This is a genomic window from Chryseobacterium sp. UNC8MFCol, from assembly GCF_000482305.1.
Taxonomy (GTDB): Bacteria; Bacteroidota; Bacteroidia; order Flavobacteriales; family Weeksellaceae; genus Chryseobacterium; species Chryseobacterium indologenes.
In genome coordinates, this window is sequence record NZ_AXUZ01000004.1 from 57,672 (window position 1) to 173,014 (window position 115,343).

Annotated in this window: 109 protein-coding genes and 1 pseudogene (2 of these 110 cut by a window edge); 65 read left to right on the forward strand and 45 right to left on the reverse strand. The window is 37.8% G+C overall.

Translation table 11 applies throughout. The features are described 5' to 3' along the window. Positions 1-548: the 5' portion of a 3-dehydroquinate synthase gene (aroB, locus tag M030_RS0103385; protein ID WP_027372250.1), read on the reverse strand. It extends 499 nt beyond the left edge of the window; 548 of the gene's 1,047 nt are visible here — the first part of the coding sequence; the start codon lies at positions 546-548; its stop codon lies off the left edge, out of view. A gap of 101 nt (positions 549-649) precedes the next feature. On the opposite strand from aroB, the gene M030_RS0103390 reads away from it, so the two are divergent. Continuing rightward, entirely contained in the window at positions 650-1,831 is a 1,182-nt protein-coding gene (locus M030_RS0103390; protein ID WP_194295707.1) for a pseudouridine synthase, read from the forward strand. 79 nt (positions 1,832-1,910) lie between these two features. Here the strand turns inward: M030_RS0103390 and M030_RS0103395 are convergent, their stop codons facing one another. Both M030_RS0103395 and pncA read right to left on the reverse strand, forming a co-directional pair. Then, a complete protein-coding gene (locus M030_RS0103395; protein ID WP_034722058.1) occupies positions 1,911-3,476 on the reverse strand; it encodes an amidase in 1,566 nt (521 codons plus the stop codon). 132 nt (positions 3,477-3,608) lie between these two features. Beyond that, complete coding sequence (gene pncA, locus M030_RS0103400) at positions 3,609-4,214, reverse strand: bifunctional nicotinamidase/pyrazinamidase (RefSeq protein WP_027372253.1); 606 nt, start codon at positions 4,212-4,214, stop codon at positions 3,609-3,611. 236 nt (positions 4,215-4,450) lie between these two features. On the opposite strand from pncA, the gene M030_RS0103405 reads away from it, so the two are divergent. From M030_RS0103405 to M030_RS0103425, 5 genes are all read left to right on the forward strand, one after another. After that, the gene (locus M030_RS0103405) at positions 4,451-5,593 is read left to right on the forward strand and encodes a DEAD/DEAH box helicase (RefSeq protein WP_027372254.1); all 1,143 of its coding nucleotides are present in this window, start codon (positions 4,451-4,453) and stop codon (positions 5,591-5,593) included. 201 nt (positions 5,594-5,794) lie between these two features. Continuing rightward, the gene (locus M030_RS0103410; RefSeq protein ID WP_027372255.1) at positions 5,795-6,331 is read left to right on the forward strand and encodes a YfiT family bacillithiol transferase; all 537 of its coding nucleotides are present in this window, start codon (positions 5,795-5,797) and stop codon (positions 6,329-6,331) included. Continuing rightward, entirely contained in the window at positions 6,325-6,786 is a 462-nt protein-coding gene (locus M030_RS0103415) for a DUF1569 domain-containing protein (RefSeq protein WP_194295760.1), read from the forward strand. Before M030_RS0103410 ends, M030_RS0103415 begins: the two co-directional genes overlap by 7 nt. After that, positions 6,783-7,160 (forward strand): bacillithiol system redox-active protein YtxJ, encoded by a 378-nt coding sequence (gene ytxJ, locus M030_RS0103420; protein WP_027372257.1) that lies wholly within the window; start codon positions 6,783-6,785, stop codon positions 7,158-7,160. Before M030_RS0103415 ends, ytxJ begins: the two co-directional genes overlap by 4 nt. Next, on the forward strand, positions 7,160-7,756 hold the full coding sequence (locus tag M030_RS0103425) for a Crp/Fnr family transcriptional regulator (protein ID WP_027372258.1): 597 nt from the start codon (positions 7,160-7,162) through the stop codon (positions 7,754-7,756). Before ytxJ ends, M030_RS0103425 begins: the two co-directional genes overlap by 1 nt. 115 nt (positions 7,757-7,871) lie before the next feature. On the opposite strand, the gene M030_RS0103430 is transcribed toward M030_RS0103425, so the two are convergent. Beyond that, the gene (locus M030_RS0103430; protein ID WP_027372259.1) at positions 7,872-9,293 is read right to left on the reverse strand and encodes a PLP-dependent aminotransferase family protein; all 1,422 of its coding nucleotides are present in this window, start codon (positions 9,291-9,293) and stop codon (positions 7,872-7,874) included. A gap of 96 nt (positions 9,294-9,389) precedes the next feature. Here M030_RS0103430 and M030_RS0103435 point away from each other — a divergent pair, with 96 nt between their 5' ends. From M030_RS0103435 to M030_RS0103500, 13 genes are all read left to right on the forward strand, one after another. Further along, complete coding sequence (locus tag M030_RS0103435) at positions 9,390-10,274, forward strand: DMT family transporter (RefSeq protein ID WP_088583695.1); 885 nt, start codon at positions 9,390-9,392, stop codon at positions 10,272-10,274. A 96-nt stretch (positions 10,275-10,370) separates the two neighbouring features. Further along, the gene (locus M030_RS0103440; RefSeq protein ID WP_155860233.1) at positions 10,371-10,604 is read left to right on the forward strand and encodes a hypothetical protein; all 234 of its coding nucleotides are present in this window, start codon (positions 10,371-10,373) and stop codon (positions 10,602-10,604) included. 299 nt (positions 10,605-10,903) lie between these two features. Next, positions 10,904-11,500: a Crp/Fnr family transcriptional regulator gene (locus M030_RS0103445; RefSeq protein WP_027372262.1), complete on the forward strand. Its 597-nt coding sequence runs from the start codon at positions 10,904-10,906 to the stop codon at positions 11,498-11,500. 626 nt (positions 11,501-12,126) lie between these two features. Further along, positions 12,127-12,717, forward strand: coding sequence for a DUF892 family protein (locus M030_RS0103455; RefSeq protein ID WP_027372263.1), 591 nt, complete (start codon positions 12,127-12,129; stop codon positions 12,715-12,717). A gap of 57 nt (positions 12,718-12,774) precedes the next feature. Beyond that, positions 12,775-13,077, forward strand: a complete 303-nt coding sequence (locus tag M030_RS0103460; RefSeq protein ID WP_123840940.1) for a hypothetical protein — start codon at positions 12,775-12,777, stop codon at positions 13,075-13,077. A gap of 13 nt (positions 13,078-13,090) precedes the next feature. Continuing rightward, the gene (locus tag M030_RS0103465) at positions 13,091-13,471 is read left to right on the forward strand and encodes a hypothetical protein (protein ID WP_027372265.1); all 381 of its coding nucleotides are present in this window, start codon (positions 13,091-13,093) and stop codon (positions 13,469-13,471) included. A 56-nt stretch (positions 13,472-13,527) separates the two neighbouring features. Next, complete coding sequence (locus M030_RS0103470) at positions 13,528-15,675, forward strand: catalase (protein WP_027372266.1); 2,148 nt, start codon at positions 13,528-13,530, stop codon at positions 15,673-15,675. Positions 15,676-15,713: 38 nt separating this feature from the next. Next, positions 15,714-16,892, forward strand: a complete 1,179-nt coding sequence (locus M030_RS0103475) for a zinc-dependent alcohol dehydrogenase (RefSeq protein ID WP_027372267.1) — start codon at positions 15,714-15,716, stop codon at positions 16,890-16,892. Positions 16,893-16,927: 35 nt separating this feature from the next. After that, positions 16,928-17,428: a CinA family protein gene (locus tag M030_RS0103480; protein ID WP_027372268.1), complete on the forward strand. Its 501-nt coding sequence runs from the start codon at positions 16,928-16,930 to the stop codon at positions 17,426-17,428. 7 nt (positions 17,429-17,435) lie between these two features. Continuing rightward, complete coding sequence (locus M030_RS0103485) at positions 17,436-18,236, forward strand: SDR family NAD(P)-dependent oxidoreductase (protein ID WP_027372269.1); 801 nt, start codon at positions 17,436-17,438, stop codon at positions 18,234-18,236. Between the two features lie 6 nt (positions 18,237-18,242). Continuing rightward, on the forward strand, positions 18,243-18,989 hold the full coding sequence (locus M030_RS0103490) for an SDR family oxidoreductase (protein WP_165446365.1): 747 nt from the start codon (positions 18,243-18,245) through the stop codon (positions 18,987-18,989). 71 nt (positions 18,990-19,060) lie between these two features. Then, positions 19,061-20,593 (forward strand): FAD-dependent oxidoreductase, encoded by a 1,533-nt coding sequence (locus tag M030_RS0103495; RefSeq protein ID WP_027372271.1) that lies wholly within the window; start codon positions 19,061-19,063, stop codon positions 20,591-20,593. Between the two features lie 24 nt (positions 20,594-20,617). Further along, positions 20,618-21,274 (forward strand): DUF6766 family protein, encoded by a 657-nt coding sequence (locus M030_RS0103500; protein WP_027372272.1) that lies wholly within the window; start codon positions 20,618-20,620, stop codon positions 21,272-21,274. A 145-nt stretch (positions 21,275-21,419) separates the two neighbouring features. Here the strand turns inward: M030_RS0103500 and M030_RS25840 are convergent, their stop codons facing one another. Further along, positions 21,420-21,749, reverse strand: a complete 330-nt coding sequence (locus M030_RS25840; RefSeq protein ID WP_034722062.1) for an AraC family ligand binding domain-containing protein — start codon at positions 21,747-21,749, stop codon at positions 21,420-21,422. 258 nt (positions 21,750-22,007) lie between these two features. Between M030_RS25840 and M030_RS0103510 the strand changes: the two genes are divergently transcribed. Continuing rightward, positions 22,008-23,144, forward strand: coding sequence for an NAD(P)H:quinone oxidoreductase (locus M030_RS0103510; protein WP_027372274.1), 1,137 nt, complete (start codon positions 22,008-22,010; stop codon positions 23,142-23,144). Positions 23,145-23,264: 120 nt separating this feature from the next. Here the strand turns inward: M030_RS0103510 and M030_RS0103515 are convergent, their stop codons facing one another. After that, positions 23,265-24,707, reverse strand: coding sequence for a PLP-dependent aminotransferase family protein (locus tag M030_RS0103515; protein ID WP_027372275.1), 1,443 nt, complete (start codon positions 24,705-24,707; stop codon positions 23,265-23,267). A gap of 101 nt (positions 24,708-24,808) precedes the next feature. On the opposite strand from M030_RS0103515, the gene M030_RS0103520 reads away from it, so the two are divergent. Genes M030_RS0103520 through M030_RS0103530 form a run of 3 tightly spaced genes read left to right on the forward strand, consistent with a single transcriptional unit; the run spans position 24,809 to position 26,409 of the window. Beyond that, on the forward strand, positions 24,809-25,264 hold the full coding sequence (locus tag M030_RS0103520) for a cupin domain-containing protein (protein WP_027372276.1): 456 nt from the start codon (positions 24,809-24,811) through the stop codon (positions 25,262-25,264). Positions 25,265-25,281: 17 nt separating this feature from the next. Beyond that, a complete protein-coding gene (locus M030_RS0103525) occupies positions 25,282-26,166 on the forward strand; it encodes a dihydrodipicolinate synthase family protein (protein ID WP_027372277.1) in 885 nt (294 codons plus the stop codon). 9 nt (positions 26,167-26,175) lie between these two features. After that, on the forward strand, positions 26,176-26,409 hold the full coding sequence (locus M030_RS0103530) for a hypothetical protein (protein ID WP_027372278.1): 234 nt from the start codon (positions 26,176-26,178) through the stop codon (positions 26,407-26,409). A gap of 185 nt (positions 26,410-26,594) precedes the next feature. On the opposite strand, the gene M030_RS0103535 is transcribed toward M030_RS0103530, so the two are convergent. Next, complete coding sequence (locus M030_RS0103535; protein ID WP_027372279.1) at positions 26,595-27,101, reverse strand: pyridoxamine 5'-phosphate oxidase family protein; 507 nt, start codon at positions 27,099-27,101, stop codon at positions 26,595-26,597. A gap of 222 nt (positions 27,102-27,323) precedes the next feature. Between M030_RS0103535 and M030_RS0103540 the strand changes: the two genes are divergently transcribed. Together M030_RS0103540 and M030_RS0103545 are read left to right on the forward strand one after the other, a co-directional pair. Continuing rightward, a complete protein-coding gene (locus M030_RS0103540; protein WP_027372280.1) occupies positions 27,324-28,121 on the forward strand; it encodes a helix-turn-helix domain-containing protein in 798 nt (265 codons plus the stop codon). A gap of 65 nt (positions 28,122-28,186) precedes the next feature. After that, on the forward strand, positions 28,187-29,143 hold the full coding sequence (locus tag M030_RS0103545) for a nitrilase family protein (RefSeq protein WP_034722063.1): 957 nt from the start codon (positions 28,187-28,189) through the stop codon (positions 29,141-29,143). A 141-nt stretch (positions 29,144-29,284) separates the two neighbouring features. Here the strand turns inward: M030_RS0103545 and pdeM are convergent, their stop codons facing one another. From pdeM to M030_RS0103570, 5 genes are all read right to left on the reverse strand, one after another. Continuing rightward, a complete protein-coding gene (gene pdeM, locus M030_RS0103550) occupies positions 29,285-29,929 on the reverse strand; it encodes a ligase-associated DNA damage response endonuclease PdeM (RefSeq protein ID WP_027372282.1) in 645 nt (214 codons plus the stop codon). 76 nt (positions 29,930-30,005) lie between these two features. Continuing rightward, positions 30,006-30,608, reverse strand: coding sequence for a 2,3-bisphosphoglycerate-dependent phosphoglycerate mutase (locus M030_RS0103555; protein ID WP_027372283.1), 603 nt, complete (start codon positions 30,606-30,608; stop codon positions 30,006-30,008). Between the two features lie 128 nt (positions 30,609-30,736). Continuing rightward, positions 30,737-33,169, reverse strand: coding sequence for a ligase-associated DNA damage response DEXH box helicase (locus M030_RS0103560; protein WP_027372284.1), 2,433 nt, complete (start codon positions 33,167-33,169; stop codon positions 30,737-30,739). A gap of 1 nt (position 33,170) precedes the next feature. Continuing rightward, positions 33,171-34,751, reverse strand: coding sequence for an ATP-dependent DNA ligase (locus M030_RS0103565; protein WP_027372285.1), 1,581 nt, complete (start codon positions 34,749-34,751; stop codon positions 33,171-33,173). Next, the gene (locus tag M030_RS0103570) at positions 34,748-35,770 is read right to left on the reverse strand and encodes a ligase-associated DNA damage response exonuclease (protein WP_027372286.1); all 1,023 of its coding nucleotides are present in this window, start codon (positions 35,768-35,770) and stop codon (positions 34,748-34,750) included. The genes M030_RS0103565 and M030_RS0103570 overlap by 4 nt, the downstream gene beginning before the upstream one ends. Before the next feature lie 283 nt (positions 35,771-36,053). On the opposite strand from M030_RS0103570, the gene M030_RS0103575 reads away from it, so the two are divergent. Genes M030_RS0103575 through M030_RS0103585 form a run of 3 tightly spaced genes read left to right on the forward strand, consistent with a single transcriptional unit; the run spans position 36,054 to position 38,073 of the window. Then, positions 36,054-36,845, forward strand: a complete 792-nt coding sequence (locus tag M030_RS0103575; protein ID WP_027372287.1) for an SDR family oxidoreductase — start codon at positions 36,054-36,056, stop codon at positions 36,843-36,845. Positions 36,846-36,849: 4 nt separating this feature from the next. After that, complete coding sequence (locus M030_RS0103580; RefSeq protein WP_027372288.1) at positions 36,850-37,251, forward strand: GlcG/HbpS family heme-binding protein; 402 nt, start codon at positions 36,850-36,852, stop codon at positions 37,249-37,251. An 18-nt stretch (positions 37,252-37,269) separates the two neighbouring features. Continuing rightward, positions 37,270-38,073 (forward strand): helix-turn-helix domain-containing protein, encoded by an 804-nt coding sequence (locus M030_RS0103585; RefSeq protein ID WP_027372289.1) that lies wholly within the window; start codon positions 37,270-37,272, stop codon positions 38,071-38,073. 108 nt (positions 38,074-38,181) lie between these two features. On the opposite strand, the gene M030_RS0103590 is transcribed toward M030_RS0103585, so the two are convergent. Continuing rightward, the gene (locus M030_RS0103590) at positions 38,182-38,637 is read right to left on the reverse strand and encodes a PPC domain-containing DNA-binding protein (RefSeq protein ID WP_027372290.1); all 456 of its coding nucleotides are present in this window, start codon (positions 38,635-38,637) and stop codon (positions 38,182-38,184) included. Between the two features lie 341 nt (positions 38,638-38,978). On the opposite strand from M030_RS0103590, the gene M030_RS0103600 reads away from it, so the two are divergent. Then, complete coding sequence (locus M030_RS0103600; RefSeq protein ID WP_027372292.1) at positions 38,979-39,605, forward strand: chloramphenicol acetyltransferase; 627 nt, start codon at positions 38,979-38,981, stop codon at positions 39,603-39,605. A 641-nt stretch (positions 39,606-40,246) separates the two neighbouring features. After that, entirely contained in the window at positions 40,247-40,588 is a 342-nt protein-coding gene (locus tag M030_RS23670; protein WP_051584861.1) for a helix-turn-helix transcriptional regulator, read from the forward strand. A gap of 8 nt (positions 40,589-40,596) precedes the next feature. On the opposite strand, the gene M030_RS0103615 is transcribed toward M030_RS23670, so the two are convergent. Both M030_RS0103615 and M030_RS0103620 read right to left on the reverse strand, forming a co-directional pair. Further along, on the reverse strand, positions 40,597-41,328 hold the full coding sequence (locus M030_RS0103615) for an MBL fold metallo-hydrolase (protein WP_027372294.1): 732 nt from the start codon (positions 41,326-41,328) through the stop codon (positions 40,597-40,599). Positions 41,329-41,406: 78 nt separating this feature from the next. Beyond that, entirely contained in the window at positions 41,407-42,165 is a 759-nt protein-coding gene (locus M030_RS0103620) for an NUDIX hydrolase (protein ID WP_027372295.1), read from the reverse strand. Positions 42,166-42,388: 223 nt separating this feature from the next. Here M030_RS0103620 and M030_RS0103625 point away from each other — a divergent pair, with 223 nt between their 5' ends. Next, positions 42,389-43,570, forward strand: a complete 1,182-nt coding sequence (locus M030_RS0103625) for an MFS transporter (RefSeq protein ID WP_034722066.1) — start codon at positions 42,389-42,391, stop codon at positions 43,568-43,570. A gap of 146 nt (positions 43,571-43,716) precedes the next feature. Here the strand turns inward: M030_RS0103625 and M030_RS25215 are convergent, their stop codons facing one another. Further along, positions 43,717-43,836: a winged helix-turn-helix transcriptional regulator gene (locus M030_RS25215; protein WP_034722124.1), complete on the reverse strand. Its 120-nt coding sequence runs from the start codon at positions 43,834-43,836 to the stop codon at positions 43,717-43,719. Positions 43,837-44,035: 199 nt separating this feature from the next. Between M030_RS25215 and M030_RS0103635 the strand changes: the two genes are divergently transcribed. From M030_RS0103635 to M030_RS0103655, 5 genes are all read left to right on the forward strand, one after another. After that, positions 44,036-44,737 carry a DsbA family protein gene (locus tag M030_RS0103635; protein ID WP_027372297.1) on the forward strand — a complete coding sequence of 234 codons (702 nt, stop codon included), beginning with the start codon at positions 44,036-44,038 and terminating at the stop codon, positions 44,735-44,737. Between the two features lie 119 nt (positions 44,738-44,856). After that, positions 44,857-45,438: a nucleosidase gene (locus M030_RS0103640; protein WP_027372298.1), complete on the forward strand. Its 582-nt coding sequence runs from the start codon at positions 44,857-44,859 to the stop codon at positions 45,436-45,438. A gap of 11 nt (positions 45,439-45,449) precedes the next feature. Beyond that, positions 45,450-45,971 (forward strand): GNAT family N-acetyltransferase, encoded by a 522-nt coding sequence (locus M030_RS0103645; RefSeq protein ID WP_027372299.1) that lies wholly within the window; start codon positions 45,450-45,452, stop codon positions 45,969-45,971. Between the two features lie 291 nt (positions 45,972-46,262). Beyond that, complete coding sequence (locus M030_RS0103650; RefSeq protein ID WP_027372300.1) at positions 46,263-46,841, forward strand: Crp/Fnr family transcriptional regulator; 579 nt, start codon at positions 46,263-46,265, stop codon at positions 46,839-46,841. 188 nt (positions 46,842-47,029) lie between these two features. Beyond that, on the forward strand, positions 47,030-47,842 hold the full coding sequence (locus M030_RS0103655) for an alpha/beta hydrolase (protein ID WP_027372301.1): 813 nt from the start codon (positions 47,030-47,032) through the stop codon (positions 47,840-47,842). Positions 47,843-47,980: 138 nt separating this feature from the next. Here the strand turns inward: M030_RS0103655 and M030_RS0103660 are convergent, their stop codons facing one another. Then, a complete protein-coding gene (locus tag M030_RS0103660) occupies positions 47,981-49,078 on the reverse strand; it encodes a TauD/TfdA family dioxygenase (RefSeq protein ID WP_027372302.1) in 1,098 nt (365 codons plus the stop codon). Between the two features lie 215 nt (positions 49,079-49,293). On the opposite strand from M030_RS0103660, the gene M030_RS0103665 reads away from it, so the two are divergent. The 9 genes from M030_RS0103665 (at position 49,294) to M030_RS0103705 (ending at position 63,103) form a co-directional block, all read left to right on the forward strand. Beyond that, positions 49,294-50,820: a pyridoxal phosphate-dependent decarboxylase family protein gene (locus M030_RS0103665; protein WP_027372303.1), complete on the forward strand. Its 1,527-nt coding sequence runs from the start codon at positions 49,294-49,296 to the stop codon at positions 50,818-50,820. Then, positions 50,792-53,215: a GNAT family N-acetyltransferase gene (locus M030_RS0103670; protein ID WP_027372304.1), complete on the forward strand. Its 2,424-nt coding sequence runs from the start codon at positions 50,792-50,794 to the stop codon at positions 53,213-53,215. Before M030_RS0103665 ends, M030_RS0103670 begins: the two co-directional genes overlap by 29 nt. Further along, entirely contained in the window at positions 53,208-54,524 is a 1,317-nt protein-coding gene (locus M030_RS0103675; RefSeq protein ID WP_027372305.1) for a lysine N(6)-hydroxylase/L-ornithine N(5)-oxygenase family protein, read from the forward strand. The genes M030_RS0103670 and M030_RS0103675 overlap by 8 nt, the downstream gene beginning before the upstream one ends. A gap of 6 nt (positions 54,525-54,530) precedes the next feature. Continuing rightward, complete coding sequence (locus M030_RS0103680) at positions 54,531-56,342, forward strand: IucA/IucC family protein (protein ID WP_027372306.1); 1,812 nt, start codon at positions 54,531-54,533, stop codon at positions 56,340-56,342. Continuing rightward, positions 56,339-57,742, forward strand: a complete 1,404-nt coding sequence (locus M030_RS0103685) for an MATE family efflux transporter (RefSeq protein ID WP_027372307.1) — start codon at positions 56,339-56,341, stop codon at positions 57,740-57,742. Before M030_RS0103680 ends, M030_RS0103685 begins: the two co-directional genes overlap by 4 nt. A gap of 1 nt (position 57,743) precedes the next feature. Beyond that, positions 57,744-57,989, forward strand: coding sequence for an acyl carrier protein (locus M030_RS0103690; RefSeq protein WP_027372308.1), 246 nt, complete (start codon positions 57,744-57,746; stop codon positions 57,987-57,989). A 4-nt stretch (positions 57,990-57,993) separates the two neighbouring features. Further along, positions 57,994-59,382: an AMP-binding protein gene (locus M030_RS0103695; RefSeq protein WP_027372309.1), complete on the forward strand. Its 1,389-nt coding sequence runs from the start codon at positions 57,994-57,996 to the stop codon at positions 59,380-59,382. Continuing rightward, complete coding sequence (locus M030_RS0103700) at positions 59,369-61,819, forward strand: TonB-dependent receptor (protein WP_027372310.1); 2,451 nt, start codon at positions 59,369-59,371, stop codon at positions 61,817-61,819. Before M030_RS0103695 ends, M030_RS0103700 begins: the two co-directional genes overlap by 14 nt. A 96-nt stretch (positions 61,820-61,915) precedes the next feature. Then, positions 61,916-63,103, forward strand: a complete 1,188-nt coding sequence (locus tag M030_RS0103705; RefSeq protein WP_027372311.1) for a PepSY-associated TM helix domain-containing protein — start codon at positions 61,916-61,918, stop codon at positions 63,101-63,103. A gap of 155 nt (positions 63,104-63,258) precedes the next feature. Here M030_RS0103705 and M030_RS0103710 read toward each other — a convergent pair whose 3' ends face one another. Then, the gene (locus M030_RS0103710; RefSeq protein WP_027372312.1) at positions 63,259-64,749 is read right to left on the reverse strand and encodes a PLP-dependent aminotransferase family protein; all 1,491 of its coding nucleotides are present in this window, start codon (positions 64,747-64,749) and stop codon (positions 63,259-63,261) included. 66 nt (positions 64,750-64,815) lie between these two features. On the opposite strand from M030_RS0103710, the gene M030_RS0103715 reads away from it, so the two are divergent. From M030_RS0103715 to bioA, 5 genes are all read left to right on the forward strand, one after another. Continuing rightward, positions 64,816-65,424 (forward strand): hypothetical protein, encoded by a 609-nt coding sequence (locus tag M030_RS0103715; protein ID WP_027372313.1) that lies wholly within the window; start codon positions 64,816-64,818, stop codon positions 65,422-65,424. A 6-nt stretch (positions 65,425-65,430) separates the two neighbouring features. Beyond that, on the forward strand, positions 65,431-66,540 hold the full coding sequence (locus tag M030_RS0103720) for an aminotransferase class I/II-fold pyridoxal phosphate-dependent enzyme (protein ID WP_027372314.1): 1,110 nt from the start codon (positions 65,431-65,433) through the stop codon (positions 66,538-66,540). Between the two features lie 75 nt (positions 66,541-66,615). Beyond that, a complete protein-coding gene (gene bioD / locus M030_RS0103725; protein WP_027372315.1) occupies positions 66,616-67,227 on the forward strand; it encodes a dethiobiotin synthase in 612 nt (203 codons plus the stop codon). A 2-nt stretch (positions 67,228-67,229) separates the two neighbouring features. After that, positions 67,230-68,213, forward strand: a complete 984-nt coding sequence (gene bioB / locus M030_RS0103730; RefSeq protein WP_027372316.1) for a biotin synthase BioB — start codon at positions 67,230-67,232, stop codon at positions 68,211-68,213. A gap of 214 nt (positions 68,214-68,427) precedes the next feature. Next, positions 68,428-69,705, forward strand: coding sequence for an adenosylmethionine--8-amino-7-oxononanoate transaminase (bioA, locus tag M030_RS0103735; RefSeq protein ID WP_027372317.1), 1,278 nt, complete (start codon positions 68,428-68,430; stop codon positions 69,703-69,705). A gap of 79 nt (positions 69,706-69,784) precedes the next feature. Here the strand turns inward: bioA and M030_RS0103740 are convergent, their stop codons facing one another. Beyond that, entirely contained in the window at positions 69,785-70,990 is a 1,206-nt protein-coding gene (locus M030_RS0103740) for a CynX/NimT family MFS transporter (RefSeq protein ID WP_227533082.1), read from the reverse strand. A gap of 71 nt (positions 70,991-71,061) precedes the next feature. On the opposite strand from M030_RS0103740, the gene M030_RS0103745 reads away from it, so the two are divergent. The 6 genes from M030_RS0103745 (at position 71,062) to M030_RS0103775 (ending at position 79,952) form a co-directional block, all read left to right on the forward strand. Next, entirely contained in the window at positions 71,062-71,844 is a 783-nt protein-coding gene (locus M030_RS0103745) for an AraC family transcriptional regulator (protein ID WP_027372319.1), read from the forward strand. A 596-nt stretch (positions 71,845-72,440) separates the two neighbouring features. Further along, positions 72,441-73,049, forward strand: coding sequence for a hypothetical protein (locus M030_RS24860; protein WP_051584864.1), 609 nt, complete (start codon positions 72,441-72,443; stop codon positions 73,047-73,049). A 90-nt stretch (positions 73,050-73,139) separates the two neighbouring features. Then, the gene (locus tag M030_RS0103760) at positions 73,140-73,709 is read left to right on the forward strand and encodes a Crp/Fnr family transcriptional regulator (RefSeq protein WP_027372320.1); all 570 of its coding nucleotides are present in this window, start codon (positions 73,140-73,142) and stop codon (positions 73,707-73,709) included. 165 nt (positions 73,710-73,874) lie between these two features. After that, complete coding sequence (locus M030_RS0103765; protein WP_123840937.1) at positions 73,875-74,237, forward strand: hypothetical protein; 363 nt, start codon at positions 73,875-73,877, stop codon at positions 74,235-74,237. Positions 74,238-74,455: 218 nt separating this feature from the next. After that, the gene (locus tag M030_RS0103770; RefSeq protein WP_027372322.1) at positions 74,456-78,793 is read left to right on the forward strand and encodes a CusA/CzcA family heavy metal efflux RND transporter; all 4,338 of its coding nucleotides are present in this window, start codon (positions 74,456-74,458) and stop codon (positions 78,791-78,793) included. A 7-nt stretch (positions 78,794-78,800) separates the two neighbouring features. After that, positions 78,801-79,952 carry an efflux RND transporter periplasmic adaptor subunit gene (locus M030_RS0103775; protein ID WP_034722070.1) on the forward strand — a complete coding sequence of 384 codons (1,152 nt, stop codon included), beginning with the start codon at positions 78,801-78,803 and terminating at the stop codon, positions 79,950-79,952. A 504-nt stretch (positions 79,953-80,456) separates the two neighbouring features. Here the strand turns inward: M030_RS0103775 and M030_RS0103780 are convergent. From M030_RS0103780 to M030_RS0103820, 8 genes are all read right to left on the reverse strand, one after another. Next, on the reverse strand, positions 80,457-81,014 hold the full coding sequence (locus M030_RS0103780) for a DUF4256 domain-containing protein (RefSeq protein ID WP_027372324.1): 558 nt from the start codon (positions 81,012-81,014) through the stop codon (positions 80,457-80,459). 69 nt (positions 81,015-81,083) lie between these two features. Further along, a complete protein-coding gene (locus M030_RS0103785) occupies positions 81,084-81,485 on the reverse strand; it encodes a DoxX family protein (RefSeq protein WP_027372325.1) in 402 nt (133 codons plus the stop codon). A gap of 18 nt (positions 81,486-81,503) precedes the next feature. Further along, positions 81,504-82,082: a YdeI/OmpD-associated family protein gene (locus tag M030_RS0103790; RefSeq protein ID WP_027372326.1), complete on the reverse strand. Its 579-nt coding sequence runs from the start codon at positions 82,080-82,082 to the stop codon at positions 81,504-81,506. Positions 82,083-82,297: 215 nt separating this feature from the next. Next, positions 82,298-82,756 carry an SRPBCC domain-containing protein gene (locus M030_RS0103800; RefSeq protein WP_027372327.1) on the reverse strand — a complete coding sequence of 153 codons (459 nt, stop codon included), beginning with the start codon at positions 82,754-82,756 and terminating at the stop codon, positions 82,298-82,300. Positions 82,757-82,940: 184 nt separating this feature from the next. After that, the gene (locus tag M030_RS0103805; protein WP_027372328.1) at positions 82,941-83,270 is read right to left on the reverse strand and encodes an ArsR/SmtB family transcription factor; all 330 of its coding nucleotides are present in this window, start codon (positions 83,268-83,270) and stop codon (positions 82,941-82,943) included. Between the two features lie 154 nt (positions 83,271-83,424). Beyond that, the gene (locus M030_RS0103810) at positions 83,425-85,716 is read right to left on the reverse strand and encodes a helicase-related protein (RefSeq protein ID WP_027372329.1); all 2,292 of its coding nucleotides are present in this window, start codon (positions 85,714-85,716) and stop codon (positions 83,425-83,427) included. Further along, a complete protein-coding gene (locus tag M030_RS0103815; protein WP_027372330.1) occupies positions 85,683-86,582 on the reverse strand; it encodes a DUF1837 domain-containing protein in 900 nt (299 codons plus the stop codon). The genes M030_RS0103810 and M030_RS0103815 overlap by 34 nt, the downstream gene beginning before the upstream one ends. A gap of 87 nt (positions 86,583-86,669) precedes the next feature. Next, entirely contained in the window at positions 86,670-87,080 is a 411-nt protein-coding gene (locus M030_RS0103820) for a helix-turn-helix transcriptional regulator (RefSeq protein ID WP_027372331.1), read from the reverse strand. Between the two features lie 149 nt (positions 87,081-87,229). Here M030_RS0103820 and M030_RS0103825 point away from each other — a divergent pair, with 149 nt between their 5' ends. Beyond that, the gene (locus M030_RS0103825; protein ID WP_074941861.1) at positions 87,230-87,460 is read left to right on the forward strand and encodes a SymE family type I addiction module toxin; all 231 of its coding nucleotides are present in this window, start codon (positions 87,230-87,232) and stop codon (positions 87,458-87,460) included. A gap of 430 nt (positions 87,461-87,890) precedes the next feature. Here M030_RS0103825 and arsB read toward each other — a convergent pair whose 3' ends face one another. The 6 genes from arsB to M030_RS0103855 all read right to left on the reverse strand — a co-directional run bounded on the left by arsB (position 87,891) and on the right by M030_RS0103855 (position 93,468). Further along, positions 87,891-88,922 (reverse strand): ACR3 family arsenite efflux transporter, encoded by a 1,032-nt coding sequence (gene arsB / locus M030_RS0103830; protein ID WP_027372333.1) that lies wholly within the window; start codon positions 88,920-88,922, stop codon positions 87,891-87,893. Positions 88,923-88,925: 3 nt separating this feature from the next. Then, on the reverse strand, positions 88,926-89,540 hold the full coding sequence (locus M030_RS0103835) for a low molecular weight phosphatase family protein (RefSeq protein ID WP_027372334.1): 615 nt from the start codon (positions 89,538-89,540) through the stop codon (positions 88,926-88,928). Positions 89,541-89,560: 20 nt separating this feature from the next. Further along, complete coding sequence (locus tag M030_RS0103840) at positions 89,561-90,034, reverse strand: DUF6428 family protein (protein ID WP_027372335.1); 474 nt, start codon at positions 90,032-90,034, stop codon at positions 89,561-89,563. Between the two features lie 67 nt (positions 90,035-90,101). Continuing rightward, the gene (locus M030_RS0103845; RefSeq protein WP_027372336.1) at positions 90,102-90,434 is read right to left on the reverse strand and encodes an ArsR/SmtB family transcription factor; all 333 of its coding nucleotides are present in this window, start codon (positions 90,432-90,434) and stop codon (positions 90,102-90,104) included. Between the two features lie 116 nt (positions 90,435-90,550). Then, positions 90,551-91,786: an aminotransferase class I/II-fold pyridoxal phosphate-dependent enzyme gene (locus tag M030_RS0103850; protein WP_051584866.1), complete on the reverse strand. Its 1,236-nt coding sequence runs from the start codon at positions 91,784-91,786 to the stop codon at positions 90,551-90,553. A gap of 11 nt (positions 91,787-91,797) precedes the next feature. Beyond that, complete coding sequence (locus tag M030_RS0103855; protein WP_051584869.1) at positions 91,798-93,468, reverse strand: pyridoxal-dependent decarboxylase; 1,671 nt, start codon at positions 93,466-93,468, stop codon at positions 91,798-91,800. Positions 93,469-94,163: 695 nt separating this feature from the next. Between M030_RS0103855 and M030_RS25845 the strand changes: the two are divergent. Beyond that, positions 94,164-94,341, forward strand: a pseudogene (locus M030_RS25845) (Tn3 family transposase); the annotation flags it as partial. Between the two features lie 123 nt (positions 94,342-94,464). Here the strand turns inward: M030_RS25845 and M030_RS0103860 are convergent. From M030_RS0103860 to M030_RS25430, 3 genes are read right to left on the reverse strand one after another with little or no spacing between them, the layout of a single operon-like run. Further along, complete coding sequence (locus M030_RS0103860) at positions 94,465-94,827, reverse strand: hypothetical protein (protein WP_027372339.1); 363 nt, start codon at positions 94,825-94,827, stop codon at positions 94,465-94,467. 20 nt (positions 94,828-94,847) lie between these two features. After that, complete coding sequence (locus tag M030_RS23685) at positions 94,848-96,482, reverse strand: hypothetical protein (RefSeq protein ID WP_034722076.1); 1,635 nt, start codon at positions 96,480-96,482, stop codon at positions 94,848-94,850. A gap of 17 nt (positions 96,483-96,499) precedes the next feature. After that, positions 96,500-96,640 (reverse strand): hypothetical protein, encoded by a 141-nt coding sequence (locus M030_RS25430; protein WP_155857883.1) that lies wholly within the window; start codon positions 96,638-96,640, stop codon positions 96,500-96,502. 517 nt (positions 96,641-97,157) lie between these two features. Here M030_RS25430 and M030_RS0103870 point away from each other — a divergent pair. Then, positions 97,158-97,940, forward strand: coding sequence for a YdcF family protein (locus tag M030_RS0103870; RefSeq protein ID WP_027372340.1), 783 nt, complete (start codon positions 97,158-97,160; stop codon positions 97,938-97,940). Between the two features lie 259 nt (positions 97,941-98,199). On the opposite strand, the gene M030_RS0103875 is transcribed toward M030_RS0103870, so the two are convergent. Next, positions 98,200-98,595, reverse strand: coding sequence for a VOC family protein (locus M030_RS0103875; RefSeq protein WP_027372341.1), 396 nt, complete (start codon positions 98,593-98,595; stop codon positions 98,200-98,202). Positions 98,596-98,651: 56 nt separating this feature from the next. On the opposite strand from M030_RS0103875, the gene M030_RS0103880 reads away from it, so the two are divergent. The 3 genes from M030_RS0103880 to M030_RS0103890 all read left to right on the forward strand — a co-directional run bounded on the left by M030_RS0103880 (position 98,652) and on the right by M030_RS0103890 (position 100,820). Further along, complete coding sequence (locus M030_RS0103880; RefSeq protein WP_228375180.1) at positions 98,652-99,248, forward strand: SMI1/KNR4 family protein; 597 nt, start codon at positions 98,652-98,654, stop codon at positions 99,246-99,248. Between the two features lie 52 nt (positions 99,249-99,300). After that, positions 99,301-99,894 carry a hypothetical protein gene (locus M030_RS0103885; protein ID WP_027372343.1) on the forward strand — a complete coding sequence of 198 codons (594 nt, stop codon included), beginning with the start codon at positions 99,301-99,303 and terminating at the stop codon, positions 99,892-99,894. Positions 99,895-100,142: 248 nt separating this feature from the next. Then, a complete protein-coding gene (locus M030_RS0103890) occupies positions 100,143-100,820 on the forward strand; it encodes an HAD family hydrolase (protein WP_027372344.1) in 678 nt (225 codons plus the stop codon). Between the two features lie 63 nt (positions 100,821-100,883). Here the strand turns inward: M030_RS0103890 and M030_RS0103895 are convergent, their stop codons facing one another. The 5 genes from M030_RS0103895 to dinB form a co-directional block, all read right to left on the reverse strand. Further along, a complete protein-coding gene (locus M030_RS0103895; RefSeq protein ID WP_027372345.1) occupies positions 100,884-101,669 on the reverse strand; it encodes a hypothetical protein in 786 nt (261 codons plus the stop codon). 187 nt (positions 101,670-101,856) lie between these two features. Further along, on the reverse strand, positions 101,857-102,735 hold the full coding sequence (locus tag M030_RS0103900; RefSeq protein WP_185097378.1) for a helix-turn-helix domain-containing protein: 879 nt from the start codon (positions 102,733-102,735) through the stop codon (positions 101,857-101,859). A 220-nt stretch (positions 102,736-102,955) separates the two neighbouring features. Next, positions 102,956-104,446, reverse strand: coding sequence for a BspA family leucine-rich repeat surface protein (locus M030_RS24865; protein WP_051584874.1), 1,491 nt, complete (start codon positions 104,444-104,446; stop codon positions 102,956-102,958). A gap of 264 nt (positions 104,447-104,710) precedes the next feature. Beyond that, positions 104,711-107,764, reverse strand: coding sequence for a DNA polymerase III subunit alpha (locus tag M030_RS0103910; protein ID WP_027372347.1), 3,054 nt, complete (start codon positions 107,762-107,764; stop codon positions 104,711-104,713). A gap of 20 nt (positions 107,765-107,784) precedes the next feature. Continuing rightward, a complete protein-coding gene (gene dinB, locus M030_RS0103915) occupies positions 107,785-108,933 on the reverse strand; it encodes a DNA polymerase IV (protein WP_027372348.1) in 1,149 nt (382 codons plus the stop codon). A gap of 61 nt (positions 108,934-108,994) precedes the next feature. Between dinB and M030_RS0103920 the strand changes: the two genes are divergently transcribed. Continuing rightward, a complete protein-coding gene (locus M030_RS0103920; RefSeq protein ID WP_027372349.1) occupies positions 108,995-109,771 on the forward strand; it encodes a LexA family transcriptional regulator in 777 nt (258 codons plus the stop codon). Between the two features lie 11 nt (positions 109,772-109,782). Then, complete coding sequence (locus tag M030_RS0103925) at positions 109,783-110,388, forward strand: alpha-ketoglutarate-dependent dioxygenase AlkB family protein (RefSeq protein ID WP_027372350.1); 606 nt, start codon at positions 109,783-109,785, stop codon at positions 110,386-110,388. 57 nt (positions 110,389-110,445) lie between these two features. Here M030_RS0103925 and M030_RS0103930 read toward each other — a convergent pair whose 3' ends face one another. After that, positions 110,446-112,830 carry a TonB-dependent receptor gene (locus tag M030_RS0103930; protein ID WP_027372351.1) on the reverse strand — a complete coding sequence of 795 codons (2,385 nt, stop codon included), beginning with the start codon at positions 112,828-112,830 and terminating at the stop codon, positions 110,446-110,448. 226 nt (positions 112,831-113,056) lie between these two features. After that, a complete protein-coding gene (locus tag M030_RS25435; RefSeq protein ID WP_027372352.1) occupies positions 113,057-113,311 on the reverse strand; it encodes a bacteriocin-like protein in 255 nt (84 codons plus the stop codon). 425 nt (positions 113,312-113,736) lie between these two features. On the opposite strand from M030_RS25435, the gene M030_RS0103940 reads away from it, so the two are divergent. After that, positions 113,737-114,522 carry a LexA family transcriptional regulator gene (locus M030_RS0103940; protein WP_027372353.1) on the forward strand — a complete coding sequence of 262 codons (786 nt, stop codon included), beginning with the start codon at positions 113,737-113,739 and terminating at the stop codon, positions 114,520-114,522. A gap of 87 nt (positions 114,523-114,609) precedes the next feature. Here the strand turns inward: M030_RS0103940 and M030_RS0103945 are convergent, their stop codons facing one another. Further along, a protein-coding gene (locus M030_RS0103945) for a ferritin-like domain-containing protein (protein ID WP_027372354.1) crosses the window boundary here: on the reverse strand, positions 114,610-115,343 show its 3' portion. 82 nt of this gene lie beyond the right edge of the window; the window shows 734 of its 816 coding nt (coding positions 83-816); the start codon falls outside the window, past its right edge — the gene reads right to left on this strand; its stop codon occupies positions 114,610-114,612.

Below are 115,343 nucleotides of genomic sequence, written 5' to 3' on the forward strand. Positions count from 1 at the left end.
CAGTGTTCTTTATCGGCTATGAGTCCGTGCTTCAGCATTTCTGCAAATCCACTTCTTAATTCTTTAAAAGGTAATGTTTCCAAAAATTGGGGATAAATAAATATCTGTTGGGGAAAGGCAAAGGTTCCCACCATATTTTTATAGTGCATCAGGTCAATTCCTGTTTTCCCGCCAATAGAAGCATCACACATGGATAAAAGGGTAGTAGGAATATTGATGAACTGTATTCCTCTTTTATAAGTAGAAGCAACAAAGCCACCCATATCTGTAATAACACCGCCTCCAAGGTTGATAACCAGTGCTTTTCTGTCTGCCTGCATCTCGGTAAGAATTTCCCAAAGTTGATTGGCTGTCTGAATATTTTTCATTTCCTCGCCTGCTTCAATTTCCAAAATCTCAAACCCCAGATCAGTTTCCATATTCCCTAAGAGAACAGGAAGACAGTATTCATGGGTATTCTCATCAACCAGAATAAAAATTTTACTGAATGATTTTTCATGAAGAAAGTCGTTTAACTGAGAAAAATTATCGTTTAATATTGTTATCATCTCCAAATATATGTAAGGTTAAAATGTAAACTATACTGCAAAGTTATGATTCTTAATTTTTAACTCGTAACTAAATTACTATCTTTGCAGAAATTTTTAGAATGAGCAGAGATAATAATAATTCAGACAGACCAAAGAGACCAAGAATTTCAACCAAGAAAAGTTCTGATGATTCTCGTGCTTCCAGATCTGGAAATTCTTCAGGATCAAAACCTTTTAAGAAATCTTTTTCTAAAGACGGAGGAAGAACAGCCCCGGAACATAAAGGATCCAACTCAAAATTTGAAAAGAAACCATTCAAGAAAAATACCGGAAGTTTTGAAGGTTCCGGTGAGGAGTCCGGTTCAAAATCTGAAAGAAAACCCTATATCACGAATAAAAGTGAGAGCTATGAGAAAAAATCTTTCGGAAAACCTAAGAGAGGTGGAAAAAGCTTTGATACAAGAGACAAGTACGAAAGAGGGAGTCTGAAATATGGCAGAAGACCTTCTAGTGGAGATGACAGAAATGAGGATAAAACAAGATCTTTTGTACAGAAAAGAAGGCTAAATAAAATAGAAAAGGACGTTTATAAAGACAGCATCCGTCTTAATAAGTATATTGCCAACTCGGGAATCTGCAGCAGGAGAGAAGCTGATGAGCTGATTACTCAGGGACTTGTGGAGGTAAACGGCGTAGTCGTAACGGAAATGGGTTATCAGGTTCAGAAAACAGACAGAGTCGTTTTTGACGGACAAGGTATTACTCCTGAAAAACCTGTTTATGTACTTTTGAATAAGCCAAAAGGTTATATCTCAACAACAAAAGACGATAAGGCAAGAAAAACCGTAATGGATCTTGTGGCGAATGCTTCTCCTTACAGACTATTCCCTGTGGGAAGACTGGACCGTTCGACGACAGGGGTTATTTTGTTAACCAATGACGGACATATGACCAAGAAATTAACGCATCCATCTTTTAATGCTAAAAAAATCTATCATGTGACGTTAGACAAAAAACTTACTGCTGAAGATTTACGTCTTATTGCAGAAGGAATCCGTCTGGATGAAGGACTGGCGGTTGTTGATCAGATCTCATATATTGAAGGTAAGCCGAAAAATGAGATCGGAATTGAGATTCATATCGGATGGAACCGTGTGATCAGAAGAATATTCCAAAGATTAGGTTATGAAGTAGAAGCTCTGGACAGAGTAATGTTCTCAGGATTAACGAAGAAAAACATCAAGAGAGGACACTGGAGAATTCTTACAGACCTGGAAGTAAATAATCTTAAAATGCTTTAATAAAGGCCAATATTTTAAGTTTAAAAATAGAAAGCGCAGGAATTAATTTCTGCGCTTTTGTTTTATATAGCAAACTGATTTACTGTTCGGTTAAGAATTCAGGTACTTTTCTTTGGGGATTGGTTTGCTCAAAAGTATAGGCCATATTGATAAGCTTTCCTTCTTCCCATTTTCCGGCCGAAAACAGAATACCTACCGGCAACCCATCGATATATCCCATCGGCAGTGTAATACTTGGGTAGCCTGCAATGGCGGCGGCATCTGCGCTGCCAAATGAATACTGATCTCCTGTTTTCAGGTTTGTTTTCCAGGCTTCAGTGGTTGCGGGAGAAATAATGGCATCGAGTTTATATTTTTTCATGACAAGGTCAATCCCTTTTTCACGGCTTCCTGTCTGCGCTATTTTTAGATTCTTAGTATATTCTTTATCATTTATTCCGTTGCTTTTAGCGGCAAGTTCAAGATATTCCTGTCCGAAATATTGCAATTCTTCCTTATTGTTTTTATTGAAAGCAATTAAGTCATCAATATTTTTGACAGCGGCATCCTTTCCTAAAGACGAAAAGTATGTATTCAAACCATCTTTAAATTCATTAACCATAATCTGAAAAGACTTTTGATGAGTTTCATCTGAGATAAAGTCATTGTCTATGGTAACAATTGTTGCCCCCTGAGCTTCCAGAACTTTTAAAGTCTGCAGAAATAATTCGTCAACTTTTTTACTGGCTCCTTTTGTAATTTCTTTTATATATCCGAATCTTTTTCCTTTTAATCCGTTTAAAGTGAGGAATCTCGTGTAATCGGTGTGTGAAAAAGCTGTATTTCCAATAGTTTTGGTGTCATTTTTATCTTCACCTACCATCGCTCCCAGGCTTATCGCAATGTCTCTGACAGTTCTCGCCATCGGTCCTGCAGTATCCTGTGAAAATGAAATAGGAATAATGCCCTGTCTGGAAATCAGGCCGACAGTAGGCTTCAACCCTACAATTCCATTGATGCTGGAAGGACAGATGATAGAGCCATTAGTTTCGGTACCGATTGCTATGATACCAAGATTGGCTGATATGGCAGCTCCTGAACCGGCGCTTGATCCACAGGTATTTCTATTGAGGATATAAGGGTTTTTGGTCAGTCCGCCTAATCCGCTCCATCCGCTTGTAGATTTTTCGCCCCTGAAATTGGCCCATTCGCTTAGATTCGTTTTTCCTATAATTACGGCTCCGGCCTCCCTGAGTTTCTTGACTATATAGCTGTCTTGTAGAGGAAAAGAATTCTTTAATGCCAGAGAGCCTGCTGTATTAGGCATTTTATCATGAGTATCTATATTATCTTTAAGCAGAACAGGGATGCCAAATAATGGTTTATTTCTAAATTTTGCATCCAGATGGTCTAAAGAATCGGCGATCTTTACAGCGTCAGGATTAACGGTAATGACAGAATTCAGCTGTACTCCCGTTTGGTCAATATCATGGATTCTTTTCAGATAACTTTCAACAACCTCCTTTACGGTAGCTGTGTTATTTTTATATAAGTTTTGGATTTTCTCAATATCATATTCCGGATATTTGAACTGGGCATCCGCTATATTTTGAGCCTTTGAAATTACTCCTGTAAAGAGGATTACCGATAAAATGATTTTTTTCATTACGGATGTTTCTTTCAAATATAGATAATTATCCTGAATGCATATTCATTTATAGTAAAAGCCCGGAGATTGATCTCCGGGCTTTTACATATGCTTGTTGATGTTTTAAAATAAATAATCAGCTGATATTGATTATCCGAGTACAGTTACTCCTTTTTCGATCATTTCGTAGATGGCGTCTCTGCCATTATCCGGTTTTACGTTCACTGCACGGGTACCATTAAAGTGCAGACATGTAATATATCCGTTAGCTACAGCATCTAAAGCTGTAAACTTCACACAATAGTCCATGGCAAGGCCTACAATTTCCACCAATTGAATTTCATGGTATTTTAAGAAATCATCCAGTCCTGTTTTCATGAAGTGATTATTATCCTGGAAGCCGCTATAACTGTCTATTTCAATATTTTTTCCTTTCTGAATAACGTGAGTTACCTTATCTCTGTTCAGATCCTTATGAAACTCCGCTCCGAAAGTTCCCTGAACACAATGATCCGGCCACATGAATTGTGGAACTCCGTTTAAAATAATACTTTCTCCAACGTTTCTTCCGTTGCTGCTGGCAAAGCTTTTATGGCCCGCAGGATGCCAATCCTGAGTCAAAACAATCTGATCGTACTCATTTTCTTCCATCAGGAGATTGATATAAGGGATGACTTCATTTGCCCCGGGAACTGCCAATGCACCGCCTTCACAAAAATCATTCTGTACATCGACTATTATTAACGCTTTTTTCATATTTAGAATTCTCGAATTTTTGATAAATTTACAAAACTAATCCACAAAAATTTGTCCAAAATAAAATTATCGGACAAATCGGCAATATATTTTTTTCAGATGTCTTATCATCAAGTGCTGGAAAGTAATGTAAAGCGTAAACTACTTGTTTTTTTCTGAAATATTGGCCGGAGTCTTCCTAATGCAGCGTGAAGCCAAATTTCAATAGCTTATCTTTGCACTAAATAATTATTTTTATGTCATTTGAATCGTTAGGATTATCACACAATATTATTCGTTCTGTTAAAAAATTAGGTTATCTGAAGCCGTTTCCCATTCAGGAACAGGCTGTACCGGTTATTTTGCAGGGAAAGGATCTGATGGGTATCGCCCGGACAGGTTCAGGGAAAACAGCATGTTTTGTGATGCCGATTTTAGAAAAATTACAGAATTCAGAAGTTAAAAAAGGTCGTAACATTCAGGTTTTAATACTGGTGCCTACCCGCGAGCTGGCTATTCAGATCGATGAAGTCTTCAGGGCTTTTACAGAAAATCTGAAACGTGAGGTCCGTACAATGGCGGTTTATGGTGGAGTATCTATTAATCCACAGATGAAAGGGATGTTTGGCGTGGAGGTTCTCATTGCGACTCCGGGACGTTTATTGGATCTGATTGATCATAATGCCGTGAAAATTTCGGAAATCCAGCATCTGGTGGTAGATGAGGCAGATAAAATGTTTCAGCTCGGATTTGGCGAGGAAATGAATAAACTCTTTGCTCTCATGCCTGCAGTGAAGCAAACAACCTTATTTTCGGCAACTTTAAATGATAAAGTTGAGGAAATGAAAGAACGATTATCCATCAATCCTGTCATCATTGAAATAAAAAAAGAAGAAGTTGAAATTGATAATATCGAGCAGTTGGCATACCATGTCGCTCCTGAGAACAAAGGTCCTTTTTTACGTTATTTAATTAAAGAAAAGAAAGTAGAAAAAGCACTGATTTTTGTTTCATCTACAAGAGCTGCAGACAATCTGGTTGAAAAACTTAAAAAAAATAAAATCAAAGCAGTAGCGATTCACAGCCAGAAGTCACAAGGTGCCCGTAGAAATAATTTAGAAGAATTTAAAGGTAATGGAGCTCAGTTTTTGGTCGCCACAGATTTGATTGGCCGTGGAATTCACATTGAATCTTTACCATGTGTCATCAATTATGAGTTGCCGCGCTCGCCTTTAGACTATATTCACCGTATTGGTAGAACAGGACGCGCCAACGAAAAAGGAACTGCCATTACTATTTTGACAGATGATGAATTACAGCATTTCAGAGTAATTCAGAAGAAAATGGGTAAAAAAGTAACGTTGCAGAGAACGGAAGGCATTGATTTGCATGGTTATTAATATATATAATCAAATAATAAAGGCTTCAGGGGTATATAACTGAAGCCTTTATTATTTGGTAAAAATATCTTGTTATAATTAATGCTTTCTTCACTTTAGATTCTTGAATTTTTGATACATTTACATGCTCTGTTATGTAGAAATTATTCAACCTGGCAGAGGCATAGTTAATCGACAATTTAAAAAATTAAAACCTGTACAATGAGTGATTTAGAGAATAAAAAATTTCCGATAGGACAATTTGAAACCCCTGAAAACATTAATGATACTACACTCGATACTTACATTAAAGTCATTAAAGATTTTCCCGGAAGGCTCAAAAACCTCATTGAACATTTTACGGATGATCAGCTGGATACCCCTTACAGAGAAGGAGGATGGACGGTAAGGCAGCTTGTTAATCACCTTTCAGACAGTCATATCAACAGTTTTATCCGCTTCAAACTGGCACTTACCGAAGATAATCCCACCATTAAACCCTATGATGAGGCACAGTGGGCCGAGCTTCAGGATAGTTTTCATATGCCTGTAAAACCAGCCATGCGAATGTTGAAAGGAACGCATCAAAGGTGGACAACACTTCTGAAAACCCTGACCAATAAACAGTTTGAAAGGACTTTTCATCATCCTGAACACAACAAAAATTATAATTTAAGGGAAAGTCTTGCCCTGTATGCCTGGCATTGTAATCATCATTTTGCACATATTGAAAATCTGAAGAAAGAAAAAGGTTGGTAAGAAAAAGACTTAGTAATCCCACCTATTACAGGGAAATTGTAGACAGAATTTCCGGACTTTCCGGGAACTCATCCGCAAAATGGGGAAAAATGAATGTATGCCAGATGCTCAGACATTGCGATCTGGTCCTCCAGGTTGCCTTAGCAAAAATAGAACTTCCCGAGATTAATATCCTGTTCAGGGTGATAGGAGCCGTGACTAAAGTAGAAATGTATGTTTTTAATAACGGAATTCCCAGAAACATGCCTACTTTTCAAAAACTAATCGTTAATTTTGAGTGTGATTTTGATGAATCAAAAACCAATCTGCTGAAAACACTGAAAGAATTCCGGGTGGCCTGTGAAAACAAAAAGCTGCCGGAAAACCACAGGTTATTTGGAAACATGACTGAAAAAGACTGGGAATTTTTAGAGTATAAACATCTTGATCATCATTTAAAACAATTTAATGTATGAGTTTTTTTGATAAAATATTCGGAGGAAAAAATGAAACCCCTGATCAAAAATCTTTCTGGAAAAAGATCGAGTCTGAAGAAGATCTGGCAAAAGCCATTGAAAGCTCTTTTGACCATAAAATAGCCATATTCAAACATTCAACAAGCTGTTTTATCAGCAGGACCGTATTGAAAAACTTTGAAAAGGAGGTTGAAAACTCAGATCAGCCGGTGGAGATCTATTTTCTGGACTTACTGGCTCACAGACCTGTTTCCAATAAAATTGCCACAGATCTTGAGATAAGACATGAAAGCCCACAGCTGATTGTTATTGAGAACGGAAAGCCTGTCAACAGTGCTTCACATCAGGATATTTCATTTAGCCAGATCATATAATGAAGAATATTAATAATTATTTAGCCAAAGTCCTGAATGTTCCTCTTCAGAATGTGAATACCTGCAGCCTGCATTATGAAGTAAAAAAGATCCCTAAAAATCAGTTTCTGCTTCAATATGGAGAGATTTGCCGGCATATTTTTTTCGTAGAAAAAGGTCTTCTGAAGATGTATTCTATAGATAAAAACGGAAAAGAGCATATCATTCAGTTTGCCCCGGAAAGCTGGCTTATTTCGGACAGAAGCAGTCTTTATTTTAATGAAAAATCAAATTATTATATAGAAGCTGTGGAAGACTCTGAAGTATTATTCCTTCATCCCGATTTCTTCAATAAACTGGTGGAACAGTTTCCGAACAGTATTGAAAGAAGTGACTTCCTGTTGCAGAAACATATCAGAAGCCTTCAAAACAGAATCAATTCTCTATTGGGCGAGACCGCAGAAGAAAGATATATGAAATTTATTAAAATGTATCCGGATTTATTGTTGAGAGTTCCCCAATGGATGATTGCCTCTTACCTGGGAATTACCCCTGAAAGTTTGAGCAGGGTAAGAAAAGAACTGGCAAGGAAAAATTTCGTTCCCGATAAAAAATAGAAAAAGGCCGGAAGAAGGAGGCTTTGATCACTGTTGACAAAAAACTTTGGTCAATAGTGTTAGATCTCTTTTATAGTAAAGTAGTAGACCTTCCATCTTCCAGCCTTCTTTTCCCTTACTTCACATAAATCTTTTTAGCAAGGCTTCCGATTTGTCTGAGCTTCGTTTTTGTGTCTTCCGACCATGGGAGCCCGATGCAGAGCCTCATGCAGTTTTCAAACTGATCCTGGAAGGTAAACATTCTTCCTGGGGCAATACTTATGTTCTGTTTAATAGCCAGATCATAAAGCTGGGTTGTTCGGATAGATTCATCAAATTCTACCCACAGCGATAATCCTCCCTGCGGGCGGCTTGTTTTTGTTCCTTCAGGAAAAGATTCTGCAATGGTTTGCACATAATTCTGATAATTACTTTGCAGGGTTTTGCGAAGTTGATGGAGATGTTTTTCATATCTGCCAGATTTCAGAAAGTTGGCGACAGCTTCATTTACAATGGAAATCGAAGATGTGGAATGCAAAAGTTTAAGCTTTAAAATTTTATCGATGTATTTTCCCGGAGCAATCCATCCGACACGGTAACCGGGAGCCAGAGTTTTTGAAATAGAACTGCAGTACAGTACACTTCCGTTTTTATCAAATGACTTACAACATTTTGGGCGGGAATTTCCAAAATAAAGATCTCCATAGACATCATCTTCAATCAGCGGAATATTATTTTCAGAGAGAATTCTTACGACTTCCTTCTTATTTTCATCTGGCATGCAGCTTCCCAAGGGAGAGTTAAAATTGGGAATCAGCAGGCACAGATCAATTTTAGGAATTACTTTCTTTAAAGCCTCAATTTCAATTCCTGTGGTAGGATGGGTAGGGATTTCCAATACTTTTAATCCTAATCCGTTGGCCAACTGCAAAATTCCGGGATAACAAGGGCTTTCAATGGCAATAGTATCTCCAGGCTTACCTAAGGCCATCAGGCAGAACGAAAGGGCATTCATTCCGCCATTGGTTGTCACGAGATCCTTTTCATGGAGGTTTCCGCCCCATTGCAGAGATCGCACAGCAATCATCCGTCTTAATTTCAGGTTTCCCTGTAATTCTTCATATTCGGTTCCGCCTTCTTTTAATTCGCGGATCGCATGTACAATTTCTTTTTTGAGCTTCGCCTGAGGCAACAGATCTCCGGACGGAATTCCGATGGAGAAAAAGGTAACATCTTTCCGCCCCATATTTTCATAGACTTTACTGATCAGCTCGTTCGGTTCGTCATTATTGGCCATCAAAGACGGGCGGCTTACCTCAGGCAAGGGAAGTTTTACCGATAGTAGCTGGCTTACAAAGTAACCGGATTGCGGTTTTGATTCTACCAATGACTGGGATTCAAGTTCCAGAAAGACCCGTTTGGCAGTGTTCATACTTACCTGATGCTCCTGGCATAGCATCCTCACTGACGGAAGCTTGTCTCCAGCTTTTAAAACCCCTGTTTTGATCTGGCTGGCAATACCTTCCGCAATCTCCGTATATAAAAATTCTTTACTCATTTTTTTAAACTGTGCTCATGCAAATATACAAAACTGATACTGTGTTTATTTATTTTTCCTTTCTAATTTTGCTCCATACAATTAAAACTTTAAAAAATGATGACAGATACAATTTCAAAAGATCAGGCAGTAAGTGGATGGATCAATGGTTTCATAGGGGTATTGCTGTTTAGTGGTTCAATGCCCGCAACAAAATTGGCAGTCATGGAAATGAATCCCATATTTGTTACGATTGCCCGGGCCGTCATTGCAGGGATATTGGCGCTTTCGGTCTTATTACTATATAAAGAAAGGAGGCCGGCCAAAAATCAGATATTTTCATTGGTATTGGTCTCTATAGGATGTGTTATAGGGTTTCCGCTGCTTTCTTCACTGGCATTGCAGTATCTGACTTCCGCTCATTCGATTGTTTTCCTGGGAATGCTTCCTCTGGCTACAGCTATTTTTGGTGTTTTCCGTGGAGGAGAAAGGCCACATCCGATCTTTTGGTTCTTTTCTGTTATCGGAAGTCTTCTGGTGATAGGATATGCTGTATCACAAGGGATTTCAGCTTCGCCGGTAGGAGATATTCTCATGCTGCTGGCAGTGATCTTATGCGGGCTTGGCTATGCAGAAGGGGCTAAGCTTTCGAAAACTTTAGGCGGATGGCAGGTGATTTCATGGGCTTTGGTGCTGTCATTACCTGTTATGCTCCCGTTATTCTTCATTTACTTTCCGGCAAATCTGGAAACTGTTAGCTTTAAAGGCTGGTTTGGTCTGGGATATATTTCTTTGTTCAGCATGTTTATCGGGTTTATATTCTGGTATAAAGGATTGGCGCAGGGAGGAATTACTTCTGTGGGACAGCTTCAGTTATTACAACCATTCTTTGGATTAGCTTTGGCTGCCTATCTTCTACACGAGCAAGTGAGCATGGGAATGCTAGGCGTTACAGTGGGTGTGATTTTATGTGTAGTAGGAACAAAAAGATTTGCGAAATAATAAAAAATAATCAATTATGATTGAAATCATAAGCTAGCATAATGATATTAGCCTACATTTGATAGACCACTAAAAAATATTATTATGAAATTGATTATGCTTCTACTGCTTACAGGACTTTTGGTTCTCAGCTGTAAAAAAGAAATAAAGACGGAACGTTCGGTCAGGACAGACAGTGTAATTATTGATACGGTTAGAACAGATACTGTAGTCACCGGAAATCATGTATCTCCACCTGGCAAAACAGATACAATAGTAACAAGAGGCGATAACGGCTCTAAAAAGTTTAGCGATACCGCTACAATGCCTAAGAGCAAAAAATCCAAGTAATAAAATTTACCCGTCATATTTGCAAAAAACCCGTTTTCGCTTTATGGAAATGGGTTTTTAATTTTTTAGATATTACGGAAAATCTAATAATTTCTTTTTAAAATAATGTTAATGATAAGATTAATTTAGTATTAAATTATAAACAATAAAATTATATACAATGATAATTAATAATAAAATTAACTTTATTTAACGTTTAGATAAATATACAAGGCTCGATATTTGCATGGTAAACAAAGCGTCCCAATGATATTTTTACTAAGATTAAGAAGAAGAAACCAACACCAAAAACAATTATTATGGTTATCAATGAGAGCATTTTACGATCAGCGGGAGCAGAAACGAGAGATTACAGACCCACAGAAAACTTATTCTGTGAGGGAGATATACCCAGTTATTACTATCAGATCATCACAGGGGAAGTAAAACTGAACAATTATAATGAAGAAGGCAAAGAGTTTATCCAGAATTTTTTATCTGAAGGGCAAAGTTGCGGAGAATCGGTACTTTTTATAGATAAGCCTTACCCGATGAATGCTGAAGCTATTACAGATTGTAGTGTTCTGAGACTTCATAAATCTGTTTTTTTACAATTATTAAAAAATTCCCCCGAATTATACATGGAGGTAAATAGTTTTTTATCTGAACGCCTCTATTACAAATTTGTAATGATGATGAATAATTCTTCCCAACATCCTTTCACCCGATTGAAAGGTCTTATGGATTATCTTAAAAGTTTCCAGGAAGATATGAGCCCGTATTCTTTTGTCGTTCCGTTTACGAGGCAGCAAATGGCCAGTCTAACGGGAATATGCGTAGAAACCGCGATAAGAACAATCAAACATATGGAAAGGGACAATATTGTCAGAATTAAAAATCGTAAAATACTCTATTAAAGATTGTTACGAACAAATTTATTTTCCTCATCTCCTTTGGAATTGATGAATTCTTCCGCACGTATCAGGTGCGGAAGATAAATATAACACCTGAAATACAATATTTAGAAGAAGATCAAGTAAACTTACGATAAAAAGCGAAAATTCTTGATGAATATCAGTTAACATGATTCAGGTCATAAAAAAAATGACTTATTATCACTTACATTTGATATATAATTTTCAGTACAACTTCTTACAGCTTAGTAAAAAAGGAGCGTAGACAGGCATTACCTTTTTATTATCAATTCGAGTTATGCGAATCAAATGGGTTGCCGTCTCTTACGAGTCACGGGGCTGCATATCATTTAATATTAACATATGGAATTATAGTATGAATTACCATTTTTAAAAATAGTATTTCAGTAAAAAATATATGTCGGACCACAGAAACTGATAGAATATTATGAGTTTGGGATAAGCTTCAACATTAAAAAACATACTCCGGACCGGTAAGTCTGAGAGCAAATCTTCCGAACAATAGGCATTCGGAGGCAGACGTAATTCATAATTCTTTTTCCTTGATTGTCCCTTCGATCAGCAAAGTGGAGGGACGATCTTTAAAAACAATAAACACCACTTCAACCATGACACACAATATCACTAACACCAAAAATTTCTCTTCTACAAAGACGACAACAACAAAAATAGACAATGCCACTGTAAAACGTGAAGAGATGAAAAATTCTCCGCTCCACAAGTTCTTTGTAAATGCTCTGAAAGATATTTACTATGCTGAAAATGCAATTCTTGAAGCCTTGGAAAAAATGCAGGATGCAGCCACTACAGAAGAATTAAAAGATGCCTTTGAAGACCATCATCTCCAAACTCAGAAGCATGTAAAACGTCTCGAAAAGGTTTTCCAACTTATCGATGAAAAACCTGAAAAGAAAGAATGTAAGGCTATCAAGGAAATCATCGAAGAGGGAGAAGAAGTCATCAAATCCACAGAAGAAGGAACCGCCACAAGAGATGCTGCACTCATTATTGCTGCCCAAAAGGTAGAACATTATGAAATCGCCACGTATGGAGGCCTTGCCCAGCTGGCCATTACCATGGGGCATGATAAAGCCGCCGATCTTCTTGAACGGACTCTTGAAGAAGAGGAAGACACTGATTACCATCTTACGGAAATCGCAGAGACATCCATCAATTTTGATGCGGAACAGGAAGACTAAACGTTTGGCCTTGCGGCTTGTTTTATTTGGCTTATTCTAACCATGAAATCAAAAAGTATGGATTGTCAGAAAATAATAAGAACCTTGAAACACAAAGACTTTATCAAAGTAACCAACGAGGGAAAGTGGTTTGAAGACGGAGCAGCGATCTATGCCAAAGAAATAAAAGACAATATCTTTTTATTATTTGTCATTCTGAAAGATATAGACATCGAAAATATTCAGGCCCTTATCGCTCATTTTGACAGCTTCGGTAGTATCGGCTTAAAAAAACCGGAACAGATCATGTTTTACCTCTCCATCAGGGATAAAGAAGACCTTCATTATTTTGAGCAATATTTAAAGACGTCCACAAACTAATAACCTTATCAATATGATTTTTGAAAATGAAACTTTACAGCATTCCGGGTTGTACGACAAAAATAATGCGCTGGAAAATGAATCTTTATTTCCGGTTATTATTAATTCTTATGGGGTTACTGCTTTTCTGATCAAGTCATTGGAAAAGATAAAAAATAACGCAACATGTGAAATCCTGAAAGGAGCAATAAATACTTACATAGAAGAATATCTCCTTCATATCCGTGAGTTTCATACTCAAAACACCAGTGAAATCAATGACGCAGATGCAGAAATACGATATGAATCTCCCTCTTTTACTTTATATGCTAAAACAGCCTATTACAAAGTATTGAAGGAAGAAGAATACATCAATAAGCTTCTGGGTGTTCTGGAAAAAGGCAGCACGGAGTAATTTGCTGACCAACCTTTCTGAACTGCTTTTATAATAGACCAACACAAAAAAAGAATATGAATATGAACATTAATGAAAAAAACAACAAAAAGACAGACCAACTTCAATCTCATACCACTTCCAACGAAGGCGAAAAACTGACAACCAATCAGGGATTAAAGATCAATAATAACCAGGATTCCCTTAAAGCCGGAGAAAGAGGTCCGTCATTGCTGGAAGATTTTATCCTAAGAGAGAAAATTACTCATTTTGATCATGAAAGAATTCCTGAAAGGGTAGTACATGCCAGAGGATCCGGAGCCCATGGTGTATTTAAGCTGACCAAAAGTATGGCGGCCTACACAAAAGCAAAATTTTTAACAGAATTAGGAAAAGAAACTCCGGTTTTTGTACGATTTTCTACAGTAGCAGGAAGCAAAGGAAGTACAGATCTGGCCAGAGATGTCCGTGGATTTGCCATTAAATTTTACACTGAGGAAGGAAACTATGACCTTGTAGCCAATAATATGCCTGTATTTTTCATTCAGGACGCAATTAAATTCCCGGATCTTATCCATGCAGTAAAACCTGAACCGGACAACGAAATTCCACAGGCGGCTTCTGCCCATGATACATTCTGGGATTTTATCTCTCTGATGCCTGAAAGTATGCATATGATCATGTGGCTGATGAGCGACAGGGCCATACCGAGAAGCCTCAGAATGATGGAAGGATTTGGAGTTCATTCCTTTAAATTTATTAATGAAGAAGGAAAAGTTCATTTTGTGAAATTTCATTTCAAACCCAAATTAGGTGTTCATTCAGTAGCATGGAACGAAGCTCAGATTATTTCAGGAGTAGATTCCGATTTTCATAAAAGAGATCTGTGGGAAGCTATAGAAAACGGAGACTATCCGGAATGGGATTTTGGTGTACAGCTGATTCCCGAAGAAGATGAGCATAAATTTGATTTTGACCTTCTTGATCCTACTAAACTGGTGCCGGAAGAAGAAGTTCCCGTAGAAATCTTCGGAACATTAACGTTAAACAGAAATCCGGATAATTTCTTTGCAGAAACAGAACAGATCGCATTCCATCCCGGACATATTATTCCCGGAATAGACTTTACCAATGACCCGCTTTTGCAGGGAAGATTATTCTCATACACCGACACCCAATTATCGAGACTCGGCTCCCCGAACTTCCATGAAATCCCCATCAACAGATCGATCAATACTGTTCACAATAACCAAAGGGACGGGCATATGAGACAACAGATCGTCAAGGGAAAAAGCAGCTACGAGCCCAATTCTACCGGAGGAGGATGTCCTTTTCAGGCTATGATGTCGGAAGGAGGTTTTGTATCCCAGCAGGAAAGAGTTTCAGGAGTTAAAATCAGGGAAAGAAGCAAGAGTTTTGTGGATCATTATTCGCAGGCAAAGCTATTCTACAACAGCCAATCAAAACCGGAAAAAGAACACCTTCAGAATGCGCTTATTTTTGAACTGTCTAAGGTCACATTACCGGAAGTTAGAGAGCGCCTCGTCGGACAGCTTGCCTACATTGATATGACACTTGCTTCAAGAGTAGCAGAAAAATTAGGCGTAGAAGTAAAAAAACTGGAATGGCCGAATCAGAGCTTACCTGCAGACAGTAATATCATAGAGCTTCAAAGCGAAGAGAGAGAACCCAATACAAAGACATCCGGGGCCTTAAGTATGCAGAATACCGTAAAGAATACGATCAAAAGCAGAAAGATAGGATTTATTATGGCTAACGGTATCAACGGCGGATCCGTAAATGACATGAAAGTAGCACTTGAAAAAGAAGGTGCCGGAGTTGAATTTATTGCACCGAGTCTTGCTAAAATAAAAGCCGATGACGGCTCAGAAGTTACTCCCAAACATTCTTTGACCAGTACTGCCAGTGTTTGTTTTGACGCCCTTTTTATTTGCCCGGGAGAAGGATCAGTAAAAGAACTGATGATTCCGGAAAATAAACATCTTGTACTCCATTTTATTAACGAAGCTTATAAACATTGTAAAGCTATTTACTTCGGGGCAGATACAGAACCGTTATATCATAACAGCAACGTTGCTTCAAAAAAACATGAAGATCCGGCAATCGTTACCTGGGAAGATAAAACCCCGATGGAAAAATTCATCAAAGCAATAGAAAAGCACAGAGTCTGGGATCTGGAAATGGAGCGAAATGCGCAATCATAACATATCCTTCACACCAATCACTTAAATATAAAATAGTTATGAAAGCAGCCGTTTTTCATTCACCCGGTAATATTACCTGTGATACCGTTGAGGATCCCAGGATTCAGGATGAACGTGATATCATTTTAAAAGTTACTTCCACCGCAATCTGCGGCAGTGATCTGCACATGTACTCAGGAGGGATCCCTCAGTCCAGGCCAATGGTAATGGGTCATGAATTTATGGGAATAGTGGAAGAAACCGGGAAAAATATCACCCATCTAAAAGCAGGCGACAGGGTAGTTGTTCCCTTTCCCATTGCCTGTGGAAGCTGCTTTTTTTGCCAGCATGACCTTCCTACCGCCTGCGAACACAGCAATCCCGATCATTATGGTCCGGAGGGAGGAATCATTACAGAAAAAGGCGGTGCTTTATTTGGATATACAGATTTATATGGTGGCTATGACGGAGGGCAAGCTCAATATGTAAGAGTTCCTTATGCTCACTTTGGCCCCAGAAAAGTCCCGGAAAACCTATCTGATGAACAGGTTTTATTCCTTACCGATATCTTTCCGACAGGTTATACCGGCGTTATGTGGGGAGAACTGAAAGGAGGAGAAACGGTAGTTGTCTTTGGTGCAGGTCCTGTAGGCTCTATGGCAGTGAAAAGTGCTATTCTTTATAATGCTAAAAAAGTAATAGTCGTTGATACTCTACAGTACAGATTAGATCAGCTCAGAAAGCTGACCGGTTGCGAAACAATTTTATGGAAAGACGCAGAAAGTACCATTGAGCAAATAAGGGATATGACAGACGGCAGGGGTGCTGATCTATGTATTGAAGCAGTCGGCTTCGAGCCGGAAAGAAGTTTTATAGACAGAGCAAAAGCTGTTATCAACTTCGAAAAAGGATCTGTAAAAGTACTGGAAGCCTGCATGAGCGCCGTAAGAAGAGGAGGAATTGTCTCTGTACTCGGTGTTTATCCCGCTAATTATGATAATTTCAGACTCGGCCAGATTTTCGATAAGGGAATTACCATTAAAGCAGGACAATGCAACGTTCATCCTATTATTGACCGTCTGATGGGATATGTTCAAAACGGACAGGTGATCCTTGACGACATTATTACCCATCGCTTACCTCTGGATACCGTAGACAAAGGCTACGAAATCTTTAATAAAAAAGAGGACGGATGCGTAAAGGTTGTACTCGACCCATGGAAGCTCTCAAGCTTTTAATATCAATCCAAACCAACTCTTCAAAAGATTATATTATGGAATTTCAAAAGAATCTTCTCGATTATATAAGTCAATCACTGCTGACTACAGATGAAACTATTTCAATTGCTGAAAGCGTTACATCAGGATGCTTGCAACTTGCATTTTCACAGATGAAGAATGCTTCTCTGTTCTACAAAGGCGGAATGACAGCATACACATTGCCTCAGAAAGTAAATTTACTGAAGGTGAATAAACAGGAAGCAGAAGAATGTGATTGCGTTTCAGGACATATTGCAGAAACGATGGCCCTGAATGTTGCCAAATTATATGAATCCGACTGGTCTATTGCTACGACGGGATATTGTACTCCCATCCGAAACTCTGACTATAAGATTTTCGCCTATTTCTCATTCTCATATAAAGGGGAAATTATCCTTACTAAAAAACTCGAACTACACCCTAAAACGCAGTCTCTGAATGCACAGATGTATTATACGGAATTTATTTTAGGCTGCTTTAAAAGTGAACTCAACAGGTTGCTAATCTTACAATAAAAAACTAATGGAACGCAGGAATCAATACGCCCTGGTCACCGGAGCTACAAGCGGAATAGGCTATGAACTGGCAAAACAATTGGCTCAGAACGGCTATGATCTTGTTATGGTAGCCAGGGATCATGAAGAACTCAGAAAAAAGGCTAATGATTTTAAAGAATACGGCATCAATGTCATCAGTATTTCCAAAAATTTATTCCTGCAGGAGGAAGCCTATTCCCTCTATTCTGAACTCACATTAAACGGAATAAGTCCTGAGATTCTTGTCAATGACGCAGGACAAGGCGTCTATGGGAAATTTCAGGAAACAGATATTCATAGGGAAACAGATATTATCAATCTAAATATTATCTCTGTTATTATATTGACCAAACTGTTTATTAAGGACCGACTGTCTAAAGGATCGGGTAAAATTTTGAATCTGGCTTCCGTGGCCAGTAAACTTCCCGGTCCATGGCATTCGGTATACCATGGTACCAAAGCTTTTATATTATCATGGTCTGAGGCTATCCGTGAAGAACTGAAAGATTCGGGAATAAGTGTAACCGCACTTTTGCCCGGGCCCACCGATACTGATTTTTTTAATAAAGCAGATATGAACAGAAGCAAATTGCTTGAAGATAGAGAAATACTCGCTTCCCCTGAAGAAGTTGCCAGGGATGGATACAATGCCTTGATGAACGGAGATGACAAAGTGATATCCGGATTGAAAAATAAATTATCCATAGCTATGGCCAACTTGGCCACAGATAGTATGGTGGCCCACAGAATGGCTGAGATGCAAAAACCCGTTACAGAAAACAAATGATAAATTATGGGAAAATTAGAAGATAAATCAGCCCTGATTACCGGTGCAGACAGTGGAATAGGAAAGGCCGTAGCACTCCTTTTCGCATTGGAAGGAGCAGATATCGCTATTATTTACCATTCGAGTGAAACTGATGCCGAACAGACCAAAAAAGAAATTGAAAATCTGGGCAGGAAATGTGTCATTTTTCAGGGAGACATTAATGATTATGAATTTTGTGAAGAAACAACCCGAAAAGTAATTGCAGCATTCGGAAAGATCGATATTCTGGTGAACAACGCCGGCATTCAGTTTCCCGCTAAAAAGATTGAAGAACTCGAAGAAAAAAATATCCGGAAAACATTCGATTCCAATATTGTCGGAATGATATTATTGACAAAAGTTGTTTTTTCTTACCTGAAAGAGGGAAGCTCTGTGATTAATACGACCTCTGTTTCTGCTTATCAGGGGCATCCCGAGTTGCTGGATTATTCAGCAACAAAGGGTGCCATTGTATCTTTTACACGTTCACTGGCATTACAGGCAAAACCGAAAGGTGTCAGGATCAACGCCGTAGCTCCGGGACCTGTAGCAACACCGCTTACCGAAGAAACTTTTGATGAAGAAGAAGAAAATCCGGATAAACCGCCCTTTGAAAGGAATGCAACACCCGAAGAGATTGCTTTTAGCTTTCTTTTTTTAGCCAGTTCCGATGCGGCGCAGATGACTGGTCAGGTCCTTCATCCCAACGGCGGAATCATTATAAACGGATAACATAAAAGTCCGATTATAAAACAGCAGCCGGGCCTGATTCTTTACAGAGCCCATAAGTTTAACTTTAAAATATGATGGATATGTATAGAGACGGAGCAAGAAAGAGTATATGGCAGGACGAAATCAGGAAATTTTCTATGGAAACTGATCTTAGCCACTTATTTGACGTTGTGATTGTAGGAGGCGGAATCACAGGGGTATCAACAGCCCTGAAGTTACAGGAATCAGGGAAAAAATGTATTATTCTGGAAGCTGCCAATATTGGCTTCGGAACCACGGGTGGAACAACTGCTCATTTAAACGACTTCTTTGATACCACTTTTACTCAGGCAATCGAAGATTTTGGGCTGGACAATGCCAAATTGTATGCAGAATCCGGTAAAGATGCCATTGCAATCATCGAAACTAATATCGACAAATATAAAATAAGCTGCGATTTTACACGGAAATCAGCTTATCTTTTTGCTTTGGATGACAAACAGGAAGAACAATTAAAAAATATTGCTGAAGGAGCTGCCAAAGTTGGCTATGAGATGACCTACGTTAATGAAATTCCATTTCCCATCCCTTTTAAAGAAGCAGTCTTAATCCCTGAGCAGGGGCATTTTCATCCGATAAAATATATCAGAGGACTTTGTGAAGCTTTCATACAATTAGGAGGGGAAATTCTTGAGAACTGTCGTTGTGAAGATTGTAATGAACAGGGTGACTATGTGGTGATAAAAACTTCACGTGGCGAAATAAAAACAAAACATATCGTTTACGCCACCCATATTCCTCCGGGAATTAATGTTCTTCATTTTACCAATGCACCCTACCGGAGCTATGCCATGGCTTTTACATTAAAAGACGACAGATATCCGTGGGAGCTAGGCTACGATCTTTGCGATCCCTATCATTACTATAGAATTCAGGAATGTGACGGTGAAAATCTTTTAATCGCAGGTGGCGAAGATCATAAAACCGGCCATGCTGATGATACGGGAGAACATTTTTCGAAGCTTGAAAATTATGTGAGACAGTATTTTAAGGTGGAAACGGTGCATTATAGCTGGTCAAGCCAATATTACGAGCCTGTGGATGGCTTTCCTTATATCGGAAAACTCCCTGGCAGTAAAGGAAGAATTTGGGTAGCTACCGGATTCAGAGGCAACGGAATGATATTCGGGACACTCTCTTCACAGATCCTTCATGATCTGATCACTACGGGAAAAAATAAATATGGTGACTTGTTTAATCCTTCGAGAATAAAACCGGTTGCTGGATTTTCAGATTTTGTAAAAGAAGCTTCTGCTGTGGTGTTTGATTTTATAAAAGATAAAATTTTCGTTGAAAAAATTGCATCTTTCTCAGAAATAAAAGAAGGTGAAGCAAAAGTTATCCGTTATGAATCTGAATCATATGCTCTCTATAAAGAAAATGACGGAACACTGCATCTTTTAAAAAGCACCTGCCCGCATGCTGCCTGCGAAGTTCGGTGGAACAGTGCCGAACTGAGCTGGGATTGTCCATGCCATGGCTCCAGATTTAATGTTAATGGTAAAATGTTGACGGGGCCTTCCACCAATGACCTGAAGAAAGTATTTCCTTATCAGAAACATTAGACAATACGTTAAATATATACTTCTATGTCCCGCACAGGTTTTTTCTATCGTAACAGTCTGAGCATTGTTTTGATCGTCTTAATGATTTGCTCTCTTATCGGGCAATTCCTGACAGGCTGGAAAACAGAAAATAAGGAATTGGCTGAAAGTGGGCAGGAGGCTCTACGCATATACGAATATCTTCATAGCGGTCACTTCATACAGGCTACATTTGAAAACTGGGAAAGCGAATTTTTACAGATGATGCTCTACGTTCTTTTAACCATTTCTTTGAGGCAAAAAGGCTCCAGCGAGTCAAAACCTATGACGGGTAAAGACGATGTTGATCGGGAGCCTGAAGCACACCCCAACGCTCCATGGCCGGTCAGAAAAGGAGGGGTATGGCTAAAAATTTACAAACATTCCTTATCGATAGCTTTAGGTTTATTCTTTCTGATCAGCCTTATTCTCCATTTTTATGGAAGTATGAAAGATTTTAATCAGGAGCAGTTATTAAAAAATAAGCCGTCATTAAGCGCTTGGCAATATATCAGTGAATCAAGGTTCTGGTTCGAATCATTTCAAAACTGGCAAAGTGAATTTCTGGCCGTTGCCTGTCTGGTTTTATTTTCCATTTGGCTACGCGAAAAAGGATCTCCCCAGTCTAAACCTGTCGATATGCCTCACGATGAAACTCCCTGAAATTTCCCTGATCTGGGTTTCGTTTTCATCACGGAAAAACAGGATGAGGTAAAATCTGAAATACTCTAATAACAAGCCTTTTACGATACTTTATTTAAAGTAAATTGCCGGGTATCTATGAGCTCAATGCTTTTTAAGATTCTTGTCAGTTGATAGTACTTCTGGACTGTAATTCCTGTGCCTCATTTTCGATCATAGATTTATTCCATTTTGAGACAGACGACAACATTTCCCTGAGAACAGTCGCAACGGCAAAAACCTGTACATTCTGATAAAATTCTTCTTCAAATACAGATCTGAACAGAAATACCATCAGGTTCACCGTTTGTGCTTCAGACGTTATTTTATGAGCTTTCCCGGAAGAGATCCAGATGATATGATATTGTGGAACCAGATAAATCTTGTGATCAATATGAAAATATTGATAGCCTTCTTCCACAAAAAGTAAGCTGAGCACGACCGTATACATGTTCATTATGGTCATGTTTCCGGTCTTTTTCGCACGATAAATAAGCTTCTTTGTCGATGGTGCTTTTTGTCTTTTTAATTAGTCCACATTTCATTCTGTCGTTTCAAATATATTTTTTGGCAAATTTAATAGAAACGTCACTATTAATTTTGTAAAATCAAAGAAATAGAGTATTTCATTGATTCTGTTTTACCCTTAAAGTAATTCAAAAGTTATGGGTTAAAAACCGGCAAAAGCAAAATATAAATTTATATCTTATTCATAATGAAAAAACTATGTTCTTTTTTTATCTTAATTTTATTATTAAACACCATCAACATCATGGCACAAAATAAAGCGAATATATTGGTTCTTATTCATTCAGATACTGGAGGAACCTACGAGCTGGCCAAAGAAATCGCAAAAGGTATTGAAAGTGAAAACAATGCAACTGCAAGCCTTAAACTTGTGAAAGCATCTCAAAATCCTAATCTCAAAAAATTACCTGTGGCAACCGTAGAAGAGCTGACCTCTTGCGATGGAATTGCTTTCGGTTCTCCTGTTTATTTTGGAAATATCAGTACGGGAATGAGTGAATTTTTATCCAAAACAGTTCCGTTGTGGACCAACCATGCACTGGAAGGAGTTCCCGCTACTGTTTTTATGTCTGCCGGCAGCGGAGCAGGGAAAGAACTGGCCCTTCAAGGCTTCTGGAACAGCCTGGCAGTACATGGAATGGTATTAGTTTCTAACGGAATCAGAGGGACAGAAGAACTCAATAAAGCAATTCCGCAAGGGAATTCTGTATTAGGAATTACAAGTATGGCTTCCTTAAAAGATGTGGAACGTCCTACAAAAGGAGAAAGGCACTTAGCAGAGCTTCAGGGTAAAAACTTTGCAAAAATTGCTTTTGCCTTAAAGGATACCCATCCTAAAAAAAGAGTTCCGGTTGCTGAACACCATCAGAATTTTAATGACATTTTAAAACAAAAAAATATTACACTTCCCCAGGTTCCCAAGCCGGCAGGAAATTATCAACCGTTTGTACGTTCCGGAAATCTGGTATTCATCAATCAGGTTGCATTAAAGGACGGAAAAATTGTAAATCCGGGAAAATTAGGGGTAGATGTAAATGAACAACAGGTAAAGGATGCTACAGAAGTAACAATGCTGAATGTGATATCTGTATTGAATGAAGCTGTAGGAGGGGATTTGAGCCGTGTAAAGCAATGTGTTCAACTGACAGGAATTTTTAATACAAAAGACGATTACACCAAGCATGCAGATCTCATGAATGTTGCATCAGATCTGACCGTTGACATTTTCGGAGATAAAGGAAAGCATGCAAGAGGAACGCTGGGAGCATCGTCCATCCCTGTTAATTCTTCCGTGGAGATCCAGGCTATTTTTGAAGTCGAATAAATATCTGTATTATTTTGCAACGAATGCACGAATTATGCTATGTTTCTAAAGTCTTTCGTGCATTCGTGGCAATTAATATATTCCCGGAAGTGTACAGGATTTTACTGGTTTTTAGGAACTTTATGAGGACTTACTGGACATATTGGTGAAAACTTCAGCAATAACAGGTATACTTTGTTCCAATTGCTCCTCAGAAAGGGCCCCATAACTTAATCTAAAACCATTGACAGATGTTCTGCTGTATTGCTTCGGATGGATGATTTTTATTTTTTTTTCTGACAGACAACTTACAACGGCATTCCAGTCCAACTGTACCTTAGGAGTGATCCAAAAGGCGAGTCCGCCCTCAGGTAAAGTAAAATCAGCAAGCTCTTTCAGGTGTTTGTTCAAAAGATCAAATACAAAATCCCTTTTATTCTTGTAATGAGCCGTTGCTTTTCTAATATGTTTTTTTACCGCTCCTTCCCTGATCAATTGAAGAACGGCCTGTTCCATAATGACATCCCCATGAACATCAATAATCTTTCTCAGATTTCCTATTTTTTGTAACAGCCCTTCATTTTTTGTGGCCAGGTAACCAATCCGGAGGGCAGGAGCTACCACCTTGCTTAGTGTTCCGATGTATACATAATTATTAAGTTCTTCATAACTTGAAACAGGCAGAACCGGACGATATCCGAAATGAAACTCATTGTCATAATCATCTTCAATGATCGTAATATTGTGCTGGTTAGACAATTCTATAAGTTTTAATCTCCTAGCAAGACTTAATGTAACAGTAGTAGGATACTGTCTGTGAGGAGTGATATATATCGCTTTGATATTCTTATGCTGAATCAGTAATTCTTCAATGGCTTTAATATCTATACCTTCCTCATCTACAGATACCGGCAAAAGTCGGGCACCTGCATACTCAAATGCCTGCCATGCAGGCTGATATCCGGGATCTTCTACAATGATCTGATCGCCTCCTTTCAATAGGGTCTGAGCCGTCAGAAACATACCCATCTGGCTTCCACGCGTAATGGTAAGTTCGCTTTCATCAATATTCATTCCACGTTGATGATTGAGCATCTGGGAAATGGTTTTCCTGAATTCTATATCACCATGTTCATTGGCATAGCCCATCATCTGCCATTTTGCTTTGATACTGAATATCTGCCGATAAGCTCTGGCCAACTCCGTTACAGGTGCAATTTTACTGTCCGGATGCCCGTCATCAAATTTGATGAAAACTTCTCCTGGTGCTATTGAACGTCCACCAATCTTATCGATACGATTGGTCATATGTTCATGTAAAGCCGGAAGCTTATTGGATACAAAAATACCTTTTCGTTCTTTTGAAATCACCCATTCCTCGTTGATCAGAACCTGGTAGGCTTCTACAACCGTATTTCTGTTGATTTTCAACGTGATCGCAAGGTTCCTGCTGCCGGGAAGGGCATCTCCGGCTTTCAATCTGCCGGAGCGGATATCAGTAATAATGCTATCTGCGATCTGTAAATAGACTGCTTTCTCAAGCTTTTTGTCAATTTCAAATTCTAATTTCCAAGGTCGGAGCATCTGGACTACTTATTTATATAAAAACTGAGTTATTTAAACAGTCCAAATATAGAATAATTTTGTCTTGCAATTAAGCACAAAACCATTAAAATTTTAAAATCATGGACAAGAAACAATTTAGTTCTAAAGATTTTCACCAGACCTTTGCGAGACCAACGTATGTAAAACCTACTCATTTAATTCATAAAAATGTAGAAAATGCGGGGGAACACAACCAATTTTCAACAGAAAGAAAGCATCCTGTTTTCTTTGTAGATCTTCCAAGCAAAAATGTAAGCATGACCATTGGCGGTCTTTTACCGGGCCAGCAAACCAACAGGCACCGTCATACTTATGAAACGGTGTTATTTGTGATTGAAGGAAAAGGATGGACGGAAGTAGAAGACGAAAAAGTGTATTGGGAAGCTGGAGATGCTGTTTACATTCCTTCATGGGCATGGCACAAGCACCAGAATCTCAGTGATACTGACCCCGCCAAATATATTGCCTGTGAAAATGCTCCCCAGCTTCAAAACTTAGGAGTAGCTTTGAGAGAAGAAGAGGGAAGAGATCTTTAATTTTAGTTTAATTATCTATGAAAAACGTTCCTTTTAAAGGCATTATTGCCTATCCCATCACACCATTTGATGATCACGAAAAAGTGGATATCCCTCTTTTTAAACACCTTGTAGAGAGATTGATTGAGTCAGGAAACCACGGAATCGCTCCTTTGGGAAGCACAGGTGTAATGCCTTATCTGTCTGATGATGAGAAAGAAGCTATTACTGAAGCCACTATACAGCAGGTAAAAGGCAGAATTCCCACTTTGGTAGGAGTATCTAATCTGACAACGGAAAAGACCATCCATCATGCACAGTTTGCAGAAAATGCCGGTGCTGATGCGGTTATGATTATTCCGATGAGTTATTGGAAACTGACTGACGATGAGATTGTTTCCCATTATGATGCTGTTGCCGGTAAAATTTCTATTCCGATTATGGCATATAATAATCCGTCAACAAGTGGAGTAGATATGTCTCCGGCTCTTTTGAAAAGATTATTGGAAATTCCAAATGTCACAATGATCAAAGAAAGCTCCGGTGATGTCCAGAGAATGCATTATCTGAGGAGAGAGCTGGGGGAAGATGTAGCATTCTATAATGGCTCCAATCCTTTGGCGCTGGCCGCTTTCTCTGCCGGAGCGAGAGGCTGGTGTACAGCAGCACCCAATCTGATTCCTGAGCTTACTCTTAAATTATATGAAGCGGTGGAAGCGGGTGACCTGGAAAAAGCTAAGGAAACTTTTTATCAGCAATTTGACCTTTTAAAATTTATTGTGAATAAAGGGCTGCCAAGAGCAGTGAAAGCTGGTCTTAGTATTCTCGGAGAACAAGGCGGGAATTTAAGAAGCCCGTTGAGACCTCTTCAACAATCAGAGACAGAAGAATTAAAAAGAATTATTCAAAACATTACTAATTAAAAGAACATTATGAAAAAGTCAGTTTTTTATCATGCAGGATGCCCGGTTTGCATCAGTGCGGAGCATGATATCGTTAACCTTATAGGTACAGAGAATGTAGAAATCATTCATTTGGGGAATGATAAAGCAAAAATTGCACAGGCAGAAGAATCCGGAGTACGCTCAGTACCAGCCTTGGTAACGCCTAGCGGAAATGTTCTTCATATCAATTTCGGAGCCAGCATGGAAGAGGTGAAAAAATAGCAGTTTGATTTTATAAAGGCGGGGCTTCATAATGCTCCGCCTTTTTTGTGATCAATAATTTTAGCTGCAATAAAATCTAATTGCCACTCATAAACCATACAATGATCGTTGATAAGTGGCAATTAAAGGTTGCATCCCTTATGAAGTTTTCAACTATAATATTGCTGATAATCAGGAATTATGAATTAAATCGTTGCATTTCCTTCTACACCATCTGAATTATCGGTTTTCTTTCCGGTAATTGCTGAAGCCACAAAGCTAAACAGGCTCACAAGTTTACCGGCCTTCGTGTCCCAATAATATGTCTCCTTAGGTTCTACACGGATGATGGTAACATTCGGATCATCTTTTCCGTCAAACCAGGCATTGGCCAAAGGAGACCATTTATCTTCAATAGTCGCTTTGTCTTTGTAAACAGAGGCTTCTCCGTATACGGAAAGATACTCGGCATCACTATTATTCATAAAAAACAACTGAACCCTGCGGTCTTCTTTGATTTCAAAATTTTTATTGCTGGTTCCGCTGCTGATAAACCACAAGTTTCCGCTGTCATCAGTTTCCTGTAAAGACATTGGTCTGGAATTGACAGGTACACGGTCTAATTCTGTACAGAACATACACGTTCTTGCTTTTTCCGACAGTTCTTTAATTTTTTTGATCGCTTCAAGGTGGGTAAGATTCTGTGTTGACATAATAATATATTTAAGTGATTGGTTGTTTTGTATAAAAAGATTCTTACGAAAGAATCAAGATTACTGCGGTAAATATTCAAATATCTGACCAAAAGAATCGAAAATGTGGTACGTGCTATGAAATATTATAAAAATTATTTACTGATATGATGGGTAAAGAACCCGCTTATGGTTTATAGCTCAATAATATTTACAGCTCATGAAATTTGTGTACATTTGAATATGCAGATTTCGCCCCCTCCACATCTGGCACCGTTTATCAGGCATTATATCTATCTGGAAAATTCCCGAGAGGCTGGTGAAAATATGAGATTGTTTACTGACGGAAGTACCGGGCTGATCCTGTCTGGTGATATGAATCTGTATTCCAAAATTTCAGGAGATCAAATGCCCCTTTCATTTTTTTATGGGGTGCCGGATACGTACAAAGATTTTTATTCAAAAGGAAAATTTTCACTGATAGCGGTGGTATTTCAACCTTACTTTTTAAACATCCTTCTAAAGACTTCAGCCAAAGAGGTTCGAAACCAGATTATTTCTGTGGAAGATGTTGTAAGAGATAAGTTACAGCCGTTTCAGGAAAAACTTTTTACCCAGACAAACCCGTTATCTGTAATCAATGGTCTTAATCTCTTTTTCAGCGAATTTTTAGCACAGGAAACAAAATCCGATTACAGCTTTATTTCTACAGTTCAGCAGTATATTCTTAAAAACAAAGGTTCCGTATCATCCAAAGAACTGGAGCTGTTTACAGGATATTCTGAGCGACATCTGGAAAGAAAATTTGAGGATTTCATGGGCGTTTCTCCGAAGAAATATAGTACTATCATCCGGCTTCATTATTTTTTAAGCCTTATCAACAGAGGAATAGCCGGTGATAATATGACAGCCCTTTCTTACAATGCAGGATATTCTGATCAATCTCATCTCATCAGGGATTTTAAAACCAGTGTAGGACTCACTCCGCGACAGTATATCAAAACAAAAAATAAAATGGCTGTCAATTTCATTGAATTGTAAACCAAAATGTCGGTTTTATACAATTTTTCAGTACTTCAAATGCTTTAGTTTTGCTGAAAAAAATAATGAATATTAAAATTTCCACTGCCCAATTTGAAAACAAAAGCGGAGATAAGGACTATAATCTTTCCGTTATAGAAAAACTCGCTGCCGAAGCAGCTTCCAAAGGTTCTGATGTTATTGCTTTTCATGAATGTTCAATTACGGGATATACTTTTGCCAGAAAACTTTCCAAAGAACAGCTTCTTGATATTGCGGAACTAATTCCTGAAGGAGAAAGTATTCACAAACTCCAACAGATTGCCGGCGAACATGATATTACCATATTGGCAGGCCTTTTTGAAAAAGATGAGAACAATAATCTCTTTAAAGCCTATGTATGTGTTGATAAAACAGGACTGAAAGCCAAGTACAGAAAATTACATCCATTCATTAATCCTCATCTTACTCCCGGAAATGAATATTGCGTTTTTGATATTCAGGGATGGAAATGTGGTATTCTGATCTGCTATGACAATAATATCGTCGAAAACGTAAGAGCAACCAGACTTCTTGGTGCCGACATCATTTTTATGCCTCATGTAACAATGTGTACCCCTTCTACAAGACCCGGAGCAGGATTTGTGGATCCAAAACTTTGGGAAAACAGAGAAAATGATCCTACCTCATTACGCCTGGAGTTTAATGGCATGAAAGGCCGTGATTGGCTGATGAAATGGCTTCCGGCAAGAGCTTATGATAACGGATCTTACATTGTTTTTTCTAATCCTATCGGTATGGATGATGATCAGCTTAAAAACGGTTGCTCTATGATTATTGATCCTTTTGGTGATATCATAGCAGAATGTCATTCGTTTGATGACAGTTTTGAAACGGCTTCTATCACATCTGAAAAATTGACGCAGGCAGGAGGATACAGGTATATCAAAGCCCGCAGACCGGAATTGTACAAAAATATTATTGGTCAGGACCATGTGCCTGATCAGAAAGTGGTCTGGCTGAATGACCAGCAAGGTAAATGATTTTATCCTTCTACAAGGTAAAGAAGCGACGAATTGTATTTTTTCCCTGTCATTTTCTGCTTTTGCCATGACTGCACGAATTATTCTATTTGTGCAGTCATGATACTATTCCCATTAATTATCTGAGAGGATTTGAGGATTTTAAACCTCATAAATTTCTGAATCTGTAAAAACAAAAAACTTACTTTTGCCGGGCAGGTTCTTAGTGTCTAATCCTGTAAATTCACTGAAAGCAGGCAACAGCAATTGGTTATGACTAAGCGCAAAACAGGGAAGCCTGATACTTTTTACTGCAGAATTCAGCACTATTCCGGGATGAATATGACCGGTAATTTGAAATGTCTGTAAAGACGAATCAAAGTCGTGAATAAATGTAAAGTTTTTAATCGTAAGCGAAGCTTCTTTACCATTTAAACACAGTTTTTTCTCCAGGGATTTTGAAATTCTGTCGTGATTTCCTTCGATAAGACAGAAGTGAATATCAGGATACTGGTTCCGCCATGCGCAGAATTCATCAACATCAGAATTATCCCCTGCGTGAAGCAGATCTCCGACCACTATAAATTTTTCAGGCTGAAAAAATTCAATCAGGGCAGATAATCTTTCCAGATCACTTTTCATAATATGATTGGCTAAGGCAATTCCATTTTTACGGAAATGAGCGGTTTTTCCGATATGCAGGTCAGAAAGAATCAAAGCTTTCTCTTTTTCCCAAAAAACAGCACGTTGATTGGTTAAAGTAAAAATTTCGTTCTGAACGGACAGGTTTCTGGTGACTATAAACACTTGTTAATAAGTTGATAATTGATTATTTATACTGTTTTTCTAAGTATACTTGAGATTTCTAGCAGGAGGATTCAGCTTAGTTGTCTATTCTGCTGATGTGAAAATTCTCATCAAAGATATAGGTTAGCGGAATTCCGGTAGCGATTTCACGTTCCAGGATTTCTTCAGGAGAAAGATTCTCAAGGTACATAATCAGAGCGCGGAGACTGTTACCATGAGCGACAATCAGTACATTTTCACCTTTTTTCAAAAGAGGAAGAATATGCATTTCATAATACGGGATAACCCTGCTATACGTAATCTTCAGACTTTCACCTCCCGGCGGAACTACATCAAAGGACCTTCGCCACGTACGAACCTTGTCGTCACCGTATTTAAGGGCGGTTTCAGCTTTATTCAACCCTTCCAGATTTCCGTATGAACGCTCGTTGAGTGCTTTATCCATGATGACCGGGATATTGGGTTTCCCCATTTCGTCCAGAATGATGCTGAGAGTATGCTGGGCTCTGATTAGGGCCGAAGTAAAAGCTACATCTATTTTTTCCCCTTTCAATGCAATACCTGCTTTCTTTGCCTCTTCGATACCCGCTTCAGTTATATCGATATCCTGCCAACCTGTGAACCTGTTTTCAAGATTCCAGAGTGACTGTCCGTGACGGACTAAGAATAATTTTGTCATTGTGTATATTTTATTTTATTCTTTCCCAAGAAGATATTCTAATTTACGATAATTATTGGGAGGAGTCAAGTGATTTTTGTCATCAATCGGTACAAATACTGCTCATTGTGTCCTTTCACAAAAGTGTTTTATAGTTTAAGCATTCTCCTGATCCTTGCGTCTAATCCTTCACTGGAAAGCGTTTGTCTCAGGCTGTCTACTTTTATAGGAAAGCTGAGTGGGGTAAAGGAACGGGAACGTTTCAGAATAATCTGAGATTTTTCGATTCTTTTAAAAGCTTCCACAAGCCTTTGTTCCTGAAGCTGCATATTAAACACTTCAGTATATGCCTGTTTGATAAGAAAATGATTGGAATCGTAATCTTCAAGGACTTTAAAAATAAGACCTGCAGAACTTTGCAGAGACTTATTAGACCGTTGCTGGCCCGCATAGTTCTGAATGACCATTCCTGAAATCACAGCAATATCACGGAATTTCCTTCTTGCCATTTCTGCAGAATTGATACTGGCAATCACATCTGTCATCAACTGATCCCTTGTCAGCACCTGATGGAGATTTTCTTCGTTAAGAGGTATTTCTTTATCGCTGAAAAGCTCAAATCCATAATCATTCATTGCCATGGAAAAGGATATGGGAGCCAGTTTTGAAATCCGGTAGGCGATCAGAGCAGCCATGACTTCATGTACCAGGCGACCTTCAAAAGGATACATAAAAAGATGATATCCTTCACGGTTTTTAATCAATTCGACAAGGAATTCGTTCTCCTTGGGAATGTGTGAGTTTTTTTCCTGATTGGTTAATAACGGATGTAAAAATTTCAGCTCTTTTTCCGAAGTCTTCGGGCTTAACGCATGCGAAAGTTTTTCCCTTAAAAAATGTCCAAGATTAGAACTTAAGGGTAATCTTCCTCCAAGATAACTTGGCACCAGTGCTTTTCCTTTGGCAGACCTTACATAGACGGTCATATCTTTGATCATGGCTACTTCAAGAGTTCGTCCTGCCAGAATAAATTTTTCTTCTTTTTTTAATTTTGAAATAAAGTATTCTTCAATCATTCCGATATACCCGCCGGAAATAAATTTTACTTTCAGCATGGCATCACTTACGATCACTCCCATATTCATACGGTGCAGCATTGCTATTTTCCTGGAAGTCACTTTGTAGAGCCCGTCGTCCATGATGACAATTTTATGGAATTCTTCATAACTTTTTAAAACACTTCCACCAATAGTCAGAAATTCCAGGATACTTTTCCATTCTTCATCCATTATTTCCTGGAATGCATATACTTTTTTGATTCTTTCGTAGGTTTCATCAGGATAAAAACCATCTCCTACAGCAAGTGTCATCAGAAACTGCACCAGCACATCAAAACACAGAACCTGAGGCTCCCGGGGCTCTACCACTTTTTGTTTTACCGCTTCTTTCAATGCAGCCACTTCAATCAGCTCTAAAGAATGGGTTGGGACACAATAAATTTTAGAGGTTTCAAAAGGGGAGTGCCCGCTACGTCCTGCCCGCTGTAAAAACCGCGCTACTCCTTTTGCAGAACCAATTTGAATGACAGTATCCACAGGCTTAAAATCTATTCCCAAGTCTAAAGAAGAAGTGGAAACAACGGCTTTTAGTTTTCCGGAACTCAGGTTTTCTTCAATCCAGATTCGTAAATGAGCGTCAATAGAACTGTGATGGATGGCGATCTGGCCTGCAAAATCAGGATAGGCTTCCAGTAATAACTGATACCACATTTCACTCTGGCTTCGCGTATTTGTAAAAACGATGGTCGATTTTGAATCTAGAATAATGGGAACTACTTTATCAGCCAGCTTATTCCCGAGATGACCTGCCCAGGGCAATATTTCTATTTCATTAGGAAATACAGGGATGATATCGATTTTTTTATGTTCTTTTGCCGTGATTTTTACCTTTTTAATGTCATAGGGAATGAGAATATGCATGGCATCATCCAGATTCCCAATGGTTGCCGTAATTCCCCATATTTTCATTTTTGGAACATACTTTCTCAGTTGTGATATGGCCAGCTCTACCATGACACCACGTTTTGATCCCAGGAGCTCATGCCACTCATCTACAACAATGGATTTCATATCACGGAAAAAAGTTCCATGATTTTTCTGTGCTAAAAGTAAATGGAGACTTTCAGGAGTGACCACCAGAATTTCGGGCATTTTCTTCACCTGTTGCTGCCTTACTTTAGGATCAGTATCTCCGTTTCGTACCCCGACAACCCAATCCAGTCCGATTTCGTCCATCGCTTCCTGCATGGCTTTGGCAATATCTTTTGATAAGGATCTCAGAGGCGTGATCCAGATCATCTGCAGTCCTTTTTTATAGTTTTCGGGATGATTGAGAAAATCTGAAATCAGTGCCAAAAAAACAGAAAATGTCTTTCCGAATCCCGTAGGTGCCACTACCATTCCGCTATAGCCGTTTTGAAATTTGCGCCATGTATCGGTCTGGAATTTAAAAGGAGACATTCCTTTATCTGTCATCCATTGCTGAATGATTTTAAAACCATCTGTATGTTCAAATGCTGCCAAATTATTGTATCAGTTTTTTAATTTCTTCAAGGTCATCAATTTCGTTCACTGTTTTATCTTTCCGCCATCTTACAATTCTCGGAAAACGAAGGGCGACACCACTTTTATGTCGGTTGCTGAAGCCTATTCCTTCAAAAGCAATCTCAAAAACGAGTTCTGCTTTTACCGTTCGTACAGGACCAAACTTTTCAATGGCGTTTTTGGTAACAAAACGGCTGACTTCCATAATTTCTTTATCTGTAAGCCCCGAATAGGCTTTTGCTATTGTTACAAGGCTGTCTCCATTCTTTACGGCAAAGGTATAATCAGTATAATAGGCACTTCGCCTGCCACTTCCTTTTTGAGCATAGATCAAAACGGCATCTATGGTAAAAGGATTTATTTTCCATTTCCACCAGTCACCTTTCTTACGACCGGCATGATAGGGAGATCTTTTTTGTTTCAGCATTAATCCTTCGCTATTGACTGATCTTGAGCTCTCACGGATGGCATCCAGCTCATCCCATTTTTCAAAATCTACTATTGTTGAAATTCTTATGTTTTCAGGGTTTTCATTTAATAATAATTCTTCCAGCATGGCTCTTCTTCCTGAAATGGGTTTGTCTCTCAAATCATTATTCTCAAGTTCCAAAAGGTCATAGGCAAACACTTGGACAGGAATTTCAGAAAGCATTTTTTTTGTTAAGGTTTTTCTGTTTAATCTTTTTTGTAATTCATTAAAATTTAAAACCTTATCATCTTTTACGGCAAGTATTTCACCGTCTAAAACAAAACTTCCTTTCATATTTTTTACAGTTTCCACAATTTCAGGAAATTGTTCGGTAATGAGTTCTTCTCCCCGTGACCATATAAAGATTTCATCATTTCTCCGGATAATCTGCCCGCGGATTCCGTCCCATTTGTATTCTGCCATCCACTCGCCGGGCTCTCCAAGCTCATCTAGAGCTTTTTCCAAAGGATAGGCGAGGCAGAACGGATAGGGTTTTGAATCGTCAGGATTGATATTTTCAGCGGTTATCAGCTCCCGGAAAGACGTTTCATCCGGAAGCCATTTTCCCATCAGGCTGTGCATAAGAGCACTGGATTCCTGTCCCGAAAATTTTGTCAGGGCGTTAATCAATGTTTTATCGGAAACCCCGATCCGAAAACTGCCTCCGATCAATTTATTGAAAATTAAACGTTCTGTATAATCGAGACCGTTCCATGATTGAAGTACAAATTCTTTCTTCCCAGCCTCTGTCTTATTTTTTAAATCCACAATGTCATTCATCCATTGTGATAATGTACGGTCTATTTTTTCCCCGGGTGGAGGAAGGATTAGTGAAAGGGTCTCGCCAAGATCTCCTACGGAAGAATAGCTTTCCTGAAACAGCCATAATGGAAGTTTTGTGATTTCCAAAGCCCATTCCTTCATATAATTAGTGTTGACATTCCTTTTGGGGCGTTTACCGGTAAACAAAGCGATAAACCATACTTTATCATCGTCAGGAGCACGCTCAAGATAGTCAATGATCGCATCAATTTTTGCATTGGTTTTGTTGGTGGTTTCCAGCGCGTTGATTAATTCTGCAAAATGTCTCATGGTTCCGGGGTTTCTAAGGTTTCCTTTTCAGTTTCTTCCTCATCTTCGCCAAAGAGAGTTTCCACCACATCCGACCGAATTCCTATTTCATTCAGATACTTGGAAAAAACCTCTGTCTGCCCATGGGTCACATGTACAAGCTCTGCTTCTGTGGCTTTTACCGTTTGCAATAATCCTTTCCAGTCGGCATGGTCACTCATGGCAAATCCGGCGTCAGCGCTTCGCCATCTTCGTGCACCGCGCACCTGCATCCAACCTGAACAGATTGCTGTTGCCGGATCTGGAATTTTCTTGATAATATTGCTGTCCAGCAGAGCCGGCGGTACTATCACTATTTCATGTTGCGTTTCTTTGGGGCGTTCCCTGAAATCCGCGATGGTATATTCCGGAAGGGCAACTCCCACTGCCTCAAATGCTTCATTTAATTTTCCGATAGAATAGTGGACATAGATTTGTCCCAAACCTTCCACCGCTTTCATAATTCGCTGTGCTTTTCCTAAAGAATAGCCGATAAAGACGGATGTTTTATTGTTTTCTTTATTTTTTAATACCCAGTTTTGAAGTTTCTTATTTAAATCCGGAACTTCAAGCCAGTTGTAAATAGGAAGTCCAAATGTACTTTCAGTGACAAACTCATTGCATTTCACCAGTTCAAACGGAGTGCTTAAACCATCTTCCTGGACTTTGTAATCACCTGAGATAACAGCTACATAACCCTTATATTCAAGCCTTATCTGGGCCGAGCCAATAATATGACCTGCAGGATGCAATGACAATTGTACACCATTCATATTGATTTTCTCTCCATATTCAAGACTCTGGCATTCAATATCCGGGCTTATGCGTTGATGCAAAATAGGTTTTGTAAAATGATGACAAAGATATTTTTTCATTCCCCACCGGGCATGATCAGCGTGTCCGTGGGTAATGACGGCCATGTCTACAGGTCTCCAGGGGTCTATATAAAATTTCCCCTGAGGACAGTAAATTCCTTTTTTAGTAAATGTGATTAATTTCAATGGTGTGATTGGGTTTATAGGATATGCTTCAAAAACTTAACCAAATTACAATAAAGTATTGATTTTATTCTAACTCCTCATCAGTAACTGAGCTTACGTGGTATGTTTTTAAACATTTTGAAGATGACCGGCTATAAGGTTTAACCGTAATAAAGCCAAGCTCTAAAGTGTGTATACTGATTGAAATAAAGTGGGCCTCTGGACACTAAAACAATGAACTTTACAGCAATATATACAGACCGGAAATCTTTGAAATTTGTATTATGATTTTAAAAAAGATACAATGAATAAAACAATTCTGATTACAGGAGCAGCAAGTGGATTCGGAAAGATTGCCGCTTTCGATCTTGCTAAGAAAGGGCATAAAGTAATTGCCACTGCACAGGTTTATCCTCAAATGAGTGATCTGATCCGTGAAGCCAAAGAACTGGGAATCGACCTGACCGTTGATAAACTTGATGTAACCAGTTCTACAGATATTGCTTATATCTTGAAAAAGTATGACATTGATATTTTAATAAGCAATGCAGGAATTATGGAAGGAGGGCCTATAGCCGAACAACCAATAGAATTAATCCGTTCCATGTTTGATGTTAACGTATTTGGGGGACTGGAACTGGCTCAGGGTTTTGTTAAAAAATTTATTGAACAGAAAAAAGCCGGTAAGATTGTGTTTACCACATCGATGGGAGGTCTCTGGACGGTACCTTATGTTGCTGCTTATTGTGCTTCAAAACATGCGATGGAAGCTATTGCCGAGGGTTTAAAAACGGAACTTGCCCCTTTTAATATCAAAATCGCGACCTGCAATCCTGGAGTATTCGGTACAGGTTTCAATGATAGAGGGGTAGATTCTATATTCCGTTGGTATGATCCTGCTATCAATTTCACACCTGAATCAGCATTTGATGGCGCTGCAGAATCTCTTGCCCATCAGCTTGATCCACAATCTATGGCAGAGGTCATTGTAAATGTAGCATTGGATGAAAACAGCAACTTCAGAAATGTGCATCCGAAGGAAACAGAGGATTTTGTAAAACAACTTCAGGCAGAAGCCTGGACTGCAAAAAGCTAATGATATGGATTTAAGCTATGATCTCGCACAAAAGGCACTGCAATCTGCAGTAGAAAAAGCAAAATCACTGGGAATTCCGGTAAGTATCGCCGTGGTAGATAAAGGAGGCCACATAGTTGCTTTCGCAAGGCTCGACAGCGTGTATGGAGTGATAGAATTTGCGATAAAAAAAGCCCGTACAGCCGCTATGTTTGGAGTTGACAGTGATATGATGGGAAGTATTGTTGCCGGAGCAGAAATGCACGGATACGGTATGATTAACTCGAATGACGGTCTTTTAACCATCGCAGGCGGTGTGGTGATTAAAGATTATGATGGAAAAATCATGGGTGCTATTGCGTCTTCCGGCGGAAGTCCCGGACAGGATAAAGAAATTGCTTCAGCAGGAGCGTCTGTTATCGCTTAAATTTCAGATATTTGTACGATGGAAAAGACTTCTGAAATCATATTTGACAAACTGGTATATTCTTGTGCTTTTGAATCTTACAAAGGGCATGAGGAGTTCATTCCTGATCATTTTTTAGGATTTCAGCTGTCGGGAGAAACGCATGCTTTTCATGAGCAGGGTAAAACTGTAATTAAAGAAAATACTGTGGTTCTGGTCAGGAAAAATCAACTGATCAGGACCATAAAGTATCCTGCGAAAAATGAAAAATATCAGTTTCTTTCTATTACACTGGATGATGAAACCCTGAGGCAATATTCGGCGGAAAATAAAATTGTGACGGACGCGGCGTTTTCGGATAACCGACGGCTATTTTTTGAATCTGATGATTTTTTTAAAGCCTATTTTACGTCACTTATCCCGTATGTGTATAAAATGAAGGAAGTTCCTCCAAGGTTAGCCGTTTTAAAGGTAAAAGAAGCTATAGAACTTCTTCTTGAGACTGATCCTGATGTCAAAAATCTCCTGTTTGATTTTTCGGAACCTCATAAGATTGATTTGAAGGAATTTATGAACAAAAACTTCATGTTTAATGTATCAACAGAAGCTTTTGCAAGATTAACGGGTCGCAGCCTGTCAGGTTTTAAAAGGGATTTTAATAAGATATTCAATATGAGTCCTAAACAATGGTTGAAAGAAAGGAGGCTGAAGGAAGCCTATTATCTAATCAAAAACAGGAATCAAAAGCCTTCAGATATTTATCTTGATCTGGGATTTGAAAATTTGTCTCACTTCTATTATTCATTCAAGCAGAAGTACGGAATCACCACTACAGAGGTATAATGATTTACAATTTTGTCTCTGAAGTATGTTCTGTTTTCCATTAGATATGAGAGACAGCCAGTCTAAATAAATTTTTCTTAAAAATTAAACTTTCTACACACTGGGGCTCTATTTTTCAAAATCATAGAAATTGATCCCGATATTTTCATTCTTTATTTTTATAACTTTTGTAGGCAGCGGATAAAAAATAAATTCACCTGCGCCATTGATTTTGGCTTCCAGAAGGTGACCGGCCAGGGCTGTATAATCTGCTCTTCCAAGGGTAATGTGCAGATGAAGGGTTTGCCGGCCCGCGATCTCAGAAACATTTCCGGATATGTTCGTAACCTCCATTTGCTCATTGAAAGTCTTATCGACATAGTCTTTTGTGGCAGGATTAAAAAAACGGAGAGTAGCTTCGCTCACGGCACCTATTCCGGTAACTTCCCCGGCATAAATATCCTGGTTCCGGATAAAATCCGTTAAAGCTTCAACAATATTTGACTGATTGTCAACACTTACGATGTAAATAGAATCAACCTTTCTTGCTGACCAGCTATTTCCTCTAAGATTCTGTATTTCCATAGTATTAATTTTACTGATTTTTCTTTGATAATCCGGTATGAGATTTTTTAATAAATTTTCAGCATTATACAAAGCAATAATTGTGCATTATATAAAAAAAGATCATATACAAGAGCCTGGGAACCCCGGAGCTTTTATAACTCTACATCTAAATATCAGGCAAAGGTTTAATTTCTTATTTTACATTGTTGATCAAGCAAAGATTGGATTTACCATTATTGAGGTAGTAAGATTAACTCAACTTTTACACTCATCCTAAAAAACGGCCTCTATTAAATTTTTACTATAAGACCCCTGTAGTACTATAAAATTTACAGAAATTTGCATAAAATAAAAAATCAATGAAGATTGTAGATATTGAGCAATGGAACAGAAGGGAGCATTTTGAATTTTTCTCTAAAATGGCAAGCCCCTATTTGGGTATCACCACAGAAGTAGATTGTACCAAAGCTTACGAGACGGCGAAAACACAAGGTTATTCCTTCTTTGCCTATTATTATCATAAATCGATGGTTGCCGTGAATACCGTTGATGAATTGAAACTCAGAATTATCGATGGCAAGGTCATTTTGTTTGATATCGTACATGCAGGAAGTACGATCGGCAGGCCGGATGGCACTTTTGGTTTTTCATTTACCCATTTTTCGGAGGATTTTGAAATTTTCAATGCAGAACTACAGAAAGAAATAAAAGAAGTGCACGAATCATCGGGACTTCGTTTGAGCAATGAAAGGCTAGGGAAGAACCACATAAGACATACTACTATTCCATGGAATTCTTTTACGTCCATCCTTCATCCTACAGATTTCAATAACGGCGAATCGGTTCCGAAGATCTCTTTTGGTAAATTCAGTGTCCGGGAAGGAAAAAAGTGGCTTCCTGTCTCTGTCGAAGCTCACCATGGATTGGCAGACGGTATCCATCTGGCAAAATACCTGGAAGAATTCCAGCGACAACTAGATCTGTAGTGACTTCACTGTTTTAGCATCATTTTTCAGGTTTTACAAAGCTGCTATCATGACCCCGAAAATTGAGGAACAGTGAAAAACTTATTTTCAATACACAGAATTGGCCGGATCGTACATCGAATCCGGCTTTTTACATTTATTACATTTCCCGGGCCGTATTTACGAACCAAAAAGTATTATTCTTTACATACCACAAATCTTCTTTAAAATGTAAAAGTATTGATCAGGATCATAAAAAGTAAACCTAAATACCCGCTAAATTTACAACAGATTTAAAATGCCAGCCAAATAATCGGAAAGTGTTTATGGCAAACGATTATGATATTTTACCTAAAGACAGAACGTGGTATGTATGTGGTACACCATTTTAACAAAATTTTAATCATTTTTTCTTTCTTTGCCTTGCATAAAATGAGATAAAATTCAAATGTGTGAATATTTTAACACAATAATTCATTATCCACGACATAAACTGGGTGTTTTGCTGAATTATATTAAATAGAACTTATTGAATTTTGAATACATCAGAATAATTGCAATTCTTGTATAGTCTTTTAATATGCGAATTGAAATAAGAGAAAAGAATTTGTACTGTTGCACAAAAGCTGCGCATCAGAAATTAGTAGAGATGACAACGTATTATGAAAAACAAAAAAACTGAATCCAATCCAGAGGATTTGAACCAAAAGATTCTTGTACAAGATGAAATTATGGCTTTAGCAAAAGCAAATTCTCCCCGTCTGCTGAATAAATTCAGATTGGTCTATCCTGATTTTTTTGACAAGTTATCCGCCATACAGCCTAACCTCAAAAACTCTGAATTGATCTTTTGTATTTATCTTAAGCTCAATATGACGACCAAAGAAATAGCAACCTATATTTTTGTAACTCCAAAAGCAATACAAAACAGGAAAAACCGGCTGAGAAAAAAGCTGAATATTCCTTCGGAATTTGATATCTATAAATGGTTTAATGCAATTTAAACCATTTTTTAGGCTTCAATTACAGCCTGATCCAAATCATGATAAAGAAGTATTTTCCAGCGGTCTTGGGCCGCTTCTTTTTCCCATTTGAGCCTTAATTCCATTGCTTTTCTGCCGTCAAAATCACTTTTATAGGCTACATGATATTTTAAATAGGAAGATTGCGGAAGATCATCTGCTCCGTAGAATACCGTTTCACCGTTTTCTCTGATCCAGAAAACCTGCATAAAAGGCGTATGTCCGCCAACCACTTCATATGAAATCTCGTTAGTAATTTGTCCCTGATCTTCATCCATCCAGATGATATTGGGCAAGGCAATAAGTTTTTCCAGAACATCAAAATCAAATGAAGGATTGCCTTTGTTTTCCAGAGCAAAATCAAGTTCACGTCTTTGGATGTACATTTTGGCATTGGGAAAGGTAGCTTCAAAGCCTTCATCCGTCACCTGAACTGCACCGTCAATATGATCTTTATGGAGATGAGAAAATAACAGTTTTGTGATCTGGCCGGGATTGATGTTTTCTTTGTGGAGAATTCCGGAAACGACAGATGTACCGTCTTGATTTTTCCAGCCAATACCTGCATCCAGGAGAATATAATCATTTTCAGTAATGATAAGAAAGGGTTGTACAGACATTTTTATCCCTTTTACCGTATCAAAGCTTTCATCTGTTAAAAGGCTAAAATCTTTGGTTTTGCTTGCGGAGAAATTGCCTTCTTTAAGCGGAATAATTTTCATCCTGCAAATTTCCTCAATATTTCCCACATGCAAAAGGATTTTCATCGATATATACCATCCATAAAAACAATCAAAAGCTTACCAGCTATTCAGGCCGTTTTCCAGTGCTTTTGTATAATTTTCCTGATCGAAAGAGTAGAGGTCGGGAGATTTGTGGGCTCCGCCACGTCTTTGTTCTTCTAGTTTTTTAAGTATTCCCAGATTTTTAATTTTTCGGTAAAAGTTTCCGCGGTTAAGTTCTTTTCCTAAAATGGCTTCATAAAGTTTTTGCAGTTCCGGAAGGGTGAATTTTTCAGGAAGTAAATTGTAACCAATAGGTTTGTATGAAATTTTTTCCCGTAAGGTAAGGAGGGCTTTTTCTATAATTTCCCGATGATCCATCGCCAGATCAATTTCCGGAAGCTGCTTCAGATATACCCATTCACATATTTCACTGATTTCATCAGCCACCGGATTGATTTCTGAAGAATTTGACAAGGCATAATATCCCACCGAAATGAATCGCTGCTTCTGAAACAGGCTGTCATCAAAATCCTCAAAATAAAATTCACTCCGGTTTTTCTTCCCAAAAACTGCGAATTCCTCAAGAAAAACATTCGTAACACCGGCTCTCGATTTTAAAATTCTTATCACAGCCTCGTCCAGATCTTCATCTTTTCCCACATAGCCACCGGGTAAAAGCCATTGTTTTTTATAGTGCATCTTGGCAAGCAATACTTTTAACTCATTTTTATCAAATCCGAAAACCACCGGGTCGGCAGAAATATGTGGAATGAAAATATCTTTTGCCTCCACAGATCTTTTGAGAAGCTGTTTTTGTGAATCTAGATCATTCATACAGTAGGTGTTGTTCCACAAAAGTAAAAATAAATTCATATAAATTTCAGAAATACTTTATTTACGCCTATTATAACAACTTTTTTCTATGAATTGACTCTGTAAAATCTATGAGAATATATATCCTTTCTTTATTTTATTAACTACCTTTGAGCTCTTAAAAACTGATAGTAATCTATTTATCATCAATTTATAGTGATACAATAAAATTCCGATTTTCAACATGCAGGTAAATTCTACCCATATTTCACGGGCTGTAATCTGGCTGATGGCCATTATTTCAGGGCTCGTTGTCGCCAACAATTATTACAACCAGCCTTTACTGGCCCTTATTTCAGAAGATCTGAACGTTTCTGAAACTGCTGCCAGCAGGATCTCTGTACTTACACAAATCGGCTATGCCTTAGGATTATTATTAATTGTACCTCTAGGCGATAAATTTTACCGTAAAAAATTAATTCTCATTGATCTAATTCTTGTTTTTGGAGCTCTGTTATGGATGACATTTGCCACTGAGCTCTGGATGTTATACGCCGCAAGCCTATTAATTGGGGCTACTTCAGTGATTCCTCAGCTGTTTGTTCCGATTGCTGCAGAACTCTCTTCGGATAAAGAAAAATCCGGGAATATCGGTCTTGTGATGTCAGGATTATTGCTGGGCATTCTGCTGTCCCGTTTTGTAGGAGGAATTGTAGGTGAAGTATGGGGATGGAGGGCCATGTTCGGAATAGCCGCGGGGCTAATGGTTTTCGTTTGGCTCGCCGTTTATAAAATGCTTCCGGAACTGCACCCAAATTTTAAAGGAACGTATAAAGAATTGATGCAATCTGTCGCCCACCTGGCCAGAACACAACCTATTCTCCAACTGGCAGCTTTCCGTGGGGCAATGGCCTTTGGATCGATGTGTGCATTGTTTACCACATTGGTTTTCCATATGGAGAAACCTCCTTTTAATGCGGGTTCTTCTGTGGTGGGAAGTTTTGGATTAGCAGGAGCGGTTGGAGCCTTAGCTGCTGCTAAAGTAGGCAAATTGCAAAAATACTTTGATATCAACCGGATTATCCTTTACTCTTTACTCATCGTGATTGGAAGCTGGGGCTTTACTTATTTTGCAGGAGAGACCTATTGGGGACTGATTGTAGGCGTAATCCTGGTAGACCTTGGAGTACAGTCAAGTCATATTATGAATCAGACCAATTATTTTCTTATAAAATCTAATGCTGTGAACCGGTTGAATACCGTTTATATGGTAGCATACTTTATTGGTGGATCTCTTGGAACTTGGCTGGCTTCAATAGCCTGGCAAAAAGCCCAATGGACGGGAGTTTGCTTTATAGGAGCCCTATTTGGAGTTCTGGCCCTGATTGCTCATATATTGTTTGCTCAAAAGGTCAATAAATCCTGATTCAGTAGGGTTTCATGATATTTGCCCCAAATTCAGGAATGATCTTATTCCTGAATTTGGGGCAAAAAATATACAATCCTTTTGGTTTAAAAAGATTTTTCTTCTAAAGCTTCCGAAATCTGGATTAAATCACTGTGTTTTCCTCTTCATTCGCTCAACAGCTTCCATATTGGAATAAGCTCTCTTACCATCTCTGTAAGTTCATAATCTACCCGAAGAGGAATCAATGCGTACACTGTTCTTTTTACCGAACCTTCTTTTTCCATTCGTTACAAAAGGTGTAGAGTTTACCCCATGGATAGCGTAAGTTTTTGAAAGGTCCGCTTATCCGATGATGTTGGCAAGAAATAGGGTTGAGGGAAAAGACAGGATAATTTCTATGTGTAAATATTAAACTGTAACAAATTTTATTACATTAAAATAATTTTGTATCTTTGTTCCTTTAAATTATATAAAATACATCCAATGAAAATAGAAATATGGTCGGACGTTATGTGTCCGTTTTGTTATATCGGAAAAAATAATTTTGAACAGGCATTAGAAAAATTACCATTCAAAGACCAGGTAGAAGTAGAGTGGAAGAGCTTTCAGCTGGACCCAACATTAGAAGCGGATAAAACTCAGGATACCTTTCAGTATTTCAGAGAAAAAAAAGGATTTCCGGAAACTCAGGCTTCCCAAATGCTGAACCAGGTGACGCAGATGGGGAAAGATGTAGGGATTGATTTCAATTTTGAAAAAGCTTTGATCACCAATACATTCAAAGCCCATAAATTACTTCATCTTGCCAAAAAGTATAATAAATCAAACGAAATGGAAGAAGCTTTATTCATCGCTCATTTCATTGATGGTAAAAATGTAGGTGATAGTAATGTTTTGGTTTCTCTTGCCGAAAAATTAGGGATCAATAAAGAAGAAGCAATAAAGGCAGTAAGTTCTGACGAACTGGATTACCAAGTGAATCAGGATATTCTTGAAGCAAGAAACAATGGTATTTCAGGAGTTCCTTTTTTCGTTCTGAATGGAAAATATGCGGTTTCCGGAGCCCAGCCCGTTGCTGTATTTGAAGATGCGCTTCAGCAAACCTATAAAGAAAGTGTAAGTCCGCTTAAGGACCTTTCCGGTAGCAATGGCACTTCATGCGATGCTGACGGATGCAGTATTTAAAATTTATTGAGACCTCAAAACAATGTTTTGAGGTTTATTTTTGTGCGGAATTGATTGTTTCTGATAACTATCGTATCTTTGTAATGCAGTACCAACAGCTGCTTAAATCCTATATTTCAATGATAAAAATTAATCACGAAACACAATATCCTATAGCAGATACTCTTTTTGTTTTCGCTTTAGATTCTGAAGCAGGAACTGTATTTGACGATAAAAATAAATTAATTACTGGTATCGGAAAGGTAAATGCTGCCATCGAATTAACCAAAGAGATCCATACAAGAAAACCAAAACTGATTGTGAATTTGGGATCTGCAGGAAGTAAGGGTTTTCAAAAAGGAGAAGTAGTATGTTGTACCAAATTCATCCAGAGAGATATGGATGTAAGAGGACTGGGATTTAAACTTTATGAAACTCCGCTTTCCGGTGTACCGCCGGTACTGGAATATGGCTTGAAGATGGATGTTTTGAAAGAAGGGATCTGCGGTAGCGGTGATAGTTTTGAAATGAACCATTCCGAAACGGATTACAATATTGTAGACATGGAGGCCTATCCGTTGGCACTGATCGCTCAAAAAGAAAATATTCCGTTTTTATGTTTGAAATACATCTCTGATGATGCAGGAAGTGACGCAGCAGATGATTGGAGTGTGCAGGTACACCTGGCTTCAGAAGCCTTTAAAAAAATATTATTTTCATAAACTTTTATCCTATGACTTCTGTTACTATTAATAAAGCATCCCTGGAAGACCTGGAAATTATACAAACTTTGGGCATACAGACATTTTCCGAGACTTTTGCAGAAAACAATACCGAAGAGGCCATGAAAATGTATCTCGAAGAAAGCTTTAATACTGGAAAGTTACAATCTGAGCTTAATAATGCGGACTCTATTTTCTATATTGCCTGGGAAGAAGACAATCCAGTAGGATATCTGAAAGTCAATTCCGGAAAAGCACAGACCGAATTACAGGATGATACCAGTCTTGAAATTGAAAGGATCTATGTAAAGAAAAGTCATCATGGCAAAAAAGTAGGCCAGCTTTTATACAATCAGGCGCTGGAAACAGCTCAAAATCTCAAAAAATCCTATCTATGGCTGGGAGTCTGGGAAGAAAACCTGAGAGCCTTGAATTTCTATGAAAAGAACGGATTTGTAGTATTTGATAAGCATATTTTCAGACTAGGAGAAGAGGAGCAGATTGATTTGATGATGAAAAAAATACTGAAGTAAACCCTTCTACCACGAACATATGGGCTTCTTACAGCCCAAAATTCTATGTTCTATGTGGTTTTATAATTCTACCACATGTACACATAGATTTATATAAGTTATCAATGTATAATTTTATTCGTGCATTCGTAGCATAATATTTCACGCTGGAGACTAAACAGATCATATTGAGAAGATCTGCGTAATTTACAAAATCAGCCAGAACTAATAAAAACATCATGATAAAAGAAGCATTCAATCCTTGCGTCTTATGACATTCAAAAAACTTACGCCTTTAGGTATTTCCAACATATGAATCAATCGCTATTTTTAGAACAAATCAATCAATATTATCCTTTATCCGACGAGACGGCTGAAGCTCTGCTTGCTATTTGCACAGAAGAAAAGTACAGCAAAAATGATCTTCTGCTGGAAGCCGGTCATATGGCAAGGTATTACTATTTTTTACAATCCGGATTAATAGGTTATTATACTGTTGATGAACAAGGGGATTCTATCTACAAGACTTTCTTTGAAGAAAACAGCTTCGTGGCTTCCACTGCCGCTATTATCAAAAATGAGCCCAGTGATTTTAATATCATAGCTTTAGAAGATTGTGCTGTCATGCAATATCCTGTAAAGCCCTACCGTGAATTGCTTGAAAAACACCATGATCTGGCACTTTTTCACACCTATTATCTGGAGAAAAACTGGGTGGTAAAAAAAGAGCCATTAGAAGTTTCCCTTAAATATGAAACAGCCAAGAAACGTTATCTGCAATTGCTGGAAAACAAAAAGCTGTATAAAAGGCTCAAGCAGCATCATATCGCTTCTTATCTGGGAATCACCCCCACACAGCTCAGTCGCATTAAAAAAGAAATAAATTTATAAAGCTTCAACATATGTTGAGGCTTTTGTTCTTTTTTGGCTGCACCTTTGTATTGTCATAAGATAAGACACATTATATTTTTTGGAAAAGAAGAAATAACCCCATCTATTCTATACCTGGTTATCTGAAAACTTCCATTAAAATTTGTGCTCTGATATGATGTTTTTCATTAATTAAATAGTATAACAGCATGAAGAAGCTTATCAACATTGTGGTCATCCTGACCGCTTTTACACAAATGTCAGCTCAGAAAATTATTCATCAGGAAATTTTCAGTCCTAAAATGAATAAAAAAATCAAAACAATTATCATTACCCCCAATGTGCAACCCAAAACCACTTATCCGTCGGTCTATATCCTCCATGGATTCAGTGGTACTCCCGATAGGATTCTTAAAGAGGATATTCCGGATCTGGTTAAAAAAGCTCAGGAATATAAAACCATTTATATATTGCCGGACGGAAATTACAGTTCGTGGTATGTAGACAGTCCATTGGTTAAAGATTCACAATATCAGACTTTTATTGGTAAAGAGCTGGTAGAGTTCGTGGATAAAAACTATCCTGTTAAATCTGAAAAGAAATACAGGGGTATTTTAGGGTGGAGTATGGGTGGATACGGAGCTACTAATATCGGAGTTATATACAACAAAACATTCGGCATTGTCGGAAGTTCCTGTGGTGCGCTGGACTTCACGGTTTTCGGGGAAGGATATCAGAAATATATGGTTAATAAAGTTTTAGGTCCGTTGGAGTCAATCAATCCAACCTTTCTTACCGATAACAAAATAAAACTGATGGCAACGGCAGGCCAGCAATACATTTTCGACTGTGGTACCGAAGATACCCAGATGATTCAAATGAACAGAAATTTCCACAAAAAACTGACAGAAGCTAAAGTTCAGCATTTATATACAGAATCTTTAGGAGGTCACGTTACGGAATACTGGAGCAGATCATTATCTGAGCAATTATCTTTGTTTAACCGATTTTTTAAACAATAATTTCAGAAGGCTGACCCCATATCTTTTAGCTATGATGGGATTACTTATTTTTTTATTTAAATTTCATAAAAAATCCTTTTTAAGACGAGCTTAAAAAGGATTTACCATTTAGGACGATAAAAAAAAGTCTAATTAATACTACAAATGTTGAAAGTTCTTGCCTAAATGTTCTTCGATCACAAAAAACGGATCTTCAGTTAAGGTGTGTGCCCGCATATCGATCAGGCTCACTTTACTCATCATGCGAAGCATAATTCTTCTCTCACATGCTTGTTCAATGCCATCAATATTTCTTACTCCCGCACGGAAAGCAGATCTTCCGTGGGCGCATAAATGATTATTTACCAGGATAACATCTCCCGCCTGCGGCGTAAACCCCGAATAAATCAGATGTCTTGCGTCGTCCCAGAATTCCGTCAGGCACTGCCGGGCTTCAGCCGACTGTTTAATGCTAGGATTAAAAAGCTGTTCTGCAGCATCAAATCTCATAAATGGCAGCTTGTAATTCCCATATAAAACAGAATCCAGCGTTTCTTCCTCACTCTCACCGGTTTCCAGATTGGCATCCTTGGGAATTTTATACATCTTTTCAAACAGAGGTCTGTAATTTTCTCCGATAGATTCGTGAGAACGGATAGAATAGAGGGTGGAAGGTACCTGCTCTTCATTTCTCACGTACATAAAGCTCAGAAAATCTGCCTGATGTTTAAGGAAAGCATCTTCCGTATGCACATACAAATCGGTTGCAGAACCAGAACCCGTCTGTGTTTCACGCATCTTTTCATCCGGTATAATCGCATGGATTAATCCGCCTCCTTTACGTTGTGAATAATATTGTACAGGTTTCGACGGTAAAGCTCCGTGAATCAATGCGCAGGCAAAACCATACAGGTTAAACTTGGCATAATCCGCAGACTGCCAGTTGGGTGGAGTACTGCCCAACCTTTCCTGATCAATATCCATCAATCCCTGGAAAATCAAGGCTCCATATTGATTTTCTGAAAAATCGTTCGCAAAATCGGCCGCAATATGTAAAATTCTCTCGGGTAGAAAATAGGAAGCCATTTGATGCACATGCTTTATAAAGTCACGGTTTTCATAGCTTCCGTATTTTTTCTCCAGATGCTCCGCGGCATCTTTTATCATTCTTCGCTCCTGAGATGTGATCTCAATGACTGTAGGAAGCAGTTTTACTGCTGTCATACTGTCGTTATCTAAAATTTCTAAAGAATTCATTAAAAAAAATTTGGTGTTTAATAATAATTTTTATCTTTGTTTTTAATTATTCTAAATAACAATAGCGAGTTCAAATTTAGGAATAATTACTGAACCACCAAACAAAAAAAGAAAAAAATGACAAATTTAAAAACTTGACTGTCAGGCATATAATATCATATGTCGAAAAACCGCACACAATCTATTGATTTAAAAAATCACCTTACAAAAAATATATGAACAACAATTTTGCGCCCCTTGAAGAGGTTTCACACACTACTTCACCTCACATTTCGGGGAATTTTGGAAGTATTTTCCACCAGGACAATTATGATCATTATCGTAATGCAGTCAACAGCACTTTAGACCTTGTACAACAATTTCTTTACAGAAATGACAAGCCTTTCAGCGGAATCGAAGCCAAAGAAATGAAAGGAATGGTACAGGAGATCGATCTTAACCAAAAACTATCTACCTATAAAGAACTACTGAACGAAGTAGACGATATTTATGTAAAGCATGCCACTGCTTTTCATCTTCCACAATATGTTGCCCATTTAAACTGCCCGGTGGTGATTCCTGCTCTAGCGGGAGAAATTCTGGTAAGCGCCATCAATTCATCACAAGATACTTATGATCAGAGTGCCGGAGGAACATTTATGGAAAGAAAACTGATCGACTGGACAGCCGGTCAGTTGGGCTATAATACCAATGAAAGCGATGGTATTTTCACCGCTGGCGGGTCCCAAAGTAACCTGATGGGGCTCGTTATGATGCGTGATTGCTTTTCTCAGAAAAGGTACAATCACAATATAAAACTCGATGGGTTACCACAGGAAGCTAGCCGTTTCAGGATTTTCGTTTCCGATAAATCGCATTTCAGTAACCTGAAAAATGCTTCTATCATGGGTCTTGGTGAAAAATCAATCGTTAAGATACCTACCGATGACAGATTCCGTATGGATATTTCTCTGCTTAAAAAATATATTAAAAGAGAAGAACAACTGGGGAATATTCCTATTGGGATTGTGGCTACTGCCGGAACGACAGACTTTGGAAATGTAGATCCACTGGAAGATATTGCAAATATATCTGAACAGTACAACATCTGGATGCATGTAGACGCAGCGTACGGATGTGCGCTGCTTTTAAGCGAAAAATACCGTCATCTTCTGACAGGCATTGAAAGAGCAGATTCTGCAACGATAGATTATCATAAATCCTTTTTCCAGCCGATCAGCAGCAGTGCTTTTATTGTTAAAAACAAAAAAGAACTGTTAATCCTTAAACATCATGCAGACTATCTGAATCCTAAAGAAATGGATGAAGAGGAAATTCCTGCACAGATCAATAAATCCATTACGCAGAGTACCCGAAGATTTGACGCGTTAAAACTTTGGTTTACCCTGAGAATGATGGGAAAAGAGCAGCTAGCAGAATATACGGACACCGTGATCGACCTTACAAAAGATGCTGCATCGATGATCGATGAAGATGCTGATTTTGAATTGCTTTCAGATTCTGATTTAAGCGTATTGGTTTTCAGATACGTAAGACCTGAGATTACAGATCTCAATGCTTTGAATCAATATATCAAGATGAAACTGTTTTACAGTGGAGAAGTATTGGTTGCCAGTACAAAAGTTGACGGAAATTTCTACCTGAAATTTACCTTCCTCAACCCGATTACCACCACAGAAGATATTCACGGAATTCTTACTAAAATCAAAAAACATGGAGAAAACTTTGGTACAGAAAACTAAGTGGAAAGAAAAAGCTGAAGCAATAACATTCCGCATTTTACTGAACGGAATGCTCAGAGAGCTTGGAAACGGAAAATTTTATCAGGGAATTCCTGTCTATGACCCGTTAACAGCTGAAGCGCTAAAAAATACGGGTTATTCGTTGCATATGAGGTTTGAGCTGAAAAAAAGCGGGATCTTTTTATTTGCGCCGGTAACATATCGTTCTGAAAGCCCTTTCCATGAATATGGATTCCCGGTTTGGGCGGTCGATCATCAAAACCAGAAAATTTTTGAAGTCAATGCTGAACAATTGATTTCATTAGTGTATAAAGAGTTTTCTGATACTTCGACAGAGGCAGGGCTTCAGCGTTTCAAGGACCGGATTTTAAGCAATCTGAAGAATCTGGAAGAAACATTAGCCTGTTCGAAAGATCAAAACAGCTTATCCTATTCATTTATAGAATCTGAACAGCTTCTTCCAGTTGGTCATAACCTTCATCCTTTCACCAAATCTAGGATGGGATTTTCAGAAGAGCAACAACAGGCCTATTGCCCGGAATTTGGAAAAGGATTCCAGCTTGACTATTTCCTGGTTAACAGGAATTTGGTCACTGAAAGATCTTTACCCGGTATCTCAGCACAGGAAATTATCGGAAAACTGATTCCTTCAGAGGAAAAACTCAGTAAAAAATACCTTAAAGAAGGTGAAAACACAAATGACTATTATATCCTTCCCGCTCATCCGTGGGAAGCTCAATATCTTTTAGATTCAAAAGAATACTCCGATTTGTTTGAATCCCGAAAAATAATACATATCGGAGCCAGAGGTGAAGACTTTTATGCAACTTCTTCCATCAGAACGGTATACAATCCTGATTTCAGGTGGATGTTTAAGTTCTCTTTGCATGTACTGATGACAGGTTCCGTAAGAACCAACAGTCTGAAAGATCTGAAAAGAGGCTATGCGTCAGCAATTTGGTGGGAAGATGTGCGTCCTTCCTTTGAGGAAAACTATAAAGATTTCAAACTTCTGCTGGAACCAGCAACGATAAGTGTTGATTTTGAAGGTAAAAATATCGACAGTTTTAACACACTGATCAGAGAAAATCCATTCTCACCGAAGGATAGAGTATTATTACTGGCCAGGTTATGTCAGGATGAGCCTTCTTCTGCAACGGGTTTTGCCACTCATTTTTTTGAAAATGTTATTCAGAATATGGGGCTGGAAGGAGAGGAAGCGGTCATGTTATGGTTTGAAAAATACATCAAACTACTGCTGTCTCCTTTAAATAAATTATTCAACACCTTCGGAATGGCCCCGGAAGTTCATCAGCAAAACCTGATGATCGAACTGGATGAAAGCCTTCTTCCGAAAACAATTTGGGTAAGAGACGGACAAGGATATCTTTTACGGGAAAGCAGTAAAAACCAATACGAAAATCTGATTAAAAAGTATCCTGAAATAGAGGAACTTTTCATCCGCGATGAACGTCTCCTTGATATTATCTCGCATCACCTGCTGGTAAGCAATCTTTCAGCCCTGATCAGCTCAATCGGTAAAACCGGACTGGCAAACGAAAGGTCATTGATCGATATTCTTTATCAGGAATTTGAGTATCTGCATATACATAAACCATCTGCATTGACTGATTATGCTTTGAATCAAAGGTATTGGTCCGTGAAATCAAATCTTCATTCTGCGGTAATGAATGTAGATGGCGGAGTGAATGCAGCAGCGGTTTCATATGCTAAAGTTCCTAATCTGCTGCATCTGTATTTCTTCTCGGATCAGCTTATCCAGCCTGAAGGAGCAGATGTTTTTTTCAAACGCTATTTCCCGAAGGAAGACGTCACCATGAGTATACGGCCCATTGATCTCGAAAATGACCTTGAAATGCTGCATGAATGGTTTAATCGTGAGCACGCCGTAAAAATATGGCAGATGAACTGGCCGATCGATGAGCTTGAAACCTACTATCGACTGATGCTTCCAAGCCAGGAAGCCCACAGCTATATTGTATTGAGCAATGATGAGCCTTCCTGTAATATTGAGATCTATTGGGCATCCAGAGATATGGTAGGAGACTATTATGATGTACTGCCTACAGATTATGGAACGCATCAGTTTATTGCTCCGGTGGATCCGAAAAAGAAATATGTATCACCTTCCACGCAATCTATGGTCGACTATGTTTTTGCTCAGCCTGAGGTAGGTAAAATGGTAGGAGAGGGCTCGGTAGATTCACTCGCTTCCATGATGAATAAGGCCCACGTCGGTTTCAAAGTAGAAAAAGTGATTGAAATGCCCCATAAAAAAGCAAACCTCAACTTCTGCTACAGAGAATGGTACTGGGAAAAATTCCCTCAAAACAAAAATGTAAAAATCACCACCAACATCACAGAACATGAATAACGAAACTGTATATAACGTCATAGGAATAGGTATCGGCCCCTTTAATTTAGGTCTTGCAGCATTATCCCATCCCATTTCCGAATTGAAAACCCTCTTTTTGGATCAAAGAGATGGCTTTGACTGGCATCCGGGATTGATGATCGACCATGTGACCCTGCAAACCCCTTTTTTATGTGATTGTGTTTCCATGGCAGATCCAACCCATCCGTTAAGCCTTTTAAATTACCTTAAAGAAACCGACAGGCTGTATAAGTTCTTTATCCGTGAAAACTTCTTCATTCCACGAAAAGAATACAACCGCTATTGCCAATGGGTGATAAAACAATTGCCTGAATGCCGTTTTTCAACACAGGTAACGGATATTGAGTATGAAAACGGTATTTACCTTGTTTCTACAATTGATACAAAGACCAAAGAAAAACAGGTTTTCAAAACGGAAAGACTTGTCCTTGGAACGGGAACACAGCCGCATATTCCTTCTTTTATTCCTAAAAATGATGCCCGAATCATCCATACCAGTTCCTATTTATACCGAAAGGAAGAATTACTGTCTCAAGGTAAAAAGATTGCTATAATCGGTTCTGGACAAAGTGCTGCTGAGGTTTTTTATGATCTTCTTCAAAGCAGAGATGAAGACACGCAATTGGGATGGTACTCCCGTCCTGACAGGTTTTTCCCTATGGAATACTCAAAGCTGACACTGGAGCTGACTTCGCCTGATTATGTGGAATATTTCTACAGCAGAAGTGAAGAGGCCAGAAAAACAATTTTAAGCAAGCAGCAGGCCCAGTTTAAAGGGATTAATTATGACCTCATCAATGATATTTACGATTTTATCTACGATCTGAATATTGATAACGCAGATCCGAAGTTGACGATCATACCTAACAGCCAGCTTGACAGGGTTAATAATGAAAGCCCGGAATCTCTTTATCTTGAATTCACACAGCAGGAACAGGCAGTTCCCTACGAACAGGCAGCAGATTATCTGATTCTCGGCACGGGATATCGTTATCATGAACCTTCATTCCTTAAAAATATACAATCAAGAATAAAAAGAGATTCTAACGGCTTATTTGCAGTAAACAGGAATTATTCCATTGATGAAAACGGAGGAGAAATTTATGTGCTGCACGCAGAAGTACACACCCACAGCTACATTTCCACAGATCTTGGAATGGCAGCCTATCGTAATTCTTTTATCATCAACGATATCCTTGGAAGAGAGCATTATAAAGTGGAAAAGAAAATCGCTTTCCAGGATTTTGATGTAGAGAAATACGCTGAATTACCAATCGCAAAAATATAACAGAAAATGAACACCCATTTAGAATATACAATCAGCCAGGAAAACTGGAATGAGGCCAACAGAAACCTTATGGCCAAAACTATTGCAGAATTAATGCATGAAGAATTACTAAAACCTGTTGCAACATTTCAGGACGATGAAGACTTTACGGTTTTTACACTTGAAACAGGAGTGGAGGTTATTCAATACACCTTCCGTGGCCAGGAAAGAATGATGGACTACTGGCATATTGACAAAGACAGTATCACCAGAATGGAAAATGGAGAAAAACAGCCTGTTGTAGATGTTGCAGCCTTTTTTCTTGAAATGCAGTCGGTTTTTGACCTTGATCCATACACCATCGCAAGATACACCGAAGAATTATTGCACACTTTATACTGTGATGCCATGATTCTGGCTAAAGGAACAATGACTTCACAGGATCTGGCAGCTTCGGACTATCAAACTATAGAACATCACATGACAGGGCATCCCTGGGTCATTGTGAACAAAAGTAGACTGGGCTTTTCACCTCGTGATTTGCAGGCATTTGCTCCCGAATCTGATCAAAACCTGAAGGTTTTATGGCTGGCTGCTCACCGTAGCAGATCTGCATTCCAATCCCTGGATTCTATTGACAGAGAAGATTTCTACCGCTCTGAAATAGGCCCCGAATGGTTTGATCAGTTCAAACAAAAACTGACCGCTCAGGGAAAATCTGTAGAAGATTATCATTTTATTCCTGTTCATCCATGGCAGTGGGAGCATAAGCTGAAGATTCATTTTGCTGGCGATATTGCCTCAGGACTGCTGATCCGGCTGGGAGAAGGAAATGATGTTTACAGCCCGCAGCAAAGTATCCGTACTTTATTCAATGCGGATCATCCTGAAAAAAGATACTTAAAAACAGCGGTTTCCATTTTAAGTACCGGAAATATCAGGGGATTATCACCGAAACAGATGAAAATTGCTCCTGCAATTACAGCATGGGTAAAAAGTTTGATTAAAGGTGACACTTACCTTGATCATAAAGGAACTATTTTCCTGGGAGAAGAGGCTTCTATTGCTTATTTACATCCTCAGTACGGAGCTATTGCCAACGTACCTTATCAGTACAATGAATTCCTGGGAGCTCTTTGGCGTGAAAGTGCCGAAAACTATCTGAAATCAGATGAAGAAATGGTAACAATGGCCTCCCTGTTGTATGTGGATAAGAACGGGACACCGCTGGTTCAGGCATTCGCAGAAAAAGCAGGAATGACGATCAGAGAATGGATCACCCAATATCTGGATGCTTACCTGACACCGCTGCTTCATATTTATTATACCCATTCATTGTGTGTAACGCCTCATGGTGAGAACATTATGGTAGTTTTAAAGAACGGAGTGCCACAAAGAATCGTGATTAAAGATTTCGTGGATGATATCGTTCTTACCACAGAAGCCAGAGAAAAACTCCCTGCACACCTTGCGGATGGTCTTATCCAGTCTTCAAACAAGGAGAATGTTCCTTTGTTTATTCTGTTAGGCGTTTTTGATGCTTTCTTCAGATATTTATCCAATGTTCTTCATACCTATTCAGAATTTGAAGAAGAGACGTTCTGGACCCTTGTTCATGATTGCATTGAAAGTTATAAAAATGACAATCCTCATCTGCAGGAAAGATATACTAAATATGACCTGTATGTTCCGGCATTCAAAAGGTTCTATATCAACAGTCTTCGTTTGAAAAATAACGGGTACAGCGAAAATAAAGCATTTGCGATTCCGAGAAAGGATGGAGCCTTACCAAACCCTTTACATCAGATTACCAACAAAAACTCTGTAGCAGCATTATGAGGAAATTCCTGCATATGCTAAAGGAAGGAACGGTTTTTACCTACGGAGCTCTCGCCGGAAAAAAGGTGGAGCTGACATCGGGAAGTATCAACCGTTCTATCTTTAGTTTAGCCATTCCAATGGTGATGGAATTGGTGATGGAGTCTGTTTTTGTAAGCGTCAATCTCCTGATTATCGCCAGATTGGGGGATAAAGTATTGGGGCTTGTGGGAATTACAGACAACTACATCAATTTTGCCTATGCTATTGCAGTAGGACTTGGAATTGCTGCAGCAACTCTTGTGGCCAGAAGGGCAGGTGAAAAGGATACCGAAGGAATGGGCAGAACGGCTCACTATATTATCCTTTTAGCTTTTTTCTTCGCCGTTTTGATCGGGGGAATTTCCTGCCTGTTTGCCTCGGAAATTGTTGGGTTCCTCGGGATCAGTACAGATGTCGTAACCGATGGATTATCATTTTCGCGTCTGGTATTTCTAAGCATCGGATTGGTTATTCTAAGGCTTTCCATAAACGGACTCTTCAGAGGAGCCGGGGATGCCGATCTTGCGATGAAGTCATTATGGTTATGCCATATTTCGAATATTGTTTTTGCCGTAGTTCTTGTTTTCGGTGTGGGATTTATTCCTGCTTTCGGATTAATGGGACTGGCCTATGCAACGATTTTATCGAGGCTATTAGCTGTCATCTATCAGTTTTTCATTTTGCTTTCGGGTAAAACGAGTATTAATATCCTGATGAAATTCCATCTGGACATTCCTCTGCTCAGAAAAATACTGAAAATAGCCTTTGGCGGATTGGTACAGTACATCATTCCAACTTCCAGCTGGCTGATTATGGTGAAAATCATTTCCACTTTCGGAACGACAGCATTGGCAGGATATATCATTGCGCAGCGTATTGCTTCAGTAGCGACGATGCCTGCCTGGGGAATCGGAAATGCTGCTGGAGTTCTTACAGGACAAAATCTGGGCGCCGGAGATCCCGACCGAGCTGAAAAAACAGTCTGGCGGGCAGGAACCATCAATATGACCTATCTTATTGCTGTAGCCTTATTTTGGCAAATTGCAGCCGAATATGTAGTGAAATTTTTCACCACAGAAACTGAAGTGGCCAGATATGCTGTTCAGTACATTCATGTCGTATCTATGGCTTATCTCTTACTGGGCTTTACGATGGTGATCAGCCGTGCCCTTAATGCCGCCGGAAATATCATGCAGGTTACCATGCTTTATATCATTATGTTTTATGTCATCCAGCTTCCTCTGGCATACCTGCTGGGGGTAAGATTTCAATGGGAACTGACGGGCATATTTACCGCCATTGTCTCATCAGAAATAGTACTGGCCGTCCTTTTCTTAATGATTTTTAAAAACGGTAAATGGAAAACTATAAAAATTTAAAATGAATACAACAGAAGAATTTTATGAAATTATCGCCTCAGCTATTGCGATAAAAAAAGAACTGGTGAATGAAAATCTTACCTACCAGGAAATCCCTGAATGGGATTCGATGTCTCATTTGCTTATTGTAGAAGCATTGGAGCAGTTTTATCAGATCAAATTTGACTTTAACGATATCCTGGAAATGGGTACGGTAGGTAAAATTCGTGAAAAAATGAAAAAATACGAGGTCCTCGTAGAAAACTAAGAATATGAAAATTTTAGAAAATGTAATTGCCAACAGAAATCTGTTGTTTACAGACGCTACCACCGGAAAAACTATTCCGGTTGGTACTCTGTACAGATCTTTAGGCCTTAACCCCGTAGAAAAAGGCCTGATCTTTTTGTACAATGACAATCAGCTTTCTTCCATTGAAGTCCTGCTGAATTTTTACGGAACAGCACACACCATTGCTGTTTTAGGCCAAAAACTTCACCCGGAGTTCAAAGCACGTCTGGAAGAAGAATACCGCCCGAAATATATCTTTGACCCATCACGAGAAGAAGTTCCGGGTTATACTGTCAAAGCTTTTTCGGATTCGGTGAGTATTCATGTGAAAAAAGATTATCAATGTGAAGTGGTTATCAATCCTGAAATCAAAATATTGTTAAGTACTTCAGGAACCACAGGCATTCCCAAGCTGGTTAAATTATCCGACAAAAGTCTGTATCAGAATGCGTTAAGTATTCTTCAGTATATGCCTATTTTAGAATCGGATGTGGTTCCTCTGAATGTTCCGATCAATTTTGTGTACGGTTTTTCCATTTTTACGACCAACTGTATGCGTGCCGGAAGAATTGTCTGCACCGACAAAGACATCATGCAAAAAGCTTTCTGGGATGAAATGGAAGAATTCGGGTACAGTACTCTGGGAGGAGTTCCTTATCTCTACGAAAATCTGAACAGAATCGGTTTTTTTAGAAAAGACAGTCCAAGTTTAAGATATATGACTCACACCGGAGGAGTGATCAATGGCGAATTGAGAAAAACCATTTTTTCTTACTGTCATGAGTTTGAAAAACAGTTTTTTGCACAATACGGTCAGACCGAAGCAGGTGGAAGAATGGCTTATCTCACCACAGATGGTCTTCTGGAAGATGAAACATCCATCGGAACTCCGGTTCATGGAGGCGATTTCAGTATTGATCCGGATAACGATGAGCTTTTGTTCTCTCACAACAGTATTTACGGAGGTTATGCCCATACGCTTAAAGATCTGACCTCTTATGAGCAGCCGGCAGTGCTCCGTACAGGAGATACCGCTCAAAAGGGAAAAAACGGCATCTATTATATTACCGGACGTATCAAAAGAATCATGAAGCTATTCGGAATCCGTCTTAACCTGGATGAAGTGGAGTTTATCCTGAAAAATGAGATGGAAGGAAATACTTTTGTCTGCCTGAATTCCAACGACAAGAAAATCATTGTATTGTACGACAATCCGGAGATTGATCCACAAGTTATCACAGAAACCATTAAAAACAAACTGCGCATCAATCCTCAATATGTACGCGCTGACCTTATAGAATCATTCCCGTTATCACAAAACGGTAAAATAAACTATCCCCTGTTACAAAACTTACAGCATGAAAACATCTAAAACCCTTATATTACTTCTTGGTCTTGCTTTAACTTCAAATCAGCTTTCAGCACAACAGAGCGACAGAGTTCATGGCAAAATCATGCTGTCTGAACAGGCACCTGTAAAAAATGCCGTTTTAAGGCTTTTGGATACGTCTCATCAGGCAAAAACCAATAATTTAGGAGAATATTACTTTGAAAATGTACCACCTGGAGAATATATGCTTCAGGTGGTTTTAAATGATATTGAATTGATGCGTGAGAAAATCAGCATTAAAAAAGATGTCTATGAAATTCCGGCTATTTATGCTTCCATTCATAATAATGTGATTGAAGGAATTACCATTTATGCGGTCAGCAGAAACAAATTTCTGGACAAAGACAGCACTTCTGTGGCAAAAATGCCCTTAAAAAACTTAGAAAATCCTCAGGCATACACGAGCATTAATCAGCAAATCATGAAGGAGCAGCTTACCTATGATGTTTCAGAGGTTTTGAAAAATGTTCCCGGTATGGTAAAAATGCAGGGAAGTCCGGGAAGGGGTTCCGGTGACGGAAGCTTTTACTACAGCTTACGAGGTTTCCCGACAAAAGTATCCATGGTTGATGGAATTCCTGCGACGACCAACGGAGAAATCGATCCTTCAGATATTGAACGTCTTGAAGTAATTAAAGGTCCTTCAGGGACATTGTACGGAGGAGCGGTAACATCATTTGGAGGGCTGATCAATTTAGTTACCAAAAAACCGAAAGATTATTTCGGAGGCGAAATATCCTACCTTATGGGAAGCTACAACCTGAATCGGGTGACAGCAGATGTCTATGGCCCGATAACCGACAACCGGAAAACATTGTTCCGTCTGAATGCAGCTTATCAGTATCAGAATGGCTTCAGGGATTCTGAATTCAGAAAATCATTCTTTGTCGCTCCAACAGTAAATTATCAGGTCAGTGACCGTTTGAAATTCAGTTTAGGTGCTCAGATCTATAATTATGAAGGAACCAATACCCCGATTATCTTTCTTTCCAGAACAAGACCTTATGTTGCACACAATCCTGATGAACTGGGCTTCGATTGGAAAAGATCGTATTCCAATAATGATATGACCCTGAAAGCTCCTTCCATCAACGTAAGAGCTGAAGCCAATTATAAAATTTCAGATAAATGGTCCTCACAAACCTTGCTTTCAAGAAACTTCAGAAAAACTGAAGGTATATATCAATATCAGTTCATCAGAGGTAAAGATAATGATAGGGATTTGGAACGTAATGTACAATTGCAGAATTCGGAAGCTGCCTCTACAAGTTTTCAGCAAAACTTTAATGGGGAATTTAATATTGGTAAAATCAAAAATAAAGTTTTAATTGGATTAGATTATTTAAATCAATCTATCAACAACAATCATTCTCCAATTGTTGCATTTGACGACAAGTATATTGATGGGCAAAGCTTAACGGGCAGTTATGGAAGTATCTCCAAAGATCTTGCCCTTCAGAAAATCCAGACTTTTACCCAGGAAGCCATTAAATTAGGGAAAACACCTTTGGTTAGAAATACATCTTCTGCTAATCTGTATGGAGCATATATTTCCAATGTAACCTATATTACAGACCGATTAATTACTTTATTAAGTTTGCGTGTTGATCACTACGAAAGCAAAGGACAGCTTAACCTGAATACCAACGTTCGTGCTGGAGAGTTTAAGCAAACAGCCTGGTCTCCGAAGATAGGTTTGGTGTATCAGATTATTAAAGATCAGCTATCAGCCTATGGAAACTATATGAACGGCTTTAGCTATACACCGCCTGTGGTACAGAAACTGGCAGATTATAGTGGTGATATGAAGCCACAAATGGCCAACCAGTGGGAAGTAGGCGTAAAAGGAAATTTTTGGAGAAACAAAGTGAATTTCACGGTAGGATACTATGATATCCTTGTTGACAACATTCAAAGAGGGATCGGAGTCGTTCGTGATGGACAAGAATATGCTATTGTTATTCAGGATGGACAACAAAGGAGTAAAGGAATCGAAATTGAAACCATCATGAATCCTGTTCAGGGATTAAACATTATGGCAGGATATACCTATAACCACAGCAGATTTGAAAAGGCAGATGTCGATGTGGAAGGCCGCCGCCCGGAATCTGCAGGTCCTGCCAATGTATTTAATTCGTGGATCAGTTATATTATTCCCATTAAAGGGCTTCAGGGATTAGGAGTAGGTTTCGGGGTAAACCGTGTCGGAAAACAGATTACCGGAAATAAAGTGACAACCGGACAATTTGCATTTCCTGCCTACACATTGATCAATGCTTCTGTTACTTTAGAAAAAGAAAGATATCGCTTAGGATTTAAAATGAATAATATAGGCAATGTGCAGTACTTTGCAGGCCAGGGAGTGATTGTGGCTCAGATGCCGCGTAATTTTGTTGCCGAAGTAAGTTTTAAATTTTAATACTACCAAGACAGAAGTGAAGAGTCTATATAAAGGCAAAAAGAAAGCTTGCTGATTTTTATCGACACATACACTTTCCACTACTCCTTATAAGCTATGAAACTTAAATTTAGAAAAATAGCCTATCAGTTACATCTATGGCTCGGACTCGCGTCCGGGCTTATAGTTGTCATAATGGCTGCAACAGGTTGTATCCTTTCATTTGAGGATGAACTGAAACATCTGATACATCCCCAAAGATATTACGTAAATGCGATAGGTAAAGAGAAATTACCACTTGCCGAATTAACTGCTAAAGCTGAACAGGCACTTCCTGAAGGCTTAAAAATCAAAAGAGTACAGATTTCTTCGGATCCTTACGGAACCTATATGTTCAGAACGTTGAAAATGGATAATGAAGCCTTGACGTATTGGGGAACTTACGTGTATTATTACCGGGTATATCTTGATCCATACACCGGAAATGTTCAGGAAGTAGAAAACGCAAAAACGGATTTTTTTGAAATTATTCTTGATCTCCACCGAAGATTGCTTCTGGGAGAAAAAATAGGGAAAGCCATTACCGGGTATTCAACCTTAGTATTGGCTGTCATTCTTTTTTCCGGACTGGTGATATGGTATCCGCGGAAAATGAGTAAAAGTATGCTCAAAGGCATGTTTTTTATTAAGCTCTCTGCCAACTGGAAAAGAATCAATTATGATCTTCATAATGTGCTGGGATTTTATTCGATGATCCCTTTACTTTTGATTGCCTATTCTGCTTTGATATGGAATTTTAAGGGTATGGATACATGGATACAAGATTTTTTAAATAACAATGGCAAAGTAGAACAAAAAATAAAAAGCAATAAACCTAAGAATGAATCTACTGATCGGGATATGGTTCTTGCCAAGATATGGAAAACTGTGGAAAGTCAGATGGTCCATAAGAAATCTGCAATGATTAACTTTCCCAGAACAGATGAAGGAACATATTATGCAGAAATAACAAAAGGTGAAAAGCAATACCAGAACGAACAGTTCAATTTTGATCAATATTCCGGAGCAAAGCTAACATATCAGTCGTATAAAGATAAAAACATTGGAAACGGAACTGCCCTTAGGGAAAGGAATTACGACTTGCATACCGGAAGTATTTTCGGAATGACCGGACGAATCCTATACTTTCTGGCAGGAATTATAGCCACTTCATTACCTATTACCGGTTTTATTATTTTTTTAAACAGGAAAAAGAAAAAGCCAAAACACAAGAAGAATAAGATTGTTTTTCCTCGCCACCACTAATTATCTTCAGTAAGAGGGATGCTGCATATTTTAATACCACTAATGCACGAATAAATTTTCTTATAAGCCTATGTGCCTATGGTTATATTTTTTACCACATAGATTTAATGCATAAATTCTTTGGTTTTTTAATTCGTGCATTCGTGGCAGAAAAATCACTCTATCAATCTTTTCACATTGTTGGAAAAAACATCAACACTTTTTTCCATTTCATCAGCATTAAGATCTCCAAATCCCAGTCTCATGGCCGTCAGATTTTTATTCTGATACAACAATGTTTTAGGAATAAACAGGTTATCCTGCGCGCATCCGCGGCTCAGTTGCATCAGGTTAATGGGAACATTCCATTCCAGCCAGATGGCCAACCCGCCGGAAGGTATTTGAAAAGTGATGAGGTTTTCAAGGTTTTCTTTAAGGAGAACAGCAAGATAATCCCTTCTTTCCTGATACACTTTCAGTGATTTTTTCAGGTACCGGTTAATTTCTCCCTCTTCAATCATTTCTCCCAATGCTCTTTCCATAAGAATATCACCTTGACGGTCTATAATTCCCAAATACTTCCTCATTTCAGCCATCAGATTTTCGGGAGCAACGATGAACCCGGTTCTGAATCCGGGAGCCAGAGACTTTCCAAACGAACCGATATAAATGACCATTCCATTGGTATCTGCACTGGCCAAAGGAAGGATAGGACTTTTGTCGTAATGAAATTCGTAGTCATAATCGTCCTCAAGAATAATAAAACCATATTCATTGGCCAGCTCCAGCAATTCCAATCTCCTTTGTGCACTTAGGGCAACAGTGGTAGGATAGTGGTGATGTGGTGTGAGGTAGAGCATTCTTATTTTTTGCTTTTTGCAAGCTTCCCGAACATTTTCTACTATGATTCCCTCTTCGTCAATAGGAATTGAGACCATTTGAACTCCGGCTTTCATAAAAATCATATTGACGGAAAAATAGCTTAAAGCTGCTACCAATACTACATCTCCGGGAGAAAGAAGGATTTCGGATACAATATAAATACTCATTTCCGTGCTTCGGGTGATCAGAAGATTGTTTTTAGAAATGGGTAATCCGCGCGATAAATTGAGATATCGGGATAGATGTTCCTTGAAAAATTCACTTCCGTCATGGTTATAATGTCCGGAAATCTTCTGATTGGACTTCCGTTTAAGAATAGAACTATAAAACCGCGAATGCTGGGCAATCTGGGTCAGTCTGATATCAGGAACCCCGTCATTGAAAACATATTCACAATCTGAATGCTCAAAAGGATTATCCAGAATATTGGATGTTTTAAATAAGAACCCTGTTGTTTCAGGATAATTTTGAAGATTATTATGTTGAAAATCATTAACCTTTATGGGCTTTTCCTCATCTTCTCCAATCACAAACGTTCCTTTATTGGGAAAACTTTCTGTCCAGCCTTGTGCCGAAAGCTCGTCATAAACCGCTACCGCTGTATTCCTGTGGATTTCCAGCATTTCACTAAAGGTTCTTGTACCCGGAAGTTTGGTTCCAAAAGGTAAAAAACCTCTTTGAATAGCATTGATCAGTTGATTGGCAATTTGTAAATAGATGGAAGTGTCTGATTTTCTATCTATTTTAATAAAACTTTCATAAGGAATTCTAACCGGACTATCCATAATATCAAAACTGGCACCATATAGCCATCCGGCAATATACTACTTTTGACATCAAAATAAAAATCTATGGAATTTCATCACTTGTTGAAAAGGATTGTACAGGAAGGTAATACCCACGCTAAATGGCTGAATACTCTTTCATTTATGGAAAATGCCGGAGCAAGGAAAATATCAAAATGTGAGCATCCGGTTTTGGTCAGTCAGATCCAGTTGAAACATGCTGCTGAAGAACACCGTCATGCTTATTATTTAAAAAAACAAATTGGAAAAATAGATCCCGAGCTTTGCAAAACCTATGAAAGCAAGGAACTTCTTGCTCCCGTAGCCACACGACAATACCTTCATTCGCTGGATATCAAAGCTTGTAAATACCTACAGCAGGCTTTTGGACTTACCAAGGAAGATTTAAAATATGCCGCTTATCTTTTTGTAACCTATGCAATTGAAGTGCGCGCTGATGAACTTTACCCTGTTTATCAAGAGATTCTTACGGAAGAATCGTCTAAAATCATGGTAAAATCTATTATTTTGGAAGAAGAAGGTCATCTTGAGGAAATGATTCATCAGTTAAATGAATTCTCCGCTGATTGGCAGCAGCACGCCCATCATATTCTGGCCATTGAAAAAGAACTGCATGAGCAATGGATTGCCGCAATCATTCAGGAAGTAGCATAATTATCCATGCTTATTCATCATAAATTTCAGGAACTGCTTCGTAAAAGGAAGGAAGCCGGAACTTTCAGAAGTCTGAAGCCCCAGGCAGACGGAATTGATTTTTATTCCAACGATTATCTGGGCCTGGCAAGGAATAAAGATTTCCGGAATATATTGTTGCAGGCAATTAATGATCATCCGGAACTGATTTCAGGAAGTACGGGGTCAAGGCTCATCAGTGGGAATACTGGTATTGCTGCTGCCACAGAAGAATATATCGCAAAAAAGCATGGGTTTGCTGATGCATTGCTTTTCCCTTCAGGCTATAATGCCAATCTTGCTTTGTTTTCGACTCTTCTAACCCGTCATGATACGATAATTGTAGACGAACAGATTCATCGTTCAGTACATGACGGCTGTAAAATGTCACATGCCAGAAAGTTGAAATTCAGGCACAATGATCTTGAAGACCTGGAAAAAGTATTAAAAAGACAAAAAGGACAATGTTATATTGCAATTGAAAGTCTCTATTCTATGGATGGCGATCTGGCACCCATTGAGGATATTGTGATTCTTGCGCAACAATATAATGCGGGTATCCTTGTAGATGAAGCACATGCTTTTGGTGTTTTGGGCTATGGATTGGTAGAACAATATCAATTACAGGATAAGGTTTTGGCGGTGTTGGTGACATATGGGAAAGCACTTGGTGTCCACGGAGCTGCTATCTTGTGTAATGAAATGGTGAAGTCTTACCTTATCAACTTTGCAACCCCATTTATCTATACAACTTCCGCACAGGATTTTCAGTGGGTAAGTATTAAATCGGGATATGAATTCCTGAAAAATCACCAGGAGTTACCCAAAAAACTTCGGGACAATATTGATTTTTTTAAAAAGCAAGGGCTGAAAACCCCGTCATCATCAAAAAGTCCTGTTCAGGCTATTATAATTCCTGATAATCAGAAGCTGAAAACAATGCAGAATATTTTATTGAAGGAAAACTTTTTAACCTATGCCGTTTATAGCCCAACCGTAAAAGAAGGAACGGAAAGATTACGGATATGTCTTCACAGTTTTAATACGGAGGATGAGATCATACGATTAGCAGAAATCATGAAACAATATCTAAACTAAGAACATGAAGACTAAAGATAAAAACACTTATTGGTTTAACCTTAAAAATTAATACATAAAACATCCACATCACGAATGAAACTATTCATCACAGGAATCGGAACAGAAATAGGAAAAACCGTATGCTCGGCCGTTCTGGTTCAGTATTTTAAAGCAGATTACTGGAAGCCGGTACAATCCGGTGACCTTCATTACTCAGACAGTCATAAAATTGAAACATGGACGGAGAATACAATCTGCCATCCTGAAACATATCGCCTTCAACTGGCAGCTTCTCCGCATCAATCGGCAAGGGAAGAAAGCATACAGATTGATCTTGATCACTTTCAGGTGCCGGAGACTGAAAATGCGCTGATTGTAGAAGGTGCGGGAGGATTGATGGTTCCTGTTTCAGATAACAGGTTTATGATTGACCTGATTGAGACTTTACACCTGCCAGCAGCATTAGTTGTAAGGAATTATCTGGGATGTATCAATCACAGCTTACTATCAATCATGGCTCTACAACAGAGAAATATAAGATTAGAGTACCTGATATTAAATGGTGAATTTCCTGAGGATACAGAAAGAGTGATCTGCAGCTTTATTGAAAACGATACAAAAATCATCAGGATCCCCGAGATTCCCGATACAGATAAAGAACAGATAAAGATCGCTGCCAAGCATTTAACAATAACAAAATTATGATAATGGATACAATAAAAACAACGAGAAACGACTGGACTAAAGAAGAAATAGAAGAGATTTATCACTTACCTCTGATGGAACTTATTTATAAAGCTGCTACCGTGCACAGAGAGTGGCACGATCCGTCTGAAGTTCAGATTTCCACATTATTATCAATAAAAACAGGAGGCTGTCCTGAAGATTGCTCCTATTGCGGACAGGCTGCCCGTTATCACACGAATATCAAGGTGCAGGCTTTATTGCCGACCGAAACGGTCATTGCCCATGCTCAAAAAGCAAAAGATTCGGGATCATCAAGATTCTGTATGGCGGCAGCATGGCGTGAAGTTCGTAACAACCGTGATTTCGACCGGGTTATTGATATGGTAAAAGGAGTCAATGAGCTGGGGCTGGAAGTATGTTGTACATTGGGAATGCTTACCGAAGAACAGGCCGTCAGACTTCAGGAAGCCGGATTATATGCTTACAATCACAATCTTGATACTTCTGAGCAGTATTATGAAGAAATCATTTCTACGAGAACGTTTGACAACAGAATTAATACAATTAACAATGTCCGAAAAGCAGGAATTACCGTGTGTTCCGGAGGTATTATCGGTCTTGGAGAAACCCACAGAGACAGGATTTCCATGTTACTGACTTTGGCAACAATGCCCAAACACCCGGAATCTGTTCCGATTAATGCATTGGCAAGAGTAGAAGGAACGCCATTGGAAGACAACGAAAAAGTAGATACATGGGAAATGGTAAGAATGATTGCAACAGCAAGAATCGTGATGCCTGCTTCCATGGTAAGATTAAGCGCCGGACGTATCGAAATGACAGAAACAGAACAGGCATGGTGCTTCATGGCAGGAGCCAACTCTATTTTCACGGGAGAAAGAGAAACTTTACTGGTGACCCCAAATCCTGGAGTTTCCGAAGATATGCAGATGCTGCAAACCCTCGGATTAAAACCTATGATGAAAAAAGAAACATGTTGTTAAAATAATTATAAATGATAATTAATGTGTTATGAGCTGGATCATAAGCATAGTAAAGTTTGTCATCTTGCTGATATCCGATATTCTGGATATGAACATAGATTTCTGAATAGTATGATATTTTACAAAGGCTGATCTTGCATGCAAAGAAACATTTACTTTAAATCCATTGATATTCCATCATTAATCCATGGTTAATCACTATATGAATACAATAATGTCAACCGGTCTTCAACAAAGGGATAAAGCAGTGAACTGGCATCCTTATACTCAGATGAAGACCGCAGATGATATCATTCCCGTTATTAAAGGAAAAGGTATCTATTTATACGATGCAGAGGGTAAAAAATATATGGATGTAGTCTCCTCGTGGTGGGTTACTCTACACGGTCATTCGCATCCTCATATTGCACAGCGTGTTTTTGAACAATTAAATACGCTGGAACAGGTTATTTTTGCAGGATTTACCCATGAACCTGCCATACAGCTTTCAGAAAATTTATTGGAACTGCTGCCTGACAATCAGGAAAAAGTTTTTTATTCCGATAATGGCTCTACTGCAGTGGAAGTTGCCTTGAAAATGTGTATTCAGTATGCCCATAACCAAGGAAAAAAGAAAACTAAAATTCTGGCCTTCAAAAATGCCTATCATGGTGATACTTTCGGGGCGATGTCCGTAAGCGGGAAAAGCTTCTGGACGAAACCATTTGAAAGCATGCTCTTTGAAGTCGTTTTCATTGATACCCCCAATGCTGAAAATCTGGAAAATTTACAAAATCAGATTAAAGAACTTGTCGATGAAACAGCCTGTTTTATTTATGAACCATTAGTTCAGGGAGCAGCAGGAATGCTGATGTATAAACCAGAAGATCTGAGTCAGTTGATGAAATTTTGCAGAGAGCAGGGACTTCTGTTGATCCAGGATGAGGTCTTTACTGGTTTTGGAAGAACCGGGAAGCTTTTTGCAGCAGATCATCTTACAGAGCAGCCTGATATCATGTGTTTTTCAAAAGGATTGACAGGAGGCACTATGCCAATGGGCATTACAACCTGTTCCAACGAAATTTATGACGCTTTTCTGTCTGATGATAAGCATAAAACTTTATTTCACGGGCATTCTTTTACGGCTAATCCGTTAGCCTGCGCAGCAGCATTAGCAAGTATGGAACTGCTGCTCAATGAAGAAACACAGGTGAATATTAAACGAATTACTCGACAGCATTCAGAGTTTATAAAAGAACTGGGCCTTCATCCTTGCGTTGAAAACGCTCGTCAGACAGGAACTATTCTGGCATTTGATTTCAAAACAGGACAGGGAACCTCTTATTTTAATGAGATCGGTAAAAAACTGTATCAGGAGTTTTTACAGAGAGGAATCATCATGAGACCTCTTGGAAACGTAATCTATCTGGTTCCGCCATATTGTATTACGGCTGAAGAGCTGGAATTTGTATATCGGAATATTTCGGAAGTTTTGGATCAGTTTAAAGCCTGATGATTATAAAAGTATTGTTTTACCAATGCTTACACCTTATAGGTTTTAGAAACCTATAAGGTTTAAATATACACCTCAATTAATCTTCAACGTATTGATGTTTTGCTGCTTTCATTCCAAAGTACAACATCAGAACCACTGAGAGGCTCAAAAAATAAAATGAGCTTTCCCAGGAAATATCCCAATCATGAAGTTTCCCAAAAACAGGAGGCCCAAATGCTGCAATAAGATAACCGACAGACTGTGCCATTCCCGATATTTTTACGGCATTGATGCTGCTTTTTGTTCTTATAGAAAAGAATAATATGGATAAGCTGAAAGACAAACCATTCGCTATCCCGATAATGACAGCATTAACGTAAATCCATTGCGATTTCATAAAGACAAACATCATCGTGCTTCCAAACATTAAAGCACAGATAAAAAGGATCATTATTCTCTGATCTTTCATTTTATTGGCAATAAGCGGACAAAAGAAAGTAACAGGAATCATTGTAATCTGAATAACAAACAGCACCCATCCCGAGCTTTCACCCTGCATATTATAATCCGCTAAAAATGAGGGTAACCACGCTACAAGACAATAGTAGAATAAAGATTGAAGCCCCATGAATGCACTGATATTCCAGGCTTGGGAAGATGTAAACATATTAAAATCCGAAGTGCTCAAAGCTGTTTTGGGCTGATCAGTATTTTTTTTGTTTACTATAAATTCAATAAGTAGTACCAGAAATCCCAAGGCAGCGATCACCAGCCAGATTCCTAAAGAACCCCGCCACCCAAAACCGGTCCATTCGCCGATCTTAACACTGAATCCCGAAGCCAATGCAGCGGTAAGATTCATTGATACGGCAAAGACACCTGTCATTAAAGCAATTTGTTTCGGGAAATTATTTTTAACATAACCCGGTGTCACTACATTTCCAATGCATATTCCAAGCCCGATGAATACAGACCCCACAAATAATAACCATTGGGAACCCGATATCCGCAGAAATAAACCAAAACCTAAAATAAGTAAAGAATACATTAAAAGCTTACTTATTCCAAATGTATTTGAAAACCTGCTCACTAACACAGAACACACCGCAAACATAAAGAGTGGAATAGAGGTGAGCAGACTCACCTGAAAGTTATCCAGCTTCAACGCATCCCTCACATCACCCAGAACAGGAGAAACTGCCACGATAGGTGAACGAAGATTACTGGAAATAAGGATAACAACCAGAACATTAATGATTAATAAAACATAAGAAGCATTTTTTCGAACTTCATTCTTCATCATAATAAAAACTTTTCTACAAAATTAAGACAGTAATTTTGTTTAATTTTGCCAAAGTTTTAACTTCAAACGACATGAATGCCAACGACAGCATAGCCATTGATGAATTGAAAAAACCTTATTTTGTATGGTTTGAAGAAAACTGGATCCATGATAATATCCTTCATCAGCATCAAAAAGGTCAGCTGGTCTATGTGGAAAGTGGTTTTCAGTACATAGCTATTGAAGAAAAAAAATACCTGCTCCCTCAAAACCATGCTGCTTGGATTCCCCCGAATGCTATCCATAAAACCAATTCACATTCTGAAAAAATCAAATTGATGATTATGTTTGCAGAAGTTGACAGCAAAGAGTCGTTTTTTCAGGAAGTAAACGTTTTTTCGGTTCCGCCGGTTTTAAAGGAAATGATAAAATATTCAGAAAAATGGTCTAAACTGATGACAAAAGACCATCACGAAACTGTGTTTTTGCAAGCTCTTTTCAATGAATTACCGCGTTTTGCCGAGTATTCTCTTAAACTTCATATCATTCTTCCCAAAGATAAACGCCTGACTCATGTTATCGGATATCTTCACGATCACTATCAGAATGAAATTAAAATGGAAGATCTGACTGATATCGCTTTGCTTTCCACACGAACGCTGGAGCGCATCTTTAAAAAGGAAACCGGGCTCACCTTAAGCAAATATCAGCAAATGCTCAGAATTATTAAAAGCCTTGAGTTTCTCAGCTCAAATGATCTCACTATTTCAGAAACAGCTTATAAAGTAGGATATAAAAGTGTACAGGCATATACCAGAAGCTTTCAGTCTGTGATGCAGTTCAGACCAACCGATTTTATGAAAAACATGAAATAATTTTTCACACTGAAAAGTGATTTATTATATAGTTATTTTATTGCTACGTATTTATTTAAGGGCAATATCGAAAAACACAATATAACATATTTCACACTTTATTAATTTTTCCATATCGGTATCAAATAATCAATTATGACCCCATAAAAAATAAAAAGGCCCCCTAGAATGGAGACCTTAAAAAAACACAAATGATGAAAAAAAATTATTTCGATTCACAAATATAAGTAAAAATTATATTATGCAAAGCACTATAAGTGTATTTTTTTTAAATATTATTTATTTTAATTAAAAATGGCTATCCGCTAATTGATCTGATGTTTTTTTAAGATTATGAAATTCGACCATACAGAGTATACAGGTCCGGAAATCTCATTTAAAAAGGTTGATAAAAGGAAAAAACATGAGCTAAAATATATTTTGTATTCCCCTAAAATGTAATGAAATAGTCCGGAGGAATAACATAAACAGATAGAAGTCCGTTCTTTTGAATTCACTTTTTTTCAGATTTTGTCTTCGTTTACTGGAAATTCTTATGTGATTGTGGTCATAAAATAATCTTTTCTGTTTTTATTAATTTGTATAAAACTGATTGTATGAAACCGAAGCATATTAAAGGCGTTCCCCCACAAAAATCCGGTGGTTTTCATGATACTGAAAGCAGGAAACAGTTTGACCAGGCACTTATTCCCCTGAAATTTGAAATACTGCAAAAACGATTTTTTCAGATCAATAAATGGAAAAGCTACTGTGGAGAGGCGTTTGCAGAGTTTAAACTCCATGATAGCGAAGGCAATCCTATTGACCGCGCACCTCAAAAAGGTGACTTTGTCCGAATCAATATTCCGGGACCGGGAGAAACCGAAGCGAAAGGGTATGACTGGGTAGAAATTACGGATATCTGTTTCTATCAGGATAGTATTTCGGAAAGTATCATGATGACCTGCAGACCATCCGGGAATCCTCAACAAAAAAACAATCGCCATATTGCCCATTTCTATAGTTCCAGGGCAACTTCTACCTTTATGATTTATAAAAGCCCGACCCATTTAAAAACAGCTGTTTACGGAAGGAATGAATCTCCAAATTTTAATGCAAAATGGTTTGACGTGATCAGGAATTTTTTCGTTGCTGCAGGAGGGATGATGGGAATTGCCAAAATCCAGTGGAAGCAGCTCACTGATGGTTTCCTGGATTTTGAATAAATAAAGTAGGCTACCGCAACAGATAAATATATCAAAAACATTGACTAATACACCATTAATCGTACATTTGTCAATGACTGATATATACACATGGAAGAACGCTTAGTCTCATATATTACAAGTAAAATATCGGTAACAGAAACAGAGCTGTGTACCATACTTTCTTATTTTAAACCCATTCAATTAAAAAAGAATGAAATGCTGCTTACTAACGGACAGTCGAGCCAGAGAACGTTCTTTGTAACTTCCGGTTGCCTCAGGATCTTCTTTATCAACGAAGATGGTCAGGATTCTACCAGATATTTTGCCTTTGAGAACCAGTTTGCTACCGCTCTGGTGAGCTTTATTACCTCCGAACCTTCGGAAGAGTTTATCCAGGCAGTGGAAGATACTGAGGTCTATTATATAAGTCACAGCAACTTCTATCACTTGCTGGATATCATTCCTCAATGGGAAAAATTCTACAGGATATATCTTGAAATCGCTTATGTCACCAACACCAAGCGTCTCATGTCATTCCTGGTTCAGGATGCTCTGGAAAAATACCGTCAGTTGCTCAGTGAAAACCCCGTTATTGTCCGCAGATTATCCAACAAAATGGTAGCTTCTTACCTTAATATTTCTCAGGAAACGCTAAGCAGGCTGAAATCGAAACTGTAAACAGAGATTGTTTTTTTGTTTTTTTAAAAAGGATAAGTTATGCTGAATTAAAGCAAAAAGTTAAGACCATCAAACTCTGTTGTTAGCCCTCTCAAACCCTTTATTTAAAGGAAAATTAATCTTTAATAGTTTTTTAAAAAAGATTTTCGCCTTATATTTGCCGCAATGTTAAAATGGTTTTCCATATTATGCTCAATGATGTATGTACTGGCTACCACCAATGCGGGGGAAGTCTTCAAAGTGCCTATGTTTGTTGAACATTATATCGAATACCACGGAAGTTTATCAGAATTTGTGATGGAGCATTATGACAATCACAAAAAGGACTCTGACTGGGATACCGATCAAAAATTACCATTTATCAATCCACCTATTGTACTAACGGTACATGCCCAGCTTCCCGAACTTGATTTTGAGATTAAAAAACCTAAAGAAATTGCCATTCCACAGAAAAGCAGTATCTATCAGGAAAAGGATTTTTCCAACCTTTACCTTTCCCGGATTTTCCAGCCTCCACGGCTTTCCTAATTGATTACCAGATTGAAAATTAATGCTTTAAACAACTCATTAAAGCAGTAGATTCTTGTTACATATCAACTAACCCGCTGTCGTTTATAAACTTTAGCCAAAAGTTTCATCCATTGTTACAGCACTGAGCTTTGGCTTATCTTAATGGTAAAACTTTTTTATAAAGTGGTAAAAATATTTCTGTAAACTACTCCGGGTTATCAATTAATTATTTTTTCATGTTAAATAAAATCATTGAGTTTTCTGTAAAGAATAAGCTCATCATTGCCTTATTTACAATAGGTTTGGTAGTGTTTGGGGTCTATGAAACTACCCAGCTACCTATTGATGCTCAACCGGATATTACCAATAATCAGGTTCAGATTATTACCACGGCACCTTCTTACGGGGCGGCAGATATAGAACGCCTTGTCACATTTCCCATAGAACAGGCTACCAGCAATATCAGTGGAATCACCGAACTTCGGAGTCTTTCAAGGTTCGGATTATCTCTGGTGACCGTTGTTTTTGACGATAATACCGATGTATACTGGGCCCGTCAGCAGGTTCAGGAACGACTGCAATTGGTACAGGACAATATTCCCGAAGGAATAGGAAAGCCTGAACTGGGGCCTGTTTCTACCGGATTAGGAGAAATCTTTCAATATGTCGTAAGAGCCAAAAAAGGTTATGAAAATGTATATGACGAAACTGAACTCAGAACTATACAGGATTGGGTCGTCAGAAGACAGCTGCTAGGCACAAAAGGAGTCGCAGATGTCAGCAGTTTTGGCGGAAAATTAAAACAGTATGAAATTGCCATCAATCCTAACCAGCTACAGGCTTTCAACATCAATATCAATGATGTCTTTGCGGCGCTGGAAAAGAATAATCAAAATACTGGAGGCGCTTATATTGAAAAGAAAGAAACTGTTCTTTTCATCAGAAGTGAAGGCCTTTTAGGAAGTACGGAAGACATCGGAAATATTCAGGTAGCAGATACCAGAGAAGGAATTCCCGTACACATTAAAGATGTAGCATCCGTGAAGATCGGCTATGCCACAAGATATGGAGCCATGACCTATAACGATACGGGAGAAGTATCCGGAGCCATTGTTTTAATGCTTAAAGGGGAAAATGCCAACGTCGTGATTTCCAATATCAAACAGAGACTTGAAAAGATCCAGGAGACATTACCCGAAGGAGTGGTGATCGAACCTTTTCTGGACCGTGCCAAAATGGTTAATAATACGATCAGTACGGTAAAAACCAATTTAATGGAAGGGGCGTTAATCGTCGTTTTCATTCTCGTTTTATTTCTTGGAAACTTCCGGGCAGGTCTGCTTGTTGCTTCCGTGATTCCTTTGGCAATGCTTTTCGCGATTATCATGATGAACATCTTTGGAGTGGGCGGAAACCTCATGAGCCTCGGAGCACTCGACTTCGGACTTATTGTAGACGGAGCTGTGATTATTGTAGAAGCCGTTCTTCATCAGTTAGCCCATAAAAAGCACTTTGGGAAAGACAATATGCTTACCCAAAAAGAAATGGATGACCAGGTTTCGGGCTCTGCGACCAAAATGGTCAATAGTGCGGTTTTCGGACAGATTATCATCCTGATTGTATACCTTCCTATTTTTACACTTCAGGGCATTGAAGGAAAGATGTTTAAGCCTATGGCACAAACTGTTGCATTTGCCTTAATCGGAGCATTTTTATTGTCCCTGACCTATATTCCGATGATGAGTTCTTTGGTTTTGAGCAAAAAGAAAAAAGTGAAAGAAAATATATCAGACAGAGTGATGGCCAAAGTTGAAGCAGGTCATCAGAAACTTCTGATGAAAGCCCTTAAATTCAGGAAAACAATTATTGCAGGAGTAATAATCCTTTTTGCAGGGGCAATTTTTATTTTGTCAAAAATGGGTGGTGAGTTTATTCCGTCTCTGGAAGAAGGCGATTTTGCTGTTGAAATGAGAATTCTGCAAGGCAGCAATATCACTGAGACGAAAAAAGTAACGACCCAGGCTTCCGCTATTCTTTTAAAACAGTTTCCGGAAATACAAAAGATCGTCGTTAAAATCGGAAGTGCTGAAATTCCAACAGAACCGATGCCCATGGATGCAGGCGATATGATCATCGTTTTAAAACCCAAAAAAGAATGGACATCTGCAAAATCATTTCCCGAGCTTTCTGAAAAAATGAGCAAATCACTCAGTAGTATTCCCGGTTTGACGACCAGCTTCCAGTTTCCGGTACAAATGCGCTTTAATGAACTGATGACCGGTGCCAGACAGGATGTGGTATGTAAAATTTACGGGGAAGACCTGGACAGCCTTACAACGTATGCAAAAAAACTGGGAAGTATCATTACTACCGTCAAAGGTGCTCAGGATCTTTATATTGAACCTGTTGTAGGAGCTCCTCAGGTCGTGATCGACTACAACCGTGCCGAATTATCCCGTTACAAAATTTCTGTTGCCGATATCAACAGGGTAATCAATATGGCATTTGCAGGGCAAACGGCCGGAGCCTTGTACGAAGGAGAAAAAAAGTTTGATATTGTCGTAAGAATGGATAATGAGCGTAAAAAAGACATTACGAGCATTCAAAACCTGTTGATTCCTACTGCTTCAGGAGAGCAGATTCCGTTGTCACAGGTTGCCAAGGTAGAACTGAAGAACAGTCCGAATCAGATCCAGAGGGAAGATACCAAAAGGCGGATTATCGTAGGATTTAATGCGAAAGGGAGGGATGTACAGACCATTGTTGAAGAACTACAGCAGAAAGTGAATGATAATCTCAGATTCTCCCAGGGATATACGGTCTCTTACGGCGGGACATTTGAAAATTTAAATAAAGCTAAAGCAAGACTGGGAATCGCTGTTCCTATTTCCTTAGTGATGATTTTCCTGCTGCTGTTCTTTGCTTTCGGCTCTGTAAAGCACAGTTTGCTGATCTATACTGCAATTCCTTTATCAGCAATTGGCGGGGTATACTTTCTGGCATTACGAGGAATGCCGTTTAGTATCAGTGCCGGAGTTGGTTTTATCGCTTTATTCGGGGTAGCAGTACTTAACGGGATTGTTTTGATATCAGAATTCAACAGACTGAAAGATAACGGAATAACCAATACCAGCAGAATTGTGTTGATGGGAACAAGAATCAGACTTCGTCCGGTATTGATGACTGCTTTTGTAGCCTCGTTAGGTTTTTTACCTATGGCGTTAAGTAACGGGGCAGGGGCAGAAGTACAACGACCCTTAGCTACAGTGGTTATCGGTGGCTTAATGCTTGCCACATTCCTGACTTTATTTGTACTCCCTATTCTATACGTCCTTTTTGAACATATTAATAAAGATAAAATGAAATTCTCAAAAAAAATAAATCCTCAAAAACTATCTGTTTTCCTGCTGCTGATTTCTTTCGGAAGCTTCCATGCACAAGAAAATATCATTTATGAACAGGCATTGGAAAAAGCTTATCAGCAGAACGGAACCATTAAAAATTCAAAATTAATCTCAGAATATCAGCAAAAATTAAAAGCCAGTTATCTGGACATTCCGCAATTAGAGGTCACTGGAGGATTCGGGCAGATTCAGGGTGAAGAGACTGATAACTCCTTCGGTGTTTCCCAACGATTCAGTTTTCCTACCGTATATTCAAAGAGGAAACAGATGTTGGATGCAGAGTGGACGGCAAGTGTAATCAATCAAAATCTGACAAAAACACAACTTACCAAAGAAATTACAGATACTTTTTACAGGATTTTAGTCCTGCAGGAAAAGAAAAAGGTACTGGAATATATCAGCCGTCTGTATGTTAATTTTGCTGAAAAAGCAGGTTTAAGACTTAGAAAAGGCGAGGCAAATGTTTTAGAGGAATCTACGGCAGAAATTCAAAAAGAACAGATGAAGGTACAGCTCGTAAACCTTGAGAATGACCTGAATATGGCAAGACTCCAGCTACAGCTTCTTCTTCAGTCAGACATTCCTTACCAGCCTGTTGCCGATAGACCGATTATGGATATGAATCTTCAGATTTCAGAGGATAAGGTAAAACAACATCCGGAACTTCAGTATCTGCAACAACAAATCAAAGTAGGAGAGGCTGAAGTACAACTAGAAAAAAGCAAATTACTCCCGGAGCTTCTTGTAGGATACACCAATCAAAGTATGAAAAACATTAATAATAATCGTTTTAATTCAGTGCAGGTAGGTGTGGGAATTCCTTTATTTACAAAGGGGCAAAGAGCACTGGCAAAGGCAGCTCAGACAAAAATTGCTATTTCTGAAAATCAGTATCAGAGAAAAGAAATTGAGCTTAAAAACAGATTGAGCCAACAACTCAGCAACTATATGAACCAGCAACAAATCATTGAAAATTATGAACAGAAACAGCTTCCAAAATCTGAAATCATTTTACAAACAGCCCAAAAACAAATGGAAGTCGGCGAAATCGATTACCTGAACTGGGTAATTCTGGTCAATCAGGCTGTAAAAACAAAAGCCGACTATATTGATCAACTGGAGAAACTTAATCAGATCGGAGCAGAACTTAAATTCTTAATTTCAAAATAACAGCGTCATGCAATTTAAAATACTATCAATATACAGCCTTGTTATAGCACTTGTTTTATCTTCATGCTCAGGAAAAAAAGAAGAGGAAAAAACCGTATATGAAAACACTACATTCAGGAAAAATACAGAAAATACAGTTCATCTGACAGAGAAACAGATGCAATCTGTAGGAGTGACAACCATCACAATTCAGGACAGAAACATGGAAAAACTCGTACGCCTGAACGGAAAAGCGGAAATTGCGCCATCTCATATCAGCTCGGTTTCCAGTATTATGGGCGGACATATAAAATCGATTAATGTCATCAACGGGAGTCATTTCCGAAAAGGGCAGGTCCTGGCTGTGGTAGAAGATCCCCAGTTTATTCAGCTACAACAGGACTATCTGGTGACGAAAGCACAGCTTGAGGCAGCACGACTTAACTTCAACCGTCAAAAAGATCTCAATACAAGCAAAGCAAGCAGTGACAAAACAATGCAGACAGCCCAGGCAGACTATTCAACGCTGAGTGCTACGTTAAAAGGGCTTGAAGAAAAACTGAGAATTATCGGCATCAATACCAAGGGATTAAGTACCGGGAATATCAGAAGCAAGATAAATATTTATGCTCCGTTTACAGGATTCGTAAGCAAAATCCTGGTCAATAACGGACAGTACATCAACCCGGCTGATACATTATTTGAACTGATTGACCCCAGCGGATTACTTTTAGAATTAAAGGTTTTTGAAAATGATATGAACGATGTCAAAGCTGGACAGGAAATTATCGTTTACAATAATCAGAATCCTGATGTAAAATCCAATGCCAAAATTGTTAGCGTGGTTCCAAGCATTGAAACAGGCGGTTCTGCAACGGCAATTGCAAAGCTTTCCTCCATAAACTCCCAATTTGTGAAAGGGATGTATATCAATGCGGAAGTTAATATCAGCAGCCGTTTTACTCAGGGACTTCCGAATGAAGCAGTTGTTTCTTTTGAAAACAAAACATATGTATTTGAAGATCTCGGAAAATCAAACTATAAAATGGTTCCTGTAATAACCGGAATTTCGGATGATCAATTCACAGAAATTATTAAAGCTGACTTCTTAAAGAATAAAAAAATTGTACAAAAAGGAGCGTACAGCCTTCTGATGATGCTCAAAAATAAAGCAGAATAATACTTTTAGAATACTTTATATAACAAAGGTTTTGTTTACCAAAAGGTAGATGAAACCTTTGTTTTTATCTGTTTGGCTATTGAAGAGATGCAATTCTTTTAATATTTGCTTTATCGGCTCAATCTACGAGAGCTTTTTAAGCCATAACAAAGAGTTTCATCTGTGCCAATCCGTGAAATCTGTAGAAATATGCAATACATTTTTTAACCACAAAAGTCACAAAAGTTTTTGAGCACTTGGGTTGATTAAGTTTCCATCTTTGCGTATATGAAGTGCATATAAGTTTAAAAATCGAAGATTTTTGCTATAGCATTTAACTTTAAAATCTGTGTATAGCCTCGAATCTGTAGAAATATGCAATACATTTTTTAACCACAAAAGTCACAGAAGATTTTGACCACTTGAGTTGATTAAGTTTCCATCTTTGCGTATAGGAAGATGTTTGATTTATTGTTTGATTTTAAATTATATCTGAGGAACATAAAAAGAGAGCTTTTACTTTTATCACACCCTTAAACATCCTCTAAAACCTCTCGCAGCATAATAAGAATCTGCTCCATTGTGATACAGAAATACCGTGTTATATCGCCTGTCACAAAAAATAGCACCTCCTAATTCCCTTATTTGGGATGGCGTCTGCACCCAGCTTGACGTTTTCTGATCAAATTTACCCAATTCCTGAAGCTTGCGGTATTGTTCTTCTGTAAGCAGTTCAATTCCCATTTCGGCTGCGGTATCAATGACATTGCTTTCCGGTTTGTTGGCTTTGCGGGCATTCCAGGCCTGGTAGTCGTAGCAGAGACTGCGTCGTTTTGGACTTTCCGGGGAACAGTCAAAGAAAATATATTCGTCAGTTTTCTGGTGGTAATCGACTACATCAGGTTCACCTTCTGTTTCTTCCATTTGGTATAACGACCATAATTTCTCAGGATGGGCCTGTAGTTTTGCCTTTATTTTGTCCCATTTAAGGGTTTTGTGGCGGGACATATTTTTTCCGAAACGGGATTCTAAGGTTGTTAAAAGTAATTCCCTTTGTTCGGGTGTTAATTGCCTGTTTTTCATAGTAGTCTTGTTTTAAATTGGTATTTGTTTTTGGGATCAATTATATTTGATAAAATTTTCAATTACGTTTTAATTGTTACTGATAGAAATTTTTCTGCTGGAAGGTCTGAAATACCACGAAATAAGAACTAAGGCCAACAATAAGACGGCAGGGAAGGTTCTTCCCGCAGGATCTCCAACGATAAGATGGGAAATAACGGCTCCGGACATTACAAAGAAAAAACCGGCATAAGCCCATTCCTTTAACAGCAACTGTTTGGGAATAAGGATGGCAATAACGCCCAGCAGTTTCCATACACCTAAGATGGTCATGAGATAGGAAGGATAGCCAAGATTGGTAAAGTTGGCAAGTTCATCTTTATTTTTCAAAAGCTGAACAATGGCTGTAGAGACCATGCCTAATGCCATCCAAAGGGTAAAGATCCAATAGATGATCTTTGTTCTTTTTTCTGATGTGTTTGATGTTTCCATATTGATTACGTTTTGTGATTAGTCGTTAAGGCCTTTTCCTTCGAGGATTTGCGGAATGCATTTTTCAATTCTTGCTTCTCTGGTTTTAGATTGTTTAGCGGAGGAAAAGTGGAGGAGATAGGCTCTTTGTCGGCCTGGGGTTAAGGATTCAAAAGCTTCTTTTAATACCTGATCATGATCCAGTTTGTTTTGAAACTCTTCAACCATTTCAAAATCTTTGGTTTTCTTCATCTCAACTTTAGCTCCTGACTCTTCAATTTCAACGGCCTCAAACATATACTCACGGAGAATATTTGCCAGATCATTGATCTGTTCTACATCTGTAAAGCGGATTTGTCTGGCAGCCTGTACATTTTCAGATTGCTGAATTAAAATCTGCTCAGGATCTTTCATCAGAGCGCCTTTAAAAAAGAGTAGGGCGCAATATTCTTTAAATCCGTGAATTAAGAATATGTTTTTCCCTTCATAAGTATAACAGGGGCAGCCCCATTTTAAATCTTCTGTCAATTCGGTACTTAGGGCAATGGTTCTTAATTTTTCAAATTCTTCTTTCCATTGTGGGGCTTTATCGAAGAAAAAATCAACTTTTGTATTCATGTGTTTTGAGTTTGAGGGTTCTAGGGTTGGAGAGTTTGAGAGTTATAGATTTATAGAGTGGGAGAGTAAGAGCGTCTGAAGTTTAATGTTCAAGGTTGTTATCGATTCGCAAAGCATTGACGATTCACTTGCAAAGCAAAATTCACTATTTACATTCTCCATTTAAACTTTGGCATCCACGTCTCTCATCTCTTCGTCTATTATCTAACTAAATCTTACTTAAACATTTCCTGTAAACGATTATGCGCCCTATTAATTCCCTGGGCAAATGGCATTTTCAGGTGTTGGTCTCTGAAGTCTACCGATTTATAAATGGTTTGGATCGTAATTTTACTGGTACTATCCGTTAGTTTTTCGAATTCTAAAAACTCCATCCAGACAGGAAACGGAGTGTTTTCCATCTGAAAAGTCCGGATAATTTTTTCATTGGGAACGATATCATGAATAGTTCCGTTGGCGCTGAAAACTACTTCTCCAGAGGAATTAGAGGTTTCAAAACGGTAACTGCCATGTTGTTTGTTTTCCATCTTTATGACTTTGGTGCCCATCCATTGTTCGAAGAGTTCAGCTTCTGTATAAGCTTTGAAAAGAAGTTCGACAGGAAGATCAAATTCTCTGATGATGAAGATTTCCTGTTTTCCGTCTTCTGCGTGTATTTTTGTCTTTAGTTCCATATTTGGGGTTTGAGGGTTTTGGTGTTTGAGAGTAGGAGAGTTTTAGAGTAAAAGGGGTTTAAGGTTCAAGGTTGTCATTCTTTCACTGATAAGATTCATTTGCGAAGCAAAATTGACTATTAACAGTCACAAACCAAACTTTGTGCTCACTGTCTCTCATCTCTTCGTCTATCCGTCTTATCTATTACTCTTTTTTCAAGTTCTGATACGCCTTCATCACACTTTCAAGCTTATTGAACTTCTCATCCCACATTTTGCGGAAGGGTTCTATAAAATCAGCTATTTCTCTCATTTTATGGGGATTAAGATGGTAAATAATTTCACGGCCGTTTTGTTCAGATCTCAACAGTTCACATTCTGTAAGGATCTGAAGGTGTTTGGAAACGGTAGGTCTTGCGGTATCGAAATTGGAAGCAATGGCTCCTGCAGTCATAGATTGTGCAGCCACCAGCATCAATATAGATCTTCTGGTAGGGTCTGCGATCGCCTGAAAAACATCTCTTCTTAAATTCATTGTGTAGCTATTTGACTACAAATATATGTGTAGTTATTTAACTACGCAAGTTTTTTTGAAAAAATTTGCTTCCACAAATCAAAAAAGTACTAAAATCACTGTAACCACAATAATTCTAATTTATATAAATATTAGTAGTTGAAAATGGTATATTTTAATCAGTTCCTTTTATGATTTTTTCAACTTTATTAAATATACTTTTTTCATAATTATCAAATTTTGATTTTATTTCTAATTTTATTTTGTTGTCATCACTTTCGTAATAATCAAGTACATTTGAAGGTACCCCAAAATCACTTGCTATTCGTCCATTATCAGTTAGTGCATTATATTCAAGTTTAACCAATAACTTATCAATTCCAGTAATTTCATCAAATGGTTTGTTTGTTTTTTTAAATTGGATAAAGCGATACATAATATTAAAAACGCCTAAATATTTAACAACCTGATATTTTAGAGTATTATATACAAATTCTGCTGTTTCCGAAATGGCTTTATCTACAGACATATTGTTCATTTTATATCTAACTGAACCTAAAAATCCATCTTCTAAATAAAAATGCGTTAAATGAGTTAACGTTGAATATTCATTCGTTCCTTTATAGTCTATTAAAAATTGAAGCTTTGAGTTTTTTACGATTGGACGAATGACTTTTAAAATGGTTTGAAAGCCATCATAATCAATGCCCATTCTATAATTAAGTACTTTAATTAAGTTTTTAATACTCTCATTTTCATTTGCATTTAGTTTTATGATTTCATCATAAATTGTAATCTTATCGAATCTACTAACTACTTTATAAAGATTGAAAATTTCATCAGGAATTCCTCTTTTGTCTTGCTCTGTCTTAATATCTATTTTTTTCCTTTTATCAGCTTCTGATAGATACTCATCGTTAGAATAAAACAAATCAATTTCGTCTTTAGGAGCCTGCAAGTCATAATTTTTATGTTTAATGCCTTCAGGTTCTGCATCAATTGCTTTCATGAAATCATTTTGCAATACAATTACTCTCCCAGAATAGTGGTATAGAAATCTTCCTGCTCGTCCCGCAATATTCTTGGCATCGAACTTTTTAAGCTCTTTGTCGCCTTTTTTACTATGAAGTACAATTAGATTTTTTGCTGAAGTATTAACTCCTTCCGTTATTGTTGTTGTAGATAAAAGAACGCTTAACTTATCGTTATTAAAAAGCGAAATAATTTCCTTTTGTATGTATTTTGGAACTAATCCGTGATGGATACCAATACCTTTTTGCAAGGCTTTTACCACAACCCAATCTTTATCAAAATTATTAGAAATATGTGTGATAAAATCTGAATAGCTTGTATTTGAATGCTTATTGAGAGCTCCCGATTCTAAAATACTTTTTGCGTAATTCTCTGTATATGCTCTTGTAGAACAGTAAATAATTGTGTTCTCTTTGATTGAGATTATGTTTCTAATTATTTCAATTAACCTATCAGTCTTACTATTTGTTTGAAAATTAAATTGTAGTTCGTTGTCAACTTCAACATGTTTTTTGGTTTTTATATCTCTATACGCCTTGTTTACAATCTCAAATTGGTTATAGTTTAAAAGAGTTATTCCATTTTTGGAAAGAAAGTTGTCAAAAGAACCATTATAATTACCTTGTTTTTGTTTATAGAATTCAATATAAGGTCCTGCCAGAAGTACATCTACATTGTCTTCTAAGGCATAAAAAACAGATAGCCTATATGCTACATCTCTTTCATTTTCTCTGACTTCTTCGTCTAAAATATATTCGTTATCAATTTTATAGATTTCGTCAATAAAAGCAAAATTGAAGATTATTGTGCTTGGATTTTTTTCCTTAAATGATAAAAAGCGTTCTGGTGTATAAATGAATAAATTATTGCCTCCAAATTCTGTTACTTCACTAAGTGTATGAATCTTATATTTTTGTCTAAAATATGAATAAGCTTCATCAGAAGTTAGTCTTTCTAAATTTTCAGATAACAATGCAATTGTTGGAAAAATTAAAACCACATTTGCGTAGTTCATCTTTTTGATAATTTCAAAAACTATATGCGTCTTACCAAAAGATGTACTTGCAGAAAGAAAATATCTGTTTCTTTGATTTGGAACAAATCGATTCAAAATGTCCATTTGATATCTATGGACTTTTCTCGTTTCTGATGTATGTAATGTACTTTCGTACAGTAGTGAAGAAAATGTATTTAGATTAAAATCCTCTATTTCAGCGGTATTGTTAAATTTATTTAACTGGTCATAGTAATGGGGGATTCCTGCTACATTTGAGATGTATTTAAGAAATTTTAAATCAGACTGATTCAAAGTTTCTGACTTAATAGCATCAAAATAATTACACACAGCCCTTACAAAAGCATCATCAGTAACTTGTTTTGACTTAAATTTATTAAGTTGTATTATGACATCAGTGGTTTCTTTGATTCTATCCATTTAATTACATCTTCTTTAATTAGCTTAACGTCTTTTATCGGAATTAAAATAAAAAATATGGAGTATGGAATTGAAAGGCTATATTTAGTTGATGAATATTCTGCTTGAATATGTGTTGGAATATTTTTTATGCTTTCATCATATCCGGCACTGGCTTCTTCGTATAGAAGCATAACAGGATAAACCAATTTCATATTATGTTTCTTTATTTCATCTATTATTGATAAATATGGATTTTCTTCCCATTTTTTTATTACAGTCTCAATTTTTGAACCTTTCCATTGTAAGTTGTTTACTTGATTTAAAATAGAAAAGACATTAGCTTTTAAATAATTATCAGAAATAGCTTTATCTATGTTTTTAAATACACTTTTGATTCCGGCTTTGTAACTCTTATGAAATTTTACTTCTCCAAACCATAATTCAGTTTGTCCGGCATTTTCTATTAAGTGATAGGAATCATAACCTTTTGTTTCAGAATTTTCTAAAGGATTGTAGAAGTATCCTCTTGCAATGAGTGGCCTGGATTTGAAAAGTGTATACAAAACACTAAACAGAACAACTTCTCCTAAAAATCCATATTTTATTTTTGTTCCTAAATCAGCGGTAGGGTTGTATTTTAATTTTGTTAGTAAGGCAATATAATGTAGTTTATCATAATCTTTGCCGTCAATCTCAAATTCGTTAAACGAATATTCTAAAATAGAATTATAGATTATCTCAGAAAAATCATTGTTATTGGTTGTTTTAAAACATTTGTCATCATCAATAGAAAATATAGTTTTTGTAACTCCTGTTACAGAGTTTGGTAGATCGTATTGATGAATTATGGTCTTCTCAATTAAATTAAGTAGAGTCTTTCTCATTCAAAAATTATTAGTTTCTATTTTTATACTGCCTTAAAAATTATCTGAATTTACTGATAATGCTTAGCCTTATTTTTAATATACAAATTATTTCTCAATCAACTTCTCCAACTTCTCAATCATTTCCTTCTGCTGCTCAAGCATACGCTCATAAAGCTCCACCATTTTATCAATAGGATTAAAGCTTGGTTGATAACTGTACAATGAATTACCTGTAGCATTATCATTGTTATTAACGGTATTTGAAATAATATTCACCGCCTGTTCCTCATCAAAATTCTCAATCGCTTCCGCCGGAACTTTCAAAATCTTCGCAACCTGCGCCAGAATATCAGATTCTACGGTTTCTTTCTGTTCTAAAAGAGAAACTTTCTTCTGGTTCCAGTCATCACCCAGTTCAAAAGCTAAGGCTTCCTGTTTAATGCCCAGCATTTCACGGAAACGTTTTATATTTCTACCCTGATGTATTTTTTTATTTTGCATATCTGTGTAACTCATAATAACAAATATAAAGTTTTAAAAGATAAGAATAAAGTCCTTTCTTAAAATAAATTATCTCCTAAAATAGATGCTTTTCAGCATAAAATATCCTATTAATAACTGGTATAACCTGCCGGATTTTTCTTGCTTTGATGAAAAACAACAAAATGAAAGAAATAGTTATTCGGGGCAAATATAAGATCGTGTCCATCAGGAACCTTACGGTTTCCCATAAATCATTTGAAAGAGCATACAGAAGGCTGGTTTTCTTCCCGGAAATCCGGCTGGCAGGGAAGTGGCTGCTGGAGTGTGGCTTTGAACCGGGAGATCATGTGGTGGTGACGGTTCGTAGAAATCAGATTACATTAGAAAAGGAGATGAATTACGAAGAGATGTAAACACAACAGGTTATCTACGAAAAATATTATCTGCCACCAATGCACGAATAGGATATTTCGTTATGGTAAATAAAGAACGTTTTTTTATGAACTTTATAAGATATAATTGTATAGGCTAAAATCAACGGATCCTTTTTATTTTAGTGAATTCGTGGCAAAAAAAATCTGCAGAATCTGGTTAATCTGCGAGAGATTACTTTCTTTTGACGCAAAGGTTTTATGATGCGGCAGCCTGTTTTTAGGGAACTAAGGAAAGGGCAAGTGAACTTGCCTGATGGAAGGGTGTAAATAAGATTTTCGGCGGCCTCCGGCCGCCGAAAATCATCTGCCATAAAAATGTTTTAAAAAGGAAAATAATCTCAATTCTCAGAAAAAATCCCGTATTTTACTACTTTCAACTGACAGCAGGGAACGTCTTTCGTAGCAGAAATTAGTTGTAATACCTATTTTTCAGCCAAAGACTTGAACGCACAAGCAATATAAGTACCGGAACTTCCACCAATGGACCAATAACACCAACAAATGCTTGTGGTGAATGGATGCCAAACACTGCAATAGAGACGGCGATTGCCAATTCAAAGTTATTTCCTGTTGCGGTAAAAGCGACAGATATATTTTTATCATAAGGAACCTTAAGCGATTTATTGATAAAAAAGCTCAAGAAAAACATCAAAACAAAATAAATCACCAAAGGAATCGCTACTTTTATTACATCCAAAGGTAATTCTACTATTTTATTACCTTTCAGACTAAACATCAGGACGATAGTAAACAGGAGAGAGTAGAGCGTAATGGGAGATATTTTCGGTATAAATTTCCGGTTGTACCATTCAATACCTTTTGTTTTGACTAACGTATAACGACTTACAAAGCCTGCTAAAAAAGGAATACCTAAAAAGATCAATACACTTTCAGTTACATTACGGATAGATACATTGACGTTGAAATCTGCCAATCCTAATTTACGAGGTAATATATTGATAAACAGCCATACCAGGAAACTGTAGGTAAAAACCTGAAAAATACTATTTAATGCCACCAATAAGGCAGCGTATTCTCTGTTTCCCTTTGCCAGATCATTCCAGACAATCACCATGGCAATACATCGGGCCAAACCGATCAAAATTAGACCTGCCATATACTCGGGTTCGTTCCGTAAGAAAAGTACAGCCAATCCAAACATCAATACGGTACCAACCATCCAATTGAGAAATAAAGAGATTACAATTGTTTTTTTGTCTTTAAAAACGCTTGGCAGTACCGTGTAATCTACTTTTGCTAAAGGGGGATACATCATCAATATTAAACCTATGGCCAGAGGAATATTTGTAGTACCCACTGATAAACTGTTCGTAACATTTGAAATAGCGGGTAAGAAATATCCTAATCCAATTCCCACAATCATTGCCAGGAATATCCATAAAGTCAGGTAACGATCAAGAAATTTTAGTTTTGGTTGCATTGCTTATTTTTTTATTATTGAAAAGACATAGAAGAGCTCAGCTGCAATTTCTAAACTTCTTGAATCGTACACCTTAGTTTCCTCCGGTGTGTTATCAGAAACCTTAGGGTCTTCAAAGGTGAAAGGTATTCTTTTTTCAGCTCCTGCAATAAAGGGGCAACCGGAATCTGCCTGAGAGCAGGTCATAATGGCCGCGAAATCAGATATCGGATTGAATGGATTATCATATTTTTTTGAAAATCCAATTATCGGTAAATCATTATCACTGTATTTTACTGCATAAACAGGATTATCAGTATTGGAAATCTTAAAAATAGTAAAACCTTGATCATTCAGTGTTTCAGCAATTTTAGGATACAATGCCGTTTCCTCTGTTCCTCCTGAATAGCAATATACATTTGGAATTTGATAATATTTTGCTGCAGTTTGTGCCCAAATTTGTGACAAATGACTTCTACGTGAATTGTGAGTGCAGATAAAATTGAGGTTTACATCCACCTGACGGTCAATTTTGCCCTGGATAAACTCGATTAACGGCTGTAATACAATTTTGCGATCATCGGTGATATTCTGATAATCACGAAGACTGTTTATGATTTCTATTAAACTCTTATACATTATTAGAACGTTTTTAAAGGTTAGCAACAACCAGAATCCGGTGTACAGCATGATGCCTTACTCACAGACAAGTCAGCTACATGTTGTTTTTGTTTTTCGGCGAGAATACCACAAGCATCCAATGCCAGGCAAGCTGTAGTTTTGCTTTTCAGTACAAATGTATTTCCCAGGAGATCCAAACTGTATTTTCCTATGGTGTCGGATTGATATTCTACTTCAATTTCAAGGTCTTCAATACCTAATTTTTCTTCAGATAGCTTAATAATGTTTAATAACTTGGTTGGTTTAAGCCTGTGTTCGTAGTCATTGGCATTCCATAGTTGAAAATTCACTACTTTTTCGGTACGAATAACCCCACCACAATCAATAAAGTTTTTGGTGATCATGCCAACTTCTGTTACATGGAAATGTTCTGGAACAAATGCTCCGTTTTCTAATTGAAACTCAACATTACTCAATGTTGGAAGAATTTCTTTGATCTCTGATAATTTCATAAGAATTGTTTTAAAATTTACACATAATGTTATATTGCAATATAACGATATTAAAAAATAAAAAAAGTTATGAGCAGCAATTGCTCACTTTCACCTCCTGATTAAAGAATGAATTAAAGTTATTCTGAATTTCTTTCCATACAGTATGATCGATACAATAACAAACAGATTTACCTTCTACTGTACCCTGTATAATACCCAGACTTTTTAGCTCTTTTAAATGCTGTGAGATTGTCGCCTGAGCCAATCCCAGTTCATCAACCAGATCATTACAAATACACGCTTTTTGATTGATAATATGCTGAAGGATCGCAACTCTAGCTGGATGGCCCAAAACTTTAAATGCCGAAGCTAATATGTTCTGTTCATCCGTAAATATTTCCGATTTAGTAAGTCCCATCTGTATATTTTATAATCGCAATATTACGATTATAATTTAGAAAGACAAAACTTCTTTATGTCATTTTTCATATTTTTTTGAATATGAGTAGAATAATTATTTTATAACACTGAAAACTAGCTTCCTTCTTTACTCAACCATGATTTAATACGACAGCTGGCTATTTTTAGCTGAGATAAATCTTGTACCAATGCAATTCTTACATACCCGGCTCCTGCCTTCCCAAAGCCGGAACCAGGTGTTATCAATACCCCGGTATCTTTAAAAAGTTGTTCCACAAAGGCTATATCATCATCTTTTTTCACGAAAGCATCAGGTAATTTCGTCCAAAGGAAAAAACCGGCTTTGGGCTTTGGAATTAGCCATCCTATTTCGGCCATGCTGGAAATCCAAAACTCAAGCCTCTCCTCATAAACCGCTTTCTGAAGATCGCTTTCTAGTTCTAGCTGATCAAGGATTTCAATTGTTACCATTTGTAAGGGTAAAAACAGACCAAAATCAATACTGGATTTAATTTTGGCTATCTTCTCAATTATCGTTTTATTTCCGGCTATAAACCCTATCCTCCAGCCCGCTAAACTACACGACTTACTCAAACTATGTAATTCAATGGCAACTTCTTTACCTCCTTCAATAGCTAATACGCTTGGAGGCAAGTCATTATCATCAAAAGCTATTTGCACATAGGCAAGATCTAGTATAAGTAAAATTTCATACCTTTTACAGAAAGCGATCACTTCCCGTAAGCAGTCTTCAGTTACTACATGTGTTGTAGGGTTGCCTGGGGAACACAGAACTAATACCTTAGCGGCAACGGCATCTTCTCGGGTAATATTATCAAGATCAGGGTTTCCATTTGATTTGAGATTGATTTTTACCACCTCTGCACCTAATAATTCGGCAACGCTGTTGTATACAGGATACGAAGGGTCGGGAATTAGAATTTTATCTCCTGATTGAAGTATTGAAAATAAACTATAAAAGATACCTTCTTTACTTCCCAGTATATCCAGTACTTCCTCTTTATAATCTAATGAAGGATTCTCCTGCGATTTTGAAAAACGGCGCTTGTGGTAGGTTGCAAACTTATTTTTTAAAGTGTCATTAATTTCAGTATTAAATTTAGCATAACCATGCAACTCTGGGTTCTGTATATGCTCAGACAATTTTTTGATCCAAAGGATATTGGGAGTTAAGTCTGGATTTCCAATAGATAGATTAATTATAGAATGTCTGCTGGCCCCTTCCTTTATTTGTTCTTCATAAGCTCTTGTCAAGGTGTCTAAAATAGCAAAAGCATCTTTCTGGTGGCACTCTTCTGTAGAATTAATTTGTTTTTCTATTTTCTGCATAAAATTAATTTTTAACGTATAGGTTTTTCTAAAATACGCGTAGTCAAACTCTTAGAATTTACTATGATTTCTTTTTGAAAGGCTATAACCTCATTAGTGATATCATTTAAAATTTTATCGATGCTGGCTGAACTAAGATCTGTTTGCATGGGGTAAAGTAAGAATGCAGTCGTCTTATGGTCGGAATTATGGTCGGTTTTGTAATCCGGTACAATACTAAAAAAAGGAAACACTTCTCCCTTATTAACCTTATCCCAACATCTTTGCATAAAAGCCATGGCTACCTGATGAGCATCAAAATTTTCTCTCTCTGCTGATAAAAGCATTGTAAAATCAATAGAAAACACTATTTCCCATCCCAGAGATGAGGAATTGAGCACCTTAAATAGATTCCGGTGTTCCATTTTTTTTATCAGGCGACTCTGGGCCTTATGAAGTTTTACCAAATATTGTAATAATCCATTTCTTCCCAGCTTTTTTAACATAATCCAACTCGCTAAAATCCCCTGAGACGGGCGCGAATTTTCAAGCGTGTAACGATATGCTCTAAATTGTTCGAACTCTAAATCTTGGCTGCCATAGGTATAATTACCTTGTGTAAGCATATTAAAACAGTTTGAATTTCTACTAATAAAAAAACTGCTAGAGTAAGGGCATAAGCCATCTTTATGGAAATCAACACCAAAAGAATCAAAAGACGCTAAACCTAGAAATCTTTTCCTGACCTCTAAAAATTTATTTAAAATAGAAGCGGGAATTCCTAAGTTTCTAATTTCTGTCTCTGATTCCCTCAAAAGTGTAAAGTAAATCCATCCGATAACGCTATCTAGATGAAGATAAGGACGATAGTCTAATTGGTGATCATCCACAAAACGGTCCACCAATTGGCTTACTAATAAAGTTTCGTCACAACAAAAATTAATAGTAGTCCCTCCGCAACAAATTATAGCAGCTATGCGGTTCCCTTTTTCAACTTGAATTGCAAGCAGTTGCTCAAGTGCTGTCATATTCATTTTACCCTCAGCATTTATGGGCACTCTTAAACAGTTAGTGACACCTATCCCCAATAAACTGCAAATGTGTTCCACACAATAATGGCCTCCCTCATTTACCATTACTACTAAATTATTGGGGATGCCTTCTCGTTGAGACTCAGGAGCTATTCTGGAAATAGCAGACTTTATTGCATAAAGCATCGTAATTTTCCCCCCGTTACAGGCAATGCCGTAGCTTTCGTTCCAATTAATCCACTGACCAATAGTTCTTGCTACTTTCTGTTCTATTAAAAGCGATTTTCCACCATACATATCCATTAAAGAATTAACATTATAAATAGTTGATATGCACGATGATACAACAGCATCCACCATCGGCTCCGGTACCATATTGAATAGAGATAAGTGTGATTGTGGCCGAGTAGATCCTTGAAGAAAAGAATACATTTCTTCTATCAGATCTTCCTCAGAAAGTATATGTTCATCTAAATTGGATAACTCAGTCTCATAATTAAAAACTTCTATTGGATATTTAGGTCCCAATTCTTTCTGAGCCTTCTTTGTTAATAAGGTCTGATGATTTTTAGCCCTCGCTTGAATGCCATAATGAACCTTTTTAAGTTGTTTTAAAAATTTTTCAAACGGTTCATCTACAATAGTGTTATTAGCATTAATAATAGAATTCATAATGTTGTAAAATAAAATTTAAATATTGAGTCATTTTAACTATTTTGAGATATAAAGTGCTGTTATTTTGATAGGTCCCATTCACGGATATTATTAGCTTTTGCTTTTTTTCTTTATAATATTTTTCAACTTCTTTAATTGGCTCATTAGCTAACTTCCTGGTATCAACAGCTATTTATAAAAATCGCTGTCGAATCTGTTAAAAAATATCGCCTGATAGTCTGGTGTAATATCCAGATACATTATTTAGTCCCCACATTATTTTTTCAGTAGAATCTTTTACAAATTTATATTTCTAAATAAGACGTTGATTTTGAGCATAGGAAAGTATTCCTAATAAGGATTATAAAAGCAATCATCATTTTTTATTTGTTACATTTTTCACTAAAGTATGAAAAATATGATTCACATACGGATAAACGAAAAAAAAACTAAAACTAATCCACAAGTGATATTTTTATTTCATCAGATATGATTACAAGAGTCTATTATTTCTAAAATTTTCTTAATTAGCTTGTTCGTTAAGCTCATAAATTCCTCATTGAATTCTAATTATTCACCATTTTTATTTTTAAAATGAGAGTAATGAAGAAACAGAAAAAATAAATAGTGGAGTAGCTACCTTTTTTAGGGTAGGATTTTTATACTCTTTAACTTTAAGACTATGAAAAAGATCAGAAAATTATCCATGGTAAAACGGACTGGCTGTAGCATTACGGGAGTTGGGTCAGGTTGAAAGACCCTTATTATGCTTGATGGGTCATGAGTCCGGAACTCAGGCGGAAATTTACCGCGGGACTTAATATAGTTAAAGAGAGAAATACTTTGGCAAGAGCTGTATATTTTGACAGGTCTGGAGAAGTTAGAGAACGGGAACTTTAAAAATCAATAGATTTATCATCCTTGTCGTGCTATATTTCCCGTTTTGTCTAGTGACCACAAATAATCCCTGGCCAATATTGACCAGGGATTATTCTATGGTATAAAAAAATCTAATTATTGTTTTTGAAAACTGTAGTTCCCTTTGAAATTAATCTTTGTCCATTTTCCTTCACTTTTGGAACTTTGCAAATAGCCTGAAAAAGTATAATGAGTTTTGGTATTCATGTCAAATTTTCCGTCAAAATTTACGTAACCGTTGATGGGCTCTTTTGTATTGGTCTGATTGAGATGAATTTCACCTACTATGGTTCCTTCCTTTTGCACTACAAAATTCAGGGTACCGCTTTCATCTCCTGTAAAGTTTCCGCTCCAGTTTCCCTGAAATGCAGAATTGACCTGTCCGGCACTTGCTTCATCAGAAACACATGAGCTTAATGAAAATAAGGCAATGAATAATACAATGAAATTGGTTTTCATACTAATAGTGGAATTAATTTCTATTGTGCATTTAATTTAACACCATGCCAGGCACCGTTTTTCTTAGCAATTCCATACATGCTTACGGCAACAGCGGTAGGTTGCAGGAAATCAAATTTATAACTTGTAACCGCTATACCGGTACCGGTTCCACCGCCAAAGGTATAGGTAAACTGAGGAGTAGCTACCCCCCAATTGAAGATTCTTTCAATTACATCCTGATTATCTTCAATCTGGCTGAAATCATAGTACTGAATGTAAGTCTGCTCATAAGAATCGACAACGAAAGCTACTCTGTTAAGCTTTTTGTTTTGTCCTTCCATGAATTTATTAGCCTGTTTCCATGCTGCTTCCCAAAACAATTTGCTCAGTTGTTCTTCAGAAAGTCCCGAAAGATTTGTTGTAAATTGAATAACAGCATCCACCGTTGCATTCTTGGAGAATGGGAAAGTAGGCATTGTCGCAGGACCTACGTTGATATAATCCGTATTATTAGCTGCTTTATACATTTTTCCGTCTAACCAATATACTTCTCTCGGAGTATTATCTGATGCATAAGTAAGGGAGTGCGAAAACTTCCATGAAATTGAATTAATACCAATACCTAATTTCTCGGCATTCTCTTTTCTCCATAGGCCTGTCCATCCTTTATATTGATGTTTTACTTTACATCCTACAGCATAGACAAGATACAGGTTTTGTGAATAGAATTTCACTTTCACCCTTCTTTTGCTTTCATATTTATCATAAGTTGTCCATGTTTTTCCAAAAACATTTCCTAACCATGGTTTTCTCACTTCTCCAATCGGCAGATTCTGAACGATACTGGCAATCGAAGGTTCCTGAGGTTGTGGTGTCGTGGTAGGAGGGTTTCTGAAACCGCCGCCACCGGTTCTTGTACCACCAGTACTACCGCTGCTGCCGCTGCCTCCACTGCTGCCATCACCACCTCTGAATCCTCCACCGGAACCGCTTCTCCTGTCGACAGGGGACGCAAAATAACTGATTCTATTATCGGTATTAGGCAAGGTAACAAGGTCACCACTTGGTTTATCTGTCATAAAGCTTTCTCTCACAGAAGCTTCAGTAGGAATAAGAAGATCCGGAGAGATCCTTCTTACTTCAAGATAATTTTGAAGTCTGGAATAATTCTGTTCGGTCGTCACAAACAGCCCGACATCTGTATATTTGTAAATCTGATCTGCAATTTGTATTTCTGCGCTGCCATTTAGCATAGAGGCATACACTTCATCACCAACCACTTCCTCCAAATCATCGATGTCATCATAAATATCTTCATCAGACACCGATTCACCTCTCATCAGCATAGATGAAGTCTTCTGTAAAGATTCTATTTTTCTGGATTTTAATTCAGAAATAACTTCAGTTTCATTTTTTTCTGTAATAATAGGGACTAAGGATTCAATTCCTTTTGCGTCCATAAAATGCTGAACAGTTCCAAGGTCTTTCTTTTTAAGATCCTGGTAAGTAGCAGTTAATGATTCTTTATTAGGAAAATAAAGTCGTCCGTTTTTTACACTTGGTTGTTCAATGACATGGGCTTTGTCAGCTGATGTTTCCAGTTCTTCACGGCAAGAAAAGGTAACAGTTAATAAACTAAAAACAGCTATTTTTAGTAATTTTGAGTTTTTCATTTGTTTCAAAATAATTTTTATCTCATTGGTATCTGAACCACAAATAAAGATAGAATATTGAATATAGTATTAGTATTGTAAGGAATAGCCTGTGGGTGTTTTACCTGCAGATAATTATCAGGCCCGAAATTATCTGCCTTTGTTTCAAAGAGTTTCATGGTTTTTAGCCTATTTAAGACTGAGATAAGCGTTTCGTTTTCCTCGTCCTTAAATAAGAGTGGTTATTTTTTTATTCTACAAAAATGTCTGTCCAAAAATATATGGAGTATTGTAATAAAAACGGATATGTTTTTGTGCTTTTTCAATGGTGGTAGGTATTCGTTTTTTATTAACACACTAAATAGTGTCATATTTCTTGAATGCAAATGTAAAAAAATAATTGTAAAAAAAGGAATTATCAGTCGAAATTATCTTAAATATTGTCGATTAAAGCATTTCCTTGATCACATTCACTTAAACAAAACATACGTACAAAATAGTAAAATACTGAAAATCAAATATTTTATTTAAATTCCATGCAAGTATTCAAAAATGATCGTTTTTCATATTCTGACTATAAGATTAAAAATAATCTCTCTTAAAAGATTACCTGAATCGATTGAAAAAAGCCGTCAGGACGAAATTTCCTATCTTTGAAAATCCAATGTTTATGGACATTAATCAATAGTATTACAGATGAAATTTTTACTGGACTTTTTATTCCGTGCTTTACAGCTTTTTGCTGAACCTTATTTTTTGTTATTTCTTGCAGCCGTTACCATCTATCTGCTGAGAAAAAAAACTCAACGTAAAAATCTGAGACTGGGAATCGGTATATCAGTGGTTTTAATCACCATTTTTATAGGGAATGGTTTTCTGGGGAAACTAACCTCGGGATATCTGCAAAAGGATTACATTCATAACGCTGGAATAAAAACCACAGCCACTCAGAATCCTGTTATTGTAGTTCTGGGCGGTGGGATTGTAGATTTTGACCATACAGAAAAGCTGCATACAATGTCTTATTCCAGGCTCGTCACAGCCTATCAATTGTATCATGAATACAAGAAAAATAATCAGCCTTGTACGCTATTAATTTCCGGAAAGGGAAGAGGGCATACCAGTGAAGCAGAATTGTTCAGCGAAAATTTTAAAAAGATGGGAGTACCGGATTCCGACATCATAAAGGAAGATAAAAGCATGAATACGTATCAAAATGCCAAATATTCCAGTGAGATCCTGGCAAAGAAATCGCCCTCCGTGGTATACCTGGTGACTTCAGGTTTTCATATGAAAAGATCTGTTGCTTTGTTTCAGACATTTGGATTAAAACCTGTTCCACAGGCATCAGATTTTATAGATACAGAAATAACCTTATTTCCTAACAGCTATAATGCGGCCTTTACATTTGTTATGCTTAAAGAAATTGTGGGTACAGGACAGGTACAATTATACAATATGCTGGGAATAAATAAGTAGTATAGACTTATTCCAATCATCATAAAACCGGACGCCTGAGCGAGCTCAGGCGTCCGGTTTTATTTCTTAGGATAGTATTTAAACATTTTTGCTAATAATTTTACTTGCACAGTGCAATCAGAAGCTGAAACATACAGCAATGACAAAAAGCCCAAATAAGCCGTGTTTTTCCATCCAGATACTATGCTATCTGCCTGAAAACAGAGGCCATATACGGGCAAATTGTTGTACAGCATAAAATTTCAGAAGCCATCGGTTCTTACATATGAAATACATTGAATTTATGGCCATCTGGATCGGCAAAAACGAATCCGTAATAATGGTCTCCAAAACTTTCAGGTTCTGAAATAATCTTTCCACCGGCATTTCTGACTTCTTCGGCCCACTGATCTGCCTGATCTTCAGACTCAGCGGAAAGGGTGAATATAATTTCATTGGTATCCTGAGGATTGTTAAAGTGTAACATCTTGAGATTGTTTTCAATAACGCTTTTCAGAAAAAAATGGATGATGAATTCATTTCCTGCTACAAAGAAGCTTACCAATTCTTTCGAAATATGAGCCCCGTTGGGCTTGAATCCGAGTTCGGTATAAAATTTCTGTGTTCGGTCCAGATCGGCTACTGCCAGATTGGCCCAGATCATTTTTGGTTTCATAATATTTTATTTTTGGTGAGATAAAATTAGTATCTTTCATTACGATAAAGCTTGTCATGTGGCAAGATTTTGTATTTTTAACGGTGTATGATACTATGGAAGAAACTCTTCAAACATTGGATTCTCATATTCAAAAACTGAGACCGGATTTTTACAGAAATTTACTTAGTCCTTTACAGGATAAAGACATTCAAAGACTTGAAACCCGGTATAATACACGGATTCCTGATGATCTGAAAGCTTTTTATCAATGGAAAAACGGGCAGGAGAGTAGCTGCTATGAGTCTTTTCTGAACAATTCTTTGTTTATTCCTTTAGAAGAGGCACTGGATATTGCAGAAGAGCTTACTTCTATGATAGGCAGTGATTTCGAAATTGAAAACTGGTGGAATGAAGGATGGATTCCAATTTTTCACAATGGAGGTGGAAGTTATATCTGCTATGATCAGAAAGGAATTTTCACAGGAAATCAGGGACAAATTCTTGAGTTTTGGAACCGGGATTCCGACAGAAATGTGATTGCGGGCAGTCTTGAGGAGTTTTTAAACGCTCTAAATGCTTATTATACAATTCGATACAATAAAGAATCAGATGAATTAATCAGTATTGAAACGGACGGGAAAGAATTTCCCAAGCGATTTATTGCTGGGTAATTTAACATAATATATTAATCAAATTTGAGAATAAGCCTACACAAAAATTATAATGAACGAAATTATCTTACATAAAATCAACCGGTTAGGCGGAAATACAGAGGCTGTTAGTCATGACAAAAATTTTGTAGAAAACTGGCAGGCAATACGGTTTAATCATTATTTATACGATAAAGACTGGGATGTCTACGGAATTGATGCATTTTACGAGGAGCATAAAGATCTGTACAAAAATAATTCTGAAAAATTTTACACAGATTTACTGGAACATTATTTTTCAGAGCATGAACGGGCATACGGTCAATATTTTTTCCGGAACTGGATATTTACACCGTTTAAAGAAAATACGGAAGACTATAATGAATTAGACGGCCTTGTAGACGAAGATCACGTAAGAAAAACCGTACAGGGCCCAGAAATGGAATTTATCTGTGTATTGTTTTCTTATGGTTATCCGGATCATTTCTTTGTATGCACTACAGATCCTGATCAATCGAATCCAACGGTGTACAGCACAGATCATGAAATATATTTCGATGAAATCGAAAATAAAGGAAACCTGGAAGTGTTTCTCGACAGGTTTATGACGAAGGAAGAGTTCCGGGAAGTTGTCAGAGGATATCTGGCAGGAAAATTTGGAGAATAACGGATTCTCAGCGATTAGTCTTCTCTCCTGGCCAATATTATTTTTTCCTATAATTTATATTATGTTAAATTGAATATGTTTTATGGATTCCTTGATGCCAATTATACTGTCTGCTGTAAGTTTCCTATTCCTGTAAATTTTTGCGCTTATAATTATTTTTAATTGTCTTCCTAATTTTAAGAAATAATATTTTTCCTTACATTTATACGTATCAAGATAACAAACGAAAAAGCACAAAAAATAAAATTATGGAGAAAACACCAGATTCATTACAAACTATTGTATTTGATTTTGACGGAACTTTAGCAGATTCTGCACAATGCGGCGTCATAGCGACCACTGAAGCTTTTAAGTCACATGGATTGCCGGTACCTAAGGATAAAGATATTACAGATTTAATGGGAATCCCAATCGAGACCTCCTTTAAAACATTGGGGGCTGATATTCTGAATGACCAGCAATTTAATGAGCTCTTATCGTCTTTTAGAGAAATCTACAAATCGAATTCAGAGAGCAGTATCGTTTTATTTCCAGGGATTTATGAAATGCTGGACACCATTAAAAAAGACCAAAAGAATGTTGCAATTGTAAGCAGCAAAAAAACAGAGGTACTGAAAAAGAACTGTAAGCAATTGAAAATTGATCACTTTATTGATGTATTTATAGGGTCAGATCTTGTACAGCTTCATAAACCTGCTCCCGAAGGCCTGCATTTAGCTCTTAAGCTAATAAATAACAGCGATTTGGCAAAAGCAATTTATATCGGTGATGCCACTGTAGATATTATGATGGGTACGAGTGCCGGCGTAAAAACCTGTGCCGTTTTATGGGGAGCTCATTCTGAGGAAGAACTGCTTAACTCCAACCCTACTTATATTGCTCCGGATGTTTTTACACTGGAAAATATACTGAAACTCACAAATTAAAATACAATGTAAATAATAATTCCCGTCTTCAAAACACAATCTGAAGACGGGAATTGCTGCTTTTTAATTTAGATACTTTTCTATGGAATTGTTCAGGATTTGTTTTACATTTTTTGTCAGATTCTGGTAACTGTAGAAACCATAAACAGCATCAAATTCCAGCACTTCAAGCCGCTTTTTTATCCTTTTAATTTCCGATACAGGCAACGGCATTCTGTTAGGATAACTGTACATGATGGCAAAGTGTTGTAAGTTAGGAGAAAGATACATGGTGTCACCACACAGCATGGTCCCTTTTTCAGACATATTCTGATGGAGTAAAATACTGCTGCCTGCAAAATGGCCGCCGATATTTATAATTTTAATATCATCCCACAGAGGCATTTCATCTTCTTCCCAAAGCTTAATTCTATTTCCTTTATCACTGATGTACTGCTCATCCTTTTTATGAATGTAGATAGGACATTTGAACTGTTCTGCCCAGTCATTCATATTGCTGTAATAATGAGGATGTGAAATGGCTATAGCCTGTAGACCTCCTATTTCATTAATAAAATCAATCACCTTCTGATCCAGTAAAGGAATGCAGTCCCAAAGAATATTTCCGCTTTCAGAAAGCACCAGAAAAGCCCTCTGCCCTATGGCAAATCTGGGCGTAATGACAATCTCATAAAGATGATCATTGAGTTTTACAATATCGGTGGTATGAGTCGTAAGGATCTGATCGTGGGTTGTCCAGGTCTGTCCTGCAGAAGGAATATATTGTCTTTCTTCATTACAGATTGCACATAATTTTTCCTTGTAATGTTCCGGAAACTGGGTTCCGCATGCTGTACATAATTTTTTCATTGAAGTTGGACTTTGACCGTTTTTTTTCATAAACGATAATAACGGAACTGCTGCTATGGCTAAAGCTGAGCTTTTTAAAAATGTTATTCTGTCCATGATAATTACGGTATTATTGTCCTGTAAAATTGAGCAGAATTCCCGGTGTATGAAATGGATAAAACTTCCTGAGTATTGGACTTTTCGGAAATCATGTATTTTCCTTCTTAAAATCTGAAGGATTCTGAAGTACGTTAGAAGTAAAAAACCTAGTAAAATAGGCATGATCTTCAAAACCTAAATAATAAGCCACTTCCTTTACAGACATATCGGTATATAGTAACATTCTTTTGGCTTCCAGAAGAATTCTTTCTTTTATTAAATCCTGAGCTGTTTTATGACTGATTAATTTGCACACTTTCGATAGTGTTTTGCTGCTTATATTTAATTTTCCAGCGTAGAAACTTACCTGGTGATGCCGGGTAAAATGGTTTTCCAGAAGTTCCTGAAATTGTTTAAACCTCAGGAAACGATGATCTGAAATATCTCCGATATGACAGCTTTTCTTTTTAATCTGATACACTTTAATCAAAAAGGATTTGAGCAAATTCATGATAATAGGGGGCGAAAAAGCATCTCTGCTCTCAGCCTGTCTGCACATCAGCGCAAAAAAATCGGTAACCTCTGTTTTTTCTTCCTCACTCAGGCTGATGACCGGCAATACGTCTATATCATCAAAAACACTGTATTTCAACAGAAATTTTGAAGAAGAACTGTCATTGACAAAAAAGTTATCGTTAAACTTAATAACCCCTCCGCTGGTAGGTGTTTTTTTGTGAATTCTATGCACATTCTTAGGATGCAGCAGGAAAAGACAAGGCCCTGAAAATTCATAGTTTTTAAAATCTATGGTATGTACACCCCTTCCCTTTTCTATCCAGATAATTTCATAATAAGTATGCTGATGACTGTCTATACGATTTAGATTTTTCCTTTCATCGTGATAATAGGAAATATAAAAATTTTCAATAGTATCAGTTTTGAAACTCTCTTTTTCGTTATAAACTGTAATTTGCTTTTGAGTTTTCATAAACATCCTTATTATTATTTTATATTTTTTATTTGATTAAATGTATAAAAATAGCGTTGAATTTTTATGCCTTTGATCTAAAAATATACGTGGTGACGGTCAGAATACGGTTTCCGGGCACCGCAATCTTTGATTTATCATAATAAATAAGCTCCAAAGTCTGAACCTTGGAGCTTACTAGGTAATCATTCGGAAAACCTATTATGAATTTTACAATACTCTACTTCTTAAGTATTTTAGTGAAAGTACTGTTCCCTTTTAACAGATAATTCCCTGCTGGATATTCTGTAAGATCAATACTGTTGTTTCCTTTACTTAGAGTTATATTTTTAATGATTTTACCCGTGGTATCATATAAATAAGCATTTTCGTTGACAGTAGCCTCAACATTTATCATTCCTGTTGTTGGATTCGGATATGCTTGGTTTTTTAATTGTTTTGAAGCCTCTATTGTTGATAAAACGCATGTAGAATAGTTGTCTCCGGTAATATTAAAACCTTTGTTAACTAATTGGGACCTTGCCATGATGGCTTGCGGTGTAGAATAGATAAGTCCTGTTGCATCTATATTTCCCGCTGTAAGTGTTGAGCTCGCCCATGTAGAATTGTTGTTGAGAGCAATTAAAAAGTTATTATAATTTGTGCATGACAAACCGGAATTTTTAAATCCGAAAAATATTGAACTTCCATTAAAGTTTTGGAGCTGGATATTCCAGGTAGAAATGTCCTGATCAAAATGTACAGCACCATTAAACATATTAAAGCCGGGACCATAATTAACTTTACTTACATCCCAATTTCCAATCGGCTGATTAAAGGATGAAGCACCTTCAAACATATGCTCAAAATCAGTTACTTTACTTGTATCCCAATTATTAAGAGGTTGATTAAAGGATGTGGCATTAGAAAACACATAACGGAAATTAGTAGCATTTGATGTATTCCACGAATTTAACGGCTGGTTGAAAGCTGCAGCACCCGCAAACATAGCGGAGAAATTGGTTCCCGAAGCAGTGTTCCAGCTGGAAATATTTTGATTAAAAGCAGATGTACGAGAAAATACGCTGCTGAAATTAGTTACGTTCGCAGTATTCCAGCTTCCAACATTTTGATTAAACAAAGTGGCTCCGTCAAACATCCCACTCATATTGGTAATGGTGCTGGTATTCCAATTAGAAAACGAATTATTCCCAATTAAAGACGGGCAATTAAAGAACATTTGCGACACATTGTTTATTTGTGTCAGGTTAGGAGTATCCGTAGCCGTTACATTAAGGTTTGGACAGCTCGCAAATCCTCCGTTAAATTGCTGAAGCCAAATAGTATCACCCCATTGACTGACTTCGACAAGTTGCAAATTGGGAAAAGTACCGATTGTGGTTGTACCCGCTCTGAATCCGTAAAACAATCCGCTCCCGTTTGACACCTTCAGCCTGTAGGTGGCCTGAAGAGGACTGGTATTTAAAGATGGACCAAAAGAAATGGTAATAGGACTGTTGCTATTGGATGTGACAGAATTAAGGACTCCACTATGTTGGGGATATCCTATTTCTTCCCATTGAATTGTGTAGCTGGTTCCGGTACCGCCAAATGATATTGCATTGGTGACTGTACCGTTTATATTCGGTTTCCACAAAGTAATAAATTCAGTCTGTGCATAAGAACTGAAAAAAATAAAAAGAAAAATGGTTACTAGTTGTTTTTTATACATAATTTAAAAAATTTCCCAAAAATAAGTGTTATTTTAAAAAACTAAGAAATTAATTTTAGTTTAAACTGAAGTATATGTAAAGCTAAAATTCAGTTCAGGATAATAACTTCCTGTAATTATTGATCTTATCTCTTATACAAAGATATAGATGCACAGCGTCAGAACGTGTCGTAATAAAATTTTTCACGTATTATTTTTACATTCCTGTGAATAAATGGAAAGAGAATATAGGATACTTCTACCCTTTTATGATCTCCGGTTGTTTTACAGTGTTCTACTTCTTGGCAACCCTATCTCATGCTCCTGCGGATAAGGTTTTCTGAAAGTCATGCTTACATCCTCTTTAATCTGCCGGTGAATATCAAATTGTTTTTCTTTATCATACGCATAGCGCGGATCAGGAATCATCGGCATTTTTGCCATCTTATGAATCGTTATTGTTGGAAAATGGAAATCGACCTCTACCGTTCCCAGTAATAAATAGCAGCCACCTCCCTGAAAATCATAATTTTTCAGACTATCCGGAAAATGTGCCGTATCAAAATAATCACCATTCACATCAATCCAGGTTCCGAAATACATGGTTCCTTTTTTGGTGGGAACATGCTTTCTTGCAATGAGATAAGCCAGCATCTTCACCTGTTTTTTATGATACTGCAACAAGTCTTTTACAAAAACAGAACCTCTGTATTTCGTTTGCAGTAAATCAAAAGGACTGCATGAAACCGGAAAACCAATCAGTTCGATTTCATCAAAAGCATCTTCAAATGGCTCTCGTTTCAATTGAGGAAGTTCGAATTCCTTTACAGGTTCCTCAATCAGCATCAGCCCTCTTTGTTCAGGTTTAAAATTTACCAACAACAACCGTGCTTCAACCAGCAGTTCATTTTTAGGTTTTCCGGTACAACGGAATGCACCAATAAAGATCAGTGTCTGAATCGTTTCAATTCCCACAGGAATACGACGGATAAAATCTTCCAGCGATTTATATTTCCCGTTTTGTTCACGGTCTTCAACAATACCATGGGCTACCCTTTTTTCGAGGCCTTCCAGAAGCATAAGCCCCAGATAAATATCCGTTCCTCTCAGGGTTGTCTGGTATTCGCTGGCATTAACGCAGGGCGCCTGAATATTCCCTCCCGACATTTTTGCTTCATGGATGTAAACTTCCGTACGATAAAAACCTCCCTGATTATTGATCACAGAAACCATAAACTCCAACGGATAATATACTTTCAGATAAAGGCTTTGATAACTTTCCACGGCATAAGACGCCGAATGGGCCTTACAGAAAGAATATCCGGCAAATGACTCGATTTGTCTGTAGGCCTCAGCGGTAAGCGCTTCCGAATGTCCCTTTTTTCTGCATTTTTCAAAAAAATTAGCTTTTACCTCCTGAAGTTTTTCAATTGAACGACCTTTTCCGCTCATCGCCCTGCGTAAAATGTCACCGTCGGCCAGAGACAATCCTCCAAAATACTGGGCAATTTTCAGGACATCTTCCTGATATACCATGATCCCGTACGTTTCCTTCAGATGTTCTTCAAATATGGGATGAAAATACTCAAATTGGTCAGGATGATTGTGCCTGAATATGTATTCACGCATCATTCCGCTTTGGGCAACTCCAGGTCTGATAATTGAGGAAGCTGCCACCAGGATTCTGTAATTATTACATTTTAGTCTTCTTAATAATCCCCTCATTGCAGGAGATTCTATATAAAAGCAGCCTATAGTTTTTCCTATCGCCAGATATGCGCTGGCCTTCGGTTCATCTTTGGAAATCCTGGTGTCCCAGATATCAATATCAATCCCTCTTGTTTTTTTTATCAGATCTACGGTGTCTTTAATGGTTCCAAGTCCTCGTTGAGACAGAATATCAAGCTTTTCCATTTTGATGTCTTCCGCCACATTCATATCAAACTGAGCAATCGGAAACCCTTTAGGTGGCATTTCTAATGCAGTATAATGGGTAATAGGCTCTTCCGAAATAAGGATCCCGCAGGCATGCATGCTTCTTTGGTTAGGAAATTTTTCCAATAACTTACCGTATTTCTCGACTAATTTTACCACAGAATTCGGATCATGTCTTTCTGCTGATTTGCTGGTCAGATCATCCAGTTCCTCCTTGGGTAAACCAAAAACTTTTCCGACTTCCCTGAAAATTGATTTGTATTTAAATTCTACATTGGTTCCGCAAAAAGCAACATGGTCTTTGCCATATCTATTGAAAATATATTCTAATATAGTATCTCTGTGCTGCCAGCTCCAGTCGATATCAAAATCCGGTGGTACCTGGCGGTTAAGATTCAGAAACCGCTCAAAATAAAGATCAAGTTCCAGAGGACAGATATCTGTAATCCCCAGGCAGTAGCTGACAATAGAATTGGCCCCACTTCCACGTCCTACATGCATAAAACCCACGCTGTTGCTATAGCGGATAATATCCCATGTGATCAGAAAATGGGCACAAAAGTTGAGCTCATCAATAACCTGCAGCTCTTTTTCAACTCTTTCTTTTGCGATGTCGTGATCCTTTCCATAGCGTTTATTTAGCCCCAGATAAGCTAACCTTCTAAGGAGTTTTACATCGGACGCTTTCGATTTTGTATAATATTGTTTGTTCTTTACCTTTTCAAAATCAAATTCAAAGTTACTTTGTTCAAGAATACGTTTTGTATTTTCAATAATCTGTGGGTATCTTTCAAATGCTTTTACAATATGCTGTTCCGGAACAAAATATTCAGATCTGCGGCAAACTTCTCTTTTGGTAAGCTTGGAGAGCAAGGTGTTATGATCAATAGCCCGGAGAATTTTATGCAATTCATACTCTTCAACGGTACTAAAAGTAATGGGATGAAGAACAACCATTTTAGAAATATGTTTTTTATATTCGGGACGTATCAGAAAGTTTAATTCATCTGTCCTGACACCTATACACTCATTGTCTTTCAATCCGGAAGGAATATTGCTCATCGGATAGACAATCCATACATCCTTCAATTCAGGAGCCCTTTCATCCAGCTCTTTACCATTGCAATGATGATCAGTAATGACTTTGTTGATCTCCCCAATTCCTGAGAACTTTCCGGCTATGGCTACATAAAGAAGTTTCCCATCCTTTCTTACTTCAACGCCGGGAATAGGTTTTATCCCTTTGTCTTCACATTGTTTTTTAAATTCATAAATTCCTGTAACGGTATTGATATCAGTAAGTACAAGCTCTTTGATCCCTAAAGCTTGGGCCTGTTCTACTAATACTTTTATGGATAAAGTTCCATAACGAAGACTATGATATGAATGGCAGTTGAGAAACATAATGTATTGATTATAAACTTCTATTTTTCAAAATCGAAGCCGGAAGCCCTTCCTACAGCACCTGCTCCAAATCTGTTTTTGATGGCGTCCATAGTTTGATAGAGGCTCATCTGTTCTTCCGTATCCTCAAAAAGGTTCATCTGGTGATTTCCATGTACCAACCCTGTAAACCGAAGGCCTATCAGGCGAAGTCTCATTCTTCGGGTATAGGCTTTGTTAAAAAGATCAAGGGCAACTCTGGACAATGTATGATCGGCGGATGTGTAGGCTACTTTGCATTGCTTGGTTTCCGTATCAAAATTGGCATATCTTATTTTTACGGTAACCGTAGAAGTCAGCCATTTTTCTTTTCTCAGTTGGTAAGCCAATTGCTCGGCCATTCCTGTCAGTAATCTTTTCAATTCTATAATATCCATCGTATCGGAAGTGAAAGTTCTTTCCGTAGAAATTGATTTTCTTTCCGAATATGGGACAACAGGATTTTCATCAATCCCATTGGCTTTTTTCCAGAGTTCTTTTCCGTTGGCTCCAATCATCTGCTGCAGAACGAGTACCGGCATTTCAGATAAGGTATGAATCGTCCGTATTCCTATTCTTGATAACAATTGAAAGGTCTTATCGCCCACCATTGGGATTTTTTTGATAGATAGAGGATTCAAAAACGGCTGAACTTCCAATTCTTTGATTTCCATCCTTCCTACAGGTTTGGCTTCTCCGGTTCCGATTTTGGATACCGTTTTATTGGTTGACAGTGCAAAGCTTATCGGAAGACCTGCCTCTTTGGTAATGGTCTCGGCTATTTCTTTTGTCCATTGATAGCAGCCAAAAAATTTATCCATCCCGGATAAATCGAGATAAAACTCATCAATACTGGCTTTTTCCATCACAGGAACTTTACTTTGGATAATTTCTGTAACAAGATGTGATAAATTAGAGTACATTTCATGATCCCCTCTGATAACTCTGGCATCAGGACAAAGCCTGAGTGCCATACGGATCGGCATCGCTGAACGCACCCCGAATTTTCTGGCTTCATAGGAACATGAGGCCACTACTCCACGGTCGCCACCTCCTATGATCAGAGGGATTCCGTGAAGCTTTGAGTTATTCAGCCTTTCACAGGATACAAAAAATGTATCCAGGTCCATATGTACAATCGCACGTTCCATGGTACAAATTTAGTTACGTTTTTGAACAAAATTTGTATTTTTGTTGATATTTTTTGTAACAATGTCAATTTTCGCAGATAACATAAGGTTTTTAAGAGGAAAGAAAGAAAAAACCCAACAGGAGCTGGCCGATACTTTAGCCATCACCCGTTCCCGATATGCCTCCTATGAAGATGGAAGATCAGAACCTTCTATTGATCTGATGGTCAGGATTTCTAAGCTTTTCCATGTGAGTATAGACCTCCTGGTCTCGGTAGATATCAGAAAATATCCGGCAAAAGAAATGTCTACACTACCTGATAACAGAGTTATTCTGCCTCTGACAGTAGATTACTCGGGTAATAATATGATAGAAATTGTCTCACAAAAGGCATCTATAGGATATCTGGAAGGCTATCGTGATGTGGAATACATAAAAAGTCTTCAAAGAATTGCTCTCCCCTTTTTAATGCATGGTAAATACAGGGCATTCCCCGCAGGTGATAATTCTATGCCTCCTTTTAAGAAAGGTTCTTATATCGTAGGAAAATATATAGAAAGAACAGAAGATTTGAAATCCGGAAAAACATATGTCTTCATTACAATGAATAACGGGATTATCTACAAACGTTTGATCAACCGGTCAGAAGATAAAGTCCGTGTAAGTGCGGATAATGCATTTTATGAGCCATATGATATTCCTGTTGAGGAGATTATAGAAATATGGCAGTATGCTTCGGGGATCTTTCCTGAAGATTTTGAACCTGAGCATTCGGAGCATACTGATATCAAAGAAATGTTTTTCGAACTTAAAAAAGACATCCGGGAGCTGGAAGATAAAGTTTCCGGAAAAAAGTAAATGATTTAACAATGGAACAGCTTAGTTTATTCAACCCCCAGGACTATTATCAATTTCCGAAAGAATTGCTGGAATATACAGAACATTTTTTAACCGAAACTGAGGCTTCAGAGCTTGTGGAGCTTCTGATGGAAAAAGTTCCGTGGAAACAGAGAACACAGAAAATGTATGACAAAATGGTCTTAACCCCACGTTTAACAGCATGGTATGGCGATGAAAAGAAAACCTACCAGCTGGGCGACAATCGTTTCGTGGCTCATCCATGGTTACCGGAATTACTGGAAATCAAGCATCGTATTGAAAAATCCACAGGATACACTTTCAATTCTGTATTATTAAATTTATATCGGGATAAAAATGATTCCGTAGCCTGGCATCGGGATAAGGAAAGTGAGTTGGGAAACCGTCCCGTCATCGCTTCTGTAAGCCTTGGGCAAACCCGGAATTTTGATTTCAGAAGCGTAGAAGATCATTCCAATAAATACAGCCTGCCTCTTCCGCATGGCTCATTATTGATTATGAAAGGCGATCTTCAGATGAACTGGGAGCATCGGATTGCGAAGTCTGCATGGCCTATGAAACCCCGTATTAATATGACGTTTCGATTGGTCAGATAAAATCCGTTGCTATCAGTTTTACATTTATTATTGATAACAACGGATGGAATAATATAATTATGTTATTTTGATTTTCACGCCCACAGAAACATTAATTCCGGCCATGGGGCTCAGAAATTTCAATTGGGAATTCTGAAGTCTGGCTTCTGTATTTAAAAGATTGCTTCCTGAGATATAATACTCTATACTTCCTATTTTCAGACTGCTATCCTCATAGGCAATACGGGCATTAAGAAGAGAAAATGCCGGCATAGGAAGCTCCGGATTAATATTTTTTCCTAAATATTTTTGTTTTAAGTAATGGTCCAGCCCTACGTTGATGCTGAAATTCCGTATACTTCCCGTCAGGCTGAAACCGAAACGGCTTGTAGGCATATTGGGCATATAATCTCCGTCACTCCATTTCCTGATAGAACTGTCGGCAACACTTATGTTTCTGACCAGGTCATAATAAGAGCCTATCTCCCATTTTCCCAACTTCTGAAGATCGATTTTATAAGCTGCTTCCGCCTCTATTCCATTGATTTCGGTATCATCAGAACGCCATTCCTTAACCAGGAAAACTTCCCGTGACAGCCCGGTATGAGCCAGATAAATATAATTTTTATAATGGGTGTGATACCAATTGGCAGACAAGCGAAGGTTTTTTAAATTAAGTCCGCCTCCTATTTCTATCGTATTTGCAGTTTCTTTATCCAGTCTGTCATCTCCGTTTTCTTCCGTCAGGATGGCAAAATGGTTGTTTCCCGAGTACAGCTCGTTCACTTCAGGAGCTCTTTCCGAATGGTTATACTGTATTTTCAGATAAGCTTTCTTAAAGATATTCCATTGGGCTGCGGCATGGAGCTGGTGGAGGGTAAAATCTCTCCCGGTAAGATTTCCTCCGGAAAGTCCACGGCTTCTTTTGTACGTGTTATCTGCTTCGGCTCTGCGTTGTACATGGTCATTCCGGTACCCCAGATCCAATTCTAGAAAATTGAAATCAAGATGCTGCATGGTGAAAATTCCGATCTCACGACTGATGGTATTGGGCAGGTATCGTTGACTGCCTTTTCCGTCCATATTTCTGTATTGCATCTCCACACCTGTGGTTCCGGTCAGGAATTTGAGTTTTTTCTGAGCTATTTCAAGACGGCCGTTATGTTGTTGTATGATAAACTGATTGGCTCTGTATCGTTCAAGAAGTTCCGTATTTTTTGAAAAAACGCCCATATAATTCAGTTTTATACCGGCAATCGGGAAATTATTGAAATTATACGCGGATTCAAATATTGCTTTATGAGAAAGGCTCTTGATATTGATCGGTAAATAGTCTATCTTTTTCTGAGGTTTGCCGTGAGTATGGGCCGGCATTTTGGGCATTGCGTATCCGGGAACACCAAAATAAGAATATGAATTTTGATAAGCACCTCCCAAGTAGAAGGATTTCCCAATATAACTGGTTCCGATATAGAAGGAATTGCTTTCGGAATGGCTGTTGGGAATGACACCGTCTTTTGTGGGAACAATGTCATTGATGCTGTTCACCTCACTTCTGTAACGGTCTTTTGAAGGATCCTGTCCGGGGATGTATTTATCATTTTTAGGATTTGGATAATATTTGCCGTCCGAAGGATTATAATACGTCGGGCTAAAAGTATAAAGATCATCCTGCGAAAGTTCATATTCTATCATATGATCAATGGCAAACTGGCTGATATAAGGAAAAAGACTGGTATTTAGTACATTTCTGGAATCAACATTGAGCTGGCATAATGACTGAAGAATACTGTTGAAACCCACCAGATTCGGATCATAACACCGGCTGTCTTTCGATTTTCCCGGAATTCTTACAATATCTTGTTTCTGATTACTTGCTCCCACAGTGAGAACCCAGTTTTTAGTAAGGGCACCTTTAGCTGAAAAAGCCTGTCTTTGACCGCTATTGCTTCCACCTTCCAACATGGCATTGAGATTAAATTTTTTATCGGGAATCTGCCGGGGAATATAATTGGTTTCAATATCTATGGCTCCTCCTATTGCTTTTCCTCCATATAATACCGACGCAGAGTTTTTGTAAACATTGATGCTCTGCACATTATCCATTTCAATATCCATATTAAAATCCGGGCTTATTCCTGAAAGGTCATTAACGGACATTCCGTTTTCAAGTACCCGAACCCTGTTGCCACTGAGGCTTCTGATTACCGGAGCTCCGGCATTAGGCCCATATCCGGAATTTTGGATCCCCGGAATTTTCCTCAAGGTTTCCCCTAACGTATTGGACTGGATGAAATCCAGGGTCTTCCTGGGAATATTGGTGACCTCGTGATGCAGTCTTCCTTGTACTTCTACAGATTCTATGTCCTGTACGGTCTTTTGAGTAGTCTGTTTCTGAGCTTTTAAAACAGAAGGAGAAGAAATCAACCCACTTCCTATCAAAAAAATAACGGTTTTTTTCATGTACACATGCTTTAATAATCCGGCAAAGCTAGATAATTTTATCTTTTAACGCAACAATGTTGCAATAAAAAAATAACAGCATAGAACACGTTTATCCTTTGCTCAACCGGTAACTATTTGTTTTAAAGCTTAATAAACATACTGATTGCAATATATTTACCGTCTGGTTGTAAGGCAAAAAAAAACCGCCCTGAAAGAGCGGTAGTAAATTTTTAATTTTGTTGTCTTAGCAAGTTCTTGCTCCACAATTAAGTACTCTGATGTGGATTACATGGTTAACTTCGCACTGTACTTGGCATAGTCCGTTTTCTAAAACATTTACAACACCACCTACAGTTCCACCAATAACACCTCCGATGCCTCCAACAACACCTCCCACAGCGCCTACAACGCCTCCGATTAGTTGTCCGATTGGATCAAGAAGTCCTTCACCAGAAATTGATTTCATTTGGTTTCTGTCTAATTTTTTTAAGTTTTTCATAACTATAATTTTATATGATTAATACATCACGAATATAGGAATAAAAATAATACAACGCTATATTTTTTTGAATAAATTAATGTATCATTTATATAATTTAATATTTCATTAATATAAAGGAAATTTAATGCAAAAGTCATTTTGTTTTATATCTGATTGATTTTCTAAAAGTTAAAAAACATATCTCAAATTTGAAAATTTAGAGTTATTAATTTTTAAACAAATAACATATATTGATAAATTTTTCTCAAAATGAATTAATGATTGTTATGACAACGAAACTAAAAGAATTCATCTCTTTTTTAAGCTTATATATTGTTATAAACAGTTTCAAAAATTGAATTTGATTATTTCATTGGTAAAAGCTGCTCTTATGATTGATATTAGGAAGCAAATTTTGTATTTTTGCTGACATACTTTTAACAATGTCAATTTTTTCAAATAATATACGCTTTTTAAGAGCCAGAAGAAAGCTCTCTCAGCAGAATGTAGCCGATGAACTGATGATTTCCCGTGTACGATATTCCAAATACGAAAACGGAATCTCTGAACCTCCTATTGAGCTGCTGATTAAAATTTCCAAATACTTTCACACCAGTATCGATTTGTTATTGTCCGTAGATATTCAGAAATATCCTATGGATGAAATGATGAAGCTTCCGGATAACAGGATCGTTCTTCCTGTTGCTGTAGACGATCTGGGAAATGACACTATTGAAATCATTCCTCAGAAAGCATCCATGGGATATCTGGAAGGCTATAGTGATGTGGAATATATTGAGAGCCTGCAAAGAATTGCACTCCCCTTTCTTACCAATGGTAAATACAGAGCCTTTCCGGCAGACGGGGATTCTATGCCGCCATTCAGAAGCGGTTCCTATATTGTAGGAAAATATGTAGAAGGTATCAACGACCTGAAGCCTGGTAAGACGTATGTTTTTGTAACATTGAACGACGGGATTACCTATAAACGTTTTAAAGAAAGAAAAGACAGTTCAATCTGTGTAAGTGCAGATAATTCTTTCTATGAACCTTATGATATTCCTTTTGATGAAGTAGTGGAAATCTGGCAGTACGCCTCAGGTATTTTCCCTGAAGATTTTGAGCCCGGCGATTATGAAAGCTACAATTTCAAAGAAATGTTCCGCGAACTGAGACAGGATATCAAAGATCTGGATCGTAAAGTTTCCGGCCGTCGCAAAAAAGCATAATATATTTTTCCTTACCTATAAAACAAATACCCCTTTTCCATACTTTTTGGAAAAGGGGTACATCATCTTAGTCAAAATATCACACCACTAAACTATAAATAAGGAAGCGATCGTCTGAGCATCGCTTCCGCTTAGAATTTCATCATATGCTGCAGAACCCGCAGCGGCTCCAAATAAAGTTGCAGTATTGTAGCCTGCCTGATTGGTATTATCTTCTCCTGCATACACTGCGTTGGTGGAAGAAGGCATATTTCCGCCGTTGGCCAACTCTATCCAGCCTTTGTTGGCTCTCATTCTTCTTACCTGAGAAGCATGTCTTGCCTCTACGGAATGAATCTGTAAAGCCGCCTGCAGGACCACTTTATTAGACATTACATTTCCTGCCTGCCCTTTATATGCTCTTACACCAGTGTCTTCGAAAGCCTGAGCCAGAATAAGAAACTGGTTATAATCGGTAAACGGGGAAAAATTTCCATTGGCTGTAAAGTCAAAATTGGGCTTTGCACCGGGTGTGGTTCCTAAAGAAGTCAACGTGCTCTTTAAAAAATTGACATGCGCAGATTCGTGTTTTGAAATCTGCATAAAAACCGCTCTGTCGGAATTAGGGATCAATCCTGCTTTAGATAATCCCATACTGTAATATTCGTTTTCCAGGTATTCCAGCACCAGGGCCAGTTGTAAAGCATCGGTTAACGTGCTTTTTAAAAAGGTTGAAGTTCCCTGAATTTTCTGTGTTTCTGCCTTTGCAGGCGAAGCCATCATCCCTGCCAGCCCAAGAGGAACTGAAGCGACGGCCGCTTTTTTACCGAATGCAGAAATAT

Bases quoted from the DNA above. Each gene is read 5' to 3' on its own strand.
- M030_RS0103390 (WP_194295707.1), top strand. From the start codon at position 650: ATGAGCAGAGATAATAATAATTCAGACAGACCAAAGAGACCAAGAATT.
- M030_RS0103395 (WP_034722058.1), bottom strand. From the start codon at position 3,476: ATGAAAAAAATCATTTTATCGGTAATCCTCTTTACAGGAGTAATTTCA.
- pncA (WP_027372253.1), bottom strand. From the start codon at position 4,214: ATGAAAAAAGCGTTAATAATAGTCGATGTACAGAATGATTTTTGTGAA.
- M030_RS0103405 (WP_027372254.1), top strand. From the start codon at position 4,451: ATGTCATTTGAATCGTTAGGATTATCACACAATATTATTCGTTCTGTT.
- M030_RS0103410 (WP_027372255.1), top strand. From the start codon at position 5,795: ATGAGTGATTTAGAGAATAAAAAATTTCCGATAGGACAATTTGAAACC.
- ytxJ (WP_027372257.1), top strand. From the start codon at position 6,783: ATGAGTTTTTTTGATAAAATATTCGGAGGAAAAAATGAAACCCCTGAT.
- M030_RS0103425 (WP_027372258.1), top strand. From the start codon at position 7,160: ATGAAGAATATTAATAATTATTTAGCCAAAGTCCTGAATGTTCCTCTT.
- M030_RS0103430 (WP_027372259.1), bottom strand. From the start codon at position 9,293: ATGAGTAAAGAATTTTTATATACGGAGATTGCGGAAGGTATTGCCAGC.
- M030_RS0103435 (WP_088583695.1), top strand. From the start codon at position 9,390: ATGATGACAGATACAATTTCAAAAGATCAGGCAGTAAGTGGATGGATC.
- M030_RS0103440 (WP_155860233.1), top strand. From the start codon at position 10,371: ATGCTTCTACTGCTTACAGGACTTTTGGTTCTCAGCTGTAAAAAAGAA.
- M030_RS0103445 (WP_027372262.1), top strand. From the start codon at position 10,904: ATGGTTATCAATGAGAGCATTTTACGATCAGCGGGAGCAGAAACGAGA.
- M030_RS0103455 (WP_027372263.1), top strand. From the start codon at position 12,127: ATGACACACAATATCACTAACACCAAAAATTTCTCTTCTACAAAGACG.
- M030_RS0103460 (WP_123840940.1), top strand. From the start codon at position 12,775: ATGGATTGTCAGAAAATAATAAGAACCTTGAAACACAAAGACTTTATC.
- M030_RS0103465 (WP_027372265.1), top strand. From the start codon at position 13,091: ATGATTTTTGAAAATGAAACTTTACAGCATTCCGGGTTGTACGACAAA.
- M030_RS0103470 (WP_027372266.1), top strand. From the start codon at position 13,528: ATGAATATGAACATTAATGAAAAAAACAACAAAAAGACAGACCAACTT.
- M030_RS0103475 (WP_027372267.1), top strand. From the start codon at position 15,714: ATGAAAGCAGCCGTTTTTCATTCACCCGGTAATATTACCTGTGATACC.
- M030_RS0103480 (WP_027372268.1), top strand. From the start codon at position 16,928: ATGGAATTTCAAAAGAATCTTCTCGATTATATAAGTCAATCACTGCTG.
- M030_RS0103485 (WP_027372269.1), top strand. From the start codon at position 17,436: ATGGAACGCAGGAATCAATACGCCCTGGTCACCGGAGCTACAAGCGGA.
- M030_RS0103490 (WP_165446365.1), top strand. From the start codon at position 18,243: ATGGGAAAATTAGAAGATAAATCAGCCCTGATTACCGGTGCAGACAGT.
- M030_RS0103495 (WP_027372271.1), top strand. From the start codon at position 19,061: ATGATGGATATGTATAGAGACGGAGCAAGAAAGAGTATATGGCAGGAC.
- M030_RS0103500 (WP_027372272.1), top strand. From the start codon at position 20,618: ATGTCCCGCACAGGTTTTTTCTATCGTAACAGTCTGAGCATTGTTTTG.
- M030_RS25840 (WP_034722062.1), bottom strand. From the start codon at position 21,749: ATGAACATGTATACGGTCGTGCTCAGCTTACTTTTTGTGGAAGAAGGC.
- M030_RS0103510 (WP_027372274.1), top strand. From the start codon at position 22,008: ATGAAAAAACTATGTTCTTTTTTTATCTTAATTTTATTATTAAACACC.
- M030_RS0103515 (WP_027372275.1), bottom strand. From the start codon at position 24,707: ATGCTCCGACCTTGGAAATTAGAATTTGAAATTGACAAAAAGCTTGAG.
- M030_RS0103520 (WP_027372276.1), top strand. From the start codon at position 24,809: ATGGACAAGAAACAATTTAGTTCTAAAGATTTTCACCAGACCTTTGCG.
- M030_RS0103525 (WP_027372277.1), top strand. From the start codon at position 25,282: ATGAAAAACGTTCCTTTTAAAGGCATTATTGCCTATCCCATCACACCA.
- M030_RS0103530 (WP_027372278.1), top strand. From the start codon at position 26,176: ATGAAAAAGTCAGTTTTTTATCATGCAGGATGCCCGGTTTGCATCAGT.
- M030_RS0103535 (WP_027372279.1), bottom strand. From the start codon at position 27,101: ATGTCAACACAGAATCTTACCCACCTTGAAGCGATCAAAAAAATTAAA.
- M030_RS0103540 (WP_027372280.1), top strand. From the start codon at position 27,324: ATGCAGATTTCGCCCCCTCCACATCTGGCACCGTTTATCAGGCATTAT.
- M030_RS0103545 (WP_034722063.1), top strand. From the start codon at position 28,187: ATGAATATTAAAATTTCCACTGCCCAATTTGAAAACAAAAGCGGAGAT.
- M030_RS0103555 (WP_027372283.1), bottom strand. From the start codon at position 30,608: ATGACAAAATTATTCTTAGTCCGTCACGGACAGTCACTCTGGAATCTT.
- M030_RS0103565 (WP_027372285.1), bottom strand. From the start codon at position 34,751: ATGAGACATTTTGCAGAATTAATCAACGCGCTGGAAACCACCAACAAA.
- M030_RS0103575 (WP_027372287.1), top strand. From the start codon at position 36,054: ATGAATAAAACAATTCTGATTACAGGAGCAGCAAGTGGATTCGGAAAG.
- M030_RS0103580 (WP_027372288.1), top strand. From the start codon at position 36,850: ATGGATTTAAGCTATGATCTCGCACAAAAGGCACTGCAATCTGCAGTA.
- M030_RS0103585 (WP_027372289.1), top strand. From the start codon at position 37,270: ATGGAAAAGACTTCTGAAATCATATTTGACAAACTGGTATATTCTTGT.
- M030_RS0103590 (WP_027372290.1), bottom strand. From the start codon at position 38,637: ATGGAAATACAGAATCTTAGAGGAAATAGCTGGTCAGCAAGAAAGGTT.
- M030_RS0103600 (WP_027372292.1), top strand. From the start codon at position 38,979: ATGAAGATTGTAGATATTGAGCAATGGAACAGAAGGGAGCATTTTGAA.
- M030_RS23670 (WP_051584861.1), top strand. From the start codon at position 40,247: ATGAAAAACAAAAAAACTGAATCCAATCCAGAGGATTTGAACCAAAAG.
- M030_RS0103615 (WP_027372294.1), bottom strand. From the start codon at position 41,328: ATGAAAATTATTCCGCTTAAAGAAGGCAATTTCTCCGCAAGCAAAACC.
- M030_RS0103620 (WP_027372295.1), bottom strand. From the start codon at position 42,165: ATGAATGATCTAGATTCACAAAAACAGCTTCTCAAAAGATCTGTGGAG.
- M030_RS0103625 (WP_034722066.1), top strand. From the start codon at position 42,389: ATGCAGGTAAATTCTACCCATATTTCACGGGCTGTAATCTGGCTGATG.
- M030_RS25215 (WP_034722124.1), bottom strand. From the start codon at position 43,836: ATGGAAAAAGAAGGTTCGGTAAAAAGAACAGTGTACGCATTGATTCCT.
- M030_RS0103635 (WP_027372297.1), top strand. From the start codon at position 44,036: ATGAAAATAGAAATATGGTCGGACGTTATGTGTCCGTTTTGTTATATC.
- M030_RS0103640 (WP_027372298.1), top strand. From the start codon at position 44,857: ATGATAAAAATTAATCACGAAACACAATATCCTATAGCAGATACTCTT.
- M030_RS0103645 (WP_027372299.1), top strand. From the start codon at position 45,450: ATGACTTCTGTTACTATTAATAAAGCATCCCTGGAAGACCTGGAAATT.
- M030_RS0103650 (WP_027372300.1), top strand. From the start codon at position 46,263: ATGAATCAATCGCTATTTTTAGAACAAATCAATCAATATTATCCTTTA.
- M030_RS0103655 (WP_027372301.1), top strand. From the start codon at position 47,030: ATGAAGAAGCTTATCAACATTGTGGTCATCCTGACCGCTTTTACACAA.
- M030_RS0103660 (WP_027372302.1), bottom strand. From the start codon at position 49,078: ATGAATTCTTTAGAAATTTTAGATAACGACAGTATGACAGCAGTAAAA.
- M030_RS0103665 (WP_027372303.1), top strand. From the start codon at position 49,294: ATGAACAACAATTTTGCGCCCCTTGAAGAGGTTTCACACACTACTTCA.
- M030_RS0103670 (WP_027372304.1), top strand. From the start codon at position 50,792: ATGGAGAAAACTTTGGTACAGAAAACTAAGTGGAAAGAAAAAGCTGAA.
- M030_RS0103675 (WP_027372305.1), top strand. From the start codon at position 53,208: ATGAATAACGAAACTGTATATAACGTCATAGGAATAGGTATCGGCCCC.
- M030_RS0103680 (WP_027372306.1), top strand. From the start codon at position 54,531: ATGAACACCCATTTAGAATATACAATCAGCCAGGAAAACTGGAATGAG.
- M030_RS0103685 (WP_027372307.1), top strand. From the start codon at position 56,339: ATGAGGAAATTCCTGCATATGCTAAAGGAAGGAACGGTTTTTACCTAC.
- M030_RS0103690 (WP_027372308.1), top strand. From the start codon at position 57,744: ATGAATACAACAGAAGAATTTTATGAAATTATCGCCTCAGCTATTGCG.
- M030_RS0103695 (WP_027372309.1), top strand. From the start codon at position 57,994: ATGAAAATTTTAGAAAATGTAATTGCCAACAGAAATCTGTTGTTTACA.
- M030_RS0103700 (WP_027372310.1), top strand. From the start codon at position 59,369: ATGAAAACATCTAAAACCCTTATATTACTTCTTGGTCTTGCTTTAACT.
- M030_RS0103705 (WP_027372311.1), top strand. From the start codon at position 61,916: ATGAAACTTAAATTTAGAAAAATAGCCTATCAGTTACATCTATGGCTC.
- M030_RS0103710 (WP_027372312.1), bottom strand. From the start codon at position 64,749: ATGGATAGTCCGGTTAGAATTCCTTATGAAAGTTTTATTAAAATAGAT.
- M030_RS0103715 (WP_027372313.1), top strand. From the start codon at position 64,816: ATGGAATTTCATCACTTGTTGAAAAGGATTGTACAGGAAGGTAATACC.
- M030_RS0103720 (WP_027372314.1), top strand. From the start codon at position 65,431: ATGCTTATTCATCATAAATTTCAGGAACTGCTTCGTAAAAGGAAGGAA.
- bioD (WP_027372315.1), top strand. From the start codon at position 66,616: ATGAAACTATTCATCACAGGAATCGGAACAGAAATAGGAAAAACCGTA.
- bioB (WP_027372316.1), top strand. From the start codon at position 67,230: ATGGATACAATAAAAACAACGAGAAACGACTGGACTAAAGAAGAAATA.
- bioA (WP_027372317.1), top strand. From the start codon at position 68,428: ATGTCAACCGGTCTTCAACAAAGGGATAAAGCAGTGAACTGGCATCCT.
- M030_RS0103740 (WP_227533082.1), bottom strand. From the start codon at position 70,990: ATGATGAAGAATGAAGTTCGAAAAAATGCTTCTTATGTTTTATTAATC.
- M030_RS0103745 (WP_027372319.1), top strand. From the start codon at position 71,062: ATGAATGCCAACGACAGCATAGCCATTGATGAATTGAAAAAACCTTAT.
- M030_RS24860 (WP_051584864.1), top strand. From the start codon at position 72,441: ATGAAACCGAAGCATATTAAAGGCGTTCCCCCACAAAAATCCGGTGGT.
- M030_RS0103760 (WP_027372320.1), top strand. From the start codon at position 73,140: ATGGAAGAACGCTTAGTCTCATATATTACAAGTAAAATATCGGTAACA.
- M030_RS0103765 (WP_123840937.1), top strand. From the start codon at position 73,875: ATGTTAAAATGGTTTTCCATATTATGCTCAATGATGTATGTACTGGCT.
- M030_RS0103770 (WP_027372322.1), top strand. From the start codon at position 74,456: ATGTTAAATAAAATCATTGAGTTTTCTGTAAAGAATAAGCTCATCATT.
- M030_RS0103775 (WP_034722070.1), top strand. From the start codon at position 78,801: ATGCAATTTAAAATACTATCAATATACAGCCTTGTTATAGCACTTGTT.
- M030_RS0103780 (WP_027372324.1), bottom strand. From the start codon at position 81,014: ATGAAAAACAGGCAATTAACACCCGAACAAAGGGAATTACTTTTAACA.
- M030_RS0103785 (WP_027372325.1), bottom strand. From the start codon at position 81,485: ATGGAAACATCAAACACATCAGAAAAAAGAACAAAGATCATCTATTGG.
- M030_RS0103790 (WP_027372326.1), bottom strand. From the start codon at position 82,082: ATGAATACAAAAGTTGATTTTTTCTTCGATAAAGCCCCACAATGGAAA.
- M030_RS0103800 (WP_027372327.1), bottom strand. From the start codon at position 82,756: ATGGAACTAAAGACAAAAATACACGCAGAAGACGGAAAACAGGAAATC.
- M030_RS0103805 (WP_027372328.1), bottom strand. From the start codon at position 83,270: ATGAATTTAAGAAGAGATGTTTTTCAGGCGATCGCAGACCCTACCAGA.
- M030_RS0103810 (WP_027372329.1), bottom strand. From the start codon at position 85,716: ATGGATAGAATCAAAGAAACCACTGATGTCATAATACAACTTAATAAA.
- M030_RS0103815 (WP_027372330.1), bottom strand. From the start codon at position 86,582: ATGAGAAAGACTCTACTTAATTTAATTGAGAAGACCATAATTCATCAA.
- M030_RS0103820 (WP_027372331.1), bottom strand. From the start codon at position 87,080: ATGAGTTACACAGATATGCAAAATAAAAAAATACATCAGGGTAGAAAT.
- M030_RS0103825 (WP_074941861.1), top strand. From the start codon at position 87,230: ATGAAAGAAATAGTTATTCGGGGCAAATATAAGATCGTGTCCATCAGG.
- arsB (WP_027372333.1), bottom strand. From the start codon at position 88,922: ATGCAACCAAAACTAAAATTTCTTGATCGTTACCTGACTTTATGGATA.
- M030_RS0103835 (WP_027372334.1), bottom strand. From the start codon at position 89,540: ATGTATAAGAGTTTAATAGAAATCATAAACAGTCTTCGTGATTATCAG.
- M030_RS0103840 (WP_027372335.1), bottom strand. From the start codon at position 90,034: ATGAAATTATCAGAGATCAAAGAAATTCTTCCAACATTGAGTAATGTT.
- M030_RS0103845 (WP_027372336.1), bottom strand. From the start codon at position 90,434: ATGGGACTTACTAAATCGGAAATATTTACGGATGAACAGAACATATTA.
- M030_RS0103850 (WP_051584866.1), bottom strand. From the start codon at position 91,786: ATGCAGAAAATAGAAAAACAAATTAATTCTACAGAAGAGTGCCACCAG.
- M030_RS0103855 (WP_051584869.1), bottom strand. From the start codon at position 93,468: ATGAATTCTATTATTAATGCTAATAACACTATTGTAGATGAACCGTTT.
- M030_RS0103860 (WP_027372339.1), bottom strand. From the start codon at position 94,827: ATGAAAACCAATTTCATTGTATTATTCATTGCCTTATTTTCATTAAGC.
- M030_RS23685 (WP_034722076.1), bottom strand. From the start codon at position 96,482: ATGAAAAACTCAAAATTACTAAAAATAGCTGTTTTTAGTTTATTAACT.
- M030_RS25430 (WP_155857883.1), bottom strand. From the start codon at position 96,640: ATGAAACTCTTTGAAACAAAGGCAGATAATTTCGGGCCTGATAATTAT.
- M030_RS0103870 (WP_027372340.1), top strand. From the start codon at position 97,158: ATGAAATTTTTACTGGACTTTTTATTCCGTGCTTTACAGCTTTTTGCT.
- M030_RS0103875 (WP_027372341.1), bottom strand. From the start codon at position 98,595: ATGAAACCAAAAATGATCTGGGCCAATCTGGCAGTAGCCGATCTGGAC.
- M030_RS0103880 (WP_228375180.1), top strand. From the start codon at position 98,652: ATGTGGCAAGATTTTGTATTTTTAACGGTGTATGATACTATGGAAGAA.
- M030_RS0103885 (WP_027372343.1), top strand. From the start codon at position 99,301: ATGAACGAAATTATCTTACATAAAATCAACCGGTTAGGCGGAAATACA.
- M030_RS0103890 (WP_027372344.1), top strand. From the start codon at position 100,143: ATGGAGAAAACACCAGATTCATTACAAACTATTGTATTTGATTTTGAC.
- M030_RS0103895 (WP_027372345.1), bottom strand. From the start codon at position 101,669: ATGAAAAAATTATGTACAGCATGCGGAACCCAGTTTCCGGAACATTAC.
- M030_RS0103900 (WP_185097378.1), bottom strand. From the start codon at position 102,735: ATGAAAACTCAAAAGCAAATTACAGTTTATAACGAAAAAGAGAGTTTC.
- M030_RS24865 (WP_051584874.1), bottom strand. From the start codon at position 104,446: ATGTATAAAAAACAACTAGTAACCATTTTTCTTTTTATTTTTTTCAGT.
- M030_RS0103910 (WP_027372347.1), bottom strand. From the start codon at position 107,764: ATGTTTCTCAACTGCCATTCATATCATAGTCTTCGTTATGGAACTTTA.
- dinB (WP_027372348.1), bottom strand. From the start codon at position 108,933: ATGGAACGTGCGATTGTACATATGGACCTGGATACATTTTTTGTATCC.
- M030_RS0103920 (WP_027372349.1), top strand. From the start codon at position 108,995: ATGTCAATTTTCGCAGATAACATAAGGTTTTTAAGAGGAAAGAAAGAA.
- M030_RS0103925 (WP_027372350.1), top strand. From the start codon at position 109,783: ATGGAACAGCTTAGTTTATTCAACCCCCAGGACTATTATCAATTTCCG.
- M030_RS0103930 (WP_027372351.1), bottom strand. From the start codon at position 112,830: ATGAAAAAAACCGTTATTTTTTTGATAGGAAGTGGGTTGATTTCTTCT.
- M030_RS25435 (WP_027372352.1), bottom strand. From the start codon at position 113,311: ATGAAAAACTTAAAAAAATTAGACAGAAACCAAATGAAATCAATTTCT.
- M030_RS0103940 (WP_027372353.1), top strand. From the start codon at position 113,737: ATGTCAATTTTTTCAAATAATATACGCTTTTTAAGAGCCAGAAGAAAG.